91 protein-coding genes, 1 tRNA gene and 1 riboswitch (1 of these 93 running past the window's edge) are annotated in these 115,343 nt (G+C 41.2%); of the genes, 56 read left to right on the plus strand and 36 right to left on the minus strand.

Annotated features, from left to right (window positions below; translation table 11 throughout):
• Window positions 1–169: 169 nt before the first annotated feature.
• From bglX to J2X77_RS00050, 10 genes are all read right to left on the minus strand, one after another.
• Entirely contained in the window at window positions 170–2,446 is a 2,277-nt protein-coding gene (gene bglX / locus J2X77_RS00005) for a beta-glucosidase BglX (RefSeq protein WP_209575805.1), read from the minus strand.
• A 166-nt stretch (window positions 2,447–2,612) separates the two neighbouring features.
• Complete coding sequence (locus J2X77_RS00010; protein ID WP_209575803.1) at window positions 2,613–3,998, minus strand: glucoamylase family protein; 1,386 nt, start codon at window positions 3,996–3,998, stop codon at window positions 2,613–2,615.
• Between the two features lie 76 nt (window positions 3,999–4,074).
• On the minus strand, window positions 4,075–5,505 hold the full coding sequence (locus J2X77_RS00015) for a RagB/SusD family nutrient uptake outer membrane protein (RefSeq protein WP_310078482.1): 1,431 nt from the start codon (window positions 5,503–5,505) through the stop codon (window positions 4,075–4,077).
• A gap of 20 nt (window positions 5,506–5,525) precedes the next feature.
• Window positions 5,526–8,627, minus strand: a complete 3,102-nt coding sequence (locus J2X77_RS00020; protein WP_310078483.1) for a TonB-dependent receptor — start codon at window positions 8,625–8,627, stop codon at window positions 5,526–5,528.
• A 265-nt stretch (window positions 8,628–8,892) separates the two neighbouring features.
• A complete protein-coding gene (locus J2X77_RS00025) occupies window positions 8,893–11,778 on the minus strand; it encodes a two-component regulator propeller domain-containing protein (RefSeq protein ID WP_310078484.1) in 2,886 nt (961 codons plus the stop codon).
• Between the two features lie 420 nt (window positions 11,779–12,198).
• The gene (locus J2X77_RS00030; RefSeq protein WP_310078485.1) at window positions 12,199–13,392 is read right to left on the minus strand and encodes an MFS transporter; all 1,194 of its coding nucleotides are present in this window, start codon (window positions 13,390–13,392) and stop codon (window positions 12,199–12,201) included.
• 268 nt (window positions 13,393–13,660) lie between these two features.
• Window positions 13,661–14,722, minus strand: coding sequence for a dihydrodipicolinate synthase family protein (locus tag J2X77_RS00035; protein WP_209575793.1), 1,062 nt, complete (start codon window positions 14,720–14,722; stop codon window positions 13,661–13,663).
• Entirely contained in the window at window positions 14,722–15,744 is a 1,023-nt protein-coding gene (locus J2X77_RS00040; RefSeq protein WP_310078486.1) for an epimerase, read from the minus strand. Before J2X77_RS00040 ends, J2X77_RS00035 begins: the two co-directional genes overlap by 1 nt.
• 6 nt (window positions 15,745–15,750) lie before the next feature.
• On the minus strand, window positions 15,751–16,983 hold the full coding sequence (locus J2X77_RS00045; RefSeq protein ID WP_310078487.1) for an Nramp family divalent metal transporter: 1,233 nt from the start codon (window positions 16,981–16,983) through the stop codon (window positions 15,751–15,753).
• Window positions 16,984–16,988: 5 nt separating this feature from the next.
• Window positions 16,989–18,509 carry a PQQ-dependent sugar dehydrogenase gene (locus J2X77_RS00050; RefSeq protein WP_310078488.1) on the minus strand — a complete coding sequence of 507 codons (1,521 nt, stop codon included), beginning with the start codon at window positions 18,507–18,509 and terminating at the stop codon, window positions 16,989–16,991.
• A 375-nt stretch (window positions 18,510–18,884) separates the two neighbouring features.
• Here J2X77_RS00050 and J2X77_RS00055 point away from each other — a divergent pair, with 375 nt between their 5' ends.
• The 6 genes from J2X77_RS00055 to J2X77_RS00080 all read left to right on the plus strand — a co-directional run bounded on the left by J2X77_RS00055 (window position 18,885) and on the right by J2X77_RS00080 (window position 28,694).
• Window positions 18,885–22,070 (plus strand): TonB-dependent receptor, encoded by a 3,186-nt coding sequence (locus tag J2X77_RS00055; RefSeq protein WP_209575785.1) that lies wholly within the window; start codon window positions 18,885–18,887, stop codon window positions 22,068–22,070.
• 11 nt (window positions 22,071–22,081) lie between these two features.
• A complete protein-coding gene (locus J2X77_RS00060) occupies window positions 22,082–23,914 on the plus strand; it encodes a RagB/SusD family nutrient uptake outer membrane protein (protein ID WP_209575783.1) in 1,833 nt (610 codons plus the stop codon).
• 25 nt (window positions 23,915–23,939) lie between these two features.
• Window positions 23,940–24,335, plus strand: a complete 396-nt coding sequence (locus J2X77_RS00065) for a hypothetical protein (RefSeq protein ID WP_209575781.1) — start codon at window positions 23,940–23,942, stop codon at window positions 24,333–24,335.
• A gap of 8 nt (window positions 24,336–24,343) precedes the next feature.
• On the plus strand, window positions 24,344–25,336 hold the full coding sequence (locus J2X77_RS00070; protein ID WP_310078489.1) for a DUF4466 family protein: 993 nt from the start codon (window positions 24,344–24,346) through the stop codon (window positions 25,334–25,336).
• 4 nt (window positions 25,337–25,340) lie between these two features.
• A complete protein-coding gene (locus J2X77_RS00075) occupies window positions 25,341–27,989 on the plus strand; it encodes a hypothetical protein (RefSeq protein ID WP_310078490.1) in 2,649 nt (882 codons plus the stop codon).
• A 66-nt stretch (window positions 27,990–28,055) separates the two neighbouring features.
• On the plus strand, window positions 28,056–28,694 hold the full coding sequence (locus tag J2X77_RS00080; protein WP_209575775.1) for a GntR family transcriptional regulator: 639 nt from the start codon (window positions 28,056–28,058) through the stop codon (window positions 28,692–28,694).
• Window positions 28,695–28,724: 30 nt separating this feature from the next.
• On the opposite strand, the gene J2X77_RS00085 is transcribed toward J2X77_RS00080, so the two are convergent.
• Window positions 28,725–29,522: an SMP-30/gluconolactonase/LRE family protein gene (locus tag J2X77_RS00085; protein ID WP_209575773.1), complete on the minus strand. Its 798-nt coding sequence runs from the start codon at window positions 29,520–29,522 to the stop codon at window positions 28,725–28,727.
• 153 nt (window positions 29,523–29,675) lie between these two features.
• Here J2X77_RS00085 and J2X77_RS00090 point away from each other — a divergent pair, with 153 nt between their 5' ends.
• The 7 genes from J2X77_RS00090 to J2X77_RS00120 are packed head-to-tail and all read left to right on the plus strand — an operon-like array spanning window position 29,676 to window position 38,140.
• A complete protein-coding gene (locus J2X77_RS00090; protein WP_310078491.1) occupies window positions 29,676–30,998 on the plus strand; it encodes an aspartate aminotransferase family protein in 1,323 nt (440 codons plus the stop codon).
• A 9-nt stretch (window positions 30,999–31,007) separates the two neighbouring features.
• Window positions 31,008–32,186, plus strand: coding sequence for a galactonate dehydratase (gene dgoD, locus J2X77_RS00095; RefSeq protein WP_310078492.1), 1,179 nt, complete (start codon window positions 31,008–31,010; stop codon window positions 32,184–32,186).
• Window positions 32,187–32,217: 31 nt separating this feature from the next.
• Window positions 32,218–32,985 carry an SDR family oxidoreductase gene (locus J2X77_RS00100; protein WP_310078493.1) on the plus strand — a complete coding sequence of 256 codons (768 nt, stop codon included), beginning with the start codon at window positions 32,218–32,220 and terminating at the stop codon, window positions 32,983–32,985.
• Between the two features lie 3 nt (window positions 32,986–32,988).
• Window positions 32,989–34,380, plus strand: a complete 1,392-nt coding sequence (locus J2X77_RS00105; RefSeq protein ID WP_310078494.1) for a hypothetical protein — start codon at window positions 32,989–32,991, stop codon at window positions 34,378–34,380.
• Window positions 34,361–35,926 (plus strand): SLC5 family protein, encoded by a 1,566-nt coding sequence (locus J2X77_RS00110; RefSeq protein ID WP_209575765.1) that lies wholly within the window; start codon window positions 34,361–34,363, stop codon window positions 35,924–35,926. The genes J2X77_RS00105 and J2X77_RS00110 overlap by 20 nt, the downstream gene beginning before the upstream one ends.
• A 50-nt stretch (window positions 35,927–35,976) precedes the next feature.
• Window positions 35,977–37,176 (plus strand): M20 family metallopeptidase, encoded by a 1,200-nt coding sequence (locus tag J2X77_RS00115; protein WP_209575762.1) that lies wholly within the window; start codon window positions 35,977–35,979, stop codon window positions 37,174–37,176.
• A complete protein-coding gene (locus tag J2X77_RS00120; protein ID WP_310078495.1) occupies window positions 37,169–38,140 on the plus strand; it encodes a Gfo/Idh/MocA family oxidoreductase in 972 nt (323 codons plus the stop codon). Before J2X77_RS00115 ends, J2X77_RS00120 begins: the two co-directional genes overlap by 8 nt.
• A 181-nt stretch (window positions 38,141–38,321) precedes the next feature.
• On the opposite strand, the gene J2X77_RS00125 is transcribed toward J2X77_RS00120, so the two are convergent.
• Entirely contained in the window at window positions 38,322–38,813 is a 492-nt protein-coding gene (locus tag J2X77_RS00125; RefSeq protein WP_209575758.1) for a hypothetical protein, read from the minus strand.
• Between the two features lie 314 nt (window positions 38,814–39,127).
• Between J2X77_RS00125 and J2X77_RS00130 the strand changes: the two genes are divergently transcribed.
• From J2X77_RS00130 to J2X77_RS00150, 5 genes are all read left to right on the plus strand, one after another.
• Window positions 39,128–39,940 carry a ribose-phosphate pyrophosphokinase gene (locus J2X77_RS00130; RefSeq protein ID WP_209575756.1) on the plus strand — a complete coding sequence of 271 codons (813 nt, stop codon included), beginning with the start codon at window positions 39,128–39,130 and terminating at the stop codon, window positions 39,938–39,940.
• Between the two features lie 4 nt (window positions 39,941–39,944).
• Window positions 39,945–41,441, plus strand: a complete 1,497-nt coding sequence (locus J2X77_RS00135) for a nicotinate phosphoribosyltransferase (protein WP_209575754.1) — start codon at window positions 39,945–39,947, stop codon at window positions 41,439–41,441.
• Window positions 41,431–42,213 carry an NAD(+) synthase gene (nadE, locus tag J2X77_RS00140; protein WP_209575752.1) on the plus strand — a complete coding sequence of 261 codons (783 nt, stop codon included), beginning with the start codon at window positions 41,431–41,433 and terminating at the stop codon, window positions 42,211–42,213. The genes J2X77_RS00135 and nadE overlap by 11 nt, the downstream gene beginning before the upstream one ends.
• Before the next feature lie 106 nt (window positions 42,214–42,319).
• Window positions 42,320–43,234 carry a hypothetical protein gene (locus tag J2X77_RS00145; RefSeq protein ID WP_310078496.1) on the plus strand — a complete coding sequence of 305 codons (915 nt, stop codon included), beginning with the start codon at window positions 42,320–42,322 and terminating at the stop codon, window positions 43,232–43,234.
• A 3-nt stretch (window positions 43,235–43,237) separates the two neighbouring features.
• Window positions 43,238–43,942: an NrtR DNA-binding winged helix domain-containing protein gene (locus J2X77_RS00150; protein ID WP_209575749.1), complete on the plus strand. Its 705-nt coding sequence runs from the start codon at window positions 43,238–43,240 to the stop codon at window positions 43,940–43,942.
• Window positions 43,943–44,086: 144 nt separating this feature from the next.
• On the opposite strand, the gene J2X77_RS00155 is transcribed toward J2X77_RS00150, so the two are convergent.
• On the minus strand, window positions 44,087–44,647 hold the full coding sequence (locus J2X77_RS00155; protein WP_209575747.1) for a hypothetical protein: 561 nt from the start codon (window positions 44,645–44,647) through the stop codon (window positions 44,087–44,089).
• Window positions 44,648–44,869: 222 nt separating this feature from the next.
• Here J2X77_RS00155 and J2X77_RS00160 point away from each other — a divergent pair, with 222 nt between their 5' ends.
• Both J2X77_RS00160 and J2X77_RS00165 read left to right on the plus strand, forming a co-directional pair.
• Window positions 44,870–47,344: a tetratricopeptide repeat protein gene (locus J2X77_RS00160; protein ID WP_209575745.1), complete on the plus strand. Its 2,475-nt coding sequence runs from the start codon at window positions 44,870–44,872 to the stop codon at window positions 47,342–47,344.
• 106 nt (window positions 47,345–47,450) lie between these two features.
• Window positions 47,451–47,678: a hypothetical protein gene (locus J2X77_RS00165; protein WP_209575743.1), complete on the plus strand. Its 228-nt coding sequence runs from the start codon at window positions 47,451–47,453 to the stop codon at window positions 47,676–47,678.
• A 75-nt stretch (window positions 47,679–47,753) separates the two neighbouring features.
• On the opposite strand, the gene J2X77_RS00170 is transcribed toward J2X77_RS00165, so the two are convergent.
• The gene (locus J2X77_RS00170) at window positions 47,754–48,284 is read right to left on the minus strand and encodes a YfiT family bacillithiol transferase (RefSeq protein WP_209575741.1); all 531 of its coding nucleotides are present in this window, start codon (window positions 48,282–48,284) and stop codon (window positions 47,754–47,756) included.
• A 196-nt stretch (window positions 48,285–48,480) separates the two neighbouring features.
• Here J2X77_RS00170 and J2X77_RS00175 point away from each other — a divergent pair, with 196 nt between their 5' ends.
• Window positions 48,481–49,146 (plus strand): DUF2625 domain-containing protein, encoded by a 666-nt coding sequence (locus J2X77_RS00175; RefSeq protein ID WP_209575739.1) that lies wholly within the window; start codon window positions 48,481–48,483, stop codon window positions 49,144–49,146.
• 170 nt (window positions 49,147–49,316) lie between these two features.
• Here J2X77_RS00175 and J2X77_RS00180 read toward each other — a convergent pair whose 3' ends face one another.
• Together J2X77_RS00180 and J2X77_RS00185 are read right to left on the minus strand one after the other, a co-directional pair.
• Complete coding sequence (locus J2X77_RS00180; RefSeq protein WP_310078497.1) at window positions 49,317–50,627, minus strand: NYN domain-containing protein; 1,311 nt, start codon at window positions 50,625–50,627, stop codon at window positions 49,317–49,319.
• A 392-nt stretch (window positions 50,628–51,019) separates the two neighbouring features.
• On the minus strand, window positions 51,020–52,879 hold the full coding sequence (locus tag J2X77_RS00185) for a CocE/NonD family hydrolase (RefSeq protein ID WP_209575735.1): 1,860 nt from the start codon (window positions 52,877–52,879) through the stop codon (window positions 51,020–51,022).
• A gap of 506 nt (window positions 52,880–53,385) precedes the next feature.
• Between J2X77_RS00185 and J2X77_RS00190 the strand changes: the two genes are divergently transcribed.
• The 6 genes from J2X77_RS00190 (at window position 53,386) to J2X77_RS00215 (ending at window position 59,127) form a co-directional block, all read left to right on the plus strand.
• Window positions 53,386–54,714 carry an inositol-3-phosphate synthase gene (locus tag J2X77_RS00190; protein WP_046675789.1) on the plus strand — a complete coding sequence of 443 codons (1,329 nt, stop codon included), beginning with the start codon at window positions 53,386–53,388 and terminating at the stop codon, window positions 54,712–54,714.
• Between the two features lie 167 nt (window positions 54,715–54,881).
• Window positions 54,882–55,607, plus strand: coding sequence for a sugar phosphate nucleotidyltransferase (locus J2X77_RS00195; protein WP_310078498.1), 726 nt, complete (start codon window positions 54,882–54,884; stop codon window positions 55,605–55,607).
• Window positions 55,608–55,620: 13 nt separating this feature from the next.
• Window positions 55,621–56,505: a hypothetical protein gene (locus J2X77_RS00200; RefSeq protein ID WP_310078499.1), complete on the plus strand. Its 885-nt coding sequence runs from the start codon at window positions 55,621–55,623 to the stop codon at window positions 56,503–56,505.
• Window positions 56,486–57,439 (plus strand): CDP-alcohol phosphatidyltransferase family protein, encoded by a 954-nt coding sequence (locus tag J2X77_RS00205; protein ID WP_209575731.1) that lies wholly within the window; start codon window positions 56,486–56,488, stop codon window positions 57,437–57,439. Before J2X77_RS00200 ends, J2X77_RS00205 begins: the two co-directional genes overlap by 20 nt.
• On the plus strand, window positions 57,429–58,418 hold the full coding sequence (locus J2X77_RS00210; RefSeq protein ID WP_209575729.1) for a lysylphosphatidylglycerol synthase transmembrane domain-containing protein: 990 nt from the start codon (window positions 57,429–57,431) through the stop codon (window positions 58,416–58,418). Before J2X77_RS00205 ends, J2X77_RS00210 begins: the two co-directional genes overlap by 11 nt.
• A gap of 1 nt (window position 58,419) precedes the next feature.
• Window positions 58,420–59,127, plus strand: a complete 708-nt coding sequence (locus J2X77_RS00215; RefSeq protein WP_209575727.1) for an HAD family hydrolase — start codon at window positions 58,420–58,422, stop codon at window positions 59,125–59,127.
• Here the strand turns inward: J2X77_RS00215 and J2X77_RS00220 are convergent.
• The 7 genes from J2X77_RS00220 to J2X77_RS00250 form a co-directional block, all read right to left on the minus strand.
• Complete coding sequence (locus J2X77_RS00220) at window positions 59,110–60,000, minus strand: helix-turn-helix domain-containing protein (protein ID WP_209575725.1); 891 nt, start codon at window positions 59,998–60,000, stop codon at window positions 59,110–59,112. The genes J2X77_RS00215 and J2X77_RS00220 overlap by 18 nt on opposite strands.
• A gap of 2 nt (window positions 60,001–60,002) precedes the next feature.
• Window positions 60,003–60,683 (minus strand): M15 family metallopeptidase, encoded by a 681-nt coding sequence (locus J2X77_RS00225; protein ID WP_209575723.1) that lies wholly within the window; start codon window positions 60,681–60,683, stop codon window positions 60,003–60,005.
• Window positions 60,684–60,801: 118 nt separating this feature from the next.
• A complete protein-coding gene (ppk1, locus tag J2X77_RS00230) occupies window positions 60,802–62,871 on the minus strand; it encodes a polyphosphate kinase 1 (protein ID WP_209575721.1) in 2,070 nt (689 codons plus the stop codon).
• A gap of 150 nt (window positions 62,872–63,021) precedes the next feature.
• On the minus strand, window positions 63,022–63,399 hold the full coding sequence (locus J2X77_RS00235) for a hypothetical protein (protein WP_209575719.1): 378 nt from the start codon (window positions 63,397–63,399) through the stop codon (window positions 63,022–63,024).
• 10 nt (window positions 63,400–63,409) lie between these two features.
• Window positions 63,410–63,988 carry a DJ-1/PfpI family protein gene (locus J2X77_RS00240; RefSeq protein ID WP_209575716.1) on the minus strand — a complete coding sequence of 193 codons (579 nt, stop codon included), beginning with the start codon at window positions 63,986–63,988 and terminating at the stop codon, window positions 63,410–63,412.
• A 77-nt stretch (window positions 63,989–64,065) separates the two neighbouring features.
• Window positions 64,066–64,629 carry an NADPH-dependent FMN reductase gene (locus J2X77_RS00245; protein ID WP_209575714.1) on the minus strand — a complete coding sequence of 188 codons (564 nt, stop codon included), beginning with the start codon at window positions 64,627–64,629 and terminating at the stop codon, window positions 64,066–64,068.
• 129 nt (window positions 64,630–64,758) lie between these two features.
• Window positions 64,759–65,706, minus strand: a complete 948-nt coding sequence (locus tag J2X77_RS00250) for a pyridoxal-phosphate dependent enzyme (RefSeq protein ID WP_310078500.1) — start codon at window positions 65,704–65,706, stop codon at window positions 64,759–64,761.
• 18 nt (window positions 65,707–65,724) lie between these two features.
• Between J2X77_RS00250 and J2X77_RS00255 the strand changes: the two genes are divergently transcribed.
• On the plus strand, window positions 65,725–66,771 hold the full coding sequence (locus tag J2X77_RS00255; protein ID WP_209575712.1) for an RluA family pseudouridine synthase: 1,047 nt from the start codon (window positions 65,725–65,727) through the stop codon (window positions 66,769–66,771).
• 19 nt (window positions 66,772–66,790) lie between these two features.
• A complete protein-coding gene (locus J2X77_RS00260; RefSeq protein WP_209575710.1) occupies window positions 66,791–67,657 on the plus strand; it encodes an aminotransferase class IV in 867 nt (288 codons plus the stop codon).
• A 51-nt stretch (window positions 67,658–67,708) separates the two neighbouring features.
• Here J2X77_RS00260 and J2X77_RS00265 read toward each other — a convergent pair whose 3' ends face one another.
• A complete protein-coding gene (locus tag J2X77_RS00265) occupies window positions 67,709–68,284 on the minus strand; it encodes an NADPH-dependent FMN reductase (protein WP_209575708.1) in 576 nt (191 codons plus the stop codon).
• Between the two features lie 217 nt (window positions 68,285–68,501).
• Here J2X77_RS00265 and J2X77_RS00270 point away from each other — a divergent pair, with 217 nt between their 5' ends.
• Complete coding sequence (locus J2X77_RS00270) at window positions 68,502–69,002, plus strand: hypothetical protein (RefSeq protein ID WP_310078502.1); 501 nt, start codon at window positions 68,502–68,504, stop codon at window positions 69,000–69,002.
• Window positions 69,003–69,214: 212 nt separating this feature from the next.
• Window positions 69,215–70,165 carry a polysaccharide deacetylase family protein gene (locus tag J2X77_RS00275; RefSeq protein WP_293888259.1) on the plus strand — a complete coding sequence of 317 codons (951 nt, stop codon included), beginning with the start codon at window positions 69,215–69,217 and terminating at the stop codon, window positions 70,163–70,165.
• Window positions 70,166–70,266: 101 nt separating this feature from the next.
• On the opposite strand, the gene J2X77_RS00280 is transcribed toward J2X77_RS00275, so the two are convergent.
• The gene (locus J2X77_RS00280) at window positions 70,267–70,848 is read right to left on the minus strand and encodes an alkylphosphonate utilization protein (RefSeq protein ID WP_209575703.1); all 582 of its coding nucleotides are present in this window, start codon (window positions 70,846–70,848) and stop codon (window positions 70,267–70,269) included.
• Window positions 70,849–71,126: 278 nt separating this feature from the next.
• On the opposite strand from J2X77_RS00280, the gene J2X77_RS00285 reads away from it, so the two are divergent.
• On the plus strand, window positions 71,127–71,996 hold the full coding sequence (locus J2X77_RS00285; RefSeq protein ID WP_310078503.1) for a neutral zinc metallopeptidase: 870 nt from the start codon (window positions 71,127–71,129) through the stop codon (window positions 71,994–71,996).
• 105 nt (window positions 71,997–72,101) lie between these two features.
• Here the strand turns inward: J2X77_RS00285 and J2X77_RS00290 are convergent, their stop codons facing one another.
• Window positions 72,102–73,082 carry an acyl transferase gene (locus J2X77_RS00290; RefSeq protein WP_310078504.1) on the minus strand — a complete coding sequence of 327 codons (981 nt, stop codon included), beginning with the start codon at window positions 73,080–73,082 and terminating at the stop codon, window positions 72,102–72,104.
• 268 nt (window positions 73,083–73,350) lie between these two features.
• Window positions 73,351–74,094 carry a 3-oxoacyl-[acyl-carrier-protein] reductase gene (gene fabG / locus J2X77_RS00295; protein ID WP_209575697.1) on the minus strand — a complete coding sequence of 248 codons (744 nt, stop codon included), beginning with the start codon at window positions 74,092–74,094 and terminating at the stop codon, window positions 73,351–73,353.
• A gap of 467 nt (window positions 74,095–74,561) precedes the next feature.
• Here fabG and J2X77_RS00300 point away from each other — a divergent pair, with 467 nt between their 5' ends.
• The 3 genes from J2X77_RS00300 (at window position 74,562) to J2X77_RS00310 (ending at window position 77,959) form a co-directional block, all read left to right on the plus strand.
• A complete protein-coding gene (locus J2X77_RS00300; protein WP_209575696.1) occupies window positions 74,562–76,061 on the plus strand; it encodes a malate:quinone oxidoreductase in 1,500 nt (499 codons plus the stop codon).
• 14 nt (window positions 76,062–76,075) lie between these two features.
• Window positions 76,076–76,220, plus strand: a riboswitch (TPP riboswitch).
• A 55-nt stretch (window positions 76,221–76,275) separates the two neighbouring features.
• Entirely contained in the window at window positions 76,276–76,893 is a 618-nt protein-coding gene (pnuC, locus tag J2X77_RS00305; protein ID WP_209575694.1) for a nicotinamide riboside transporter PnuC, read from the plus strand.
• Window positions 76,868–77,959: an acyl-CoA dehydrogenase gene (locus J2X77_RS00310; protein ID WP_310078505.1), complete on the plus strand. Its 1,092-nt coding sequence runs from the start codon at window positions 76,868–76,870 to the stop codon at window positions 77,957–77,959. The genes pnuC and J2X77_RS00310 overlap by 26 nt, the downstream gene beginning before the upstream one ends.
• A gap of 425 nt (window positions 77,960–78,384) precedes the next feature.
• Here the strand turns inward: J2X77_RS00310 and J2X77_RS00315 are convergent.
• Window positions 78,385–78,456, minus strand: a tRNA-Arg gene (locus J2X77_RS00315).
• Between the two features lie 203 nt (window positions 78,457–78,659).
• The gene (xerD, locus tag J2X77_RS00320) at window positions 78,660–79,562 is read right to left on the minus strand and encodes a site-specific tyrosine recombinase XerD (RefSeq protein WP_209575690.1); all 903 of its coding nucleotides are present in this window, start codon (window positions 79,560–79,562) and stop codon (window positions 78,660–78,662) included.
• Window positions 79,563–79,802: 240 nt separating this feature from the next.
• Here xerD and J2X77_RS00325 point away from each other — a divergent pair, with 240 nt between their 5' ends.
• The gene (locus J2X77_RS00325) at window positions 79,803–82,658 is read left to right on the plus strand and encodes an insulinase family protein (protein ID WP_310078506.1); all 2,856 of its coding nucleotides are present in this window, start codon (window positions 79,803–79,805) and stop codon (window positions 82,656–82,658) included.
• 66 nt (window positions 82,659–82,724) lie between these two features.
• Here the strand turns inward: J2X77_RS00325 and J2X77_RS00330 are convergent, their stop codons facing one another.
• On the minus strand, window positions 82,725–83,585 hold the full coding sequence (locus tag J2X77_RS00330; protein ID WP_209575686.1) for an RNA polymerase sigma factor RpoD/SigA: 861 nt from the start codon (window positions 83,583–83,585) through the stop codon (window positions 82,725–82,727).
• Between the two features lie 389 nt (window positions 83,586–83,974).
• On the opposite strand from J2X77_RS00330, the gene J2X77_RS00335 reads away from it, so the two are divergent.
• Window positions 83,975–84,187: a helix-turn-helix transcriptional regulator gene (locus tag J2X77_RS00335; protein WP_209575684.1), complete on the plus strand. Its 213-nt coding sequence runs from the start codon at window positions 83,975–83,977 to the stop codon at window positions 84,185–84,187.
• A 5-nt stretch (window positions 84,188–84,192) separates the two neighbouring features.
• Here J2X77_RS00335 and fmt read toward each other — a convergent pair whose 3' ends face one another.
• Window positions 84,193–85,110 carry a methionyl-tRNA formyltransferase gene (gene fmt, locus J2X77_RS00340; protein ID WP_310078507.1) on the minus strand — a complete coding sequence of 306 codons (918 nt, stop codon included), beginning with the start codon at window positions 85,108–85,110 and terminating at the stop codon, window positions 84,193–84,195.
• A gap of 142 nt (window positions 85,111–85,252) precedes the next feature.
• Between fmt and J2X77_RS00345 the strand changes: the two genes are divergently transcribed.
• The 12 genes from J2X77_RS00345 to J2X77_RS00400 all read left to right on the plus strand — a co-directional run bounded on the left by J2X77_RS00345 (window position 85,253) and on the right by J2X77_RS00400 (window position 100,280).
• The gene (locus tag J2X77_RS00345; RefSeq protein WP_209575680.1) at window positions 85,253–86,470 is read left to right on the plus strand and encodes an FtsX-like permease family protein; all 1,218 of its coding nucleotides are present in this window, start codon (window positions 85,253–85,255) and stop codon (window positions 86,468–86,470) included.
• A 115-nt stretch (window positions 86,471–86,585) separates the two neighbouring features.
• The gene (locus tag J2X77_RS00350; RefSeq protein WP_209575678.1) at window positions 86,586–88,709 is read left to right on the plus strand and encodes a cation:proton antiporter; all 2,124 of its coding nucleotides are present in this window, start codon (window positions 86,586–86,588) and stop codon (window positions 88,707–88,709) included.
• A 26-nt stretch (window positions 88,710–88,735) separates the two neighbouring features.
• A complete protein-coding gene (gene icd / locus J2X77_RS00355; protein WP_209575676.1) occupies window positions 88,736–89,998 on the plus strand; it encodes an NADP-dependent isocitrate dehydrogenase in 1,263 nt (420 codons plus the stop codon).
• A 55-nt stretch (window positions 89,999–90,053) separates the two neighbouring features.
• The gene (locus tag J2X77_RS00360; RefSeq protein ID WP_209575674.1) at window positions 90,054–90,311 is read left to right on the plus strand and encodes a hypothetical protein; all 258 of its coding nucleotides are present in this window, start codon (window positions 90,054–90,056) and stop codon (window positions 90,309–90,311) included.
• A gap of 187 nt (window positions 90,312–90,498) precedes the next feature.
• Window positions 90,499–91,569, plus strand: a complete 1,071-nt coding sequence (gene serC / locus J2X77_RS00365; RefSeq protein WP_209575672.1) for a 3-phosphoserine/phosphohydroxythreonine transaminase — start codon at window positions 90,499–90,501, stop codon at window positions 91,567–91,569.
• Window positions 91,570–91,712: 143 nt separating this feature from the next.
• Window positions 91,713–92,660 carry a D-2-hydroxyacid dehydrogenase gene (locus J2X77_RS00370; RefSeq protein WP_209575670.1) on the plus strand — a complete coding sequence of 316 codons (948 nt, stop codon included), beginning with the start codon at window positions 91,713–91,715 and terminating at the stop codon, window positions 92,658–92,660.
• Between the two features lie 124 nt (window positions 92,661–92,784).
• Window positions 92,785–94,098: an aspartate kinase gene (locus J2X77_RS00375; RefSeq protein ID WP_209575668.1), complete on the plus strand. Its 1,314-nt coding sequence runs from the start codon at window positions 92,785–92,787 to the stop codon at window positions 94,096–94,098.
• A gap of 13 nt (window positions 94,099–94,111) precedes the next feature.
• Window positions 94,112–95,272, plus strand: coding sequence for a diaminopimelate decarboxylase (gene lysA / locus J2X77_RS00380; RefSeq protein WP_209575666.1), 1,161 nt, complete (start codon window positions 94,112–94,114; stop codon window positions 95,270–95,272).
• 142 nt (window positions 95,273–95,414) lie between these two features.
• On the plus strand, window positions 95,415–96,167 hold the full coding sequence (locus J2X77_RS00385) for a prolipoprotein diacylglyceryl transferase (RefSeq protein ID WP_209575664.1): 753 nt from the start codon (window positions 95,415–95,417) through the stop codon (window positions 96,165–96,167).
• 5 nt (window positions 96,168–96,172) lie between these two features.
• A complete protein-coding gene (locus tag J2X77_RS00390) occupies window positions 96,173–96,412 on the plus strand; it encodes a hypothetical protein (protein WP_046675824.1) in 240 nt (79 codons plus the stop codon).
• 11 nt (window positions 96,413–96,423) lie between these two features.
• Window positions 96,424–97,827, plus strand: coding sequence for a radical SAM protein (locus J2X77_RS00395; protein ID WP_310078508.1), 1,404 nt, complete (start codon window positions 96,424–96,426; stop codon window positions 97,825–97,827).
• Between the two features lie 119 nt (window positions 97,828–97,946).
• Window positions 97,947–100,280, plus strand: a complete 2,334-nt coding sequence (locus J2X77_RS00400) for a mechanosensitive ion channel domain-containing protein (protein WP_310078509.1) — start codon at window positions 97,947–97,949, stop codon at window positions 100,278–100,280.
• A 54-nt stretch (window positions 100,281–100,334) separates the two neighbouring features.
• On the opposite strand, the gene J2X77_RS00405 is transcribed toward J2X77_RS00400, so the two are convergent.
• Window positions 100,335–101,168: an AraC family transcriptional regulator gene (locus J2X77_RS00405; protein ID WP_209575658.1), complete on the minus strand. Its 834-nt coding sequence runs from the start codon at window positions 101,166–101,168 to the stop codon at window positions 100,335–100,337.
• 107 nt (window positions 101,169–101,275) lie between these two features.
• Between J2X77_RS00405 and J2X77_RS00410 the strand changes: the two genes are divergently transcribed.
• Window positions 101,276–102,190, plus strand: coding sequence for an AEC family transporter (locus J2X77_RS00410; protein WP_209575655.1), 915 nt, complete (start codon window positions 101,276–101,278; stop codon window positions 102,188–102,190).
• Window positions 102,191–102,250: 60 nt separating this feature from the next.
• Here the strand turns inward: J2X77_RS00410 and purL are convergent, their stop codons facing one another.
• Window positions 102,251–105,982: a phosphoribosylformylglycinamidine synthase gene (gene purL, locus J2X77_RS00415; protein ID WP_209575653.1), complete on the minus strand. Its 3,732-nt coding sequence runs from the start codon at window positions 105,980–105,982 to the stop codon at window positions 102,251–102,253.
• Between the two features lie 196 nt (window positions 105,983–106,178).
• On the opposite strand from purL, the gene pheT reads away from it, so the two are divergent.
• From pheT to rny, 4 genes are all read left to right on the plus strand, one after another.
• Window positions 106,179–108,575 carry a phenylalanine--tRNA ligase subunit beta gene (gene pheT / locus J2X77_RS00420; RefSeq protein WP_209575651.1) on the plus strand — a complete coding sequence of 799 codons (2,397 nt, stop codon included), beginning with the start codon at window positions 106,179–106,181 and terminating at the stop codon, window positions 108,573–108,575.
• Between the two features lie 40 nt (window positions 108,576–108,615).
• The gene (locus tag J2X77_RS00425) at window positions 108,616–108,921 is read left to right on the plus strand and encodes a hypothetical protein (protein WP_209575649.1); all 306 of its coding nucleotides are present in this window, start codon (window positions 108,616–108,618) and stop codon (window positions 108,919–108,921) included.
• 58 nt (window positions 108,922–108,979) lie between these two features.
• The gene (locus J2X77_RS00430; RefSeq protein WP_046675831.1) at window positions 108,980–109,270 is read left to right on the plus strand and encodes a cell division protein ZapA; all 291 of its coding nucleotides are present in this window, start codon (window positions 108,980–108,982) and stop codon (window positions 109,268–109,270) included.
• Window positions 109,271–109,637: 367 nt separating this feature from the next.
• Window positions 109,638–111,191 carry a ribonuclease Y gene (rny, locus tag J2X77_RS00435; protein ID WP_209575647.1) on the plus strand — a complete coding sequence of 518 codons (1,554 nt, stop codon included), beginning with the start codon at window positions 109,638–109,640 and terminating at the stop codon, window positions 111,189–111,191.
• Window positions 111,192–111,248: 57 nt separating this feature from the next.
• Here the strand turns inward: rny and J2X77_RS00440 are convergent, their stop codons facing one another.
• A complete protein-coding gene (locus J2X77_RS00440) occupies window positions 111,249–111,899 on the minus strand; it encodes an HAD-IA family hydrolase (RefSeq protein ID WP_209575645.1) in 651 nt (216 codons plus the stop codon).
• 141 nt (window positions 111,900–112,040) lie between these two features.
• On the opposite strand from J2X77_RS00440, the gene J2X77_RS00445 reads away from it, so the two are divergent.
• The gene (locus J2X77_RS00445) at window positions 112,041–112,568 is read left to right on the plus strand and encodes an Mpo1-like protein (protein WP_209575643.1); all 528 of its coding nucleotides are present in this window, start codon (window positions 112,041–112,043) and stop codon (window positions 112,566–112,568) included.
• A 151-nt stretch (window positions 112,569–112,719) separates the two neighbouring features.
• On the opposite strand, the gene J2X77_RS00450 is transcribed toward J2X77_RS00445, so the two are convergent.
• Entirely contained in the window at window positions 112,720–114,045 is a 1,326-nt protein-coding gene (locus tag J2X77_RS00450; protein WP_209575641.1) for an ABC transporter permease, read from the minus strand.
• The gene (locus tag J2X77_RS00455; RefSeq protein ID WP_310078510.1) at window positions 114,038–114,973 is read right to left on the minus strand and encodes an ABC transporter ATP-binding protein; all 936 of its coding nucleotides are present in this window, start codon (window positions 114,971–114,973) and stop codon (window positions 114,038–114,040) included. The genes J2X77_RS00450 and J2X77_RS00455 overlap by 8 nt, the downstream gene beginning before the upstream one ends.
• A gap of 367 nt (window positions 114,974–115,340) precedes the next feature.
• On the opposite strand from J2X77_RS00455, the gene yihA reads away from it, so the two are divergent.
• Window positions 115,341–115,343: the 5' portion of a ribosome biogenesis GTP-binding protein YihA/YsxC gene (yihA, locus tag J2X77_RS00460; protein WP_209575637.1), read on the plus strand. Its footprint extends 639 nt past the window's final position; 3 of the gene's 642 nt are visible here — the first part of the coding sequence; its start codon is at window positions 115,341–115,343; its stop codon lies beyond the right edge, outside the window.

A 115,343-nucleotide genomic window follows, 5' to 3' on the forward strand; every position in this document is an offset into this window, starting at 1 on the left:
TGATAGTAAGGCTTAAAAGTAGGTCTTTGAGATGACATATATCCTTTTTGTTTACACTATAAATATATGAAAATCAAACAATTAAAACAAATTATGAGCCTTAGATAATGCAAAAAAAAGAGACTGTCATTTTGAGACAGCCTCTTTGTTTTTTTATGGAAAAATAGTTTTAAAGCAATTCAAATTCTTTTTCTTTGACATCGCGACTGTTGGGGCCAATGTACACTTTGAAATTTCCTGGCTCTGCGATATAATTCAGGCTGTTGTCAAAAAATTTCAAATCATCCACGTTAATTTTAAAGTTTACCGTTTTTTGTTCTCCTTTTTTAAGGAATATTTTCTGAAACCCTTTTAGTTCTTTTACGGGACGCGTAACTGATGCGACTACGTCTTGTATATAGAGCTGTATAGTTTCCTCAGCATCATAGTTTCCAGTATTACTGATGTCGATACTCGCTTGTAGCGTACCTTTTTCGTCGATTTTGGTACGGTCGAGACGAATGTCACTATAGGTAAAGGTCGTATAACTTAAACCATATCCAAAAGGGTAAAGTGGCGAATTACTTACATCGAGGTAATTGGATTTGAATTTTTCAAAATCACCTGAGTTTCCGTAAGGTCTACCGGTATTCTTGTGCGCGTAATAGATCGGAATCTGACCAACATTACGTGGGAAAGTTGCCGTAATTTTTCCCGATGGTACAACATCTCCAAATAAGACATCAGCCACTGCTTTTCCAGTTTCTGTCCCACCAAACCAAACATTTAATATCGCGGGCACGTGAGCATCTTCCCACGTGAGCGTCAGTGGTCGACCCGTAAATAGCACAAGGACAACTGGCTTTCCGGTAGCCAACAATGCTTTTAAAAGATTCTGTTGATTTTTTGGAATATCCAGTTCCGATCGACTGGAGCTTTCTCCAGACATTTCCGACGATTCGCCGAGCGCAGCGACGACTACATCGGACTGCTGGGCAACTTTCACGGCTTCTGCAATGATCTCTTCTTCTTTTCGGGGATCACGTGCGATTGTACGGCCAAACATAGTTGCATGTTTTTGGTAATTCGGATCCTCCAACAGATTACTGCCTAGGTGTGTCAGGATATTTACTTTGTTACCCAATACAGCTTTCATGCCCTCAACCAACGAGGCCGTTTTGTCTAATTCAGCACTGACACTCCAGGTTCCTGGCATATTTGCACCTGAATTGGCTAAAGGGCCAATAACAGCAACTGTGCCCGTTTTTTTCAATGGAAGCGCTTGGTTTTCATTTTTCAATAAAACAAAAGATTTTGCTGCAATTTCTCTTGCTTTCACATGATTGGCTTCAGATCCAATCACTGTTTTCGCCCGTTTTTCATCACAATAGCGATATGGATCATCAAATAAGCCTAATTTGTACTTGGCTTCCAAAACAAAACGGCAAGCCCTGTCAATATCTTCGATTTTGACTTTTCCAGCGTCCAAAGATTTCTTTAGCGTCGTAAGAAACCCTTCACCGACCATATCCATATCAACACCCGCATTGAGACTTAAAGCAGACACCTGCTGGAGGTCACCTAGACCGTGTGCAGTTAATTCATTTACCGCTGTATAATCGGTTACGACCAATCCTTTAAAGCCCCATTGTTTGCGTAAAACATCAGTCATTAACCATTTGTTTGCTGAAGCAGGCACACCATTGATATCGTTAAAAGACGTCATAATACTTCCAGCTCCAGCGTCTATTGCTGCTTTGTAAGGCGGTAAATATTCATTGTACATCCGGTGAAGGCTCATATCCGTGCTATTATAATCACGACCGCCTTCAGCTGCACCGTATAGGGCAAAATGTTTGACGCAGGCCATCATGGTGTTGTATGCCGCGAGATTATCACCTTGGAAACCATGGACGATAGCCTCAGCAACCCTTGAGCTAAGATAGGTATCTTCACCTGCACCTTCAGAAATACGACCCCATCGCGGATCGCGAGAAATATCGACCATTGGCGAAAATGCCCAATTAATTCCATCAGCAGTAGCTTCCTCTGCCGCAATACGTGCAGATTGTTGAATTAAATTCATATCCCAAGTAGCGGCAAGTCCCAAAGGAATAGGGAATACGGTACGGTACCCATGAATGACATCCATACCAAAGATAATGGGTATTTTTAAACGGGACTGTTTAATGGCTATCTCCTGTGTTTTGCGGATCTTAGCGGGGGTACTCATACTGAAAATACCACCGATTTGACCATTTCTAATTTTTGATTCCACATCAGTGGAGACAGTCGTTCCTGTAGTCGCCTCACCACCTGTTACTAGATTAAGTTGTCCAATCTTTTCTTCGACAGTCATCTTAGCCATCAGCTGATCAATGAACTTGTCCATTTTCTGATTGCTTTGAGCCGAACTTGTATGCCAAGCGAGAAATGCAAGAAGGAAAGCACCTACTACTTTTTTCATCTTATTATCTTTTGTTTATGTGCGCATGAATCTTCTACTCTGCGCTACTTAATATTTAGGATAGATGTTCAATTTAATTGTTGAACTTTTTGATACTATGCAATGTTATTTTCGTGGTAGGAACCATTTTCAACGTGTGATGGATCGAAAATGATTCCACAGACCACTATTTTAAATAGGGACTTGTAAAACCAAGTTTTTTTAGTCCCTGTTGAATTTCCGGGGCTTGCATAAAAAGATCCCAGATTTTACCAGTTCTATAGTTTTCGATCATCACTATAATAGGCCCCTGATCAATCGCCAGATACCGTTGTGGATACCAATTTGCTGTTTCGCTATACGCGTCGTAATAGCCATATTTACCCCAAATTTTGTCGCCAAGTTGTTTGTCAAGGTATTGTGCAAATTGGATGCTTTCGTGCGGTGTATAGGGAATGGATGATAATGCCGCTGTTGGCGCGATCACACCAGGATCGTTGTCTGGGTGATGGGCATCGTAACCGTTGATGGAATAGCTGGCCGTCCAACCCCAGCCTTTAGCCGAACCATAACCCTTGTAACCTTTCGGGTTCAGATCTGCGTATGCCAAATTGATCTTGGCATGGTTGCTTGTTGCTTCCCAGTAATCAGCGTACTGATCTTTTAGCCCTTTGGGGCTGAGTCCTAAATAGGAATAATGCTCCCAGAAAAGCGGACCGACTTCACCTTCTTTGGCATTGTGCTTCAGCACGAGCGGAATGTCGTATTTTTTAGCACTGCTTTTAATGGCTCCAGATCTTGCCCAGCCATCATGATATACATTCGGTGCAATCGGATAAGTAGGAGAGGAAGCGGCTAAGATATAGGTGATCAGACATTCATCGTATCCTCTGACGGGATGATTTTGCTGGAAGTTAAATTTAGGACTCCAATGCCAAAAAATAACATTTTGTCCGTTTGTATAGTGATTCCAATTGATTTCTTTCCATAGTTTATCTGCTTTTTGGGCAACATGCTGAGCGGAATCACCTTTATCCTTTAGATACTCCCGAATGGCAATCAGACCTTGGGCTAGGAAAGCGGTTTCAACAATGTCGCCACCATTATCTTTTTCACTGAACGGTTTCGCTGTGCCCAGTTCTCCATCATACCAGTGTGCCCAAGCACCTTTGAACCTTTCGATTTTGCCCAGGTAATCCATGATGTGATCCAACTTTTGAACCCCTTGTTCTTGGGTGATAAACCCGCGTTCCATGGCGACAATCATACCCATGAGTCCAAAGCCACTGCCACCTATGGTCACGACATTACGGTCATTTTGGGGGTAGACACCATCCATATGGATGCGTTCTCTAGCAAGGCCGGAAGTAGGTTCGGCACCTTCCCAAAAATATTGAAATGTATGCTGTTGAATATTGGTCAACAGCGAATCTTCATTGATCTTGTTTCCATCTGCTGAATCTATTTTTGAGGGATTGTCTGGGCTACTAGTGTTCGCATTTTGGCACGAACTGCTGAGAATAAGCGCCAAAGCTATACCGGTAAGGGTGGGATATGCTATTCGTTTTCTCATGGATATATGCTTTAATTCTTGAAAAAATGTTCAAACGGCCAAAGGCCGTTTGAACGGAGTTATTTTACTTATATAATTACCAACCGGTATTTTGAGGCATTTCTGGCGTTTGGATACGTTGATTTTCCGGAATTGGGAAAAGCAACATTTTATCCTGGAACGTTTTTCCATTTGCAGCCATGGCCGTTTTTGCCTGTTTTGTACGTACCAGATCAAACCACCGGTCATGCTCAAATGCTAGTTCAAGGCGTCTTTCCTTCCAGATCAGTTGACGGAGTTGTGCTTGGTCTGTCGTCGTTACGTTGGCTAATTTTACCCGTGTACGGACAGTATTCAATGCATTCAGCGCCTCGCTGCTATTGCCAACCTCATTTGCGGCTTCGGCAAGGATAAGGTAAATTTCACCTAAACGGAGGTAACGGACATTTTTATCACCATCAGCGGCACCTCCATTTGCGGACGAATACGCTTTTTCATTGTACATCGGATTTTCTACACCATTGTCTATCAGACGACCATCGTAAAGTGTTTCGCCTCTAAAAATAATCGTTGCATCGCGACGGATATTATCTTTTTCGGCATTGAAGGCATCCAATAGGTTTTGGCTTGGAGTATTAAAACCCCAGCCTAAATTGACCGCTCCGCCACGAGGCGCCTGTACCTGACTATATTGTTGAATACCATGGGCGATAGAAGTACCCCTTGCTTGAAATTCAAACAATGACTCGGGACCATTTTCTCCCGCTAATCGCCAAATTGTTGCATAATCAGGCTCAAGGCTGTATCCGCCGGATGTAATGACAGTTTTTGCCATATCAGCCGCTTGTTGCCATTTACTTTGGTATAAATATACCTTCGATAGCAGCCCTTGCGCGGCACCCTTGGTGGCCCTGCCCAAATCTTTTGCCGCATAGGCGGATTTAACAGGTAAGTTTTCTATGGCAAATTGTAGGTCAGCTTCAATATAGGCATAGACTTCCGCAGCAGGTTCTCTTTTGATTAAATCACGTTCCTGGATAGGAACATCGCCCCAACCGCGTACAAGATAAAAATAATTTAAGGCACGCAGAAAACGGGCTTCGGCAATCAATCTGTTTTTATAGGTTTCGTCAGTTAAACCAAATTTCTCGGTATAATCTATTGCTTGGGTAGCCCGTCCAATGGATTTGTACCAGCGTGTCCACATAGAAAGAAAGGAACCGGTCGTTGAAGTGTAAGTCAACTCGTCTAGACTCAGTTTATCGCCACCAGCATCGGTTGCCGAACTTCCTTTGTCCGCGTTATCAGATAACATATCGGTGATACCAATGTAGGAGAAAGAATAATCCCAGTCTGTAAACATACCGTAAACACCATTGATAAATTGTTCGGGGGTATAAATTTCTTCACTGTCGCCAGCTTCTACATATTCTTTGGAAGGTACATCTAAGAAACTATTGTCTTTACAGCCTTGCAATGCAATACCTCCACTAAGAAGAATTGCTATATAAAGTTTGTTAATTTTCATTGTCTTCAAAACTAAGGTGATTAAAATTGCATGTTAAGTCCAAATAGGAAATTACGTGTGGTAGGATAGGCCGAAAGCTCAATACCTGAAGTAAGGTTAGGGCTACCATCGCCAGCGAGCTCAGGAGAGAAACCACTATAATTCGTAAATATAAATGGATTCTGAGCAGTAACATATAATCTTAGTTTAGATCTCGAGCTATATAAGTTGTTGAACGTGTATCCTACGGTGATATTATTGATCCGGAAATAAGCGCCGGATTCAAGGAAATAACTCGAAGCCCAATATGCTCTTTCTGCGCCAGGATGCTCATTGGTGGAACCGGCTCCTGTCCAACGATTCTCGAAAGTTGATAAGGCAATATTCTCACCTGCATTGGAGCGTACACTATTTAAACCATTGTAAACCTTATTGCCAGCAACACCATATCCGGAAACGTTAAAATCAATCGCTTTGTAATTAACACCAACGTTGATACCATATGTTGAAGTTGGTAAAAATGATCCAAAGAAAACTTTGTCCCGAGAATCGATAACGCCATCATCATTTTGGTCCTTATATTTTAGGTAACCAGGTTTTGCGGCTCCGAACGACGGATAATTTTTTACATCGGCCTCATCTTGGAAGACACCATTTGCTTCAAACATCCACCAGCCATAGATCGGTTGTCCGACACGGAGCTGTTTGGTGATCTCACCGTTATTTAAGCTTCCGCCAGTAGCGCGGTCGTAGGCAGGAACCACTTCTGTTACTTTGTTTTTGTTGTAGGCATAATTGACACCGACGGTATAACTGAATTCAGGATTAATGCTTTTGTTCCAATTTAAAGCTACTTCAACTCCTTGATTCAGCACTTTCGCACCATGCGCATAGAAATTTTTCTCTGAAGGAGAAGTGTAAGTCGGTGTTACATCAAGAATAGTATTGGTATTCAGCTTATGATAGTAGTCAATGGATCCTGAAAGCTGGTTGTTTAAAAACGCAAAGTCTAAGCCGGCGCCCGTCTCTCTGGTTACTTCCCATGTTAGATTTACGGCGGGAGTGCCATATGCACTTCCATAGACCATATTTTGTTCAGGGCCAAAAACGTAGTTATAATTTGAACTTTCAGGACTTGTTAAAATTGTGGAAACATTTAACGGAATATCTTGGTTACCTAACTTACCCCAGTTTCCGCGCACTTTCAATAAATTGATCCAGCTAACATCTTTCATAAAGCTTTCATTGGTGACTGTCCAACCTAATCCTACCGAAGGAAAAGTACCCCAATATTTTCCTGTATTACGGAAAACACTTGATCCGTCTCTACGCAATGTTGCGGTTAAATAATACTTACTATCGTAATTGTACTGTAATCGTCCAAAATATGAAGCTAGCGCCCTCGGCGTATAATACGTTTGTAGCGCAACAATGCCGTAATTGGTTGTTCCTTTTGCAAGATTAATATTCCAATATTGCTCTTGTTCCGGCACATTGTAGCCGGTTTGGCTGCTCATGCTGTTGATATCGTATTTCTCACGCGACATACCAACGACGGCCTCGATATGATGTTTGTCGAAATTCTTGTTGAAGGTCAAGAAATTCTCGAACGACCAGCGAAATTGCTCCAGATTTTCATATTTCAGACTATTGTCTACATAATCAAGGGCTTTCGGATTGTTTTCCTTTAATTTGATGAAATCAGATTCATTCAATAAAGTATTTGCATTTAACCATTGATCTTTTACATTGTTAAAAATCCGTTGTTTCGAGTAGAACTTATTACCCCCGATTCGCGAGTTAATTTTAAGGTAATCCGTGATCTTGAATTCTCCTTCAAAACTTCCCTGTAAGCGTAGGGTATTTGTTCTTTCATTTTGACGTAAAACCTCGTACACTGGATTTCCAATGGAATTAAGGTTTCCGATTGCTTGTCCTGGAGCGGCTTCAATACCTGCAACACCGGTTGTTGTATTTACACGACCAAGACCATAACGGCCATTATCAAACATTAACGGAGCAAGTGGCGATTGACGATAAGCGGTAGTAAAAGCACTGTATGGTTTTGGTGTTGCGTTTGTTAAAGTAAGGTTTAAATTTTGGCTGAATTTTAGGCGATTATTTAAAAATTTATAAACGTTGTTATTGCGTATTGTATTTCTGACAAATTTAGAACCGTCAAGAATACCATTTTCGGTATAATTGTTTGCTGATACAAAATAATCCACTTTTTCGGTTCCCCCAGAAAGATTGACAGCATTATTGAATACAGAACCCGTACGCAACAATTCGTCATACCAGTCTGTATCATATTTTTGGTTCTCAGCCAAACGATATGATCCATTGGTCGAGGTAAGGTATTCATTGGCAAATATTCTAAACTGATCAGCATTGGCCATTTTTACCCGATTTAGAACATTTTTTATGCCTGCAAAGCTTTCATAGTTGATGTTTGTTGTTCCAGTCTTCCCTTTTTTTGTCGTTACGATAATGACCCCATTTGCGGCCCGAAGACCGTAAATTGATGCGGAAGAAGCATCTTTCAAAACATCCATGGACTCAATGTCGGACGGATTGATATTGTTGATATCTGTTTGCGCTATCCCATCGACGATGTATAATGGATTTCGACCTGACAAAGCTGTCCCTAATCCACGGATGATAACATTTGGTGAGGAACCTGGAGCTTCGTTGGCAATGATATTAATACCGGCTGCCTTACCCTGTATGGATTGCATGGCCGACATGGCCGGCTGCTTTGTAATATCGGACGATTTCAATGAATTGATCGATCCGGTCAGATCAGCTTTCTTTTGCGTACCGTAACCGATAACCACAACCTCTTCCAATGCTTGATTTTGATCCTCTAAGAATACATTGAGCTGCGTTTGATTGCCAATATAGACGGTTTGTGTGCGATAACCTAGAAAGTTAAAAACCAGTGAATCGGTAGGAGAGGCGCTGATTTGAAATTTCCCCGTTGCGTCGGTTTTTGTAGATATTGCTTTCCCTTTGATGCTAATGGTGACCCCAGGCATGGATATCATGCTTGAGCCATCTTTGACCACTCCTTGTATAGAAGTTTGTCCATAGGCAACCGAGACGACCATGGATGTCAAAAATAATGCGGATAGATTCCTCATATCGTAAATTTTTGGTGTTTGTTTAAAATGTTTTGGTTATTTCCCTGAAGCAAATATGTTGATGTAGTACAACTTTGCCAAAATTTAACATTTGCACATCACTACTACACGAAATTTCCGCCTGCTCAACCTGATTTTGTTTTTATATTATCGATTTGATAGCTAGATTTTTATAGGTGTGTTTTTCGTAAAATAACACGAGCTTTAGTGTGTTTTATACACTAAAGCTCGTGTGTGGTAATGATGTAGTGTTTGCAGGGAAAATTTAACGTTCCATCAGGAATTCGGACAGGTTTTTGTCTGTTGGGAGGCCTAATTTCTTGCGTAACCGATAGCGTCTGATCTCAACACCGCGGGTACTGATATTAAGCAATGACGCGATTTCTTTGCTTGACATATTAAGCCTTAAATAGGCACATAGTTTTAGATCATTGGGGACTAGGTCCGGAAATTCCTGTTTTAATTTCTTGAAGAAATTCTCATGAGATTCGTTAAAACTTCGTTCAAAGATATGCCAGTCACGATCGTCATTATGGGCGTCGTCGATGAGTTTGTTGATTTTTTTAAGTTCATCCGAACTCAGTTTGTTTCCCTCAGCGTCCTTGAGCTGCTTGAGTTCGTCGTGCAGGTTGTTCAACATCTCATTCTTGTAAACAATATTGAGTGCTGCATTAGCCAATTCTTTGTTCTTTAATTGAAGCTGGTCCTCCAATTGCTGGTTTTTAAGTTTGATCCAGTCTTTTTCTTTTTGTTCGTTTTCCCGTTCCAGGGCAATCTTCTTTTCTTCCAGCCATTTTCGACGTATCTGGAATTGACGCTTGCGTTCCCGTTGAAGATTAAGCTTATAAGCTAAATAAATGAGCGCTAGCATAGCCAGTGCATAAAATGCCTTTGCCCACCAGGAGAGGTACCATGGATACCGAATGGTAAAGGAGAATATCTGGACTTCCGAAATCAGCCCGGTATTGTTTTTCGCTCTTATTTTAATCTGAAATTTCCCATAGGGCAGGTTCGTGAAATCTTGATAGGCAATTTCGTTCCATTCCGACCAGTCGTCTGAGTGACCTTTGAGATAATATTGATATTGAAGCGGCGAGGATGAATAGTAAGGGCACGAAAAACTGATTCTAAGGTTATTGTCTGACGACGATAATTTTAAAGAAGAATCTGGAATAATAGCCTGACCGGTCGTCAAGTTGACGAGTTGCGAAATTTGCGGAAGCGGCAAGGTGTATTTTTGTGATTTATCGGAATGGCGATAGATCGCAAATCCATCATCCAGGCCAATGAGATAATATTGATTTTCAATGGGAAGGATGTTTTCATAGTTATTCATCATTCGGTCCTGTAAGGGACTGAGCAGATTGGAGTCAATGTGCAACTTGCCTTTGCTGTCAAAATCTACTTTCGCAATTTTGGTTTTTTGAATAAACCAGTAGCTGTTTGTATTGATCGGAATGACCTTATTTGAATTTTTATAGCTGCCTAATGCGGTATTTAATTCATCCGCATAACTGAATTTTTTTACAATATTGTCGAATTGAAGAAATCCGCTATCTGTCGCGAAGACAATATTATTTTCTAAGGTATAAATTCCCGTAAATTGCCTCTTGGAGGCGATGCTATCCTGTTTGGAGGAAAACAAAATACTCCCTTGCTGGAAACTTGGATCGAGTCCAAGAAGCTGTATCTGCCCCCAGTCTCCGATCCAAAAGGCATGGCTATCCTTTTGTGCCAAAAATCGAATCGGCTCCTTAATCCCTGCAAATTGTTGGACAAACCGTAAGTTTACACCGTCAAAGGTAAATTTCGATAAGCCTGTATAGTTTCCCTGGAGGATATTTTTGGTACCAAATATAGGTTTGAAAATCCATCCACCTGTGATCTTCGAAATCTTCTCAAGTCGGCCATTAACCAGTTTGAAGGTTCCATCATTATGCCCGCAGATGAGCTCATCCCCAAATATAGCCAAGGTCCAAACTTGGCCGTTTGAATTGGGAATCTGGGCAAAATTTAGTGAATTGTAATTGTTTAGACCTTTCCATTCACTCGAAAATAGTCCCTTGTTGGTTCCAAGATAGATTTTTCCCTGATAGATAATCGATGTGTAAACGGTACCAATTTTTCCGACAAAGTCAGTATAAAATGATAGGGGAGAGTTAATTTCAATGCGGTCAATGCCATTATCCAGTCCCACCCAGATATTTTTTTGATTGTCTTTGACCATACTGAGCACAGTGTTGTTCTGGAGCCCATTGTTTTTATTGATATGCTGAATGACCTGGCCATTTTTGTTGATGACAATAACACCGTTTTGAATGGTGCCAAAGGCATACTGTCCATCATACAGGTATATACCGTTGTTTATCTGGGATTGACTTAAGAGCTGGTTTGCCGGAACGGACCAGGGTATGATCGTTCCGTCAGCTTTCATCAGATAAAGACCATTTCGTGAGGTGGCAATAAGCGACGTATTTGTATCAAAAGGCAGTAGGGCAAGCACATTTTTATCTTTCAAGACGTCTTTTCCTTTTACAGGAATTAATTTGCCTTGTTTGAATTCATGCAGACCACTCGGTAACTGTTCAAAAAATAACTTATCGTTGAGCTGATGTGGAAATAAAAAAGGTTCGCCCTTTGCCGTTAGTGGCCGTATCGTATTGTTTTCCCAAATATAAGATTTAGAAAATGTGTGAAAAAACACCCTTTGGCCCTCAACAATGATTTTCCAGATCTCTTCATTCGGAAAATAGGTTTTGTCCTGTACCAGCTTGGAGAGACTATGATAGGTCAAGTTGCCAAAAGACTTCGAAGTCCAATAACCAAATTCTCCTCTTCCGCCCGTATAGATCTTCCCATCTTTACCAATCGCAACACTCCGGACTGTTGAATGATTGGGAAGTGGAAAGATACGCCAGTATTGTCCGTCAAATTGCAGCAGGCCTTCGGTATTTGCGCTATAAATACGCCCATCTTTATCTACTGCCAATGACCAGTTCTGATTGCCGGCTTTATACTGGCCTTTTTTGTATTGTTTTACAAAAGGTGTTCCCGTAGGTATGATTGTCTGGCAATAGCCCCTGTGCAGCAAAACAAATAAAATGGTGCAAAACCAAAAGATATAGACGTTACTATATTTTTTTGTTGTCATCGACTCCCTCACTTTTAATTTGATTTGGGGACAATATATCGATTTTATTGCAGAATTGATAATCTCCGAGCTCATATAGCACTTGAAAATCTCCTTAAGATATCCATCTTATGCTGGGGAAAAAAAAGCATTTGGTTGATCCTACGTATTTCTTTTGATACTTGGATTTTTGATAGCTGAGCTGCGGCACAAAAGACCAGAATAAGTGCTACCGGGGAGATTAAAAAATTAGGAGAAAAAAAAGGTTTTCAAACGGGGAGAATGAAAACCTTCAATAACCAATTATAAACCTAAATTATGATGATACAAATATAGTTGTTGTTGATACTAAGTTAAAAACAATTTATCTTGTATGTGTATTTTTGTGGTCAAACGACTACAGGTGGTCTGTGTTTTTTGTGTGTAAGACTCATTCAACAACTAGCTGCTCTTGACGAGCTTATTTATCACATATAAGGTGATCAAACCCAATAAGGAAAATACGCCATATCCTAATCCAATCTGAAACTGAGTAGCAGGGTTTACCAGACTCACGGTGAGATAGCTGAGTGAAGATGTGAGCAGGTAGGTTATTCCGCCTACTAGTCCTCCGGCAATACCAGCCGACAATGGAAATCTTCCCAAACAGTAGCTGAAATAATTGTTAAAAACGAATCCGGCAGTACAGTGTACTGCAAATGCAAAGAACGTAAGCGTGTATAAATTCGCTTTATAAAGTGAAACGATCAGCATGCCTATGATGAGCAATATTTGAATAAAGTTGGCAATTCTCAGTTTGGGTATCAATGCCTTTTTGATCAATGCTTTTCCAATAAATCCACCACACATCCAGGCTAAACCCATAATAAGGGAGGTGTAGCCAGTGGTAATCGCGCTATATCCCAATTGATGCTCAATAAAGAAGGGGCCACTGAGATTGTAGAACATGACCAGGCCATAGGATATGCCACACATGAATATGCCGAAGGTAAAATCGGTGCTTTTTAGCATCATTTTAAACTCGCTAATCAAATAATCGATGTGAAGGGGCTTTTTCTGTCTAATTGTTTCGCTGGAAAAGATCAGTTCAAGTACAAAGAGCACAGCACTATATGCAGCCAGAACGATAAAGTTGGATCGCCAGCCAAATTGTGTTTGGAGGTAACCACCGATAAAGGGTGCTACAATCGGTCCGATCGACCAGACGATGGTCATGATACTCAGGTAGTGCTTACGCTGTTCACCGTCGTAGACATCTACAAAATAGGCTCTTTTGGAGATGACAACAAATGCCGATAAAATTCCCTGTAAAATCCGCATTAGGTAGATAACCCAGATATCCTGCGTGTGTGCCGTGACCCAAAAACTGATAATAAAAAGAAAAAGTGAAATGAGGTTAATGCGATACCTTCCCCAGGCATCCACCAATGCTCCTGTGAAGAACTGAGCGATACCATAACTAATTAGAAAAAGCGAAAGCGTCAATTGAATTTTGCTTTCATTTAAGCCAAGTTCCTGCGTCATTTGTGGCATTGAAGGAAGATAAATATCTGTGGCAAGCCCGGTAATCGGAACAAGTGCAAATGCAAGTATTGTCGGTATAAATGACTGTTGTGGGGTAGTGTTTTTTTCCATCCTTTATAAAATTTTTATTTGTTTTCCGTCGCTATGGACGTTCACGCTGCCTTAAATAGTAGGCGTGTCACGGAAGGCTGGAGGTTAATGCTATTTTCAAAAGTTTCATGACGCAAAGTTATAAAAAGCAAACCTTTCGTTCTGTCCACTATTTTCCTCGCTTGGTCATTGATTCGTCAAATAAGAATAGGGGGTAAAAGAAAAGTCCCATTGCTCTGGCAGTCGTGACGGGCCAGGGACAATGAGACCTTTTGAAGAGATTGACCTATTAGAATCTCGATTTCAGAAATTCTTTGACAAATTCATCATCATTTAAGTCTGGGTAATCGCTATATACGCGATCAATTTCTTCCTGCTGTCCGATGGATAGATTTTCTTCCGGATTTAGGCACCAGATACCTTTCATCAGCCCTTGTCTGCGGAGTACCGCATGTAATCCCGGTATACATCCATGGAAAGCATTCGCTGGATCGAAGAAGGCAGCATTGCTATCTGTTACAGCAATGCCTTTGCTCAGTAGCTGACTTGCGGTGCAGTTATTGGGCTGTTGTTTATATGCTTTTATTTCTTGTAGGAGTTCCACGGCTTTTGCTGTCCAAACGGCCCAGTGGCCTAATAGCCCTCCTTTAAATCCTATGGAAATGTTTTCTCCAGCTACGGGAAAGGTATAGGTTGTCATAAGGTCGTTCACGATATTATCATCATTGCCGGTATACATGGCGATCTGCTCTCTTCGGCTTGAGTTGGCTACAGCCCGCATGACGTCCAAGGTCTGGTAACGGTTGAATGAGGCACACTTGATTGCGACGACGTTTTCGATTTCGGCAAACTGCCGCCAAAAGGAATAAGAGAAAATGCGGCCCCCAACAGCAGGTTGAAGGTAAAAGCCAAAGACAGGGATAACAGCTGCAACTGCTCTGACACGATCTAATATCGCCTGTTCTGTCCAGGTCTGTAAACCGCCCATACTCAAAAGTCCAATATCATAGCCGTATTTGACGGCAATGGTGGCTTCCTGAATAGCTTGTTCTGTCGTACCACAGATGCCCGCGATTTTGATAAATGGCCTATTAAGTTGCGCTTTTTCGACTTCTTCGCTAGCCCATTTTAATACCGTTTCAAAGAGATTGACCTCGGGATCGCGGATTTCAAACTGGGTCGAATGGACAGCGACAGCGATTCCGCCGGCTCCGCTGGCGATGTAATATTGGGTCAGGAGACGTTGATGTACCTCGTCGATAGTGCGATCCTCATTTAGGGCTAGGGGATGTGCAGGAATGACTGTTCCTTCCCAAAGTAGCTGTTGTAATGTGTGGTCTAAAGTATTCATTAGAATTTTCCTTTTCGTTCTTGAAAATGCGTGTCCTTGTTCCAAAGTTCACCGCCATGGCTTAGCCATTGAGCAGTAATGTCTATTGCTTCCCGAATCGTTGTCTTAGGATAGCCAAATATACGGTGACATTCTGAAGCGTTGTTTAATAATGCTGTGCCAGCAGGCTCATTAATAAATATCGGCCTTGTATTAAAATGTTCTGCAAAACGCTCGGCTATCCATCCGATAGAGAGGATTTCTGGCCCTGTGACATTCAATATTTTGGCTGGCGACTGGCAGTGCAGCAACGATCGCAAAGCAATTTCATTGGCATCTCCCTGCCAGATAACATTGACATTTTCTGTCGTCAAATCTATGGGAAGCTGGCCTTTGACTGATTTAGCGATTTCTACCAATACACCATAGCGAAAATCTACCGCATAATTTAATCGATAAATTAGGATAGGTGTACTATTTTTCTTCGAAAAGTACTCAAATATGCGCTCGCGGCCTAAACAGGATTGTGCATACTCGCCAATCGGCTGGGGGGATGTTTCCTCGGAAACACCCGCATTGCTTATCGGTACAAATGGCAGTACGTTTCCCGAAGAAAAGGCGACGATGTTGGATCCTTTAAAATGAGAAGCCACCATTCCGGGAAGGTACGTATTCATTGCCCAGGTAAAATCTTCATTTCCAGTGGTGCCGAATTTATGTCCAGCAAGGTAGATGACATTTGGAACTTGTGGTATTTTTTTGAGTTCCTCTTCATTAAGTAGGTCGCAGGCAATGGTCTCTATGCCTAGATCCTCCAGCTCCTGTTGAAGTTGTTTGGTGGAAAAACGCGAAACCCCGATGACCTTCTTGTCAATCCCGGCTGCCTGGATAGCCCGTATAGCCAATTTGGCCATGCTTGGTCCCATTTTTCCGCCAATTCCTAAAAAAAGAATGTCACCTTCTATCTTTTTGATGTCTTCAATGAGGTCTACTGATGGCGCAAGTATTTGCTGCTCCAATTCTGCTAAACTGTTATGATCCATGGCTGATTATTTAATTAAATTATAGAAATTACTAAAGGCAAGAAAAACAAGTAGGATAAGTCCAAGGATAGCCCATAATTTTGTTAAAGGTGTATTTGTCAGGGCACCCATGATTTCTTTGTCATTGGCGACTAGAAATAGGATCAATCCAATAAAAGGGACTAGGAAAATCGTAATGCTTTGGGCAAAAACAATGAGCTCAAGCGGCAGGCTCCCAAAAATAAGTGCAATTGCAGATCCAAAAATCATGACTAGCGAAATAAAGAATTTCACTTTGGGGTGATTAAGATCGTTTCCATAGCCGAAAGTATCTCCCAATAAGGAGCCGCCCAGCACCGCATTGCCGATCAATGAGGAGAATGAAGCGCCGAAAAGACCGATAAAAAAGAGGTGTGAAGCGTAGGTTCCCAAAAGAGGTTCCAATGCACGGCCCATTTCAGCAGCCGAGCTTAATTTAATTCCCTGGGGATGAAGAGTATTGGCTGCGCACACCATTACGGCTGCACTCATGATTCCAAGGATAATAATCCCGATTCTACTTCCTATAATTTGCCGCTTCAAAGTCTCGTGGGTCGCCGATAACTTTCTTCTTGATTGCACCAGATAGCTTTGATAAAATGCACCGACGATGGAAAAACAGGACGCTGTAAAAGCAATAATTAATCCTACAGAAGCGGGCGGGATACTCGGTAAAAATCCGAAGAAAAAGTCATGCGATGGAGTTTTGATCATAATAGCTGTGGAAAGAAAAGCAAATAACATGAGTATGATAAGCGCTAGCATGAGCTTTTCCAATAGCGCATAGAAGGACTTAAAGAATAATAATAGAATACCGATCATGTTAAAAACGATGATCCATATCTTAGGATTACTCCCCGTGGCTTCTGAAACAGCGATGGAGACACCTGTAGCATTCCCGGATTGAAAGCATGTCGACACGACGAAGATTCCCAGACCGATGATAATGGAAGTTGTTTTTCCAAATTTGTTGCGAATGATGGCGAGTAACGACTCGTCGCGAGCAATGCCGATACGTGCAGCCATATTGGTAAATACCATCATAAAGAAAATAGCGACAACGACAACCCATAATAGGGAAAAACCGTAATCTGCGCCCATTTTTGATGTGATGGTCATTTTACTGGGGCCGAAAACCAGGGCAGCGGTAATAATGCCTGGCCCTAGAATTGAAAGCCAATTTTTAAGTATAGAAGGCTTGGGCTCGTGTTGGTGTTCCATAGAATTTATCGTAATGAGGTTAAATGCTGTTGGTTGATTGTACTGGCAGAATTTCCAAAATGTGTGCGGATATAATTGGTGATTTCAACAATGTCTTCATCTTTCAGAAAGGAAAAAGAGGGCATCGTACTCTCGTATTTTGCTCCACCGATATGCTTGTCTTTCAGTCCATGTAAGACAACTCGCAATAAATCCTTTGGATTGCCGTTGACAAGGGTCGAATTGGCCAATGGTGGAAATGTATTGTTGAGTCCTTTTCCGTCTGCTTTGTGACAGGAAGCACAATACGCTTCATATAGTGTTTGTCCAGTTTTGGCCGGATTGTTCATTGCTTTGGGTGTAGTGGGTTTAATAATTGGAGCCGAGGCCTTATCCGTAATGCGGAGGCGATAGATCACATCATCATCGGGTTTTGGAAATCCCTTTTGGGGATTCCAGTCGCGGTTGCTGGAACAGAAGTAAATATCTCCATTGGGTAAAGTCAATACCGAGCGGAGGCGACCAAGCTGATCTTTGAATAAAACCTTCTCATCGACGATCTGCTGGCCATTGGCGGATAATTTTAGGATGCGTAAAGATTGATTTTTTAACGTCGCAAGCAGTAAACTATGCTTCCATTCGGGGATAACACCGGATCCATAATAGGCCAGTCCTGATGGTGCAACGACGGGAGTCCAGGATTTAATGGGTTCCTGCCTTGGCGAGCGTTTTGCAATCGCCTTTTCCTTATCGGTATCAATCATGCCTTCGATCTGTGGCCAGCCATAGTTTTTAAGCGGTCGTATCAGGTTGATTTCATCCTCAATAGCATCGCCATGCTCAGATGTGTAGATCATGCCTTTGGCGTCGTGCGTAAGCCCCTGCATGTTCCGAAACCCCCATGCATATACATAACTGTTTGCAATCGGGTTATCTTTTGGGATGCTTCCATCAAGATTGAGGCGCAAGATTTTGCCGTTCAAAGCGCTGCTGTCCTGGGCGAAGGTATCACTTGCGGCATCTCCTGTGGCCCAATAGACTTTTTTGTCGGTTGAGACAATCACTCTAGAACCGTTGTGCCCGGTATTCCCCGGTATTTGCAACAGCAATTTTGGATGTGCGAGCTTGCCTTCTGGGCTGTATTCGTATCGATATAAATTGGAAAAAATGGAGCTATCTTTCTTGCTGGTATAAGAAAGGTAAAGGTAGGCCTGCTGACCTTCCGGTTGATACAGTGCCATTCCTAATAGTCCCAAAGTGCGCTGATGATACACGTCAGCTAGGCTGTCTATTAAAGTAACTGTTTTCGTCTTTATATCCAGCTTTCGTATACTTCCACTGATTTCGGAAAACAAGATGGCATCGTTGACTTTGTCGTATTGTAAGTCCCAAGGGACATGGAGCTTTGTAGCTTCTTTCGATAGCGACAGTACACTATGTTCAAGCTGGATGCTGTTTATTACCGCGCTTTCTGTCTCCGTTTTTGCAACACAGGAAGAAAGCAGGGGCATTAGCAATGCAAGCCAAATATATGTTTGTTTTTTCATATAGGATCTGCGGTTACTCCTTTGATTTATTTGGTTAGTCAAATGTAGTTTAATAAAAATAAATATACAAAAAATAAGTTAAATTGTATACAAAATTATTTTATCGAGTAGGTTTATGTGTAACTAAGAACTGAATTTTCTATTCAAAGCTATAGTTCGATAGATTAAACATGCTGTTGCATTCATTACGATTTGTAAAAAAATAAAAAAAATATTGAATTGTATACAAAAAATATATATTATTGTATTCACTATGATAAAGTAAGAAAACGTGATAAAGATCGTATTCGAATTAAAAATTGCTTTTTCTTAAAAAATACCAATAAACTAAAGAGCTTATAAATCATTTATTTAACCACTTTAACCTGAGTATTCATGATACTAAAGCAGATTAAAATCCGGGATGTAATAAACAGGAGTTGCCTACTAATAGGACTGCCTTTTATTTCGATGGCGACCTTTGCAAATGTGCCTTCTTCCCTTAATAATGGAAAGATTCCGATCTTGAATGTTTTGAACCCGTCGACGGGTTTAGCTAAATTTCAGCAACAGCTCGTTGGGCAGGTGTTGGATGCCAAAGGGCAAGCCCTGTCTGGCGTAGAGGTGCGTAACCTTCGAAATTCGACCGTCAGCGTTACGGATCAGGAGGGGCGTTTTAAGTTAACTGGTGCCATTTCAGATCAGATTCAATTTCGATTAATTGGTTTTAGTACAAAAGTGGTATCAGGAAAAGAAGTACAGGCCGTAGTGCTTGAAGCAAGTGAAAGCGCGCTGGATGAAGTGGTTGTGGTCGGTTATGGCAAGCAGAAAAAAGGCAACTTGACCGGAGCAGTAGCTAGTGTCAATTTTGATCAGTCGACTTCAAGTCGGGGGCTTTCAAATGCTTCTCAAGCATTGCAAGGTGTTATTCCTGGCTTAGCAGTGAGTCAAAATTCTGGAATGGCCGGAAATAACGCGGCAGATCTTTTGATCAGGGGCTTAGGGACGGTCAATAGTGCTGGACCTCTGATCGTGGTGGATGGTATGCCGGACGTGAATATGAACCGTGTGAACGTCAATGATATTGAAAGTGTCACCGTTTTGAAAGATGCTTCTTCGGCAGCAGTGTATGGTTCCAGGGCAGCTAATGGAGTTGTCTTGATTACGACAAAATCTGGTAAAAGAAACAGTAAAACGGCTATATCGTTTAGTGCTAACAGGTCGCTGGTCAAACCCACTCGCTCTTTTGATTTTGTGAATAATTACGCAAAAGCGATGACGGCCACGCAAAGAGCCCAAGCTTATAATACAGCTGCATCTGCATTCAATTTTAAAAATGGGACGATCGATGAGTGGTTGGCTTTAAGTATGATCGATCCAAGATTGTATCCGAGTACCGATTGGTGGGATGTCATTCTCCGCAATGGTCAAAGTGGTAATTATAACGTTTCTATAAACGGGGGTACTGAAAATAATAATTACTATTTATCAGTCGGTATGCTCGATGAGAAAGGGATACAGATTAATAATGATTTTAAACGTTACAATGCTGCATTTAACTTTGAAACCAAGGTGACGAATACGATTGGCGCTGGAGTCAGGTTTTCGGGCAACTGGTCTGACTACCGGTATAATTACGAGGACGGTATGACTGCAAATTCGACCAGTGGAATGGATTTGTTTACTTCCCCTGCAGGCATATTGCCTTACGATCCTGTTACAGGGTATTATGGCGGTGCGATGTCTTACAACGAAAGTCCACAGGCCAATAATATTTATGCGGATTACATGACACGCAACCAAAACCATATGAATCAAAAACAGGCTTTGGTGAATGGATATTTAAACTGGAAACCATTTAAAGGGTTTGAGGCCAAAATAGATTATGCCCTAAATTATGATACCCGTTTTCAATGGAAGGCAGATATGCCGACAAAATTATATAATATCCGGACGGGATTGTCTATCCGGGATCTTGTTCCAACAAATGATGGTATTTATAATACCGACAGAAACAACTACAAAACACAGCTGAACTTCAAGCTGAGTTACGACCATAAGTTTGGTGCCAATCATGATTTTTCTGCTCTGGCCGTGTATTCGGAAGAATATTGGAATAATCGTGTGCTGGCGGGGAGCCGGTTGGATCGCTTACACCCGAGTTTGCATGAAATCGATGGTGCTTCCGAAGATGTGCAAAATGTTTCTGGATCATCCTCCGCAGAAGGTCTCCGTTCTTATATTGGCCGATTGAATTATACGGCTTTTGGAAAATACATGTTTGAAGGGAACTTTAGGGTAGACGGTTCTTCCCGGTTCTTGCCGGGCGATCAATATGGGTTCTTTCCTTCTGCCGCAGTGGGTTGGCGGATTTCGGATGAGGTATTCATGAGGTCACTCAAAGATAAAATCAAAATGAGTTCGGCCAAATTCAGAGCTTCTTATGGTTCTTTGGGTAATAATAGTGGTGTAGGCTTGTATGAGCAAAAGCAATCTTTGGTCTCCAGTCCTTATTATTTGATCGACAACAGTACAGGTACCGGTTCCGTGGTAAAAGGTCTGATCAATAAGAAACTGATCAACTATGACCTGACCTGGGAAAAGACGCGTGTGTTCAACTTGGGTCTGGATCTTGGCTTCTTTAACAATAAGCTAACCGCTGAGTTGGATTACTACGAAAGAAAAACGATTGGTATGAACCGGCCTTCAGACGTATCGATGCATCTGACAGGTTTATTTACTGCTCCCCGAAGGAATATTGGCGATATGATGAATAAAGGGCTCGAGGCAAATGTGACCTGGAATGATCGAAAAGGTGATGTAGGGTATATGCTGAACTTTAATGTGGGCTATAATAAGAATAAGTTGCTTTCCTGGAACGAACAATTGCAAAGAGGTTCGGTATTTATTGATATGCCTTATAACTTTATTTATGCCTTTGAGTCGCTGGGTATCGCACAATCTTGGCAAGATATTTATAATGCTGTTCCTCAGGGCGCTTCTCCCGGGGATATCTTGTTGAAAGATGTAAATGGTGATGGTAAATTAGATGCGAATGATCGTGTGGCGTATCCAGCGTATCAGTTGGGTAGACCCAAGGTTAATTACGGGTTTAGAGGTTCGGTAGATTACAAAGGCTTTGATTTCTCCTTTCTGCTTCAAGCTGCTACTGGAAGAAAAGAATTTTGGATGAATAAAGCGAATTCGAACTTTTTAGGCACGGCAAATCAGGCCATTACTGAAGACCAGTGGAATAATATGTGGAGCTTAGATAACCGCGATGCCGACTATCCTAAGTTGCTTCCAAGTACGCTGGGGTCAACAAGCCCTAATGGATATTTGAGTACATTTTGGTTGCAAAACATGTCTTATTTAAGGGTGAAAAATCTGCAGCTTGGTTATACTTTTAAGAAAGAATTACTGACGAAGCTTGGTATTCAAAAGTTGCGTGTGTTTGGTTCGGTAGATAATTTAGCGGTATTGACCAGTTTCAAAGGGCTGGATCCGGAAAAAAGTACCTATACCAATGATGCCTATCCAATGACGAAGAGTTTTGTGGTTGGACTGAATGTAGACTTATAATATTTAAACTTATGAAATCGATATATAACATCCTGTTTATTTCTTCTTTGCTGCTGCTTGGTTTATCCGCCTGTCGCAAAGATTTGTTAAATCAGAATCCGACAACAACACCAAGTTCCGAAACTTTCTGGGTGAATGAGAATGATGCACTTGCTGCATTAATGGCAAATTACTCCATCTTCAGACCTTGTTTTGATCGCGATTACCATTTTGATGGACATGGAGATTTTCTGAAGATGTACAATACGGGTGCGGCGCCAATCTCAATGACCGTCAATAGTCCCATGAATTATGGTTCTGGAGCTTCTGCAATGTATAGGGCATTATATGGCTCTGTATTCAGTTCTAATTTTGTGATCGAAAATACCAATGCGCGTTTGTTGCCGTTTGCAAAAACAGATGCGGTAAAGCAAACATTGGAAACTATCGTAGCGGAAGCTAGATTGCTGCGCGCCATCGCATATTTTAGGCTGGTTTCCCTTTGGGGTGATGTGCCTTATTTTTATAAGTCGGCACCCGCTCCTGCCGAGGCTGATACGGTACGGAGAATGCCTATTGCACAATTGAAAGATTCCATTATGGCTGATTTGAACTATGCGGTGGACAAATTACCCAATAAAGGGGCTGCTATTGGTAGGGCAGGAAAACCTGCAGCCTTGGCGTTTCGTGGTAAGTTTCAATTGTACTGGGGCTCGTGGAAGAAAAATGGATGGCCCGAATTGGATGGATTTGTCCAGTCTGCTGCGGATGCCAAGACGGCATATGCTGCCGCTGCTGCGGATTTTAAGCGCGTGATCAATGACTTTGGGATCAAAATGTTTAGAAATGGTGATCCGGGTCAATGGGGTGAATTGGGTAAAGCAGATGTGCTGCCGAATTATTATTATATGTTTATTCCGTCAACAGGTAACTTGAGTCAGGATGAAGAGATGGTCATGGTGCTGACGCATGGTGGTGTCGGAACAAAACAGAGTGAGGAGTATCAGCGGGTATGGACTGGACCGCTGGTGTCTTTGGGGCAGAATCAGGCTATTCCGCGTTATGAACTGGCCGACCGGTATCAATCGACCGTTACCGGAGATTTCTTGCCTAAAATGGTGCAGATGGATCCAGTGAAAAATCCAGCCGCACGTACGACGGTAAATTCTGCTGTGAACCCCGAATCGTACCGTAATCGCGATTATCGCATGAAAGCAACTTTGTTGTGGGATTACGAATTGATTATGAGCATGAGCCCTACAGAATTGACCGGCTATATTCCATTTATCTACAAGACTTGGGGGGCGGCAGTGACCGTAAACGGTGTTTCTTATAAATCTTCTTTCACCGATAATACCACTAATCTTTCGGGATTGCAATCGCGTAAATTTGTGCGCAATTATGGCGGTGTGGCGCGTAGCGATGGAAATTACAATTGGCCTTTAATGCGTATCGCTGATGTATACCTGATGTATGCAGAAGCAACCAATGAGGTGGGTGGTCCACAGTCAGATGCAATCGAGCTAGTCAATAAGGTGAGGCGTCGTGGTAATCTGCCGGCACTGGCTGGCGCTAAAACTGCTTCTCGGGACGCCTTCTTTGATGCTATTGAGCAGGAAAGAATTGTTGAGTTGTTTGGCGAAGGTCAACGTCCTTTTGATCTGAGGAGATGGCGTAAACTGGAAACGGCATTTGGTAAACCTTATGGGGATGGGAAATGGTTTCAGGATAGCTTTGGTAATAATTGGGAGCGCTTTTTCTTCAATGAGTCTGAATTGACGTATCAAAGATGTTATATCTATCAAATTCCAGAAACAGAACGTTCAAGAAATCCGAATTTAACACAAAATATGCCTTGGAAATAATATGGTAACACTTGACTGTAATAAAATGAAATATACGTTATTTTTAATCGGAATGCTACTTGTTAGCTTGTCCGGTTGTAAGGAAGATTATCCAATTGATGAGGATGGTTTATTGATCACAAATAGGTCGGAATGTTATGTCAGTAGTTTTGAGCTTTTGGGGGCTGATTTTCAGACAGTACGTACGAAGGCTGCTGTGGTTGATACCCTCGCGCAGACCATCAACGTAGAGGTGCTATTTGGCACAGATTTGAAAAATTTATACCCACAGTTTTCATTGGTCACCGATGCGGTACTTGATCCTAAGATTTTAGGAAAGGAAGATTTTTCCAATTTGGGTACGCCGCGCGAATGGACTGTCGTGTCGGGAAACAGAAAGGTGCGCAAGACTTATAAGGTTTATTTGACAGTACAAAAATAAGGAAGCAGATGAAAACAAATTATTTAAAAATAGGACTGTTATCTCTCGGATGTGGATTCTTGTTGTTCGTTTCTTGTAAAGAAGAAGCTTATGATGTTCCAAAAGCAAAAGATGGCTTACAAAACGATATCATTAAACGTTCTCTAGGACCCAATGTGGCTGGTTCTACACTAGATTTTGCTTATGCTGCGGCGATATTGCCGGATCAGGGAAAACTGACCTCTATTTCGGTCGAGGCCAGTATTGTGGGGGATGAAGGTACAATGCTTGAAAACAAATCATATGCTACAAGTAGTACAGGGGCTGATGTCGGTGTTGTCGTTGGTGATCCGGCAACCGTAAATGGAAATAGCATGGAGGTAAAGTTTACAAAAGATACCTCAGCTTCAACCTTGCGCTATAGTTATAAAATACCGGCAGCGGCAAAGGGCAAAGCCGTTACCTTTACCTTCAGGGCAAAGGCCAGTAATGGACAGGAGATCACATTGAAAACGGAAGCTTATGCGATCCGTAATATGGATATGGCTTTGGACTTGACGGGGAAGGATGGTGCGGCTTGCTTTTTTTCTGTTGCCGACTTGAAATGGTATACTGCGGCAGAAGCGGCAGCAAACCCGGATAAAATTGATTTTGTTTATTTGTACCGGGCATTGCCGACAGTGACCTATGCACATTCCTTGGTCGCGCCCACGGCGGATACCGGCTATTTTCCGAGTTTCACTTTGCCGGCAGGATTAACCAATAAAACGAAGATTGTGAAGGCTTGGACCGTGCGCGACCAGCAGCTGGCAAGATTGCAATATAGTGTATTTGTGGATGATATGGATCTGGAAGATAAATCTTTTGCAGATGCCCCGGATTTTGCCATTAATCTCAAAGCTGAAGCAGGAATATGGGTGCAGACAGCCGATGGTAAATACAACGCTTATGTATTTGTGAATAGCGTAAATAATACCACCAAAGAAATGAAGATAAGTGTAAAAAGATTGCAAGTAAAATAAGGATATGGGTGTGAGGATATGGCTAAAAGTCAAGTTAGGCATGTTGGGGGTCGCTTTTATGGCGATCCTCGGTAGCGCCTACGGGCAACAGGCAAAGGTCACTTCGGTAAAAGGTAAGGCGCAGGATCTGCAGGTACAGGTAGATATCCCGGCTGCAGGTGTCTATAGCTTAGCTTCGGAAGGTGAAGTGACTGATTTGAATAAAATAAAAGCCGCCGATAAAACGGGTATGATGACACTGTATGCTACGATTGAGGTTCGTGCTTCGCGACCGACCAAGCGTATCGTATTTGATAGTTTTAGGGGTGCGAAGCAGGATCTCGGTAAATTTTATTTTGGGAAAGGGAAGCAGACGGTCGGCATGCAATTGCCAGCTAATTTTAAAATTAAAGCTGTTTCGATCAATGCCTTTGTGCCTCCAGTTGCACCAGCTGCAGCGGAAAATTATAAACCAAAGATTGTTCCACCTGCAGGTCATCCCAGATTATGGGTTAATAAAGAATCTTTGCCGCTTGTTAAAGGGCGGCTGGAAGAGGTGGAGCATCTGGAAGCTTGGGGAAAAGTGAAAACACTTGCGCAGCAACCTGTTCAATTTATTTTTGATCCGAATAAGGAAATGTTTTACGATGAAAAGCTCGAGCGTGCTATTGAATCAAAAGCGTTTTATTACCTCATGTCCGGTGACGAAAAAATAGGTCAAGAGGCGGTCAGACTGGCGGATCAGTACTTGACGATGTTGGAGTTCGGGAATGTATCCTATGGTGATATTACACGCGAGCTGGGACGTGCAATTTATACGGGTGCACTGATGTACGACTGGTGCTACTCCTTATTGGATGTACGCGTTAAGGCCAACCTGCATAAAAATATGATGCGTCTGGCGCAAGATATGGAAATTGGCTGGCCTCCCTTTTTTGGTATCGAAAGTATTATCAATGGGCATGGGAATGAGGCGCAGGTGTCGCGCGATCTGCTGGCAATGAGTATTGCTTTATATGATGAGGATCCTGTACCTTACAAATATACTTCATATTCGATATTGGAAGAGTTGGTGCCTATGCGCAAGTTTGAGTATCAGTCTCCGCGCCATAATCAAGGTGTTGATTACGGTGGCTATCGTTTTGGATGGGAAATGCACGGAGCCTGGTTGTATTATCGTATGCTTGGCTATCCGGTTTTTGACGATAACATCAAGAATATGCCGTATTACTGGCTGTATATGCGAACGCCTGACGGAAAAATGCTACGCGACGGGGATATGTTTAATGTAAAGTACAACAGCAGTGCCGATTTTTATTGGAAAAACCCACAGACCATGTTGCTTTGTTATGCCTATTCAGGTAATCCGGTAATCAAGGCCGAGTTTGTCAAGCAGGGCGGTTTGCCCGACAATCCAATCTTGTTTCTCCTCTTGGATGATCCAAAATTGAAGCCGGATTTTGACCGTGAGAAAATGCCGTTGACAAAGGATTTTGGACCCATCTTAGGGTCTATGGTTGCCCGGACAGGCTGGAGCGAAGAGAACGGAAGTTCCGATGTGGTTGCAGAAATTAAGGGTGGTGGTTATCATTTCGGCAATCATCAGCATGCAGATGCTGGGGCTTTACAGATTTACCACCATGGAATTCAGGTCGGCGATCTGGGTTTGTATCTTTCGTATGGCTCTCCCTATGATTTTAACTTTAATAAACGGTCGGTCTCGCACAGTATGATGCTGGTGCGTGATCCTGCCGAGCCCCTTTTGTTCCGAACAAAAACAAATGATGGTGGAACGCGCTTCAGTCAGCGTTTTCCGAGGACGGTTGATGAAGTTATCCATGATTCGTGGTATCATACCGGTGAAATTAGGGCTTCAGCTTTCGGTCCGGATCCCATTCAGCCGAACTACAGCTATTTTAATGTAGATCTAACCGCAGCATACACGGCTAAAGTAAAAGCTTATACCAAAAGTTTCTTATTTCTGAATTTAAAGAGAGAGGATGTGCCGGCTATCATTGTGCTATTGGACGAGCTGGAAACGAACGATCGAAAATTTGAGCCCTATTGGCAGATTAATACCCTGGAAAAGCCAGTGAAGACGGAACAAGGATTTGTGCTGAGCAGTACGTTTAAAAATGTAGCTGGTTCAACTTATGTGGATCTGCTGAAACCGAAGCTAGCGGACAGTGAGGTTAATATGTATTCAGGCGATTCGACAGCTTTTGTTTTTGGTGATCTTTATCACGTGAAATCTCCTTGGCCAGAGGCTCGGGGGACGCGGATTATGGTTTCTCCTAAACAGCAAAATAATCAGTTTAGTTATGCTTCGGTTTTTCAGATGACGGAAAGCGGCTCTTCAAAATTACCGCTGCACTACGAGGAAAAATCGAATTATTACATCATCAAAGTCGCTGATCGTTTGCTTGTTATTGCAAAGCCACACCGATATCTTGATGAGCCTATTGAGCTTGTGGTGCCGGGAGATCAGTCTTATGAAGTTGTTGTGGTTGGGTTGAAAGATGGTTTCTGGAATATGAAAAGTTCATTAAAAAATAGTAGCTTTAATATAAATGTTCTTAAGGGAAATCATACAACCAGTTGGAAATCTAAAGCCGAAACTATTTATTTATCGCCGGGTAGGCGTTATGATGCCCAAGAAGGAAGGATTAATTAAAGAATATATTGTTTAAATTTTTTTAATGATTTTGTATTCTTATTTTTGTGCCAAATTGTATACAATATGAAAGAGGATTCGCTTGCCTATAAGGTTTATTTAGAAGTGCGTAAGAAAATTTTATCTAGTCAGCTGGTTGGGGGGGCAAGATTGGTGGAGAGCGCTTGGGCAGATAAGCTTAATGTAAGCAGAGTTGCTGTTCGAGAGGCATTTATGCGTTTAGCTGGAGAAAGTCTGGTTGAATTTGGTGAAAAAGGTGGTTGTTTTGTGAAGAAAATGACTGTCGAAGATGTAAAGGATATTCGTGAACTTCGAGAACTACTCGAAATAGGGGCCTTGAAGATTTTGTTTTCAAAGAAAAATAAACAACTTATCGAAGATTTGGAATTGATATGCAATGATTTTTCGGAAATGGTTAGCAAAGGGTATTATGGTGGTGCGTGTGAAGCGGATGTACGCTTTCATGAGCGGATTATTGAGGGGACCTGTAATTCAAGATTAATTTCCATTTACAAGAACAGTAATATCCCTTTATTTCATATGAAACTTGGAGCTATTATGGGCCAAATGGAGGATTATTTGGATACGGAAAAGGAGCATCGTGCGATTGTGGATGCGCTGAAAGCTGATGATTGGAATAAGGCTTACACTACGCTGGTGCATCATTTGGATCGAGGTGAACAGGAAGCTTTGGAATTAGTTTAGTTTTTTTGGTTTTTATAGCGGGTCTATTGGTTACAATAGACCCTTTTTTGTACAGTCCCACTGTAATAATTGCCCATTTTGGGCTTCGGTAACAATTAGTCCTTGAATGCCTTGTCGATCCAAGGCACAATTCGTTGGATTCATTCCAGGAGTAAAAATTTCCTTTGTAGTCTTGCTGTTGATATCAATCGAGAGGATGTGCTGTGATCCATATATTGCCGCAAAAAGATGGTTATCATGACTTAAAGCTATCCCGTCTGGGCCGATGCTCCCGCCTGTTTCTAGGAATTTTTCACTATGTTCTACCTGACATGATATAGGATTCCAGCGCATTCGCCATATCCATTTGGTACCTGTTTCGGCCACGAAGAGCGAACAGTGATCTGCAGCGAAGGCCAATCCGTTTGGATAGAATAAATCGGTTTGGATTTTAGCAAGCAAGCCATGTGTATTCAGGCAACAGAGGTATCCTGTGCCATCCGCTAAGTCATCTCCTGGGCAGGTAAACAATAGGTTGCCAAGTCGATCAAAACATAAATCGTTGGGCATCTTTAAGGGTTTTCCTTTAATTTCTGTAGCGATGGTCGTGCATTTTTTGTGAATGGGCTCATAGTAGCGGATGCTATTTTGTTGTGAATCACAAAACCAGATATTTCCTTTTTTGTCTATCGCAATTCCATTGGGATGGCCGCCAACGGCTATTCTGCTATGCCGATTGTTTTTATAGTAAACCAAGTTTCCTGCTTCTTTCTCGACAAGCCATATGTTGCCCTCATGATCGAAAGCCGGGCCCTCCGGAAATTGAAGTCCGTCTAAAAGAATATTCATTTTTAAAAATTTTAAAATTTATTTTAAATGTATACAAAAATATTGTAATTTGGTATACATAAAGTAATACGAATTTAAATACAAATTGCTGCGTCATATGCAGCCCTAATGATCCAATTATAACAATAATAAATAGCAAAATTTTTAATAAGCATGCAAGAAAATGAAAAATCAGCCGCTATACTGCGGGAGAATGCAAGATGGATACCTGGTGGAGTGGTGTCCTTAAATCGGAAGTCAGATCCGAATATCTGCTTCGTCAAAGGGAATGGTAGTTTGGTCGAAGATATTGACGGGAACAGCTACATAGATTATCAGGCTGGATTTGCAGCATCCTTTCTGGGGCATAATGATCCTGACGTGAACGCTGCAGTGTTACAGACCTTGCAGGAACAGCAGGTATTGATGGGGGCTGGGCCAACCTTACTCGAAGGAGAGTTTGCGGAGCTTTTTTGTCAGTCCGTTCCTTCGGTGGAGAGTGTTCAGATTACAACGACAGGATCGGAAGCGACTTACCATGCCATCCGTATTGCTCGTGCGGTAACAGGCCGTGATCATGTGATTGTTATGCAGGGGGGCTACAATGGCTGGCATAACGATGTGGCCTGCAATGTGATCAGCCAACGTGCAGATGTGGGGTCGTACCAAAGCCCTGGGGAATATCCTTTCGATTCATTAAGTGCCGGTGTTCCCAAAAACCACAGCGATTTAGTCCATATTGTGAACTATAATGATTTAGAAAGCGTGCTGTATGTGGTTCAAAAATATGATGTTGCTTGTATTTTATTGGAACCGATTTTACAGAATATTGGAATTGTAAAGCCACAGGAAGGTTATTTGGAGGGTTTGCGTAAAATGGCCGACGAGCGGGGATTTCTATTGATCTTTGATGAAGTGAAAACCGGATTTCGACACGCACTGGGCGGATACCAGTCGATCTGCGGTATTCAACCAGATCTTTCAACATTCGGAAAGGCGGTTGCAAACGGCTATCCATTGGGTGTTATTGCAGGAAAGAAAAAATATATGGATTACTTTGTGGATCCCGATAAATCCAAAAGAGTTATGATTGCAGGTACTTTTAATGCTTTTCCATTAACTACTGCGGCGGCAATTGCGACATTGAAAAAATTGGGCAGCTCCAAACATGGCGTTTATGCCCATGTCGAAGCATTAGGTGCGCGTTTGGAGCAAGGATATAAGGAAATATTTCCTAAATTAGGCATACCATTTTATGTCGCACGACAAGGATCTGCCTTTTGTACATATTTTATGGATCATGCGCCTGTGAATTTTCATGATATTTTGGATAACCACAACTTTGAATTGGATACCCAATATCGTAAGAAGCTCATTAAAGAGGGAATTTTCAATTTTCCAGCGCCAATTAAACAAGGAAGTATCTCCTTTGCACATACTGAGGAGGATATTGACAGGACTTTGGAAGCAACTGAACGCGTGATAAAAAGTTTGTAAACCCTAACTATGAAAATAACCGCTATTGAAACCTTTGTGTGCCATGCGCGCATGCGAAATTGGATTTTTGTCAAAATTATCACCGACCAGCCTGGTCTTTGGGGCTGGGGCGAAGCCACATTAGAATGGCACACGCAGAGTGTGGTCGGTGCAATCAAAGATATTTCTCAATTGTTGATCGGTGAAGATCCGCGTCGTATTGAATACCTGTGGCAGATGATGTATAGACAACACTTCTGGCATGGAAACGGGATCGTACGAGGTACGGCCATCAGTGGTATTGATATCGCCTTATGGGATATTCTGGGCAAAATACACAATGTTCCTTGTCATGAGCTGTGGGGCGGCCGAGTACGTGATTATATTCGTTTGTATTGTCATTTAGGAGGTGGTCGCATGGAGGATTTTTATGAGACGGCCCCAGATGATGCGAAGCGATTTGGTGATCTTGCGCTGAAAGCCGTTGATGAAGGTTTTACAGCTTTTAAATCGATGGCTGTTCCAGAAATCATGTCTTTAGAAGGTCTTCGCCCAATTAAATATGCAGAGGCTTGTGTAAAGGCCATGCGTGATGCGGTGGGCGACGATATTGACATCATGGTAGATTGTCACGCGCGGCCTAGTCCACGTATGGGGATGCAGTTTGCTAAAGCGCTGGAGCCTTATGGGCTGTATTTTTTTGAAGAACCCTGCTGGCCAGAGACCATGGAAGATATTGCCTTAATCCAGCGCGCTGTTACCACACCTATTGCTTCGGGCGAACGATTGATTGGTGTACATGCATTTCGGGATATGCTCGAGAAGCGCGCGGTGAGTGTGATTCAACCCGATATCACTCATTGCGGCGGTCTTTCTGAAGCGCGCAAGATCGGGGCTTTGGCTGATGCCTATCGTGTGTCAATGGCACCACATAATCCACAGGGCCCCGTGAGTACAGCAGCCTCTATCGAGCTGGGTTTTGCTACACCTTCCTATATTATTTGTGAGAGCGTGCATAAAGATGTCGAGTGGCGGCAGGATGTAGTTACCGAAGGGTTTAAGGTTCAGGAGAAAGGGCGGATTGTGCTTCCGAATACACGACCTGGATTGGGTATTGAAATCAATGAAGAAGAAGTGAAGAGACATCCTTTTCAGCAGGAGATATTGCAGCGAACATTTTACAAGGATGGTAGCGTAGGGGATTGGTAGTCTTAATATTGGTACTCTTAAAATAGCGTAGATGGAGGAATTTAAGAATAAAGTTGTGTTGATCAGCGGGGGGCTCGGTGATATCGGAAGAGCAATGGCTAAGGCATTTTTAGCGCAGCAGGCCATCGTCTGTATCTCAGATCGGTTTGAACCCCATATCGCTAACGAGCGATGGCCGCTATTAGGAAGATCCCAAACTGGCATCTTTTACGATCAGGTTGATGTGGCTGATGCAGCACAGGTGGACGCCTGGGTTGCACGCATACATCGCGAGTTTGGGGCGTTATCCATTGGGATTGCCAATGCTGCCTGTGTTACGATCAAAGATTTTAGGACATTGACCAGCCACGAATGGCGGAATGAAATGGCCGTTAATCTTGATGGCGCATTTTTTATGGCCAATGCCTGTGCAAAATCATTTATAGCGGGTGGTACTGCGGGTTCAATTGTATTTCTCGGTAGCTGGGCAGCACATGCAGTCCATCAGAATTTACCGGCTTACAGTGTTTCGAAGGCAGGGATAAGGATGCTCTGTCAGGCCATGGCACTTGAGTATGCCAAAGATGGGATTCGCATCAATGAAATTGCGCCCGGCTATGTCAATGCAGGATTGAGTAAAATTGTATGGTCGACAAATAGTGAACTTCAGGAAAAAGCAAAAGCGATCGTGCCCCTCGGTGAGATCATCGAAGCTGATGAGATCGCCAAACAGGTCCTTTGGATTTGTTCAGACAACTGTAAGCATATGACTGGTACTTCTATTGTGATGGATGGCGGTCTTTCCTTGATTAGACCTTAGGCTATGAAACAAAAAGATAGCTTTAAAGATACAACAGGAAGGTTGGCCGCAAGGTTCGGACTTAGTCAGGCCGATATTACGCCGCCGATCGGTATTTATTCCCGTAATTGGGGTGCTGCTGCCTTTGATCAGGCGAAAGCTATCCACCAGCCGCTGATGATGCATTGTTTGTATATCGCATCGTTTGATCAACCGCCTGCAATTATAGTAACTGCAGACCTGGGCTGGTGGAAAAATGCAGCCGACGAGAAAACTTTGCGCTTTGCGCTACTTGAGCATTTTGATCTCGATGAATCGCAGCTGATTTTTGCACTATCACATACACATGCAGGCCCAAGTATCTGTTCGAGCGATGCCGGGCAGCCTGGCGGACAACTGATTGTGCCTTACCTGAAATTTCTTACACAACAGGCGATATCTTGTATTGAAACGGCACGCAGTACGCTGTTTAAAGGAAGTTTGATCTGGAATTATGGCGTTTGTGATTTGGCAAGCGACCGTGACCTGAAGGTGGATGCACAGTATCTGATTGGTTACAATCCATTGAAAACAGCCGATACAACGCTGTTGGTCGGGCGATTACATGACAGTGCCGAAAATTTAAAGGCGGTTATTTGCAATTATGCATGCCATCCCACGAGTTTTGCTCATGAGAATGACTTGATCTCACCCGATTTTGTAGGCGAAATGCGAAATACGGTGGAAAGCGTGCTCGCTGTACCTTGTCTTTTTTTGCAGGGCGCATCGGGAGATCTGGCTCCACGGAGACAGTATGTAAAGGATCCGACAATAGTAGAAGCCAATGGAAAACAGTTGGGATATGCCGTGCTTGCGACACTGGCCCAAGAACAGCATAGTCATAAAAACTGGGGGTTTAGGGAGGCATTGATTTCAGGAGCTCCATTAGCCTGCTGGGAATTTCAGGAACAGCCTGTTTCAACCGATTTTAGACAAACGGTATTATCGGTCGAAGTGCCTTACAAAAATCTGCCTAGTCCCGAAGCCATTTTAAAGGAATATGAAAGCTGTACCGATCGTGTGCTCAAAGACCGCCTTTGGCGAAAATATAATACATGTAAATCTATTGGGAACAAAAAGGAAGCAATTATTCCCGTATGGATATGGAAAATGGGAGATGCGGTATTAGTAGCCCAGGCCAATGAAGCCTATTCCTGTTACCAAATGGAGGTTAGGGCTCAGTTTCCAGATCACACAATTGTTTTTATCAACATTGCCAATGGATATGTAGGGTATCTCGCACCAAGGGAGCTTTATGATAAGGATATCTATGCCGTGTGGCAAAGCCCTTATGCCAGTGGAAGTCTTGAAATACTTATTGAACAAACGAACTTAGGAATTCAAACATTATTGACCGATGAAACTCGATTGGATTGACATCATTATTTTTGCCGTATACATTATCGGTATAGTGGTACTGGGATTATATGCTTCTCGAAAAAACTCCGTTTCAAAACGTGATTATTTTCTCGCGGGCGATAAGCTACCCTGGTGGATGATTGGCGGAAGTATCATTGCTGCAAATATCAGCAGCCATCATCTGGTAGGAGCCATGGGCGCTGCTTATAGTCGTGGTTTCGTAGCGATTACCTTGGAGTGGGGAGCCATTCTAATCGGTTTTAATGCATTGCTTTGGATATTTTTGCCATTTTATATCCGAAATGGCTTTTATACGATTCCCGAATACCTCGAAAAAAGATATGGCAATGCTACCCGGGTGCTTTATGCTATTCTGATCTTGTTTACCTATGTATTCGTGGAGATTGGTGCTGTTCTTTATTTGGGTGGCCTTTCGTTACATGCTTTGTTCGGTATTCCTATCCTATACAGTATTTTTGGCATGGCAATTCTAACGGGCTTGTATACGGTGTTAGGGGGGCTGAAGGCGGTAATATGGACAGAAATGGTGCAGCTTGTCATTCTGGTGCTGGGAGGGGTAGTTTTGACTTTTGCAACCATCGATGCAGCGGGAGGGTTTCAGTCTGTTGTCGATTCAACCAAAGATTGGAAAATGTTCTATCCCGCAACTGATCCTGATTTTCCCTGGACCATGTATCTTGGCGGGTTGTTATGTATTAGTGTGTTTTATTGTGCTACAAATCAATTTATTGTGCAGCGCGTATTGGCTGCAAAGAATGAATGGCATGGACGCATGGGGGTAATCTTTGGCGATTACCTTAAATTTTTGGTTCCGTTGATTATTACCATTCCAGCATTGGTTGCTCCTAAATTCTTACCGCATCTCGATCAGCCCGATTTGCTGTTCGCGACCTTGGTAGAAACATTATTGCCCAAAGGTCTGGTAGGGTTGGTTATGGCCGGATTAATCTCGGCAATTATGTCTCATATTTCGGGTGCGATCAATTCCTGTACGACGATTCTGACAGTTGATATCTATGGCCAATACATTAATAAAAATGCAACGGACTATGAGGCCATCCGTTTTGGGAAGCGCGCCGGAGTAGCGATTATCGTTCTCGGAATCATGAGTGCAGTTGTTCTAATCAGTTATTCGGATAAACCAGTTTTTCTTTATCTAATGAACCTATATGGTCTCTTCACACCAGGTATTGCGACTATGTTTTTGATGGGTGTGTTTTGGAAAAGAACAACATCGCAAGGAGCATTGACGGCTGGTTTATTGACCATTCCGCTGTCTTTACTTTTGGAATATGCATTGCCTGAAATGCCATTTTTCAATCGAACTGGTATTGTATTCTGGACATGTATGATCGCTTGTGCAGTAGTCAGTCTAATGACACCTGCGGTTGCAGAAACGAGGTTGACAAATCTTGTGCTCACAGGCGATACTTTTCAGGTTCCCGATCAGGATAAAGCCGCTTATCGTGGATTTCGAAATCCAACGCTGTGGTGGATAATCATTACGGTGCTTGTACTCTATTTTTACGTACGTTATTTTTAACTTAACTTGTTGCAAGATTTACTTATTAAACGCTTCAAATAAAGGAAAACATGCTGAAAGAACTGCACCAGAAAATTAAAAATATTTTTCCAAAAGTTGTTGCTATACGCCGCCACATACATCTAAATCCCGAATTGTCCTTCCAGGAGTTCGAGACAAGTGCCTATATTCAGCAAAAACTAGTAGAGTTAAATATGCCGTTTAAGGTTGTTGCCAATACCGGTGTAGTTGCTGTGCTGACTGGTGAAAAAGCAATGAGCAATGATATTATTGTGCTGCGGGCTGATATCGATGCATTACCAATCCATGAACAAAACAAGGTGAGTTATAAGTCCCGAAATGAAGGTGTGATGCACGCTTGTGGCCATGACTTTCATACGGCCAATCTTTTGGGCGCAGCGTCAATATTGAATGCGTATAAAGCCGAATTTTCCGGAAAGATCGTTTTCCTGTTTCAGCCTGCGGAGGAAAAGATACCCGGTGGGGCTATCCAAGTTTTGGAATCTGGAATTCTGGAATCTTTTGGTGGTACCATCAAAGCTGTACTAGGGTTACATGTAAGTCCTCGTGTTGCACTGGGGAAGGTCGGTTTGCGTTCCGGCCGGTTTATGGCTTCAAGTGACGAGTTTTATTTTACCATAAAGGGGCGCGGTGGTCATGCTGCAGAGCCGCATAGGGCTATTGATCCGATTATGATCGGTGCACAGTTGCTCACGACCTTGCAGCAGATTGTTAGCCGAAAAGCTAATCCCGATGTACCTTCTGTATTAACCTTCGGACGTTTTATTGGTGATGGGGCAGCTAATGTTATTCCAGAAGAAGTGAAATTAGCTGGAACATTCCGTACAATGGATGAGGTATGGCGCAAGGAGGCGCTAGCAACGGTGGCTGAAATAGCAGCCACGCTTCCCATGTCGCTTGGGGCAAAGGTCGATGTTGAAGTACGGCATGGTTACCCTGCTCTTTATAATGATCCTACCTTAACGCAAAAAGTCAAAGCGATTATTGCGGATACAATGGGGGCAGACGTGCCACAGGAACTCGACATCTGGATGGCAGCGGAAGATTTTGCCTATTATTCTTATCGTTATCCTTCGCTGTTTATGTTGATCGGAACTAATAACGATGAATCTTCAACCCAATATGGTCTTCACAATCCACAATTCAACCTTGATGAAAAAGCGTTCGAAACAGCGATGGCTGTTATGGTCAATGCTGCGATTTCCCTTTTGAATGAATCAGATGAATAGAAAAGAATTTTTGATGTCCTCGGTTGCATTTGGATTATCGTACGCCGCGCAGGCAAATAATAAGTTGTTCTTAGCCCGTCGAAAGATGAAAAAAATAGGAATCATCGGACTGGACATTACCCATGCTGTGGCATTTACAAGGGCGATCAATACGGCAGATAGCAATCATCCCTATGCTAAATTTAGCGTTGTTGCAGCTTATCCATATGGCAGTCAAACGATTGCCCTAAGTGTGGAGCGTATTCCTAAAATCACGCAAGAGGTTCAGCAACTTGGAGTTTCGATCGTATCGAGCATTGCCGAGCTATTGAAAAAAGTAGACTATGTATTTTTGGAAACAAATGATGGAAATCTGCATTTGCAGCAGGCGCTTGAAGTTATCAAAGCTAAAAAGCCATTATTTATCGATAAACCTATCGCTAATTCTTATTCGGATGCCTTTAAAATTCTTGAAGCAGCAAAAAAATACGCTTGTCCTGTTTTTTCCTCAAGCTCCCTGCGTTATATCGATGGACTTCAGGAATTGGATACAGAGAATATCATTGGCGCTGATGTGTATTGTCCTGCGGTAACCGAACCTTCACATAAAGATTTGTATTGGTACGGTATCCATGGGGTGGAAATGCTATTTGCTTTGATGGGGCCTGACTGCCATTCTGTGCGGACTATTCAGGAACAGGGCACTTCGCTTTACGTTGGTGAGTGGGGAGACGGAAGGATTGCATCATTGCGCGGTATTCGTGAAGGAAAGGATGATTTTGGTGGAACAGTATTTCTAAAAGATCGAATTGTCCGCCTGGGACAGTTTATGGGCTACGGTCCGTTGCTCGATAAAATCCTGCCATTTTTCGAAACGGGCCTAAGCCCGGTTGATGAAAAGGAAACTTTGGGAATATGTGCATTTATTGATGCTGCTCAGGAAAGTAAGTTAACGGGTGGAAGTACCGTTCAGCTTCAAAAATAAGGGTGTGCCGATCCTACATAATAATTAATGAGCACCATGATCAACAGCGCGACCTCTATTGCGCTAGCACCATCCTATTTTGAAAAAAATACCGCTGGCAGAAATGATAGCAAACAGGTTAAAAGAAGACCAACTTTTAGCCGTTGGCAACGAAGACTAATAGGATAAAATGATTGCATAATTAATCGTGATACTGTTCTAAAAACTGATTGATCTGATTCGTTAGACCGAAAGATTCTGTTTCCAATAAATTGATTTCAGCCTCTATCTCGGTTGTCGCTGGTGATAAGGTTAGCTTTTGGTACACCTGAATATCCAGTTCCAAAACAGCTAATTGCAGCGCTAACAGATGCTTTCCCTCGGTAGTATGGAGCTGCAGTTCGTTGAAGGCATGTTTTAAACGTTCCAGTTCAGCAATTGACTTTTGAAAGTCATTTTCATCGGCCTTGCCAAAGTTCGGATAGGTTTCACCCAATGTACGAAAAGCATCGAGGTATTCTTCCTCTGACATTTCATAAATATTCGAATAGAGCATATTGTACGCATCGATGGCATCATAGGTCTCCGCATCCATTAAGTCTTCGCGATAGTTTTCGACCAATTGGTTGATGTCTTGAGATTCAATTTGTAAAATTGATTCAATATCTTGTTTGATAAGATTGGCTAATTCCATGCTTTATGCTTAAATAAATCAAAGTCTCTCTCAGTCTACAAATGTGCTGACAAAGATTTTCGTGACTATGGTATAGACAAAGATCATGTTTTATCGTAAAATTTCAATCCCTATAATCCGCTAATTTCGATGAAAACCAGATCGATATTTTCGTTACACAGATTTTTTCAAATTATTTAACTGGTTTTCAGTGCTGTATGTTCTGTTTTAATTTTTATGAGTAAAAAGTACTCAATATATTTTGCAGCGTTAAATTTAATCTTCATATTTGTTGAGTAAAAAATACTCAACAGTATAAAGGAAAATTAGAAGTTATGATTGTATTAAATAAGCATCAGATAGTCACAGAGCAATTTCCAAATAGGGAGACAAAAGTGAAAGATTTTGATCAGTTGATCTTAAAGAACAATCTCATCGAATTTACTTATCAGGAGGATGGCGATTTGATCCGCTTGCTTTTTGTCAAAAAGCGACTGGACGAGGTTCCCTGCGAATCTTGCCGTCTACTGATTCGTTATATGCCCTATAGCCGCATGGATCGTAAGATTGAAGGTGATTTGTTTACCTTACAGTATGTGGCTGACTTTATAAATAGTTTACAATTTGATACGGTATCTGTTGTCGAGCCACATTCCAATGTGACGTTGGAGCTCCTGGCGAACAGTGTGGGGATTTATCCGGCACTGGACTGGTTGCCACAATTAATGGAAAAACTTGATTTTTCAGCTCAAGACCGGATTGTTTTTCCGGATAAAGGAGCCGCGGCACGTTATATCAACAGTGGTTATGAAAATAGCTGCATTTTTGAGAAGAAGCGAAACCCACAAACAGGCCGAATCGAAGGGATGGAGCTCAAGGCCGGGGATATTCCGCTCGGGGCAAAATGCATTATTGTCGATGACTTGTGTTCTGCAGGTGGAACCTTTCTTTGGGCAGGGAAAATTTTGAAAGAAATGGGAGCTAGTGTGGTCTATCTTTTGGTTACACATTGTGAACCTCGAATTTTTAAAGGCGCATTGCTGGATGATGATTCACCGATAGTCAGTGTCTTTACCACCAATTCAATGATGGATACGGTCCATCCTAAAATAAATTATATCAACTTAACAAATGAGCACCATGTTTAAATCGATGAACAAAAATCCAATCCTTTGGACAGATGGTTACAAATTGTGTCATAAGGATCAATATCCGGATCATACACAATGGGTATACGAAACCTGGACTCCACGCATGTCACGCCTAGAAGGTATCAATCATGTTGTTTTCTTTGGACTTCAAGGGGCACTCGCCGAAATCACCAATTCATTTGATGAGAACTTTTTTGCCCAGCCGGAAGAAAAAGTCGTCGCAGCGTATGAGGAAGCAATCGCATCCGTTTTTGAGCCGACAAACGTTAATTTTGCCTCAACACATGAATCAAAACATATCCGCGATCTGCATCGATTGGGCTATCTCCCAATCAAAGTAAAAGCCTTGCCCGAGGGCAGTCTAGTGCCTATCGGTGTGCCGATGTTTACGATTGAAAATACACATCCGGATTTTTTCTGGCTGCCAGGATATCTGGAGACACAGCTATCCGCTTACGTCTGGTCGCCGATGACTGCGGCGACGATAGCGGATCAATATAAAAGATTGTTGATGGGCTTTGCGGAGAAAACGGGCGACGTCAATAAAGTTTTCACGCAAGCCGGAGATTTTTCCATGCGTGGCATGGGTTCTCCCGAAACAGCATATCGTACAGCCGGTGGGCATCTATTAAGCTTCGGTGTATCGGCTACGCTTTCTGTCAGAGAGTATCTGAAATCGTACTATCATGCAAAAAGTGATGTAATGATGTATACCCCATCAACAGAACACAGCGTGATGTGTTCCTATGGAGACGACGAAGTGGAAGCTTTCAGGCATCTCATCACCAACGTCTACCCAAGTGGAAATATCTCTATTGTATCGGACACCTATGACCTCTGGCATGTCGTCGATCATGTTTTGCCGCAGTTGAAGGACATTATTATGGCAAGAACGGGTAAAGTGGTGATCCGTCCCGATAGTGGCGATCCTGTAAAAATTATCTGTGGTGATGCAGAATCTGATCGCAGTACTGTTCGGAAAGGTATTGTCGAACGTCTATATGAACTTTTTGGCGGCACGACCAACAGCAAAGGATTTAAGGAGCTGGATTCACATATCGGAGTGGTATATGGCGATTCCATTACAGTAGGCAGGGCCAATAAAATCTGTCAAGGTCTGCTTGATAAGGGTTTTGCTTCCACCAATACCATATTGGGAATAGGCTCTTATACCTATCAATATGTCACACGCGATACTTTTGGTTTTGCGTTAAAAGGGACTGCCGAAATTGTCAATGGAGAATTTAAAGCAATTCAGAAGCGTCCTGCTACAGATACCGGAAACTTTAAGAAATCGCAAAAGGGTATGGTGGCTGTTGTTTTCGAACATGATGAACTTCGTTTAATAGATAACCTGACCCCACAAACTGTAGCTGAACTGGAAAATAGAAACTTGCTGCAAGAATGTTATTTGAACGGTGAATTTATTCACACGTCTAGCTTTGAGGAAATAAGAAATAGATTAAAAACCGAAACAATTCGAGTATATGGAAAATAGCGTAAACAAACCGTTTTTCATCCAGGATGAAAACGTAGCACAGTATGCACAATTAATGGCATCCTGGATTGCTCAGCAAGTGAAATCGGCCGGCCGTAAAGGACTTGTATTGGGAATGAGCGGTGGTATCGACTGCAGTGTTGTGGCTTGTTTATGCCGCCTTGCTCAAGTGGATGTACACTTGGTTATGATGCCCTATGGCAGCGATATGAATACTAGTAAAAGCCATCAGCATGCGATGGAGCTTATTCAGAAGTTTGATTTTCCCTATCATGTATTTGATATTCAGCCCGCGGTTGATGCCCTGACGATTCAGCGCGAAGAGTTTATAACCGAAGCCTCAGCAGCAAACAGAGCCTTGAGCATAGCGAATATCCGTCCACGTGTGCGGATGACCTATTTGTATCAATTTGCGCAGCTAGGAAGTAGATTTGTCATCGGTACAGGTAATATGGCCGAAGCTACCGTGGGTTATTTTACGAAATGGGGCGATGGTGCCTACGATCTGAATCCGCTGGCAATGGTCACTAAACAGGAAGTGTATACATTGGCAAAATACTTGGGCGTACCGGAATCTATTCAGTATAAAAGTCCGTCTGCTGGTCTTTGGGAAGGGCAGACAGATGAAGAGGAATTGGGGATGACTTATGCGCAAATCGATGGGTTTATTCTGAGCGGCACATCGGGCGACCTTGCGATAGACGAACGTATTCGTAAGCGTATTGAGCAATCTGCACATAAGTTTGCTGCGATACCTACTTTTAAGGGGTAGTTTTAAATGTTTAAGTAAACTAGCGCAAGCGCGCTCAGGTTGATCGGACCGCAAGGACGATTAGCGTTTTAACGCAATAAATACGGACTTAAAGAAAATGAATAGCATGAAAACACCATTTGATCAGATTGTCGATGTGCAGCATATTGCCAGCGGCAAAAGCGATAATGTACCGGCAATGCTGGCCTTGGCACATGAGGAAAAGGTCGAGCCTGCAGCTTTGGATGCGAAACGAACGCTGCTTTTGGCAATAGATGTTCAGAACGATTTTATGGACTCTATCGGGAGCCTTGCCGTCAAAGGTTCCAAAGGAGATGTTCAGCGTCTAACACAGTGGATGTACTGCAATTTGGGTTCCCTGACACAAGTGATGTGCAGCCTTGACTGTCATTCGATGATGCAGATTTTCCATGCCGACTGGTGGGTGGATGCGGAAGGAAATCATCCGGAGCCATTTACCATCATTCGCTATGCTGATGTCCGCGACGGTATCTGGCGTGCTACCGATGGCCGCCATACAGCCTTAGCGCTCGATTATCTCCAGCAGCTGGAATCTGCGGGTAAAAAACAATTGTGTATCTGGCCATACCATTGTTTGGAGGGAACCTGGGGTGCACAGCTTGAGAGTCAATTTACGAATATGCTCTATTTCCATAGTGCTGTGCGCAAGGTAAAACCGATCTTGGTTTACAAAGGACAGGACCCGTATACGGAGATGTATGGTATTATCAAAGCCGAGTATGATGACAATAAATTCGTAAACCACGCTGTACTTGAAGCAATACGGGCATACGATGCTATTTATATTGCGGGGGAGGCATCAAGCCACTGCGTATTGGCTTCGGCGGTACAGATTTTGGAATATTTTGAACATGATCGGTCAATTACCTCGCGTATTACTTTATTGACAGACTGCATGTCGCCGATCGGCGGATTCGAAGAGCAAACGCTACTGCAGTTTGACGCACTTAAAGAAAAATATGGGATACAGCTCAAATTGTCAACCGAAGTAAATTTGTAGCTCATGGCAAGTTCAACAGAAAAATACACCTATGTATATCCCAGACCGGCTGTCACCGTGGATTGTGTCATCTTTGGCTTTAATAAAAACCAGCTCAAGGTATTATTGACAAAACGGGCAATAGAACCTTTCTTGGGAAAATGGGCATTTCCTGGCGGTTTTATCCAGGAAGATGAAACAGCCGAAGACTGTGCGCTTCGTAAGCTGCACGAGGAGGCCGGTCTCCAGGATATTTTCCTTGAACAGCTATATACGTTTTCAGACTTAGCTCGTGATCCGCGTGGAAGAGTGATCAGCATTGCTTATTATGCACTTGTCAAGCCTGAAGCATATATGTTGCAAGCGGGTGTAGATATTGAAGCGGTTAGGTGGTTCGGCATTGATGAAAATAAAGATCTCGCTTTTGATCATATGCAGATCTTGAATACCGCAATCGAAAGACTCAAGGGGAAAATACGTTATCAGCCGATCGGTTTTGAACTTTTGCCCGAGCAGTTTACGTTGCCCGATTTGCACAATTTGTATGAAACCGTTCTGCAGCGCTCAATCGACCGCGGTAATTTTCGAAAAAAAATCCTCAGTATGGGGTTATTAATCGACCACAGCGATAAGCAAAAAGATCGGCGTGCCAGGGCCGCGAAGATCTATAGTTTTGACAGGGTAAAATATAAAGAACTTACTGAATCGGGTTTTTATTTTGAAATATAAGTCTAACCATTGGAGCCAGACAGGCGGTCGTCAATGAACGACTGCCTGTCTGTTTTAACCCAGGCTGATTCTTTTGATACCTTTAGTAAAGGGTCAGTGCAGATTTCATATCATCGCGCAATTGTCAGGTGAAGTCGGGTTAGGCTAACCCTGAAAATCGCCACAATCATGGACTTCGAACTGATCGATCAAAGCTTTCTGTGTGTAGTATTTTGCGATACGTTTATTCTTTAGCAAAAGAGCATCCCCCTTTATTTGCAATTCGAAAATAGGTTCTTTCTCTACTCGCTTGAAGATAAATTCATTGTGTTGAGTCTTTAGGATTAAGCCCGCCGCGCTGCTGGTATAGGTGAAGTCCTTAATCTGGTAGATTTCATTCGAATCACAGACGTTGACCAAATGAAGCTGTTCTTTACTGATCTTGATTTCTGCAAGATCACAGGCATAACATATTCCGGAGAATTCGATCCCATATTTTTTAAAACTATTTTTGCTTTCCGGCCGAAGAATGGTAATGGGATAGAGCTGCCTGAAAAGCGTAAGGTCATCATTGGATAGGGAGATTTGGTCTTGTTGTTTGTGTATGGAGTCTATGCTGGGAGCGCTGCTGAATACAACAGTAGATTTTTTAACCTCATTCTTTTGTTGGCAGTTAAAAAGCAATGCCACGCAGGGCAGAAAAATAATCTTTCGTATTAATTTCATTGTCGTTTCTTTTAGTAATTATTATCGTTGCTGATAAACATATGGATTGACATGTAGTTTTCATTGTTCAATCTCGATACATTTTTTTAAATAGAGACCGAAAAAAATCCCTGTTTTCCGCTAATCGAAAAACTGATAAATGCGGTATTTTTACCACATTCGCACGAGTCATAGGATGATTTAAATCAATGCGACAGAGACGAAAAATAGAAAAATTAACGCATGGCACATCGCATTTATATTTATAATGTAAATCTCAAGACCAAAGAAACATATCCTTTTTATCTGGCCGAATGGAATTACGAAATTCCTATCCTCATGTGGCCGTTATTTTCCGCCAATATCCGGTCTAAAGGTAGCCAGCTTTTTGCAAATAAGGAAGATGGAATCGCTAGGCTTCGCTATTTTTATGCGTTGTTGGCCGATAGGTATCAACTGCATTATAAAAAAAAATATTATGAGCCTGTGAACCGAATGTTTGAATTTTTGGAAGCCTTACCTTTCGATACATTTCAGATCGATGGGCGGGATGTGTTTAGCATGAACGCGGAGAAAGATACCCTGCAGGCTAAAGCATGGGCCGAAGAAATCAGCATGCAAGCCTTATTGTATGAACGAGCTGTCGATGAACAATCCTTAGATCCGCTGGGCTCGCTGTTGGAAACTTCTGGCTATGCTTCTTTTTTGGATGCTCTTCAAACCGATTGGATTGATTACGGATTGGGATTATGGTCGGAAGAGCTTTTGCGGGACAAAGGAGCTGAGGTTTTTGAAGCAGAGGGAAAGCAAGGATTAAGAAATGCGAAAGGTGATCTCCTGATTCCGGCAATATATGATGAAATATTCGAATTTAATGAACAGGGGATCGCTGTAGTTGAAGCAAATGGACGATTTGGCTACATCCATGCGAGCGGCGCTGAACTGGTATCCTGTCAATATAGTGATGCTTTTGACGCCCGGTCTATCAATGGAAACAACTATGCAGAAGTTGAAGTGGCAGGAAAACGTGGCGTACTACATATTGATACCAAACAGCTGAGCATACCTGCCTTATACGATGAGCTCGACTGGATCGCCTACGGTTTTTTAAATGCGAGACAAGGGGAGAGCAACATTCTCCTTTCAGTTGAAGGACGATTGATTATTTCAGATCCTGCGCCCGAGCCGTTTATGTATGACTATAACAAGCTGTTCTATAGCCGGCAAAAAGGAACGATAAAAAAGAAGTATTATCTTATGGACGGTCAGTATTTGGGGACTTTTTTGGAAGGTAGCCTGGAGCCATTGGCCAATCGGTATTTTTGGATTAAACCCAATAAGCTACAGCCAAAAATTTCTGTCATTCAACCCAATGGTAATATGTTGGATGAGGGAATTGACCGGATTATTGTGTTAGAAGGCTACCGAAGTATCGCCTATCTCAAAAATAAGAAATGGCAGCTTTATTCGCTTGAACATGGGATATTCCGATTGATGGATAGTCTGATAGAAAACGTCGCAGTAGATAGTATACAGCAGTACCGTAAAGATATTTTTGTCGTAGGCTGCTCCAAGGCACAGGGGATTTATGATGCGCATCGTGGAGAATGGTTACTTGAACCTGTTGATGTCTATCAGAAAATCGATCATTGCTTTTTGGATTTTATGCGCATACACTGCCCACAGGGAATGCGCTATTTCGATACGAAGCTTAAATTTTGTAGTGAGCATTATGATTATATCTGTTCGCCTTTCCACTATCCAGCGCCCGATGCAGTCTCAGGCGAACTCTTAGCGCTTTTTAAGGGAGAGCGGATGTTTTATCTCGACCTAAACCGAAATGTAATAGAAATACCTGAGACAGCATTCGGATATTTATATGCAGAGCGCTATCATCTACAGGGACGCGATCAGAACTATTTTGTACAGTTTTATCAAGCCTGGACGAAACGCAAGGGGGATGGGTATGAACAGTATTTCGATAATGACACATTAATTGAAGAGGGGAAGAAGCTTGATGCTGAAGGGAAATTCTCCGAAGCTATTCGCTTGCTCACAATCGGAGCCGGTCGCGGTAGTGCAGACTGTCAGTATTTACTTGGAAATATACATACAGATGCAGACTACGAGGGGATGGATATCGAAAAGGGAAAGTCCTTCTATGAACAGGCAATGGCGCAGGATCATGCTCAAGCATGGAATAACTGGGCGTTTCTTTATGCGACAGCACATGGGGTTGAACTCGATATTTCGAAAGCTTTAAAAGGATATAGGAAAGCTGTTGCACTTGGAGAAGCTCAAGCTATGAGCAACTTAGGGAATTGGTATTACGAGGGTGTCTACGTGGAGCAAGACCATAGTGTAGCCTTAAATTACTTTAAGCAAGCGGAAAAGGCGGGTATTTTCAATGATGCGCAAATGGCAGAAATCTATTATCAAAGACACGATTACACGAACTTATTGCGTTATTTGAAGAGAGATAAGGCAAATCAGTTTGCGGCTATTTATTATGGAATTTTGTATGAGGAAGGACTGGGCGTTAAACAAAGCTTACCAAAAGCCATCCGTTACTATGAGCAGGCCAATGAAGAGAGCGTGTATGTCTATGCTGTCAATCGTTTGCTGCAGCTGTATGCTGCGCATGGAGTTGCAGCAAATGCTGAAAAATATGAGTTTTGGTTACATTTTGCTAAAGAAAATGCTGTGGAAATTGAATAATAGCACGAGCATTATGATCGCATGGAAAACGACTCATTACAAATACCGCTATCATACGGATAAGAGAAGTGTCTTTAATAAATTAGTTAAACATAATTAGTAAATCATGTTGTCATCAGCAAATATAGATTTCAGCGGCATTCTAATCGATTTGATCACGATTGTTTTTTTTGGATTTGGAACAGTTTACACGCTCGCGCTGGGGATTATTCATATTGTAAGGAAAAAGACACGAACTGTAGGGTATTATTTGCTGTCGTTTCTGCTATCGGGCCTTATCGGGCTGGCTATCGCAGGATTGATGGCCTTTCTGTGGGTATTGTCACTTCAATAAAGCGTGATGGTGTCGTTGGCTTTATTGTCATGATCTTTTATCGATGAAATGATCATTGCGATAAAGCCAACGCTATTAATAGTTTTTGGCATTGGCAATGTGCATAAGGTGATGGTTACAATGCCAGGCATATAAGCCAATGTTTACCTTTAAAGAGATCAACCTTTTGGTAGCCGGATGAATAAATCCTCTTTCTAGCTGTTCATCGGTTAGACTTTTGAGCAGAATCCCCCAACGTTCATGTAGGCCTTCAAGTAATTTTACCGAACTTTCTATGGGAATATTCTTAGCGTCTGGAAGTTCGGCCCACAATTTTTCTTCATATAATTTGATGGTGGGATCTTCTTCTGTCAAGGCCAATTTGAATCGGATAAAGCTGTTCATATGACTGTCGGCACAGTGATGAACAACCTGACCAATGGTCCACCCTTCGGGCCGGTAGCGTTTCTCCAGCATATCGTCCGTTAGGTCCCCGACTTCGGACTTTAATCTAGCCGGAAAATCTGTAATTGTTTTAATCCAGTCATTCAATAGCGTGTGGTCGATAACATCTGGTATGGCGAAGCGACCGATAGGGTATCTGAGTTTTTCTAATTCATGTTGCATAGCCTAAAATTAATTAAAATAAACGCTAGATTCCTAATATTTATAGCTATGGCTTAGTAAATATTTTCTGGTATTTGCACTTATGCTCGTGTAATTTGGATGCGATAAAGAATTGTGGTAATTTCGGCAAAATTGATCAGGACATGGAAGTTCCATTCGGTTGGTGGGCGATTGACCATGCAATAAAAAGCAAAAAATGAAAAGTCTAAAAGAATTGATAGATACAGGTAATTCTGGATGGAAGCTCGTGCAGAGTTGGATGAAGGAAGCGACAAATTCATATGAACTGCTTACCCGCGATCCAAAGAGAGCTGATGAAGAACTTCTGCGGGCGCAGATCACCACGAAATCTCCCATGGGAGCCATTATCCACCAGACTGGTGGCATTTTAATCGATGGAGGCTGGCTACGAATTTTAGGTTCAGGTTCGCCAAAGCTGAACCGCGGAATAATGGAATGGAATAAAGGGAAAAGCTTTGTTAAGGAAGGTGAAAAAGGTGGTTTTCTACTCATAGCTGACGACGTTTTGGGTGGTTACTTTGCGATCAATGCAGGGGCTCTAGGCGATGGTATTGGACAGGTTTACTATTTTGCGCAAGATACTTTACAATGGGAAAGCTTGGAGTGTGGCTATTCGGACTTTATCTTTTGGGCATTAAAAGGGGATGTCGCACAGTTCTATGAAACGTTCAAATGGAAAGACTGGAACGACGATGTGAAATCCCTAAATGGTAAGCAGGTATTTTCGTTTTACCCGTTTTTATGGACGTATGAAGCGAGGGACTTTCGAAAAGTGGACCGTAAGCCTGTGGCTATTGACGAGAACTACCACTTTACCATGGAATTTGCGGGCGGACGTTAATCCGTCATGTTGTGAATAGCAGGGATTAAGCCGTTTAATGCCATTGCGCTATCAATTCGAAAGCAGTCGAAGATCGTATTCCATTTGTTGGGGCCCACTACAATTTAATTAGTCGATAAAACAAACCGTATTGTCTTATCGACTAAAAAATCTGCTTGAGTAACACCAATCTATATAGATTTGTTTTGAAGGCTAAAGCTTACTTCGTTCAGTCTAACAATTTGTATTTGGATCCCCTCAGCGAGAGCAAGTTGGGTTGCAGCTTCCTTTCCTAATTTAAGGACGTGAAAGCCTCTGCCCCGATAGGTGAAATTACATTCATATTCACCAGCGTTGATCATAATCCTTAATTTTTGGGATTTGGTTGGAAACAAAGGTTTAAATTCCTTTGTGATCCGGATCTGTGTCTTTTTAACATCATCCGCCGTGATCTTATTGCCTTCCGAGGGGAATAGCATACTGCTGGGCAAATCGCCCGATGTTGGAGCAGTGACTTCTTTTTTCTGTTCCGGCGCCGCAGGACTTTGCACAATCTCTTTTGGTGTTATTTCAGCAGGTATTTTATCCTGCCGTTTCCCAGGCCTTCCTTTTTTTCTACCGTTTTGATTCGCTGGATTGTCTGTATGTTCCGTTGTAGTCGTACTGTTCGAAACTATTTTAGGTTCACTATCCAGCGGCGGTGTAGGCGTCACAGCGGACAAAGGACGCTTAATGATGTTGCGGATATAATAGTGTTTTATACGCGATTTGTCCGTGTTCCTTTCCTCAATTTCAAAATCTTCCTTATACGCTTTGAAAAGGTGGGACATCTTGTCGTAACCGTAATTGCGCGCATCAAAGTCAGGCTTTCTTTTATTAAAAAGACTTCCAATCTCTCCCAAGAATGCCCAGCCATTTTCATCCGCCGTATCATCCACAGTGTCTTTCAAAAGTTCTAGGGTTTCCTCATCCAGTACTGCTATGCTTGTTACATTTTCAACAGGATTTGGTTTAGGCTGATTTTGCTGCTTTTTCTTCGCTACCGTTTCTTTCTTTTGATTTTTTTCAAATATTTCGACGTAGATGAATTTGTCGCAGGAGGCGATGAAAGGCTTAGGAGTCTTTTTTTCACCAATACCGATAACAAGTTTACCCGACTCCCGTAAACGTGTGGCTAAACGGGTGAAGTCACTATCGCTTGAAACGATACAAAATCCGTCCACTCTGTCCGAGTGCAGAATATCCATGGCGTCAATAATTAAAGCCGAATCGGTCGAATTTTTGCCTTGTGTATAACTGTATTGTTGGATTGGAGTAATAGCATGGGTAAGAAGTTTGTCCTTCCATTTTTCAACGTAAGGATTGGTCCAGTCTCCGTAGATGCGTTTGATGGTTGGAATTCCATACCTTTTAACTTCATTCAAAATCTCTTCGATCTTTCGATAAGATACATTGTCCGCATCGATTAGTATTGCGATTTGCAAATCCCCATGTTCTGCCATATATTTCGATTATATTTTCACTATTAAAATTTCTTATTTATACATCTGAGGGCTTTCATCCCAATATATCCGTTAAAAATACAGTATTGTTAAACAACTTCTCTAATTTTTTGAGAATTAATTTAAGCACTATTCTTTTAGAACAGGCGATCAGCAAATTTTGTTTTGTAATGAGCGTTGTTGAAAAATGGTTGATAGAACATTAGAGTAATAAAAAAAAGGTTTTCAAACGGGGAGAATGAAAACCTTAAATAACCAATTATAAACCTAAATTATGATGATACAAAGATAGTGTAAATGTTACACCTTTGCAAATCTTATTTCATTTTTTTTTAATTACCCTTGATATTTGTAGCTAAAGAGCTACGGATAAGCAGTGTTATTCTGAGTCATTAATCCTTCAGCCTATCAAATTCAATGTATGTTGCATTATTCACATCATGAAAGATCCGTTGGGTAGCTTTCTGAAAATCAGCTTTGGTAGCGGTATATGGTGCTAAGAATACCTGTGGATTTCGTTCTGCTAGGGGAAACCAGGAGTTTTGTACCTGAACCATTATCCGATGCCCTTTTTTGAAGGTATGGGCCACATCTGGCATTTCAAAATTGACCTTTTCGACCATTCCTGGCTTTAGTGCCTCTGCTTTTTCAAAACCGTTGCGATATTTTCCGGCCATAATTTCTCCGCGAACCATCATTTGGTATCCGGCCATTGTTTTTCCTTGATAGCTCGGTGCATCATTCGGATAAACATCAATCAGTTTAACGACATAGTCTGCATCTGTACCCGTTGAGGACACTTTAAGATGGTTTTTGATGGGACCAACAATTGTAATATCCTCAGTCAATGGATCTGTTTGATACACCATTACGTCCGGACGTCTGGCTGCAAAACGTTGGTCATCAACCATATATTCCCGTGTTCGGTTTTGAATTAAGCCACCTTGATGTGGAACGGGTTTATTGGGGTCAGTTACATATTCATCCCAGGAATCTGTACGTTGCACTTTGTCAAATGCAAGTTTTCCCTGAGGGTGGAAGTAGAGTCTTTTTGTCTCTACATTTTTCGGAGGCCATTGCTCAAAATGTTTCCATTCGTTGGTGCCCGATACAAAAATAGTAGCTTCGGAAGGAGTGAAACTCCCTTCATCTTTCAGGTAATATTTGAAAAATGGTTGCTCAAATTGTTCCTGATACGTAATGCTGGTTTTTTTATCAAATTGAATATCCCCCAGAAAGCTGCCGTCTGATCGTACCCAGCCGCCATGATACCAAGGGCCAGCCACCAAAATCGAATTGTTTTTTTTACTTTTATCTTCAATCGATTGATAGGTCTTAAATGTTCCATAGGCATCTTCAGCATCGAAGAAGCCCCCGACGACCATCACTGCTGGTTTCACCTCCTGTAAAGCGTTGGTAATTACACGCGATTTCCAAAAATCGTCGTAATCGGGATGTTTAAACAGGTCATTCCAGAATTGAACAGAATCGCCAAAATATTTTTCTTTGAGTTCTCGTGCTGTTCCAGCTTCTAAAAAGAAGTTGTATTTATCAGCTTCTTTGATCTGAATTTTGCTTTTAAACTGATCGGGGGTGATGGGCTTGGGCCGCGGGACGCCAAAGGTTGACATAAAGGTAAACGCATCCTGCAAAAACAGTACGCCGTTATGATGGAAGTCATCGCCGACGTACCAATCTGTTACCGGAGCCTGGGGCGACACTGCTTTTAAGCTTGGATGTGTTTTGACAAGCCCTACAGTAGAATAGAAGCCCGGATAGGAGATTCCGTAAAGCCCCGCGTTACCATTGTAGTTTTTAAGATTCTTCCGCAACCATTCCAGTGCATCGTAGGTGTCTGTACTTTCATCGATTGCTTTTTTATCTTTGCTGTATGTAGTTGGACGTATATCCTCAAAATCGCCTTCACTCATCCACTTACCGCGCACATCCTGATAGACGAAAATATAACCGTCACGCATCATTGCCGGAAAGTTTCCTAGACTTTTCTTATATTCATTTTGCCCATAGGGAGAAACAGTATACGGCGTTCTGTTGAGCAAAACTGGATACTTCTTGGATTTATCTTTTGGACTATAGATCGCAGTAAACAATTTTTTTCCATCTCTCATTGGTATTGTTACTTCAGTTTTTTCATAAAAATCTCTAACGTAAGCAGAGTCGGCAGCTGTTTGAGCATGTAAGTGGCTGGCACATAAAAACGTTAAGGTGAGGTACGAAATCGTATTTTTCATTCAGATAATTTTTGTTCGGTGCTTACTCGGTGTAACCGTATTTCACACTCCATTTGTTACTAATAATGTTGTGGAATTATTTCGGGTATTAGATTTTAAAACTAAAGGTAGTGCTAGTAACGCCATTTTCCAATTTTATTGTCATATTTGTGAGAAATAGAAAAGGAAAAATTGACCAGTTTTTTAGAAATAAAAACTTTTTTTGTTTTGAATTTGGATTAGATTTCGAATGTTGATATATTGAGTAGGATTAGTAGGAGGTTATTTTTCGATTGACACGTATAGCTAAAATCATTAAATCTCAGAGAGATGGTGTGATTTAATACGAGTAATAATTCTTTTTTAGGTTATTTATTTCGGTTTCAAATTGCATTATTATCGATACTTTTCACGATTTTTATAAATATAATGCCAAGTGGTATGAATTATGTTTTTTTAAGCTAATTTTAAGAATTATTTTATCATAATACATCAATTAAATAACAATTTAAGTATATAGAATTAATATGGGACAACAAGTGAAAGATGCCAATGGGAAATTGGGTATTCTTATTCCGGGATTAGGTGCTGTGGCTACAACATTGATCGCTGGTGTGGCATCTATAAACAAAGGTTTTTCAAAACCAATCGGATCTGTTTCTCAATTGAGCAGAATTCGTCTGGGTAAACGCACTGAGAACAGAAATCCATTAATTAAAGATTTCGTCCCTTTAGCAAAATTGGAAGATGTAGTTTTTGGCGGATGGGACGTATATGAAGATAACGTGTACGAGGCTGCGTCAAAAGCACAGGTATTGGAGCAAGGTCAATTGGATGCTGTTAAAGCTGAATTGGAGGCTATCCAACCAATGAAGGCTGTGTTTGATCGTAATTTTGTTAAAAATTTAGATGGAACACACATCAAATCTGAAAAAACTCGTCGTGAATTGGCAGATGCCGTACAACGAGATATTCGTGAATTTAAAGAGAAAAATGGATTAGACCGCGTCGTATTGGTATGGTGTGGCTCTACAGAACGTTATATTGAAACGAACGAAGCTTTTTCAACATTAGCTAAATTGGAAGAGGCTTTGGATAATGACGATCAGCGCATTCCGCCAAGCATGATTTACTGTTATGCGGCTTTAAAAGAAGGTGCTCCTTATGTCAATGGTGCACCAAATTTAACGTGTGATGTTCCGGCAATCGTTGAGCTAGCTCACGAAAACGGGGTAGCTATTGCAGGTAAAGACTTTAAAACAGGTCAAACATTAATGAAAACAATCGTAGCACCAGGTCTTCAGGCAAGAGCTTTAGGTGTTGAAGGTTGGTTCTCGACCAACATCTTGGGCAACCGAGATGGATTGGTATTAGATGACCCTGAAAATTTCAAAACAAAAGAAGTCTCTAAATTATCTGTATTGGAAGAAATTTTAGATGCGAAAAAGAATCCGGAGTTGTACGGTGACCTTTATCACAAAGTACGCATCAATTATTATCCTCCTCATGGTGATAATAAAGAGTCTTGGGACAACATTGATATCTTCGGTTGGTTGGGCTACAAAATGCAGATTAAGATCAATTTCTTGTGCCGTGATTCAATTTTAGCAGCTCCAGTTGCGTTGGATTTAGCACTTTTTATCGATTTGGCTCAACGTGCAGGTATGTCAGGTATTCAAGAGTGGTTGTCATTTTACTTGAAATCGCCTCAAACGGCTCCAGGTTTACCTCCAGAACATGATATCTTCAAACAATTGATGAAATTGCAAAATACCTTGCGTCACATTATGGGTGAAGATTTAATCACGCACTTGGGATTGGATTATTACCAAGAACTCGTAGATAGCATTCAATAAGCGACCTTAATAAGATGGGGGAAACAATTGTTAAAGACAGTTTTCCCCCTTTTTCTTCAACACCATCGATGCGGTTGAAGACTTGATATAACCCTCTGTAGGCTTTTGTGTTTATCAACGCTGAGCGAGTGACGGGGGTTTTGCTTTTTTTAATAAATGATTTTATTTTGCAATTAGAAGAGATGGAATTTGCTATTATAGCAGCGGGAGAAGGTTCTCGATTGCGAAAGGAGGGATTCAATTTACCGAAACCCTTGCTACCATTACATGGAGTTCCATTAATTGAACGATTGATTCGCATATTTGCCAAAGAAGGAGCACAAAAAGTTCATGTCATCATCAATAAACAATCTCCAGAATTGAAATTGTTTTTGGAAAAAACGACTTTTGAGTTACCTATTGTGCTGCTAGAGGAAGATACTGAAAGTTCCTTGCACAGTTTTGCTTTGCTTGTTAAAAACAATCCTGATTGGTCTTCCTGTTGTCTTACGACAACCGATACGGTCTTTAAGCCACATGAATTTCATGCCTATATAGATGATTTTCATCACCATAAAAATGCAGATGCTTTTATGGCTGTTACCCCTTTTATTGATGACGAGAGCCCTTTGTATGTCAATACCAACCAACAACTTGAGGTGGAAGCTTTCTTAGATAGAGCGACACCAGAAACGAGATATGTTTCTGGCGGAATTTATTGTTTTCGTAAAGCCGCCATGGATTGTGCATTAAGTTCCGTTGCTGCTGGAAATTCGAGAATGCGTAATTTTCAGCGTGCGTTACTGGAAAATAGTTTGAAAGTTGAAGCATTTGTGTTTGAAAAAGTCGTCGATATTGATCATCTAAAAGATCGAGAAGTCGCAGAACAATTTTTGAGTGAGGAAGTTAGTTAGAAAAATGAGCGAGATGATTTCTATTTTAGGCGTAACTCGAAAAAATCGCTTTTCACCCAATCATGTGGGGAATGACGCCGCTATATTCAATGAAGTAATTTTAAAACTGAACGAAAAAGGTGCTTCAGTCGAAATTTGTAATGAAGATGAATTTTTGTCTTTGGCAACCATAAAGCAAGATAATATCTTAACGATGGGGAGAACAAAGACTTTAGTCAAAAAGTTGCAATCGCTTCAAAGCAAAGGTACCTATGTTTTGAATTCGGGTTTTGGAATTGAAAATTGCTATCGTAAGAATATGACACTTAAACTTTTGGAAGGCGGAGTTCCTTATCCCAAAAGCATTGTGATATCTACTGTAGCAGACATTCAATCTATTTTTGAGAAATTGAAAGGGAAGGGGGTGTGGATTAAGCGTGGCGATTTTCATGCTATTCATAAAGAAGATGTTACGTTTGCCGGTAGCCTGAAGGAAGCTCAACATATCTTGAATGAATATGCGCTCCGTGGAATTAAAGAAGCTGTAATTTCTGAACATCTTGCCGGAGACTTATTGAAGTTTTATGCTGTACGCGGAACAGCGTTCTTTTATTATTTCTACCCCTATGAACACAATCATCATAAATATGATTTGTACGAGCAAATTAATGATGAGGTGGTACATTTTCCTTTTGACCTAGAAAATTTAAAAGAAGTCGCTAATCGTGCTGCTGAAGTCCTTGATGTACATATCTACGGCGGCGATGTGATTATTGATGCCAATGGAGATTTCCATATTATAGATTTAAATGACTGGCCAAGTTTTGCACCTTGCCGGGCCGAGGCCGCAGAGGCTATTGCTCAAATGGTTTACCATAAATTTACTGAAAATAACCACAATGCAGAAAGAACAAGTTAATGTAATCGAAGAAGCAAATTTGAGTGCATTCGAACAATCTTTAAAATCTAATGATACCGAAGAGCGAATTGACATCTGGTTTTATCGACCTATTGGTTATCGCATCGCAAAAGTATGTGCTAAAATAGGCATTACGCCTAATGCGGTGACGATTATTAGTATCTTCTTTGGTGTTGCTGCGGGTATTTTATTCTATTACCCAGCGCTGTGGATTAATGTAATTGGTATGCTTTTACTGGTTTTTGCCAATTCTTTAGACAGTGCCGATGGGCAGCTGGCAAGAATGACAGACAACAAAAGTCGTTTTGGCCGTATCTTGGATGGTTTTGCCGGTGATTTTTGGTTTGCTTCGATTCATATAGCAATCTGTTTACGCAGTATCAATGAGGGATGGTCACAATGGTTATGGGTCTTTTGTGTGCTTGCAGGTGTATCGCATATGATTCAGTCAGCAATGGCCGATTATTACCGCAATGTTCACCTGTATTTTATAAAAGGTAAAGCCGGAAGTGAGCTGGACAATACCCGTGATTTAAGAGCGGACTATGAAACCTTGTCTTGGCGTAAGAATTTCTTTAGCAAATTTGTGTTGAATGGCTATATGGGCTATACGCGAAACCAAGAAAAGCTTTCTCCCAAATTGCAAAAACTATTGCATATTGTGAAGAGTCGCTATAAAGATGAACTGCCACAACAATTGATGGTAGATTTTAGAGCGCGGAACAAGCCATTGATGAAATATACCAATATTGTACAGTTCAACACCCGGGTGATTTTCCTATTTGTTTGGTTGTTTATCGGTCAGCCTTGGATTTATTTTTTCTTTGATATGTTTGTCTTAAATCCAATATTAATCTATATGTGTAACCGGCAGGAGAAAGTAAGTGGTTATTTTGTGGATAAATTAACAAATGATCCAACCTATGGGGAGTAAGATCTATAAAGTACTCTTTATGCTGATTGGTATAGGTACACTTGCCTATATGATTCAGGCAATGGGCATTGATGAGATTTGGAACAACCTCGAAAATATAGGATGGTGGTTTTTGCCTGTACTGGGCAGTTGGGCGGTACTCTATTGGATGAATGCAATGGCATTTAAGGCAATTATTGAAGAGCCCGAATTACCTCAGACGGACGTGCCTTTTTGGAAGGTGTTACAACTGACGATATCTGGTTATGCAATCAATTATATCACGCCATTTGTCGCTTTAGGAGGAGAACCCTATCGTATTATTGAACTCAAAAAATATGTGGGAGGCTCGAAGGCTGGTTCTTCGGTACTGTTGTATGGCGTCATGCACATCTTGTCCCATATTTTATTTTGGGTAGCTTCTGTTTTCCTCATCCTTTGGTTTGTACCGGCCAGTACGATGGTGAATGTTGCCTGTGCTGCGATTTTTGTAATGGCTATTATTTGTACTTGGCTATTTACAAAATTTTATAAGAAGGGAATTACAGTTTCTCTTTTGAAAGCATTGTCTAAATTACCTTTGGTCGGTAAAAAAGTCAATCATTTGTTGGAAACGAAGTATGAAACCTTAAATGATGTGGATCAGCAGGTGAAAAACCTTTTTCAAAATCGCCGCGACCGTTTCTACAAAGCTCTTTTCTGGGAGTTTGTAGCACGGGTAGTGGGGTGTTTTGAGATTTATTTCATTGGTTTAGCACTAGATATCAATATTGATTTTGTTGATGCCATGATCATTAGCTCAGGTTCTTCATTATTTGCCAATCTGGTGTTTTTCTTCCCCATGCAATTGGGGACTCGGGAGGGCGGATTAGCCATGGCTGTGATGAGTATAGGATTGCCCGCTAAAGTCGGTATTTTTATGGGCGTTGTCACGCGAATTAGAGAAATTGTATGGATTATGATCGGCTTGGGCTGGATGAGTTTAGTAAAAAAGAAATAAAATGAATAAGTTTAACGTTAAGGGAATTATTTTTGATTATGGTGGAACCTTGGATACGAATGGTGGTCATTGGGGAGCCGTTATCTGGTCGGGTTATGAGAAATACGAGGTTCCTGTAAATTTGAACGCTTTTCAGGAAGCCTATAGTTACGCAGAACGTCAAATGGCTTTACAGCCGATTATTAAGCCGGACTTTGATTTTTTAGCGGTACTGAAGGCAAAGCTTAATGTACAATTTGAATACCTTATTGCTGCGGGGTACGAACTGGATAAAACATTAGCTGATAAAATTGCATTTGAAGGCTACTCCCTCGCGAAGAATACAGTTAATCAGGTGAAGCCGCTTCTAATTTCACTGCGTGAAAAATATCCAATTGTCATGGTTTCCAACTTTTATGGCAATCTGAAATCTGTCCTCGCCGATTTTGGTATCTTACCTTATTTTCAGTCCGTTGTGGAATCTGCCGTTGTCGGTGTACGCAAACCTGATCCTGCAATCTATGCATTAGGTGTCGACAAATTAGGACTTCCTGCCCAAGAAATCGTTGTCGTAGGTGATTCGTATAGTAAAGATATGGTCCCGGCTAAAGCCGTTGGATGTCAAACCTTATGGTTGAAAGGACAGACTTGGGGCGAAGATAAACTGCAGGATACTTCTGCTGCAGATCAGCAGTTTACAAGTATCTTCGATTTAATCGACTTTGTTTAAATAGAGGTTCAGACGAAATTCTTTAGGCGAGATACCAACATTTCGCTTAAAGAATTTACCGAAAAAAGACTGATCCGAGAAGTGTAATTTCATTGCAATTTCGCGCATCGGAAGCCCTTGGCAAAGTAAAGACTTTGCTTCTTCCACCAAGACATTCTGAATAAGTTCTATTGCTGATTTTCCAGTAAGCTCCTTGGTAATTACCGAAAGATGCTTCGCCGTGATACCGAGTTCCACGGCATAAAACTGAACCATGTGTTCTTTATGAAATGACTTTTTGAGCAGCAAGTAAAAATTTGCCAGTATTTCTCGTTTCCGCGAAGGAATAGCAGGAGTATTTCGGAGGTTTTGGCTTCCTAATCGAGCAATTTCACAAAATAGTATTTCTGTTAAAGACTTTATAATCTGATTTTTGAATAGGTAGGTAGATGCTTGCCGATCATAATGAATAAACTGCTTGAATAAGTTAGACAGGTTGATCGCATCTTGATTGGATAGCGACCAGATATAACTATCGTTGATGGCCAGCGATTTTTTCGTTACCTCAAAAAAATCCTCCTGAAAGTCCAATTTGAAGCTGAAATCTAATGTAAAGAAAAGCAAATACACTTCACAGTCCCAAGATTTGGCGACCGAAGAGCTATTGACTCTCGATGATGGACTGGTTAACAATAGGTGATTTTGGGCCACCTGTATGCGTTCATTATTAATGATAAAAGAAGTTTCACCCTTTTTTATTAAACAGAGCGAATAGAGTTCACCCTTTTTTAGGATGTGCTGCTGCTCAGAGCTGAACACAGGCTTTGATTTGTTGCCTTTAAAATGAAAAACATAAAAGCCCTTATTTTCGAATGGTATTTCCTTCACAGACATGTTTACTTCACGATAAAATCAAAATAAGTTTTACGATAAGGTTCATTTTGCAACGTATAATGCCACCATTCTTTATCGTAAGCTTTAAACCCAAATTTAGCCATAGCTTCTTTTAGAATTTTTCTGTTTTCTTTCTGTTGTGCCGTTAGATTTGCATATTGATGGTGTGACACAGCCCCGAAAAAATCGAACGGCCCGCCCATATCAATCTCTTTTTTATCTTTCAGGCGAATGATCGTAAGATCTACTGTACTGCCACGGCTATGGCCTGATTTGGAGGCAATAAACCCTAGCTTGAACAAATTCTTCTTATCGAGATGTGGATAAAACTCTCTTTTTGCAATGGTGTCGCCAGTTTTTAATGACCATGACTTGAAGTTGTCAACAGCGCGCTGTGGACGGTAGGCATCAAATATTTTCAAGCCCAAACCTTTTTTATTTAAATGGTTTTCGACCTGCTGCAGTGCGAAGGCTGCCCGCTTAGTTAAAATCGCAACAGGCTTCTCATAACCCCGTATTGGTCTTCCTGTAAAGTTGTGACTGCCGAAATAACGCATTTCCAAGCTAACATTAGGAATAATGTCCTTGACGTATACAAAATCTGATGGTATGCTTTTTTCCTGTGCACAGATGAATGAACTGAAAAAGCTTAAACCAAGGGCAAGACACAAGTTGATTTTCATGGAATGAAGATACAACTTGTGCCTGAATTAATATAATAGAACGTTGATTCTCGTCCGTATCGAAAGCATCCGCCAATTTCAGTGTATTGATACGTTTGCTGTTAGATAGAAAACCCGCTTAATGATCAGCTAATTTTTTTTTCAGGTAATTGTATATTTCAATTTGTGACCGGCATGGCGCCTTGTTATTCTCGACATAATGATTACTCAGCGAATTGTTTAGTATCCGTGCTTTGACATTATCATTAAGCTGAATTTGAAGCATTTCTTTTAAATCCTCCTTTATTTTTTTGCTTGTTATTTTTACGGCTGCTTCAATACGATGATCCAGGTTTCTTGTCATCCAGTCTGCTGACGAAATAAATAGCTGCTCCCGGCCAGCGTTGTAAAAATACATCACACGTGCATGTTCTAGATATTCGTCTACTATTGAAATGGCATTCATCTGCAGTTTAAAATTCTTCTGGTTTGTTGCGCAGTAGATTCCTCTGATAATAAGGTCTATTTTAACACCAGCCGTTGCCGCATCGTAGAGCTTTTTAATCATTTCCTTGTCGCTCAATGAATTTACCTTCACAATGAGGTATGCTTTTCGGCCAGCTTTGGCTTCTGTAATTTCTTGGTCGATGTAATGGAGCAGCTCTTTGCGCATATCCGTTGGGCATACCAAAAGGCTTTTACAATTTTTGATAATTTCAGCGGGGTTTGATTTAGGACGTCGAAGGTAATTGAAAATCTTATTGATATCGGCAATCACATCTCTGTTACTTGTTAAGAGGCAATAGTCTCCATATAATTTTGCTGTTTTTTCATTTATATTTCCTGTACTGACAAAACCATATTGGATTGTTTTCATGCCAGCACGTTTTTTTATCACACATAGTTTTGCATGTACTTTTTTATTTGGGATACCAGTCAATACTTTAATGCCCTCCAATTCGAGTTTTTCCTTCCAGTCCAAGTTATTTTCCTCATCAAATCTTGCACGGAGTTCGAGCATCACGGTGACTTCTTTTCCATTGCGGGCTGCATTGATCAAGGCATTTGCAATTTTTGAATTTGAAGCTAAGCGGTATGCTGTAATCTGGATGGTCTTTACATCCGGATCCATTGCTGCCTCACGAAGAAGGTCAATAATCGGTCTAAACTCATGATATGGAAAGGAGAGAAGCACATCCTTTTTTAATACAGTATCCGTTACACGCTCGTAATTTTGAAAATTAGGATGCGGAAACGACGTTCTTTCCAGTGGTTGATTGTAGGATTTAAATACATTTGGAAAGTCCATAAAGTGTTTAAAGTTGTGTATTTTCTGCCCTGGAATGATGCTGTCTTTTTTGGATAGGTTAAGTTTTTTGATCAAGAATTCCACCAACTTGGTGTTCATTTCCTGGTCGAATATAAAGCGTGTGGGTTTACCTTTTCTCCTATTTTTTACCCCTTTGCTAATTTTTTCAACAAGGCTTGTATTGATGTCGTTGTCAATGTCAAATTCGGCGTCTTTCGTCACTTTAAAGACATGAGCATGGAATACATCGAAACCAAAATAGGAAAATATTAATGGGAGATTAAACTTGATCACATCCTCCAAAAGTATAATGTGCTTTTCATCCTTTGGCGACGGTAACTGTACGAAGCGCCCGTTTGAACTTGTGGGAATCTCAATGAGAGCAAATTTCGTTTCATATTGCCATTCCTTTTTGCCCATCGCAATACCCAAATAAAGACTCTTGTCGCGAATATAGGGCATTGGTCGTACGTCATCTAATATTAAGGGGATAACGTTCGATTCGACGTCATCCTGGTAATAGTCACTGACAAATTTTTGCTGTTCGACATTCAGTTCTTCGCTGGTTTTAATATAGACATGCTGTTTGGCCATATCTTTTTGAATACGATTCCAGGTACTGTCAAATTTCTTTTGCTGTTTGATAACCCTGATATTGAGTTCTTCGAGGATGAGCTGTGGGTCTTCATAAAATGACTGGTTGGCACTTTTGTCTTTCAGGTCGATAGCTCGCTTTAGTCCAGCGACACGTACACGGAAAAATTCATCAAGGTTATTTGAAAAAATACCTAAAAATTTGATTCTTAAGGGTAAAGGAACCGTCTCGTCCGCAGCTTCTTGGAGCACTCTTCCATTAAAGCTCAACCAACTAACATCTCTAGGAATAAATTTCTTCGCCATAACTAAATATACGTAAATTTAAAAAGCAAAACTATAGCTCTAGCGCGGATAATCGAACTTTTTTGTGTTAACGAATTATTAAGTTATTCCAAAAAAAATCCCCAAAGTTTTATACAAACTTTGGGGATGTGTCTTTCCGTTTGGCAAGGTCTAGTCCTTTTTTCCGTATTTCTTTGAGATTTGAATTGCTTTGAATTTTGTGGTGTCGAAATGCGGTGTATCGATCGATAGACTTGTTGGATAAGGAGCCGTTCGATCGAAGAAGTACACGGTTGTGATACTTCCATAATCATTAACAGGCATGAGCTCAAGACAACCTGTATAGTCTGCATTTAAAACGTCACCCACGGTCACGGCATAGATACGGATAATACCACCTTTATTTTGTTCATTTCTGACAAACGCAACTTCCTTAAAACCTCCCGGTAAGTCTTCAATACTTTTTTGATTGAAGCTATCTTTTAAAATAAATCCCAACAGCACCAAAATTGGTATGACCAAAAGCCATAACCTTTTATTCTTCTTCATTAAAATACCCTTAAATTGTAATTGTTATGCCTAATAATTTGTAAAACTCTTTCAAAATTGCCTGATGTCCTGGCCAGGCGGGAGAAGTGACCAAATTCCCATCCACGACTGCCTGATCCGCAGGAATATTTTTCCATGTGCCGCCAGCCAATTCGATATCTGGACCTACAGCAACATAGGCGGTAAGAGTACGTCCTTCAAGAACCTTTGCTGCCGTTAACACTTGAATGCCATGACATATTGCCGCGACAGGTTTATTGTGCTCAAAGAAGTGTCTTGTAATCTCCAAAACACGTTTGTTGAGTCGGATATATTCTGCCGATCGACCACCAGCAATATATAGACCATCATAATCTTCAACATTTACCTCATCAAAATCCTTATTGATAGCGAAATTATGTCCGCGCAATTCTTTGTAGGTCTGGTCACCCGTAAAATCATGGACCGCTGTTGGCACCACATCACCGCTTTTTCGGTCTGGTGCAATTGCATCTACAGTTATTCCTATGGAGCCCATTGACTGAAATGGAACCATCGCTTCGTAATCTTCTACAAAGTCTCCTACCAGTAATAATATTTTTTTTGCCATATCAAAAACCTCTTTTAATAGGTTATCAATTTACATATTAAAAGAGGTTTTCACAATGATTATTTGTTAATCTTTTGTCAACCTTGTATCGCTAATTTTTCCGCAAGGATACGTTTTGTCTTTCTTACTTTAGCCTCTAATTGACTTCTTAAGGTTGGATCTATAATCCCTTTACCTTCTTCGAAATTTTTGTGAAATTCAGGAAGAGAGAAAGAATCTAAGATATCCGCACCATCCCATGTAATTCGGTTTACAGCAGTGTTCAATACCGTTGCACCACCCATTGGACCAGGGGCCGTAGCCAACAAGAAAACAGGTTTGCCATTGAATAATTTACGATTAGGAATACGCGAAACCCAGTCAACGATATTTTTATAGGCTGAAGTATACGACCCATTGTGTTCTGCCAAAGAAATCAAAAGAAAATCTGCCGCATCCATTTTAGCAGCAAAGTCATAGGCCAATTGCGGAATGCCTAGCTCGGCTTCTTTATCGTAAGAATAGATAGGCATTTCAAAATGGTTTAAGTCCAGCAACTCGATGGTGTCTTCTGCTTCTTTGTAGTATTTGGACGTACTTGTAACGAACATTTTGTTGATAGAATTTTTATTGCTCGTGCCTGCAAATGCTAATATTTTCATCGCTATATCATTAATTTAATCTTTATTCCTTTTATTTTCGATCTCTCTTATTTTAAAAGATGGTCAAACATACAATATAATCGCTAAAAAAAAGTCAATCAAATGTCTTTGTGCGATATGGAAGTGTATTTATTGATGCACATCAATAAAATTGAAACGTTCATACATCCCAAGAATGCCTGTTAATCCGCCGGTATGAACCACAAGTATTTTGTCTGCTGGAGTGAAGTAATCATTTTTAATCAGATCATCCAGGGCATAGAGCAATTTGCCGGTATATGTAGGTTCGATCATTATCCCGGTATTTGTTACAAAATTTTGAACAAAAGATAGTAAGTCGGCAGTTGTTTTTGCATATCCTCCAAAATGATAATTGAGATGTAAAATAGGGGGAGCTATGTTGGGGTAAAGTTGATCGACTTCCTCTTGAATAAAGCCACCATTCTTTAAAACGGGTATACCATGCACTCGTGTAAGAGCATCTCGATTATCTATGGCGTTGGCTATTCCGGCCAATGTTGTTCCGGTGCCACAAGCAGTAAAGATATGCTGGTATTCTTGTTGGAGTTCATCGACCAGTTCGGCGCATCCCTTAGCGCCTAAAATACCATAGCCCCCTTCATGAATATAGAAAGTGGTTGGATCCTGACCGAAATATGTTTTGTACAGATTCTCTTTATTTCGGTAAGATTCGCGTTCGACATAAATAAGCTGCATGCCAAAGAGTCGACACATGGCCAAAACAGGGTTGTTGACTCCTTCTTCCCCTCTGACAAAAGCGGTTGTTCTAAACTTAAAGGTCGCTCCGGCGCAGGCTGTAGCTAAAAGATGATTGCTCCAGGTACCACCAAATGTAACAAGATGATTCTTCTGAAGCCGTATTGCTTCCGCTAGATTGTATTTTAATTTGCGCCATTTATTGCCTGAAATAAAAGGATGTATGAGGTCATCCCGCTTGAGCGTTACTTTTACATGCTTCTTCTCCCAAGCGGGGAGATACAATTCAGTTTCGGGACTGTGGATTTTGAACGGCAACATAACATTAAATGAAAACAAATTTAACGAAAATTGTTTCATTTGGTTTATTTTTGTAGCATGACAGAACAAATTGGATTGCAAGATCAGGAAGAACAAGAATTATTTGAACATCTACGGATAGAGGTGGACAAGGGGCAGGCATTACTCCGCATTGATAAATATCTGATGAACAGAGTCGAAAATGCTACACGGAGTAAAATTCAGCATGCGATAGAAGCAGGTTCTGTCATGGTCAACGGTAAGGAAATCAAGGCGAGCTATAAAGTTAGACCCGATGATGTGATTACATTGGTGTTGCCTGATCCCCCGCGTGATAACGAAGTCTATCCAGAAAATATTCCTTTGGATATCAAATATGAAGATGATGACGTTCTGATTGTGAACAAAGAAGCTGGAATGGTTGTACACCCAGGATATAATAATTATACAGGAACTTTGGTGAATGCGCTTACTTATCATATTCAGCAGCTGCCACAGCTACCAGGAAATTCTGATCGTCCGGGATTAGTACACCGAATTGATAAAGATACTTCTGGGCTATTGGTTATCGCCAAAAATGAAAAGTCCATGGCCTTTTTGGCGAAACAGTTTTTCGACCACAGTATTACACGAAAGTATATCGCCATGGTATGGGGTGATTTAAAAGAAGATGGAACGATAACAGGTTATATTGGACGTCACCTAAAAGACAGACGCATAATGGCGATGTATGATAGTGAAGACAAGGGGCGTTGGTCGGTAACACACTATAAGGTTTTGGAACGCTTAGGTTATGTAACTTTAATCGAATGCCAGCTGGAAACGGGAAGAACACATCAGATCCGTACGCATATGCAGTCTATCGGGCATCCGCTGTTTAACGATGCTATGTATGGTGGAGACAAGATTTTAAAAGGTACCGTGTTTTCGAAGTATAAGCAGTTTGTCGATAACTGTTTTTCTTTGCTGCCTCGTCAAGCACTTCATGCGCAAGTACTGGGATTTATTCATCCTGCTACAAAAGAAAATGTGTACTTTGAAGTACCATACCCTGAAGATTTTCGTTTAGCTTTAGAAAAATGGCGTGCATACGCAGCAAATTCAATGGCTGTAGAAAATGGTTAAAATTTAGAACAAAATTAAGATGCCAACAAACTATATTAATTTCAATGGCAATGTAGTGCCGGAAAATCAGGAAATATTTAGCATTGAGAATAGAGGTTTTCGTTACGGGGATGGATTGTTCGAAACCATGCTCTATAAGGATGGTGATATCCGTTTTCTAAATTTTCATGTCGAACGCTTACAGAAAGGCATGGAATTGATTCATCTGGACGATTCAAATCTTTTCGACGAATTTTTTATTCGTTCGCGGTCCGAAGAATTAATCCGTAAAAATAATATGTTGGGGCAACAGGTCCGTATCCGATTGATCGTATTTAGATCAGGGGGCGGGCTGTATAGTCCGACAAGTAATAAGCCCGGTTTTGTTTTGCAGGTACAACGTCTAGAACCCAATCTGCGTGATAAGAAGGTGGGGCTGATCGTAGGCTTGTACAATGAATTTAAAAAACCGTATAGCGATCTGTCAAAAATTAAGTCTTTAAATGCGCAGATTTATGTTTTGGCCGGTATTTATAAAAAGAAAATGGCCTTTGACGATGTATTGATCCTAAATCAGGAGGGCTACTTATGTGAATCACTGACATCCAATATTTTTGTCTTTTATGAGAAAGTACTTTATACCCCTGCGCTGTCCGAAGGATGTATCGAGGGAGTTATGCGTAGGGTAGTGATGGACATGGCACAAGATGAGGGTATCGAGGTAGTTGAAGCCCAAATAAGCCCCGAAATTATGAAGCGGGCCGACGAGATTTTCTGTACCAATGCTGTACAGGGTGTGCAATGGGTGATGGGATATAAGCAAAAGCGTTATTTCAATAAAATATCCCGTATTCTGCAGGAAAAACTGCTAAACTGGAACTATGATATCAGTGATGAACAAGACTAGTACGATAGCGTCGTGGTGCCAAGAGCAGCGAGAATTAACAAAGGGCGGGAATTAATCCTGCCCTTTGTTAGTTATAAACTGCTCAGCCCATTGCTCAAATGCTTGTTTAAAGCTGTGTAGAAAATCCTTGGTTTCTCCGGATTCAATTTTGCCGTCAGATCCGATACTTGACTCAATATCACCAATATATGCTTCGGGTTGTTGCATTGTCAAGAGATTGACGAATACAAGGGATTGCCGGAGATGGTGATTGGCACCAAAACCGCCTAACGCCCCAATTGAAGAAGATATTACTGCAGCAGGTTTGCCATCCCAACTGTTCTTACCATAAGGTCTTGATCCTACATCAATTGCATTTTTCAACACAGCAGGAACTGAACGGTTATATTCTGCGGTGATAAAGAGCACTGCGTCCAATGCATTAATCTCCTGACGAAATCTTGTATAGCTAGCCGGCGGAGTGCCTTCATCATCGAAATCCTGATTATACAAAGGGAGATCGCCAATATCGATCAGGCTATAGCGAAATTTAGATTCCTCCTGATCAACGATATACTCCCCAATCTTTTTGTTAAAAGAGTTTTTTCTTAAGCTACCAACCAATATACCTACGTTATATATGCTCATCGTATTTATTATTAAAGTTTCTATTATCTATTTATTTGAACAACATAGTATCCAATAATGTTTTTACTTTATTGCGAATAATACAGGTGTTCAACCTGTTAATAATGAGTTTTTTATCGATTGGTTAACAAAAATTAACATTTCGATATTAATCTTTTGCATACAGTTTGTTGTCGTATTGTAAAGAAGAAATTACAAACTAAGGGAGGAGTTACTTATGAAAAAATTGCTTTATGCAGCTGCTATCATTGCAGGCCTTTTTACGGCAAATGCTGCCCAGGCGCAAGTCAGTATTCGCGTCAACATCGGAAGTCAGCCTAATTGGGGCCCAGTAGGCTATGATTATGCCCGCTATTATTATATTCCAGAGTATAATATGTATTACGATGTGCCCGCGAGATGTTATGTTTATTACGACAATGGCGGCTGGGTAAGGAGAGCTAACCTTCCTAGAAGATATAGACACTATGATTTTTACCGAGTACACAAGGTGGTTATCAACGACCGTACACCGTGGCATCATCACGACCGATATAGAAGTCGTTACGGGGGCTACCGCGGAAGACAGGTAGCAATTCGCGACAGCCATCATGGCGGTGGGTATTCATTTGCGAGCGAGCGCCGCAAACATTCATGGAATGAAGGCCGTCGACACGATAGAGGACCTGGTCATCATGGACGCGGTAACGGGCATGGACCTGGAAAGCACAGGCACTAATTCGTTACATTGAAATACAATCGTTCAATTGAAATACAAGTTCAATTGAAGTACAAAGAAGAATCTATAAGGTCATAAATTCTTCTTTTTTTACGCCTAAATAAATTAAGAAACATAATACCTTGATTCATAAAAATTATCTTAATTTTGCGCTACAATAAACCTACATGAGCTGCATGTAGTTTTCACGATAGGTTTTTGAAACAATAGTAATGCGTAAGTTAATTTTTGTAATGAGAAAAGGGATTCGTTTAGGTGCTGTATGGATAGGTTTGGGGATAGTTAGTTTAGGATTATATGCCTGTGATCAAGGTGGGAAGAGCAAGGTTCAAAATGGTGATACTACGGATGATTCCATCCCGGCCGTAAAAGATAGTTTAGTTACGGTGCAGGACTCGATCAGTAACGTGGATTCCTTACAAAAAGATACCATTGCTAAAACGGAAGAAGATAAGCCCTTTAAAAGCGCTAAAGATACAACCGTACTATTGACCGATACTGTTTCTCCGCGTTATATATATCTTACTTTTGACGATGGCCCTCTGAATGGAAGTCAGTATCTTGATTCCATTGCAACTGCAAAGGGTATTAAAATCAATACTTTTCTGATTGGACATCATGATAAAATGAGTAAAAAGCTGCACAGCTATACCGAACGTTACAAGAATAATCCTTTAGTTGATTGTTATAATCATAGCTTTTGGCACGCGCACGACAAGTATACTGTATTTTATTCCAATCCGCAGGCTGCTTTTGAAGATTTTGAACATGCTGAGCAATCATTGGGGCTCGAGCATAAAATCGTGCGATTGCCGGGAAGAAATATTTGGTATATCGGAGACCGTAAGAAAGTTGATTTGAAAACAGGGGGATCAACGGCCGAGTTACTGCATCAAAATGGTTATAAGGTCATTGGTTGGGATTGTGAATGGAAAATTAATGGTGTGACGGGAAAACCAGACTTGTCGGTAAATCAGTTGTATACCCAAATGAAGAATCTACTTCGTAAAGGAACGTCGTATACAAAAAACAATGTGGTACTGTTGACACATGATAATATGTACCAGACTAAAAAAGGACAGCGACTTTTATCAGATTTAATCGATAGCCTAAAACAACATCCAAACTATCACTTTGAGTTTGTGCGGAATTACCCCAGATAGTGAGAATAGTTAAAACAAATAAAAAGGTATAAAAGCGAAAGGCTTAAAAAGAGTGGAGTGACCGTCTCTTTTTAAGCCTTTCGCTTTTAAAGAGGCAATACTTAGTTTTGTTTACGGAGATATTTGGTTAAAATAACGATCGTCTGACCTTCAATCTTTCCTTCAATCTGCTCAATGTTGTTAGCTACCAATCTGATATTCTTCACAACTGTACCTAACGTGGCTTTAAGAGAAGAGCCCTTTACGTCGAGTGTTTTTGTTAATACAACTGTGTCACCTTCAAAGAGTCTTTGACCAATGCTATCTTCATGAAAAGAAACATAGCCATCATTTTCGTGGTCGCCGGTTTTTTTGGCTTCAGCCAACGTTTCATCGTCCAAATATAAAATATCCAATGCTTCCGATGCCCAGCCTTCATTTTTTAATCGGCTTAACATCCGCCAGCATACAATTTGTACAGCCGGATTTTCAGACCACATCGCATTTGGAAGAAACTTCCAGTCTTCGGGATTTAATTGTTCTGTCTTATTAAGCTGGTTGACTAATTTTTCTGAAATCAGTAAGGTATTGTCCAAATTTGCCGTTATTTCTGGAGGTAGTGTATAGGCAACTAAAGTCAATTCATTGCCCGTTAATTCACATTTTCCGCCAGCTCTCGCCTGTAATTGTTCTTCTAACTTCATATCTTTTTTTTGAAAGTCCAAACTTAGCCAAATTTGTTTTGACACGCAATGACCAATATCACAACTTTACTAATTTAGCCGCTTCTATTGCTATTTTAATGCACTGCTTTGGATGATGAATATCTTTCAATACCCGTGAATTTATGGAGTTAAAAAATGTTGGACTGCAAATGCGCTACAATTTTTCTTTTAATAAAGCCTTTGTATGTAGAACATTGGTATTGATTTTGTATTAGTCCAGCTTTGGAAACGATTATTAACTATAATTTAGCGATACTATGAAATGGCAAGGAGGAAAACAAAGTGGTAATTTTGAAGACCGCAGGGGGATGTCGGGTGGTGGAAAAATAGCATTAGGTGGAATAGGGGGGATTATTGTTTTAGTCATAGGATTTCTGATGGGAGGAGATCCTACGCAACTTTTACAACAAGCCCAGAATATGGGGGCGCAGACCGAACAGTCGGGGCAGCCACGTGATCTAAATCCTGAAGAGAAAAGATTAACAGAGTTTTCACTGACTGTGCTCCAAAGCACCGAAGACGTCTGGACAAAGCTATTTAAAGAACAGATGCAGAAAAACTATACACCAACAATACTTGTGTTTTACGATGGTGGGACGCAAACGGACGGTTGCGGTATGGGACAGGCGTCTTATGGCCCTTTCTATTGTCCTGGTGATCAAAAAATTTATCTCGATTTGAGCTTTAGTAAAGAATTGTCAGATAAATTTGGAGCAAAAGGAGAATTTGCGATGGCTTATGTGATAGCGCACGAGGTTGGACATCATATCCAGCAACTGGTTGGACTGTTACCCCAAACCAATGCAGCACGAGGTAAGCTCAGTGAACGAGAAAATAATAAAATCTCTGTCATGACCGAACTACAGGCAGATTTTTATGCAGGCGTATGGGCACATTATCTCAACGAGTATACCGATATAAAAATTGATTATAACGATATTATGGATGGTATGAAAGCTGCTGAAGCGGTCGGCGATGATAAGCTGCAAACAGAAGCACAGGGCTATGCTGTGCCAGAATCATTCACCCATGGGACATCTGCACAGCGTATGGCCTGGTTTAAAAAAGGATATGATTCTGGGGATATGCGATCGGGTAATACCTTTGAGGATCCTAGCCTGAAATAATCGTTGATTTCAATGAAAACGCTTGATCACACCATGGTCAAGTGTTTTTTTTAGTTCAGTACCGGTAATGCGCAACAATGCTACCATATACGCTTTTTCAAATCCCTATTGAACCAGCAAGTTGCAACCCCGTATATCACTTTGATCAAACCGACCCAATATTTCAAACGATCCATCCTCATGTACTTTCCCTAAATCCTGTGTTGCGATAAACGAACAGGAATAGCGATTCGCTAGATCGATAACATTAATTCCACCAGATTTATTCGAAGGAATCAAACTCAATGGATCATTGGTATCACGGATTAGTATTTTCATCCATTTGGGTAGCTGAAAAATTCCTTGACCAGAGGAATAGCCCTGAGATAGTAGTTCCGTCATCCCATATTCAGAATGAATTCCTACCACACCGAAAGCTTTTTCAAGAAGCTGATGGATTTCTTGTTTGACCATTTCCTTGCGCTTTCCTTTCATTCCTCCTGTTTCCATAATGATTAATTCTGGAAAATCGAAGGCATAGTGTTCGATAAAATCGAGAAGGGCATACGTCACTCCGAAGAGTATCGTCTTCGTTCCTTTATTTTTGAGCCGGACAAGTGTTTCGTATAGCTCTTGATGGTTATACAGAAAGTAATTGCTTTCAGGCTGATCACTTTGTTTCATAAGATCGTCAACCATATATATCAAAGACGATCCACTTCTCTCGAGGTAAGAAGGGAGAAGTGCGAGTACGGCAATATTGCTCAAAGGGCCATAGAAATCTTCGAAGATCCGACGAAAGGTATGTTCATAAATATTCAGGTCGGCCACAAAATGTTTCGAGGTCAGCATTCCCGTCGTTCCGGAACTGGAAAAGACCATTTCAGCCTCCATTCCTTCGGTGATAACCTGTTGGGTTTTGAAAAATTCAATAGGTAGGAAAGGAATCTCGGTATAGTGTTCAATATTGGCTTTATCCTTTCCCAAGATGCGGATATAGTCCCGATAAATTTTGCAATGCTGGCTTTGGAATTGGTAGGTCTCTAAACACTGCTGATTAAAATCATACTCGGTTTTAATCTCAAAAAAATCCTTCCAATTCGTCATAGCATTTAAAAATTTGATAGACAAAATTAACTAAAATTTGGAAACATTAACAGGTCTTATTGTTTCAGTTTTATCGGATGCGTAGTGAAGTTGAACGATAGCATAGCCGATAAGCAGGTGCAGGCAAGAATTCTTGGGGCTAAGCTGCAGCGCGCGTGTTCAATTGTGTACGATAGGTATGTACTGGAGCTGCTAGGAAAGCGCATGCCATACATGTCTTGTAACAAGCTCAGATCCAATGTAAAAAAGCATCTGAGCTTGTTTATGTTTATAGCATACCGCCGTCAACAGGAAGAACCTGGCCGGTTACGTACGCCGATAAGTCGGATGCTAAATAAAGACAGGCATGAGCAACATCTTCAGGCTGTCCCGCGCGTTTCAACGGAATTCCTGCTTCCCATCCGGCAACAACTTTCGGATCCAATACATCCGTCATTTCCGTCCGTATAAAACCTGGAGCAACAACGTTAGCACGGATATTACGCGAACCTAATTCTTTTGCGACAGATTTTGTGAACCCGATAATACCTGCTTTTGAGGCAGCGTAATTCGCCTGACCAGCATTTCCCTGAACACCCACTACCGAAGACATATTAATAAATGAACCTTTGCGGTTTTTCATCATAATTTTTGAAGCTGCCTTGGTGACGTTAAACACCGACTTGAGGTTGACATTTAAGACATCGTCCCAATTTTCTTCAGTCATACGCATCAATAAGCCGTCTTTTGTGATACCCGCATTGTTTACAACAATATCCAGTCCACCGAAATCGGCAACAATGGAATTGATTAATTGTTCCGCTTCTTCAAATTTTGAAGCATCAGAACGATAGCCGATTACTTTCGTACCGAAAGCCTGAAGCTCCTGTTCTAACGCCTGTCCTTTTTCGACAGAAGAAAGATATGTGAAAGCGACGTTAGCACCATGTTGTGCAAAAACTTCTGCAATTTTCCTTCCGATTCCTTTCGATGCTCCTGTTATTAAAGCAATTTTTCCTTCGAGTATTTTCATCTGTATAAGTTATTTATCTTTAATTATTTACGATACGATATAGATCCATCGTTCCGACTTCCTCCCGCGTTGCTCTTCCTACTCATTATGGAGATCAATACGACACGGGCGCTTTCATTCGGTCGCTATCTAGCTATGCCACAGCGATTCTTTTTTTTTATTTTTTATCCCTGTCGCTTATAGACATTTTGCAAAAATGTTAAAACTATATTATAACACAAAATCTTTCGATAAATAACGGTCTAAATTAGCAGAACATTATGCCTTCAGCTGATGTTTACAAAAGCGTTGCTTGCTATTTTTTTAGCGAACGGATTTAGTGTTTAACAGTAAGCGTTTACTCACTTTATATAATTTTAATAAATCCATGTTATTTTTGAATAAGTGCTTCTAAAAAGTACAGTTTTTTGACAAAAGACTTGGACGTTTATCAAAAACTATATTAAATTTGCATCAATCACAAAAACATGAGCAAAAAATCAAATAAAGAAGTTGACGTTGTTCTAATCGGCGCCGGTATTATGAGTGCTACTTTGGGTACTCTAATCAATGAATTAAGCCCAGACGTTAATATTGAAATTCTTGAGCGTTTGGATGTTGTGGCTGCTGAAAGTTCAGACGCTTGGAATAATGCTGGCACGGGTCACTCTGCCTTATGCGAGTTAAATTATACGCCCGAACAGAAAGATGGTTCTGTAAAGATTGATAAAGCAGTGAAAATTGCTGAGCAATTTGAGGTATCTAAGCAGTTTTGGTCCTACCTTGTTGATAAAGGCATCATTACCCAGCCTGAAAATTTTATCCGTAGTATTCCACACCTGAGTGCGGTTTTTGGTGAAAAAGATGCTAAATTTCTGAAAACAAGATGGGAAACTTTAACGACCCAAAACTTGTTTAAGGGGATGGAGTATACCGAAGATGCTGAATTGCTGAAATCATGGATTCCATTGATGATGGAGGGGCGTGATAAAAACGAAAAGATTGCTGCAACGAAAATGGATCTTGGTACAGATGTCAATTTTGGCTCATTGACACGTGATTTGATCGCTAATCTTGCAAATAAAGAAAATATATCCATTTCGCTAAACCATGAAGTCATTGACATCGAACGTGAAGATGATGGCCGTTGGGAAGTGGAGGTCAAAGATTTAAAAACAGGAGTAAAGAGAGAAATCAAAGCGAAATTTGTATTTATTGGTGCTGGTGGACACTCCTTGCTGTTGTTGGAAAAATCTGGAATACCAGAAGCAAAAGGGTATGGTGGCTTTCCGGTAGGAGGCCAATGGCTGCGTTGCGTGAATGAGGAGATTATTAATGCCCACCACGCCAAAGTGTACGGCAAAGCCTCTGTAGGCGCTCCACCGATGTCTGTGCCGCACTTAGATACGCGTTATATCGATGGCAAACAAGCTTTGTTATTTGGTCCTTATGCGGGTTTTTCAACAAAATTCCTCAAACAGGGGTCTTATTTCGATCTACCGGCTTCTATCAAGTTGTCGAATATCCGACCGATGCTATCTGCCGGACTTGATAATTTGCCCTTGACCAAATATTTGATCACAGAAGTCATGAAATCTCCGAAAGATAAACTGGAATCATTGAAACAATTTATGCCCACAGCAAAATTGGAGGACTGGGTTATTGAGAAGGCGGGACAACGGGTTCAGGTGATCAAGAAAGATGAGAAGAGAGGTGGAATTTTGGAATTTGGAACAGAGGTCGTTTCTAGTTCAGATGGCTCTATTGCCGCGTTATTGGGCGCTTCTCCTGGCGCTTCTACCTCTGTTGCTATTATGATCAGTTTGCTGAAGAAATGTTTCCCTGAGCGTGCTAAATCAGATGAATACCGCAAGAAGTTACGTGAGATGATACCATCACACGGTAAATCATTGAACGATGATGCACAGCTTTGTAAAGAAACACGTATACGCACACATAAGGCGTTGAAATTAATCGATATCGATTAATCAGTTCGACCGCCAATATACTCGAGGGGTGCTTCGAACGGCTTTGGCCGTTCTGGGCTGAGATTATACCCAATAAAAGCGATTGTTCCTCTTTGTACAATCGCTTTTATATACCTGATCCAGGTAATGCTGGCGTAGGGATTTAATTTCAATAAAAACAGCTTTTTTCCCCGAAGGTTTATTATAAGATCACACGCAATAATAAACAATTCGAATGACTCCCGAATCCATTATCGACGCTTTTATAAAACAGATGCAGCAGGCCACAATAGCGGAATGGCTAGGGGTTTCTTTCGGCATTCTGCAAGTCTGGTTTTCACGGCAAAATAAATCAATCCATTATATTTTTGGAATTATAGGCATACTGATATCCGTATATGTATTATTTCATGCAAAACTGTATGCTGAAATATTGTTGCACCTGTATTATTTAGTCATGAGCATCTACGGCTGGATGTATTGGAAATATAGCAGTGACGTCGCTACGCCGATCACGAATTGTGAAAAGAAAGATTGGTGGATAGTAAGCTTTATCTGCACCGCTGGTTTTCTGTTGTTCTATTTTGGATTGGTGCACTTAACCGACTCGGATGTTCCACTATGGGATTCTGCCGTTTCTTGTACCGCTTGGGCAGGAATGTGGTTGTTGGCAAAACGTAAAATAGAAAATTGGATACTGTTGAATATTAGCAATCTAATGGCTATTCCGTTATTGATCCATAAAGGATTGTTTCTTTATTCCGGACTGACTTTGTTTTTATTTGTTATGGCATTTAGTGGATATTTAAATTGGAGGAAAATCATACGTGAAGAGAGATATGCAACTCAATAGTGCGGATATTGCAATTCTGAAAGACAGTCAGGCAAAAGGTATTCAGCAGAAATCCTTGTCGGATGAACAGTTGGAGCTAATCTATCGCAGAAAATGGTTCAAAATCTGGATTCCCGTTGAATTGGGGGGATTAGGTTTAACGGTGCCCGAAGGTCTCAATGTATTGGCTGATTTAGCGTATTGGGACGGCGGGCTGGCCTGGACAGTTACATTATGTTCGGGAGCAAATCTTTTTGTGGGTTTTATTGACCCCGTTTTAGGAGATCAAATTTTTAAAACGGAACGCGTTTGTTTCGGTGGTAGCGGTCAGGCATCTGGCACAGCAACGCGCGATGGTGAACATTATCGACTCACAGGATTTTGGAAATACGCCACTGGAGCTCCCCATTTAACCCATTTTACGTTGAATGCAACGATTGAGGAAGAGGGCAATCCCGTATTGGATGACAGGGGAGATCCCCTTGTAAAATCATTTTTTGTCGATAGGGAACATGCGCTGGTTCATTATGACTGGGATACATTCGGATTACAAGTGACAGCCTCGCACTCTTTTTCGCTGCAGGACGTTCAGATTGATGGTAAACAGTGTTTCGAAATCAATGCGGCAAAAAGCACACGCAGTGATCTACGCTATCAATATCCCTTTATGCCTTTCGCTGAGTTGACCCTGCTGGCGAATTTTATCGGGATGTATAAGCGATTTCTAGATTTGATTGAAAAACTGTTTGTGTTAAAAAGTAAAGCGTCCAAATGGGAGTATGCAGCGAGTAAAGCCGCTTTCGGCATGCTCGATGAACTTCAACAGGATTTCATAATACAAAAGGATGCTATCCTGAATTTGGCTGATCATTCTTGGGATAACCTCAGTAATGGAATCGATAATGCCTTAATTTATGCGCAAATAGCGACGCAAAGCCGTGATTTTGTGTCTTCCATCTTAATGAATACCGTTAAACTCTATCCTCATGCAGGGATTTTGGGGGCGACCGTTGACCAAGAGATCAATATCATCTTCCGAAATATTTTTACTGCTTCACAGCATAAGTTGTTGCAAAAAAGTATATAAAGAAAAGCTTAGTTTAAAGAATTTTTTGTTACAAATGCTGGGTTATCTACAGATTTTCCGCTGCCAATTTTCGATGTACCAAAAGAAGACTAACTTGTAACTAACTCGAGCCTTTTTGCAGTGCTTGTTCAGTGCTCGTTCAGTGCTTACTCAGTGGTGATTCAGTGACGAGTGAACAAGCACTGAACCAGAACTGGTTAACAATTGTTCTAAGGCTGTGCTTAGGGGTAAATTGGTGTTAGGATATCTTCATTCTAATTGGTATCTTAGCTATTTTTTGCCATGACATAGCCAACCGATTCGCACGCATTGCGGAATTTTTGGCTTTAAGGAATGCTGAGAAATATTAAAGTGACGAAGTCAACATAGGGCTGGATTAGGTATATTAAAAAAAGGAGACAATTTCTTTGAAATGTCTCCTTTTGTGTTCCCGGCGGGGGTCGAACCCACATCGTCAGAACCGGAATCTGAAATTCTATCCATTGAACTACGGGAACGTCCCGCAAAGATATACTATTTTCTAGATCTAACAAATATCTTTACGATAAAATTGAAACTTTTAGCAGACAATTTTTAGCGATAATTAGCGCCGTTTTTTTGCTTCTAGATTTCAGCAGTTCCTCATTTTTTTAAGTCGGTGCTAATGATTTGTTTATGCATACTTCGGATCGGAAAAAGGTGACAGTTGACAGCAGGTTGGTTATGACCGTGGGTGGTATTGCGTGATTACGGAATGTAGGTAATCCTTATCTATATGCGTATATATTTCGGTAGTCGTGATACTTTCGTGTCCGAGCATGTCCTGTACAGCGCGCAAATCGGCACCGCCTTCCACCAAATGAGAGGCAAAACTATGGCGAAAGGTATGTGGGCTAATGTTTTTCTGTATGCCTATTTTTAGGGCAAGTTCTTTGATGATCAAAAATATCATGACCCGGGATAATGCAGCTCCTCGTCTGTTGAGAAATACAATATCTTCATTTCCTGGTTTAATCTTGATGTGAGGCCTGATGGTTTCCAGGTAGATGCGGAGGTGTTTAATGGCATGTTGACCAATTGGTATGAGGCGTTCTTTGCTTCCCTTGCCTTCAACTTTGATAAATTCTACATCTAAAAATAGATTGGATAGTTTGAGTGTGGTAAGTTCCGAAACACGGAGGCCACATCCGTATAAGATTTCGATGATAGTTTTATTTCGTTGGCCCTCGGATGAAGAGAGATCGATTGCAGAAATCAATTGATCGACCTCCTGTATACTTAAAACACTGGGCAGCTTGCGCGCCAAACGCGGTGCCTGAATAAGGTCTGTAGGATTGTTGCTGAATGCATGCTCAATGATCAAAAAGCTAAAAAAGGTTTTAAGTCCAGATATCAATCTCGACTGCGTGAAAGGTGAAATATTGAATTGCTGCAGCCAAACCAAAAATTCCTGAATATTTTTTCTCGCTATGCTATTTAAAACCAAATGATTGTCTTCACAATAAATCTGAAATTTGGATACGTCATTTAAGTAAGCGTCAATAGAATTTGCACTTAAGCCTCTTTCGAACTTTAAGAATTGTTCGAATTCTTTTTTGATGACGTTCCAGTTTTTAAAATCCATTTGCAGCAAAATTACAATTAACTGTCGTTCTTTTTGAAAGATATTCAGTATTTTTAGAGTGATTTCTACCGATCCGAACCACATGCAGTAAAAGCAGCAGCAGTATGCTGTTCGATAAGGTGTTGGAGAATAATCGTAGTGATCTGTATTTTATGATTTATCGGAACATTCATCTCCAGTTCCGTTTACCCTAATAGCAAACAATTGATAAAAATAACTGAAAAAAAAGAAATTTTTTCTATGAAATTCATTAAACCATTAGCATTAGCTTTTCTGTTACCAGCTACCTTTTATGTAGCGGAAGCAACAATGCCAACCACGTTAACTGCGGAAGCGCGAGCGATTCTATCACAAGATAGTGTGGCTTTGAATCAGAAATTACCCTTCGATAATGAAGTGGTTACAGGTAAACTCAAAAATGGATTTACATACTTTATTCGTAAAAATAGCGAGCCGAAAGGCCGTGTTACGATGTATTTGGGTATGAAAGCAGGCTCTATTCTGGAAAATGAAAAGCAACTGGGCTTAGCCCATTTTTTGGAGCACATGAATTTCAATGGTCTGAAGCATTTTCCGAAAAACGAATTGGTCAATTATCTGCAAAAGGCCGGGGTTCGCTTTGGTTCGGATCTGAATGCCTACACCAGCTTTGACCAGACCGTTTACCAATTGCCAATTCCTTCTGATGACCCTGAACTTTTGAAGAATGGTTTGCAAGTCATGCGCGACTGGGCCCAAGATGCACTATTGGATGCTGAGGAGATCGATAAAGAACGCGGAGTTATCTTAGAAGAGAAGCGCGGCGGGAGAGGAGTGCAACAACGTCTCCAAGATCAATATTTTCCAATGTTGCTGAATGGTTCGCTTTATTCCAAACGCTTACCAATCGGTACGGAGGAGATACTTAAAACGTTTCCTTATTCGGAAATACGCCAGTTTCACCAAGACTGGTATCGTCCCGATTTGCAAGCTTTAATTATCGTAGGAGATATTGATCCTAAGGAAATGGAAGAACGGGTGAAGGTGTTGTTTGCCGATATGAAAATGCCCAAGAAAGCATTGGAGCGTAAAAAATACCGGGTAGACCTGCTAAACAAAAACCAGTTCTTAGCAATTTCAGATCCAGAGTTACCTTATACGGTGGCTCAGATTCTCATCAAAAGCGAAAAGGATAAAGTGGAAACCGTAGGAGATTACAGAAACGAACTTTTGAAAAGTGTTTTCAACAAGATGATCGCTGGGCGTTTTTCTGAATTGATGCAACAGCCGAATCCTCCTTTTATGCAAGCCGGTGGAAGTATTAGCGATTTTGTGGCCAACCTCAATACCTTTTCATTGTTGGTTGTGCCTAAGCCCGGGGAGCTCGAGTCGGGATTTAAAGCTATGTTAACCGAATTTGAGCGCATCCAAAAGTATGGTTTCACACAAACGGAGCTGAACCGTGCTATTGCAGATATGAAAAAAGGTAATGAGATGTCTTTTATCGAACGCGATAAAAAGAAATCGGATAGCTATGTCAATCGTTATCTCAATTATTTTATCGATGGCGAACCTGCTTTAAGCAATGAAGATGCCTACCGTCTGACTAAGCAGCTGCTGCCGACTTTAAAACTGACTGAGGTCAACGGCTTGGTAAAAAAATATTATACCGATCTGAACCGCGATGTATTGGTGATGGCGCCCGAAAAAGATAAAGCAACCTTGCCGACTGAATCTGCGGTAATGGGCTGGGTAAAAGCAGTTGAAGAGAGCCCCGTCACTGCTTATGATGATAAAGTTTCTGATCTTCCGCTACTCTCAAAAGAACCCGTGAAAGGCAAGGTTGTATCGTCTAAAAATATTGATGCCGTTCAAGCAAAAGAATTGACACTAAGTAACGGCGTAAAAGTGATCCTTAAGCCTACGAATTTTAAAAACGATGAGATCCAGATCATGGCGTATAGCCCGGGAGGAACCTCGCTCTATAACGACGCCGATTACTTTTCGGCCGCCAATGCATCTTCTTTAATTGATGCCAGTGGTGTAGGGCAAATGAGCAACATTGAGCTCACAAAGTACCTTTCAGGAAAAGATGTTTCGATCTCTCCATACATCTCCGAACGTTATGAGGGTATTTCAGGTCGTACAGATAAAGAAGGTTTGAAGAACGCTTTTGAATTGATTTATGGTTATTTTACTGAACCTCGTTTAGATCAGGATATTTTCCAGAGTACAATGACCAGAGCGAAAGGATCTTTGGAAAATAGATTAAGCAACCCCAATAATGTGTTTTCCGACAAAGTGAAAGAAGTATTGTACGGTAATAATGTCCGTCGTCAAAATCCGACAGTCGAAATGATCAGCAAAATCGATAGGGACCGTGCGTTGGCAATTTATAAAGAACGCTTTGCGGATGCCTCTGATTTTGTGTTTACCATCGTAGGGTCGTTTGACGAGAATCAGATTAAGCCTTATTTAGAAACGTATCTCGCTTCGCTACCGATTCAAAAAAGAGGCGAAAGTTATAGAGATCTAAATATTGTGGAGCCAAGCAAAGGCGAACGCATAGTTGTTCACAAAGGCAAAGAAGAAAAGGCGAGCACACAATTGGCGTATTATGGAGACTATAGTTTTGGAGAGGCTGAAAATGTCAATATGGAAGCTTTAGAAAGTGTGTTGACGATCAAATTACTTGAACGACTTCGTGAAAAAGAAGGTGGTGTCTATGGTGTAGGGGCTCAGGCAAATTTCAATAAGCTACCAAAACCCCGCTATGCTTTTTCTATTGGCTTTGGTTCAGCAGTTGATAAGACTGATGCCTTAATCGCTTCGGCATTGGATGAGGTCAAAAAGATTCAGGAACAAGGACCCGACAAAGGGGATCTGGAGAAATTTCTGGCAGAGCAACTGCGACAAAACGAGTTAAATCTTCGTGAAAATAGCTATTGGTTGAACTACATATCCAGTTCTTATCAGAATGATCTCGATCTTATGCGCTATACACGCAGGTTGGATAATTTGAAAAAGGTGACACCAAAGTCCGTACAGGATGTTGCAGGAAAATATTTGAAAAAGGATCGACTTTTTGAATTTATTTTGATGCCGGATTCAAAATAAGAGGTACATAAAAAATCCCAATCATTTCTGATTGGGATTGCCAAAATTTTTAATAAGTATCTCTTGTTAACCCAAGTAGGATTTTAAGATTTTGCTTCTTGAAGTGTGTCTCAAACGTTGAAGAGCTTTGTCTTTGATCTGACGAACGCGCTCACGTGTCAAACTGAATTTCTCTCCGATTTCCTCTAACGACAGTTGGTGATTGGAACCTAATCCAAAGAAAAGTACGATAATTTCACGTTCTCTTTCTGTTAATGTTGCCAATGATCGTTTGATTTCTTCGGATAGTGATTCATCGATCAAAGAACTGTCTGTGTCTGGATCATGGTTTTCCAGTACGTCCAAAAGTGTATTTTCTTCACCTTGAACAAAAGGAGCATCCATAGATACGTGACGCCCAGAGTTACTTAGGGTATCCGAAACTTTGTCTACCGTAGTTTCGAGAATATCCGCTAATTCTTCTGGAGACGGCTCTCGTTCGTATTCTTGTTCTAGTTTTGAGAAAGCCTTACTGATTTTGCTCAATGAACCAACTTGATTCAATGGCAGACGTACGATACGTGATTGTTCAGCAATTGCTTGAAGAATAGATTGGCGAATCCACCAAACCGCATAAGAAATAAATTTAAAACCCTTTGTTTCGTCAAAACGTTTAGCTGCTTTAATTAAGCCCAGGTTACCTTCGTTGATTAAATCACCTAAGGTTAAACCTTGATTTTGATATTGTTTTGCTACTGATACGACGAAACGAAGGTTGGTTTTAGTCAATTTTTCCAAGGCAACTTGGTCACCTTCACGGATGCGCTGTGCTAATTCAACTTCTTCTTCTGCTGTAATTAAGTCTACTTTACCAATTTCGTGTAAGTATTTGTCCAAAGACTGTGACTCACGATTGGTAATAGATTGTGTAATTTTGAGCTGTCTCATTAATTTTTATTAATTCTCCTCTCTAAGAAATGTTTGCGAAAATACGAAAAATTTTTGAATTATTAATGGAAAATTGATTAACTAACCACTCATATCTAATGAGTTAGGTTTTTTTGATATGGAATTTAAAGCTATCAAAAACTATTCCATTTTAATGTTTTTTTTCTTATATTTACCACTAATCGTATTCAACTATTTGACTGCTAAAGCGCTAAAGGGTTTAATTTTTTTTCTTATTATTCGCAATCTAACGGTCTGATAGTTGATTTATGTTCCAATTCATATTTTCGAAATTTATTTTAAAATGATAATTTTATGATAAAACAAAACTGTGTGTGTTTTTGTTTTAGTAAAGACATTAATAAATTTTAAAGAATAAAAATTATATTATGCCAATCTTAATTCACTTGGATAGAATAATGAAAGAGAAAAAGATGTCACTTAATCAATTGAGTGACAAAGTCGGAATTACATTGTCTAATCTTTCAATCATTAAGAACCAAAAAGCAAAGGCATTGCGATTAGACACCCTTGAAGCGATATGCAAAGCATTAGACTGTCAGCCTGGTGATCTGCTGCAATACGATGATGGTGGGGACTAGAAAGGCTAAAATCGATAGCCTTTTAGAAAATCCACTACATTCATTCTTTTTTTGCCTTCCAGTTGAAGGTCAGAGATAATAAGGTAGCCGTCCTGAGTCGCAATTTTTAAGAAACTTTTTTTATCGGTGGCAAGTGTGCCCGGCACTGTACCAGTATGGACAGTTTCTTTTTTCGCATCATAGATTTTTAATACCTTTTCATTTAGCAGCGTAAATGCAGCAGGGTAAGGGCTTAAGCCTCGGATGAAGTTGTAGACAGTTTCTGTTGGTTGATCCCAATTTATTTTACAGTCTTCTTTAAAAATTTTTGGCGCATGTTTTAAAGGCCCTTCTGTTACAACGACCTCTTGCGGCTGAGGCTGTAAAGTTCCTGCTTTTAATTGTTGGATAGTTTGAAGAAGCGTTTCTGCCCCCGCAACCATGAGCTTATCATGAAGATCGCCCGCATTATCGGTATCTTTGATCGTCACTTTTTTTGACAATAATATATTGCCGGTATCGATTTCGTGTTGTAGCAAGAAGGTAGTTACTCCGGATTCTTTCTCCCCATTTATAATTGCATGGTTAATGGGCGCAGCTCCTCTATACTGGGGTAGCAGAGAGGCGTGAACATTGATTGTTCCAAATTTAGGCATATTCCACACAACCTCAGGAAGCATGCGAAAAGCAACTACAACCTGTAGGTCAGATTGGTAGCTCCTCAGTTCGTTTAAAAAAGATTCCTCGCGCAGCTTGACCGGCTGGAGAACTGGAATGTGATGTTGTTTAGCAAATATTTTTACGGCCGACTCGTGTATTTTTTGTCCACGTCCAGCAGGTTTGTCCGGAACCGTTACTACAGCTACGACTTGTTCGCCAGATTGAATAAGTGCCTCAAGTGAAGCGACAGCAAAATCGGGAGTACCCATGAAAATAATACGCATAATATTTTTTTAAAACTCTTTAAACAGGTGTCGTAATGGATCCTGGAATGACCTGCTACAAAACACCTAATTATTTGTCATTTCAGTTTTGAGACTAACAAATTTTTATAACTTTGCGAAGTTACATAAATATATTTAAAGCTTGAATTTTCCTTATTTTTTAGCAAATCGGATTGCATTTTCTGGCAAAAGAACGTTTTCAAAATTGATCGTTCGGGTAACTATTGGTGCTATTGCTCTTGCAATTGCAGCGATAATTATCTCGATTGCAGTATTGCGCGGATTCAAAGACGAAATTATAAGTAAGCAAAGAAGCTTTTTTGCAGATGTATTGGTGCTACGTTACGACCTCAATAAATCGTACGAGAATGCCGCGATTTCGCTTACGCCAAAGCTTCAAAAGTCAATACTGGCTATTCCTGAAGTAAGTTCGATCAGTTCTTTTGCGACCAAGGCAGGGATTATTAATGTAAACAATGAGGTTGAAGGCGTAGTGCTTAAAGGTATCGATTCATTGTATAATCAACAGCCCTTTCAGCGTATGTTGATTGAAGGGAATATGATAGACTTTAAATCGGACGATGCTGATAATCAGATTTTGGTATCCAAGTATCTTGCAGATCGATTATTGTTGAACGTTGGTGATGATTTTATCATGTATTTCGTCCAAGACCCAATCCGTAAACGTAAATTTGTCATAAAAGGAATTTTTAATACGGGTTCTGAAGAGTTAGATAAGGTTTATGTGATCGGATCGCTCCATGTTATTCGCAAACTAAGTAACCTCGACGATCATGAAGTGGGCGGTTATGAGATTAGAATTAAAGATTTTAGTCAGCTTGCACAGACAACCAGTAAGGTGGAAGATCTATTGCCTATCGATATGCAGGCCATCAATATTAAGGATCAGGTGCCGGATATTTTTCAGTGGCTGGAATTGTTGGATATGAATACCAAGATCATTTTTATATTGATGACTGTAGTCGCTATCATTAATATGATCTCTGCACTGTTGATCACAATCCTTGAGCGCACATCGATGATCGGTATTTTAAAAGCACTGGGCTATCACAATGCCGGAATTCGTCGGGTCTTCATGTATAGTGCACTTTACCTGATCGGTCTTGGATTATTAATTGGTAATCTGATCGGTTTGGGCTTTTACTTTTTCCAGGACTTTACCCACTTTTTTAAATTGGACGAGAAAACCTATTACATCTCCTATGTCGCTGTTAAGCTGCAGTGGTCTGATGTGATTTTAGTCAATTTGGCCGTTGTATTTATTGGGATGATTTCATTGTTCATTCCTTCTATGTTAATTACCAAAATTAATCCAATTAAGGCAATTTCTTTTAAGTAGCACTGTTTTTAGACATCGCATTCTAAAAAAAATCGTATTTTTAGTGCTGTTAACTATTTTTCGAGCTGTATAGAAAAATAAGTAGTTATGTTTTACGGTTAGTATACAAGCACTTATGAATAAAACTTTTGAGCATATTTCCCACGCTTTCGAAGCGCCTTTACAAAATCCTGTACTTATATTTTCTCTGGTACTTTTTATTATACTTTTATCACCTATTGTACTACGCCCAATTAAGGTTCCGGGTATTATAGGATTGATTATATCGGGTGTGATTATTGGTCCGCATGGGTTAAATTGGCTGGAGAAAAATTCGGCTATTACACTATTTTCAACAATAGGTCTTCTCTATATCATGTTTATCGCCGGCCTCGAGTTAGATATGAATGAATTTAAAAAGACCAAGAACAAAAGTCTGCTTTTTGGCTTCCTGACATTCATTGTTCCGATCAGCATTGGCTATCCGGTTTGTCACTTATTACTCGGATATGGTGTATTGCCAAGCTTATTGATTTCGAGTATGTTCGCTACCCACACATTGGTTTCCTATCCCATTGTAAACAGTTATGGTATTTCGAAAATGGAAGCTGTTGCCATTACGATCGGTGGAACAATCCTGACGGATACGGCTGTGTTAATTATACTTGCTGTTATTACGGGAGTGTCTCAGGGCAATATTGGAAATGAGTTTTGGATAACGCTGGCAATTTCTTTCGCCATCTTCCTTTTTATCATGTTTGGTGTTATTCCACGAATTGCAAAATGGTTTTTCGAACGTCTGGGGAGTGAAAAGACCTCCAATTATATTTTTGTTCTTTCTGTGGTGTTTTTTGCTGCTTTTTTAGCCGAAATTGCCGGTCTAGAGCCTATTATTGGAGCATTCGTGGCAGGTTTGGCCCTGAACAAACTGATTCCTCATTCCTCCGCTTTGATGAATCGGATTGAGTTTATTGGGAATGCAATTTTCATTCCGTTTTTCTTGATATCGGTAGGGATGATTGTCGATGTGAGTGTGATTCTGAAAGGTCCACAAGCGCTTATAATCGCGGGGACGCTCACCGTTGTGGCGATCGTCGGAAAATATGTGGCGGCCTGGTTGACACAGATTGTTTTCAAGTATAGCCGTGGTCAGCGCAATCTAATATTTGGGTTGAGTAGTGCGCATGCTGCGGCAACATTGGCTGTAATCATGGTTGGCCATAAGAATGGAATTATCGATGAAAACGTACTTAATGGAACGATCTTGTTGATTTTGGTTACCTGCATTGTCGCAACTGTGGTTACGGGGAATGCTTCACGTAAAGTGGTGATGGACGGAGAACAGGATGAAGAACATACGGATGTAGTGAAGGAAAAAGACGAAAACATTCTCATATCAATCGCTAATATGGATAATATGGAACCTATTCTTGATTTTTCAACCTACATTAAGAGTAAGAAGTGTTCGTATCCCGTCAGTATTGTTTCTGTTGTGAAAGATAACGAACAGGCACAATTGAACATGTCAAAGGCACGGAAAAATCTGGATAACATGGTGCGTTATGCCTCTGGCAGTGAGACAAGTGTTAATATCAGTGCAACAATAGACTTGAATATTGCCAGCGGAGTGGCGAGGTCTGCTAAAGAAGTTTCTGCAAATTGTATTGTTTTGGGCTGGCCGAGTGCAGCCAATTTTATGGATAAGTTTGTGGGGGAGAAAACGGAAAGTATTTTAAATCGAACGTCAGCGAATGTGATGTTATGTCATTTTAAAAAACCCTTTATCTCCAACAAGTCCATTATCGTTTTTGCTCCGCCCATGTGTGAGGCCGAATTTGGTTTTGAGTACTGGCTGGAAAAGGTTGTCAAGCTTGCTCAGGAGTTATCTATTCCGATCACGTTTGTTGTCGATGAGCGCTCTGCTGCCGCCATTGAAGAATATCTTGTTGAGTTGAAAAATTCTGTTCCTGTTACTTTTAGACATTACAATGCCTGGGACAATTTGCAGGGGCTTAAAGCGTTTAAGGAAGAAGGGGCGATGTTCATTTTCGTTTCTGCCAGAAATGGTGAAGTTTCTTATCGCGATTCATTGGATGGTGTAGCAAAGAAATTAGATCGGATTTATGCAAACGAAAATCTTGTTTTAGTGTTCCCTAGTAGGATTGAAAATGCACACATCGATGAGTATGAAGATGTAGAAGCTGCTCCAATCTTTAGAAAGATTAGCAAAGAAATCGGAAATATGTTTAATAAGGGATAGTAATTTGTCCGTTAAAATTGAAGGTTATGTCAAATAAGATTACAATGTCAAGCGAAGGCGTCTTACAGGTGCCAGATTTCCCAACAATTCCTTTTATTATCGGTGACGGTATAGGTCCTGACCTTTGGCATGCGGCCGTTCGTGTGTTTGATAAGGCGGTAGAAAAAGGGTATGGTGGACAGCGTAAAATAACATGGAAAGAGGTGTTGGCAGGCGAGAAGGCCTTCAAAGAAACGGGTGAATGGCTGCCAAGAGAAACGTTGAATATATTGAAAGAATATCTGGTTGGCATCAAAGGGCCGCTAACAACACCTGTTGGGGGAGGTATTCGTTCGTTAAATGTTGCATTGCGTAAGGATCTGGATCTGTATGTTTGTCAGCGTCCTACCAAATGGTTTAAAGGAGTTCCTTCGCCTGTTAAACATCCGGAATATGTGGATATGGTTATCTTTCGGGAAAATACGGAGGATATTTATGCGGGAATAGAATTTCAGGCGGGTACAGCTGAAGCCAATAAACTTCAAGATTTTTTGCACGATGAGCTTGATATCGACTATGGCTTTTCGGCGACTACAGGAGTCGGAGTTAAATTAGTCTCTGAGGAAGGTTCTAAGCGATTGGTTCGCGCTGCTATAGCACACGCTATTGATCACAGTTTACCTTCCGTGACGATCGTTCACAAAGGAAACATCATGAAATTTACCGAAGGGGCGTTTAAGTTATGGGGCTATGAGGTTGCTGAGAAGGAATTTGCCGATCATACGTATACCTGGGGGCAATGGGAGCGCACAAAAGCTGATAAGGGTGAGGAGGCTGCCAATCAAGAGCAGAAAGATGCGCTGGGATCGGGGAAAATTTTAATTAAAGATATTATCGCAGATAATTTTTTACAGCAAATTCTGCTCAATCCACGTGATTTTTCGGTGGTCGCTACATTAAATCTGAATGGTGATTATATTTCAGATGCTTTGGCGGCAATGGTTGGGGGGATAGGTATAGCACCCGGGGCGAATATTAATTTTAAAACTGGGCATGCCGTTTTTGAAGCAACCCATGGTACTGCGCCAAGATTTGCCAATACCGATACCATGAACCCCTCTTCTGTGATTTTGAGCGGTGTCATGTTATTTCAATACCTGGGCTGGAACGAGGCAGCGGACGCAATTGTAAAGGCTTTGGGTGAGACAATAATAGCCAAGACGGTGACGATAGATTTTTATAATTTGATGGACGATGCTACGTTAGTCAAAACAAGTGAATTTGCGGATCGGATGATTGAAAAAATATAAGCATTTTATTTTTCGAGATATTAAGCAGAAATTAGAATAAAATTTCTGCTTTTTTATGGATTATAATCAACTGCCGGTTTTTGTAAGGGAATCGAATATTTTTACTGAAAGTGATAAAATTAAGTTAGCTCAGATCGAACGTTTACCGACGCCTCAGGAGGTAGATGAGATTACGAGCCTCCCCGAAATTTACGAATTGTTAAATGCCTTTATTGGCGATCAATCCGCCCGTAATACTCATCTGCAGTTAAAAGCAAAGGAGTATTTGCAAGAGAATCAGTTAGATATGGCCTGGCGTGTACTGCTTATCTGATGTTTTTTGCATTAAATTTGGTATTTTTTGTGCGATCTTTTTATTGAAATCATTTGTAATTTTTTAAATTTTCAATAAAAAAACAGATTAGTTGAAAAATATATAATTTTATTTTAACTTTGGTTTTTAAAACAACAGATTGCTTAGCTAGGGTTAAACAAAAGCAATCAAACAAACTATAACATCAATGAAACATAATTTTGGAGCAGGTCCATGTATTCTGCCAAAGGAAGTATTTCAACAAGCCTCAGAAGCTGTAATTGATTTTAACAACACCGGTTTGTCAATTTTAGAGATCTCTCACCGTTCCAAAGAGTTTGAAGCAGTGATAGATGAAGCGACACAATTAGTAAGAGAGTTATTGGCAGTACCGCAGGGATATTCGATTCTTTTCCTTCAAGGCGGGGCTAGTTTGCAATTTGCGATGGCACCTTTGAATCTTTTACCTGAAGGAGGTAAAGCCGCATATTTGGATACTGGTGTGTGGGCGACAAAAGCATTAAAAGAAGCCAAAAAATTTGGTACAGTAGATGTTGTCGCTTCGTCCATCGATAAAAATTATTCCTACATTCCTAAAGGATATGTTATTCCTTCGGATGCAGCATATTTCCACTATACGGCCAATAATACTATTTATGGGACGGAAGTCTTTGAAAAGCCCGCCACGACGTTACCCGTGGTTGTGGATATGTCTTCAGATATTTTCTCACGGGAAATCAACGTTGCAGACTACGATTTGATCTATGCAGGAGCGCAAAAAAATATGGGGCCTGCTGGCGTTACGCTTGTTATTGTCAAAGATGATATGCTGGGTAAGTCAGGACGCGTTCTTCCATCGATGTTGGATTATCAATTGCAGATAGCTGGTGGTTCAATGTATAATACACCGCCTGTATACTCCATCTTTGTTTCGATGTTGAACCTACGCTGGTTAAAAGCAAAAGGTGGTGTTCCTGTATTGGAACAAGAAAATATTATAAAAGCACGTGCTTTATACGATGAAATTGATCGTAATCCATTATTTAAAGGCACTGCTGCTGTAGAAGACCGCTCTCGTATGAATGTGACGTTTGTAATGGATACACCAGAGCTGGAAGCTGAATTTTTGGCTTTGGCAAAAGAACGCAATTTGATTGGAATCAAAGGTCACCGTTCGGTCGGTGGATTTAGAGCTTCCATCTACAATGCGTTACCACTAAGTAGTGTAAACGCACTGATTGATGCGATGAAGGAATTTGAAGACACCCATACTGCCTAAAGCTGTATGCATGTTGCTGAAGTTTAAATAGTGGCAAATAAACCATTAGTTTAGATGAAGAATTAACGAGGTCAAATCTTTTCACATGATAGGTCTTCGGATAAGTTGAATGTTACTGATACTTTTAAAAACGATTTATAAAGATGAAAATATTAGCAAATGACGGTATCGATCCACTAGGAAAAAAAATGTTGGAGGATGCTGGTCATACGGTAGATACCAATCATATCCCACAGGAGGAGCTTGCAGCAAGGCTACCTGCCTATGATGCAATCACGGTGCGTAGCGCAACCAAAGTTCGCCAAGCCCTGATTGATGGCTGCCCCAATTTGAAAGTGATTGGTCGTGGTGGGGTAGGTATGGATAATATTGATGTAGACTATGCCCGTTCAAAAGGGATTGCGGTTGTCAATACACCGGCGGCATCTTCATTATCGGTTGCTGAGCTGGTTTTTGCCCACTTATTGAATGGTGTACGTTTTTTATACGATGCCAACAGGAAAATGCCTGTTGAAGGCAATACAAAATTTGGTGCACTCAAAAAGGCGTACGGTGCTGGAACGGAGCTACGTGGCAAGACGATCGGTATTGTTGGTTTTGGCCGTATCGGTCGCGAAGTGGCTAAAATCGCTATTGGTTTGGGTATGGATGTTGTTTACACGGATTTATTCGAGGGACCAAAAGCGTTGACGGTAACACTTTCAGGTGGTATACACGTGGAGGTTCCGATTAAACAGGTTGACATGGAAAGCCTGTTGAAAGTTTCTGACTTCATCTCTTTGCATGTTCCATTCTTGGATAAACCGGCTATCGGAGCTGCTGAGTTCCCATTGTTGAAAGATGGCGTTGGCTTGGTCAATGCCTCAAGAGGTGGTGTTATTGATGAGTTGGAATTGGTCAAAGCATTGGATTCGGGTAAAGTTGCCTTTGCAGGTTTAGACGTGTTCGACAATGAGCCGACTCCACGCGAGGAAATCTTAACGCACCCAAAAATTTCATTGACGCCACATATCGGGGCGGCAACCAATGAAGCGCAAGAACGGATCGGCGAAGAATTGGCCGGCCTGTTGATCGAAAACTTGAAGAAGTAATTCTTCCGCATAACACAAAGATATGCGGCACAAAACTTTCATGATTTTGTGCCGCATTTTTTTTAATATAAATTCATGAATTGCCTATATTGGCACACAGAAATTTAATAATTGTAACTTCAGTATGAAAGTTTTAAAATTTGGTGGTACTTCCGTGGGGAGTGCAGCACGTATCAAAGGGTTGTTGGATATTGTAAACCCTGCTGAACGTCAGATCGTCGTGTTGTCCGCAGTTGCTGGAACGACAAATGCTTTGGTCGAAATAAGTCAAGCTTACACAGCAGGTAAGAAGGACGAAGCTAAAGATTTGGTCAAGAAGCATAAGGATAAGTACGAAGACCTTATTAAAGAACTTTTCAGCACTGAACAAGGATATAAAAATGGTAAAGAATTGATCGATTACCATTTTAATCTGATTTCTACCCTAGCCAATGAATTATTTACATCAATCGAAGAGAAAGTGATCTTGGCTCAAGGCGAGTTGATGTCTACTGCCTTATGGCATTTCTACCTCAATGAAATCGGTATTAAATCCGTGTTGCTGCCGGCCTTGGATTTTATGAAAATCGACGAGGACAATGAGCCTATGGTCGAGTATATTGGTGAAAAGCTGAGCCACATCCTGGCGCAAAGCCCAGCGAATACGTTATTTATCACACAGGGTTTTATTTGTAGAAACTCGTTCGGCGAAATCGATAATTTGCGCCGTGGTGGGTCGGATTATACCGCATCTTTGATCGGCGCTGCAATCCGTGCTGATGAGGTTCAGATCTGGACAGATATCGATGGTATGCACAACAATGATCCACGTGTCGTGAAAGGTACAACACCGATTGCACACCTGAGCTTTGATGAAGCTGCCGAGCTGGCTTATTTCGGTGCTAAGATTTTACACCCGCAATCGGTATTTCCTGCACAGAAATATAATGTTCCTGTCCGGTTGTTGAATACCATGGAACCGAATGCCAAGGGTACATTGATCAGTAAAGACGGTGCTCAAAAAGGTTGTATCCGTGCCATTGCCGCGAAGGATGGTATCACGGCAATCCATATCCATTCCTCGAGAATGCTCCTTGCTTATGGCTTTTTACGTCGCGTATTTGAAATATTCGAGCGTTACAAAACGCCAATCGATATGATTACGACTTCGGAAGTAGCCGTATCGTTGACCATAGACGATACCACAAACTTGACTGATATTATTAAAGAGGTGGAAGATTTTGGCTCTGTCACCGTGGATGGCGATCAGACCATTGTTTGTGTTGTCGGAGATTTTGGATTGAATAGCCACGGATATGCTGCTCGTGTACTGGATGCTGTTAAACACCTGCCTGTCCGTATGATTTCCTATGGGGGTTCAGACTTTAACGTGTCGATTCTATTGAATTCAGATCATAAAACTGAAGCATTACGTTCACTGCACAATCGTTTATTTTAAGTTTAGGTTTTATATGATAAATACAGATATCGCGGCGAAATTTGCGGAGAACGAAACGCCGTTTTATTATTATGATCTGAATGTGTTGAACAAGACTTTGGAAGCTGCACATGTTGCATCCCACAAACGGGGATTTCACGTTCACTATGCATTAAAAGCCAATTTTAATGATCAGTTATTGAAAGCCATCCAATCGGTCGGCTTTGGAGCGGATTGTGTGAGTGGCAACGAGGTAAAGAAAGCCATTGAATGTGGCTTTGATTCTAAAAAAATTACCTTTGCCGGCGTTGGTAAATCCGATAAGGAAATCAATTATGCACTCGATCAAAATATCTTTGCATTTAATGTGGAATCTATCCAGGAGCTTGAAGTAATCAATGAACTTGCCTCCAACAAAGGTGTGAAGGCCAATGTTGCGTTGCGGATTAATCCTAACGTGGATGCGCACACCCATCATTATATTACCACGGGGCTTGATGAAAACAAATTTGGCGTACCCAATGCGGATTTGGAAAAATGTGCCGCAGTGCTTAAAAGATGCGAATTCATTGAATTGGTAGGCCTGCATTTCCATGTAGGTTCGCAGATTACGGATATGACGGTATTCAAAAGTCTATGTGTGAAGGTCAATGAATGGAAAAACTGGTTTGAGGAACGTGGTACACAAATTCGTGTGTTGAATGTTGGCGGTGGACTGGGGATTGATTATAAAAATCCTGACGGAAATGCAATTCCTGATTTTGAAGCTTATTTTGATATTTTCGATCGCTTCCTGGAGCTTACGCCACAGCAGGAAGTGCATTTTGAGTTGGGGAGAGCTTTGGTCGCGCAGTGTGGAAGCCTCGTTAGCCGCGTGCTATATGTCAAAAACGGTGTAAAGAAAAACTTTTTGGTATTGGATGCGGGAATGACGGAATTAATGCGTCCGGCTTTGTATCAGGCTTATCATAAAATAGAGAATATCAGTGCCGCAAATACGGCTGAGCCTGTGAACTATGACGTTGTTGGACCGATCTGTGAATCGTCCGATTGCTTTGGTAAGGAAGTTCCACTTCCTATTTCAAAACGTGGTGACTTGATCGCCATTCGATCGGCTGGAGCATATGGAGAGGTGATGGCTTCGCGGTATAACTTACGGGAAGAAATTCGTTTTGTATATAACACGCAGTTATAAACTGCGGTAACAGAAAATTCATTTTAAAGCCAGTCCAAAATAAGGACTGGCTTTTTGGTGTCCATACTGTCGTGTGCGTGTGTGCAGCGTGCTATTTTGTTCATCATTTTATTGATTGTCTTTTGTATACTTGTTTATGCTAATGACCATCGAATTTCCAGTAACGATTGATCTGTTTGGAAAAACATTTCTCCTACATCCTTTTATGGAAGGGCTGGGCATGTTTATTGGTATGCGCTATTATCAGTTGCTCAAATGGAAGGATCAAGAAAGCCTGGGGCATAGCAATTCACTTCTTATTGTCATCGCAGCAGGAGTAGGGGCGCTCATCGGATCACATCTTATCGGCTCCCTGGAGCGTCCGGACGAATTGCTTAGCGCGAGCAATATATGGGCCTATATCTGGGTAAATAATACCATTATAGGGGGCTTAGCCGGTGGTTTGATTGCAGTTGAACTGATGAAAAAGCTCATGGGGAAAAAAGAGAGCACGGGCGATCTGATGGTTTTCCCCCTGATTGTGGCCATCGCCATTGGTAGAGTTGGTTGCTTTTATACAGGAATCTTCGAACAAACCTATGGTCTGCCTACCGAATGCCCATTTGGGATGTATCTCGGTGACGCTTATAAACGTCATCCGGTGGCGCTGTATGAAATTGCATTTCTCCTTCTTTTATTTACAGCGCTCCAATGCTTTAAAACACGCTACAATTATCATAAAGGGGTATTATTTCAGCTTTTTATGCTCAGTTATTTTAGCTTTCGTTTTGTGTTGGATTTTATAAAACCGCGGGCGATTATTCTTTTTGGCCTCAGTACCATACAAATTACGTGCATCGTGGTGATAATTTATTATATTTATTTATTAAAAAGTGAACGTTTCATCAAAAAATAGGAACTATGTATTTGCTTGAAGGATCATTTGGGTCGGAAAGTACTGCAATGTTGGGACTGTTTCTACTTACCATAGGGGCTATTGTGATCGGTATTGCGCTCTTGGTGATTATTATCGGTTCGATTATCAAAGCAGGCAATAAGGAGTCAAAATTCAATGTTAACCCCTGGCTGAAAGTACTTTTGGGTGGAATTGGTGCGATGTTGGCAGGAGGACTTGCCTGTGGTCTGACTTTTATGAACTAGAAATTGTCTTTATGCCCGTTAGAAACTACACCTATTACGACTATACCATCAGTCTCTGTCCAACATGTCTTTCGCGTGTTGGCGCAAAAATCATTATTGAAAATGAGCAGGTGTTCATGACAAAAACCTGTCCCGAGCACGGATTTTTCAAAACGCTGATTGCTACCGATGTGGACTATTATAAAAACATTCGAAATTATAATAAGGCTTCGGAGACTCCTTTAAAATTCGATCATCAGGTTCACTATGGTTGTCCCTATGATTGTGGTCTATGCATCGATCATGAACAGCACAGTTGTCTCTCGATCATCGAGGTGACCGACCGGTGTAATTTGACCTGTCCAACCTGTTACGCGATGTCTTCGCCCCACTATGGGCGGCATCGGTCACTGCAAGAGATTGAGCTGATGTTGGATAAAATCGTCGAAAGTGAAGGTGAACCCGATGTCGTTCAGATCAGCGGCGGCGAACCAACCATTCACCCTGATTTTTTTAAGATTTTAGATATCGCAAAAACGAAACCCATCAAGCATCTGATGCTCAATACGAATGGGATCCGGATTGCCAATGATCCCGGTTTTGCGGAGCAACTCGCCACTTATGCGCCCGAATTTGAAATCTATCTCCAGTTTGATTCTTTTCGCCCATCGGTGCTCGAAAAGTTTCGGGGCAAGGATTTGACAGCTATTCGAAAAAAGGCTATTGACAAATTAAATGCTTTGAATTTGAGTACAACACTGGTGGTGGTGCTGGAGAGAGGGGCTAATGACGATGAAATTGGCGATATATTGGACTTTGCATTGAAGCAGCAATGCGTTAGGGGGGTAACTTTCCAGCCGGTGGAAATTGCGGGTAGAAATGCGACCGATGCGTACCATCATAAAATGACGCTTACTGAAGTACGCCAAGAAATACTGAATCAGTGTTCATTGTTGGATCCTCATGATATTATCCCTGTACCCTGTAATCCAGATGCGTTGGCTATGGGCTATATCTTGAAGATAGGAGATGAACGGATACCGTTAACCCGACATATTGATCCCGCTTTGCTGTTGAATAATCAATCCCGCAACACCATTGTCTATGAGCAGGACAAGGGGGTACAGATGCAGTTGCTGGATATTTTTAGTACGGGAATTTCCGTAGACAGCGTCAAACCAAAAGTTAATCAGCTGCTTTGCTGTCTGCCGGAGGTTTGTGCTGCCGACCTCGATTACGACAACCTTTTTCGCATCATCATCATGAATTTTATGGATGCTTACGACTTTGACGTTCGCGCTGTTAAAAAGTCCTGTGTGCATATTGTCAATAAAGATTTGAAGATAATTCCATTTGAAACAATGAATTTATTTTATCGTGATGATAAATTGAAGCGTCTGGAAGAACTTAAATTATCGGACGCTATTCGATTTTAGTGTTATATAAGCTATTTTTGTCGAAAAAAGGAACGCCGGTCCTTTTCTGGATTTTCTAGCTGGTTGGGGGGACTCGGCTTGTAGATCGGAGCGGAAAAAAGGATAATAAAATAAGCAGTATGAAATTGGGGATTTTTAAGCATTTAGTTTTTGTTGTCAGCCTTTTGGCTTTCCAGTTGCAGGTCTCTGCGCAAGATTCAGTTCAAGTAAGAAGAACTTCGAGCATTGATCGGACGTCACATGCCAACCTGGATAGACGGGCCAGTTCCGATTCAACCCGTGTCGGAAACGATTCTTTGCGGAATGACCTGAAGAAGGTTAATCTGACTTTTTTATCCAACATCCGCACATCGTCGCTAGCCGAATTTGTTGCGCAATTGAATGAAAAGTCCAACGCTTATTTGGGCACAAATGCGGGATCAGCGAAAGATAGTATTGCTGCAATAAAAAATAGTATTCAGGAAGAGATCCGACAGCTTAAGTCCATTAAAGGGAGCATCAGTAATTATTCAAACAGCCTCAACGGTACGCAAGATCAAATCAGACGCCTGATCAGCCAATACGATATCAATGCTAACAACCATAGCCGTGCATACCAGTACCTCGATAACGCGCAGGCTAAACTTGCGGCTAAGATGGACTCCCTAGAGCTGATCAATCGGACCATCGATGAACTGATCTTAAAGAATCAACGGCATTTGGTTCGGTTAGACGACGTACATGAGTTAAAAAGCGATAGTAAGAAGGTAGATACCGTAGCAGGTAAGCGTTCAATCTGGAAAGCGAATACGATAGCAATTTCAAAGGATGTGCTACTCAATAATATCCGTACAAATTACAGTAATAATAAATCGATCGACAAATACGTCAATCGGACAGACTGGGCAAGCCGTATCCTGCTCATTATACTGGGCTTGGGATATTGCTATTGGATAGCACGGGTGTCCTATATTCTAAGACAACATGATCCTGAACATCAATTTGCTATTGACGCTATTGTCGGGAAGACAATCATTTTTCTACTGACTTTATTGCCTTTTGTAAACTTCTTTACGCCGAGTTTTATTTTGCAGGCTTCCCAGTTGATCATCATGTTGATCTTTATGTTTTTACTAAGACATCGTATGACGGGGGGGCAGCGTAAAATAGCCATTATTCTCATTGTATTCTATGTACTTGATATTTTTGTCAATATAATCGTAAGTGACGATCTCTTCCCGAGGATCATTTGCATTGTTTTTAATCTGATTGCCCTTGGGCTCGTCAGTTATACAAAACGACGCATAAAAAATGCGCAAAGTCCGGGATACATCAGCAATTTTATCTATGTCATTTTCGCTATTTTAAATATTACGGCAATAACATTGAATGTCATTGGTCATGTCGAGCACTCTCGGAGTTTCAGTATAGCGTGTGCCGTCGGTTTGGTGCAGTCGTTTACATTGCAATATTTCGCAGACATGATTAAGGCTGATGTGCGTAATCAGTTTAAAAAAGATCGCCTCACGTTGGGGTTCTGGATGCGGTTCAATGAGCAGCGCACATTGGGGATCATCACCCAGTTTCTTCGGGTCGTTTGTATACTTTTAGTAATCATCGTGCTGGCCAATAATCTGCAGTTTATTGAAACATTACTGGCCGTTAGTGAAGTCTTTTTTGGTAAAGTGCGCAGTATTGGTAGTATATCGTTCACACTGGGTAATCTTGTAGTGGCTATCTTACTGCTTTTGGTGGCGCAGTGGTTTCAAAAAAATATCAGTTTAATCGTACTTGGAGGCGAAGACGGCCAACTTAGCCAGGCCTATAATCAGAAGATGACGCTATTTCCACTATTTCGGTTGGCAATTATTCTGATTGGTTTTTTTATGGCGGTTTCTGCATTGGGCATGAGTTTGGATAAACTGACCGTTGTGATTGGAGCGCTGAGTGTTGGTATCGGTCTGGGGATGCAGAATATCATCAATAATTTTGTGTCAGGTATTATTTTGGTTTTCGACAAGCCGTTTCGGGTGGGGGATCAAATTGAGCTTGCCGATAAAAAAGGACGTGTTAAAGAAATCGGTATACGTGCCAGCGTTTTAAAAACGGGCGATGGGGCTGATGTTATTATTCCAAATGGTGATTTGCTTTCAGGAAGGGTTGTCAACTGGACGTTATCCCAAGAATACAGCAAGACAAGTTTTGTCCTCCACATCGATCGGAAAGCAGATTTGGATCAAGCTAAACAGTGGATTAAGGACGCGATGGAAAGTAGCGCCCATTTTATCAAAGATAGAGATAGCGGCATCAGTATACAGGATATCAGTGAAGAGATGATTTATCTGAGCGTGTCCGGCTGGGTAAACTTTGCGGCCAATACCTCAGCCTTTAAAAATGATGTATTACTTATATTATACAAAAAGTTTGAAGCCGAGGGTTTGAAGTTCTACAGTGTCATGCCGCCCAAAAGCTAATCCAATCCATTGACTTTCTATTGACGGATGTATTTAATCGTGTGCTGTAAAGGCTTACAATTTAATCAGCTGCGTTCGGTAGTATAACGGACTGAATCCTTTGGCACGTTTGTAGAAATGTGAAAGATGGCTCTCGTCTGTAAATCCGAGTTCTGCAGCAATTTGCTTCAGTGTGTAAGCCTTGGATTTCAGTCGGTTTTCGATGAGTTCGATCCGGTAGGTATTGATATATGACCTTAAGCTCGTGCCAAAGTTTTTCTTAAAATAGATACCAAAATAGGATGGAGCGATATTGAATTTCTGAGCCAGGATACTGACTTTGAGTTTTTCGGGTGAAAAGATATAGCGATGGATGTAGGCCGAAATTGATCGATCAATATATAATTCAGGCTGCTGGGGCAAACGCTGTGCCTCCGATATCTCTTTATAAAGCCCAAATATGGCAACGAGTTGGTCAAATAGCCAATCAGCATGCTGACTGATCGCCATATCAGCATATAGTCGGACAGCTTCCAGCACATGGGAAAAAATCAGACGATAATGTTCGCCAATATTCAATTTGCGCTCCTTGAGGCCTTTATCGTTCATCAGCTCCATGATCCAGGAATAGAGCTTTTGGTTCCGTTTGTTCTGCAGGAAATAGCCGTCTGTAAACAAAATAAATAAGAAATGTGTCTTTTTCTCAATTTTAAAATAATGCATGTCTGCTGGACTAATCAAGAAGATATCGCCACGTTCATAATTCAGTTCAAATTTGTTAATCACATGTGTTCCTCTACCCGAACGAATATAAACGAGCTCATAGTAATTCTGCTGATGCGGTGGCAGGTGAAAGCTATTCTCAACAAATTCACTGATCCGTAGCGGTTCAAACTGTTTTTTACGCATTACTTTTCGGTTTGTACATCCCTAAATATACATAAAAATAATGTATTTATACATGTTTTTGCCTGTTGTACTATTGCACCTTTGTGTCGGATAAAACGGTATAAAACATGGTCAATTTTATAATGATTGCATTTTGCATCGCGGCCGGCATGTTGTTGCGGAGAACAAATTTAATTCATTCCGAAGCACATAAGGGCATCAATACCTGGATTCTTTATTTTGCACTGCCAGCAGTATCTTTTAAATATATTCCAAAGATCGTATGGTCTTCGCAATTGCTGTTTCCTGTATTTTCGGCCATACTCGTTTGGGCAGGTAGCTGGTTATTTATGGAGTTATACTGTAAACGTAAAAATTATAAGCAACGTTCGCGCAGCAGTTTGGAATTGGCGGCGGGATATAGTAACACTTCTTTTATCGGTTTCCCGCTGATTATTGCTTATTTTGGTGAGGCACACTTACCCATAGCGATTATTTGCGACCAAACGACCTTTATTCTGCTCTCCACAGCAGGAATTATCAATGCGCTGAAAGCGAATGTACATGAGGGCGAGACAATTGATGTGAAATTTATGCTGCGAAAGCTGCTTAGCTTTCCGCCTTTAATCGGTTGCACTGCCGCATTGCTGCTATCTCAATTTGTTGATCTGTCCGTTGCCGAGCCTTTTTTCGATAAGCTCGTTGCCACAGTGGGACCTTTGGCACTATTCTCTATTGGGTTGCAGCTTAAGTTTGATGGCTGGAAGCAGCAGGCCTCGCAAATTAGCACAGCAATGATCTATAAACTGATTTTAGCACCCCTGCTTGTCTGTATATTTGCTTTATTGTTGGGTGTAAAGGGTTCCATTGCAAGGATCAGCATTTTTGAAGCAGCCATGCCAACTTTGGTAACTTCAGGTATTATTGCCGAGCAATATCATTTAAATACGAAACTGGTCAACCTGGTCATTGGCTTTAGTATCGTCGCCGGATTGCTGACCACCTTATGCTGGGACTTTGCCATTCGGATATTGTTTCCCTAATTGATAAGGTGCATAAAAAGAAAAAACTCCTTCATGTATGGAAGGAGTTTTTTCTTTTTACTATTTGCTATGTGTGTCAATCCATTGGCGCGCATTGACAAATGCTTCAATCCAAGGAGAAACTTCATCTTGGCGTCCTTTCGGGTAATTTGCCCAATGCCATTGGAAAATCGAGCGTTCGATATGTGGCATAGTAGCCAAGTGGCGACCGGTTTTATCACAGATCATTGCGGTATTATAATCTGAACCATTTGGGTTGTGCGGATAGTGTTCATATCCATATTTTGCGACAATATTGTATTGGTCTTCAGCATATGGAAGGTTGAATTTTCCCTCACCATGTGAGATCCAGACACCCAAAGTACTTCCGGCTAACGTCGATAACATCACAGAATTGTTCTCTTGCACTTTTACGGAAACGAAGTTTGACTCATGTTTTCCTGAAGTGTTGTGCAGCATTTTTCCATGTACTTCGTGCTCAGGATTGATCATTTCGAGTTCCATAAATAATTGGCAACCGTTGCATATACCAACAGAGAGTGTGTCTGGGCGAGCAAAGAAATCTGTTAGCGCTTTTTTCGCTTTCTCATTGTAGAGGAAGGCTCCGGCCCAGCCTTTTGCTGATCCAAGTACATCGGAGTTAGAGAAACCACCTACTGCACCGATAAACTGTATATCCTCCAATGTCTCCCGTCCAGTTATCAAATCTGTCATGTGGACATCCTTCACGTCAAAGCCGGCCAAAAACATGGCATTAGCCATTTCACGTTCTGAATTCGAACCTTTTTCACGAAGAATGGCAGCTTTTGGACGTACCTTAGTACTGTCGATCACTGGTTTCTTACCATTGAATTGGCTTGGGAAAGAAAAAGTTAAAGGCTGGTTTTTATAGTTGTCAAAGCGTTGTTGTGCCGTTCCATTTTTAGATTGCTTTGAATCCAAAAGGAATGATGTCGTAAACCATACATCACGGGTCGCTGCGACATCAAAGCTAAAAGAAGCCTCTTGATTTTTAACTGTTACCGTATTTCCTTCGATCACCTGGCCAATTTTTACAGCATCAACACCTGCATCCTGCATACTGGCTTCGAAGGCCGCATCGTCTTTCGCTTGCAATACCAGTGCGATATTTTCATTAAAAAACGCTTTTACGGTATCCGATTCATTTAACGCCGAAAGGTCATAGTTGGCAGCAAGGTTGGTGTCAGCAAAGGTCATTTCCAATAAGGTGGTAATCAAGCCACCCGATCCGACGTCGTGACCAGCTTCGATCTGTCCTTCTTGAATTAATTGCTGTACGGTATTAAAAGCTGTTTTAAAATAAGCAGGATCCTGAATGGTCGGTACTTGAGTACCTAATTTATTGATGATTTGTGCAAATGACGAACCGCCTAATTTGAACTGATCTTTTGATAAGTTGATGTAATAGATCGATCCAGCCGTTTTATTCAGTACAGGTTCAACCACTTTGGTGATATCCGTACAATTTCCGGCGGCAGAAATGATCAATGTGCCTGGAGCAATGACGTTTTCGCCGTTTGGATATTTTTGCTTCATGGACAAGGAATCTTTTCCCGTCGGGATATTAATTCCCAATGCGATGGCAAATTCCGAGCAGGCTTTAACAGCTTGGTATAAGCGGGCGTCTTCACCTTCATTATTGGCTGCCCACATCCAGTTGGCCGATAGGGAGATTCCTGCAAGGCCATTTTTGATCGGAGCAAATACAATATTGGAAAGCGATTCGGCAATAGCCGTTCGGCTTGCCGCAGCGGGATCCACTAAGGCAGCAATAGGGGAGTGACCTATTGTTGTCGCGATACCTTCTTTACCTTTATAGTCAAGTGCCATCACTCCGACGTTGTTCAACGGCAATTGCAATGGACCAGCACATTGTTGTTTGGCAACACGGCCTCCAACACAACGGTCTACTTTATTGGTTAACCAATCTTTGGAAGCAACAGCTTCCAATTGCAATACTTGGTTTAAGTAGCTTGGAATGTTGGCTGCATCATAAGCAAGGTCAGCGTAGTTACGAACTACGGTTTTATCGCGCATAAAAGTTTTTGGCGATGAGCCAAAGAAATCTTCGAGCGCATAATCCATTGGTTTTTCACCCGTACTTTTTGATTCGAAAGTAAAGCGGTGGTCGCCAGTAACATCACCTACGGTGTACATTGGTGCACGTTCGCGATCGGCAACACGTTTTAAGGTGTCAATATCATCTTTAGCGATCACAAGCCCCATACGTTCTTGCGATTCATTACCGATAATTTCTTTTGCGGATAGTGTCGGGTCGCCTACAGGAAGTGCATCCAGATCAATTAAACCGCCGGTCTCTTCAACAAGTTCAGATAAGCAGTTTAAGTGGCCACCTGCACCATGATCGTGGATAGAGACAATGGGGTTATGATCAGACTCCACTAATCCACGAACAGCATTCGCTGCACGTTTTTGCATTTCGGGATTGGAACGCTGAATGGCATTGAGCTCAATTCCAGAACCAAATGCCCCTGTGTCTGCAGAAGATACAGCAGCTCCACCCATTCCGATGCGGTAATTTTCACCACCCAGGATAACGACTTTATCACCGGTTTTCGGTGTATGTTTTTTCGCTTGATCCAGTTTTCCATAGCCAACTCCGCCGGCCTGCATAATGACTTTGTCGTAACCAAGTTTACGGCCATCCTCTTCATGCTCGAAGGTCAATACAGAACCCGTAATTAGGGGCTGACCAAACTTATTACCGAAGTCAGAAGCACCATTGGATGCTTTGATCAGGATGTCAACTGGGGTTTGGTACAACCATTGACGCTCTTGCATCGCATTTTCCCATGGACGCGTCTTGTTGAGTTCTTCTGCTGGCGCAGTTAAAGTTCCTGCCTGAAGATCCAATTTATTTTGTTCCAATCGCGAATAAGCAGTCATGTATACGGCTGTACCCGCCAATGGAATTGCACCTTGGCCGCCCGCCATACGATCCCGGATTTCGCCACCCGATCCTGTTGCTGCACCAGAAAATGGCTCTACTGTAGTTGGGAAATTATGCGTTTCAGCTTTAACAGATAAAACCGAATCAAAAGGTTTTTCTTCGTAAAAATCAGGTTTGTCGGCAGATTTAGGGGCAAATTGTGTCACACGTGGACCTTTAACAAAAGCAACGTTATCTTTATACGCCGAAACAATCTCGTTGGGATTGGTCTCAGACGTCTTTTTGATCATTTTAAACAGGGAAGTCGGTTGTTCTTCGCCATCAATGATAAAGGTACCATTGAAAATCTTATGTCTACAGTGTTCTGAATTGGCTTGTGAAAAGGCGAATACTTCAGAATCTGTGAGCAAGCGACCTAACTTGGCCGAAAGTTGATTAAGGTAATCAACCTCTTCTGCATTGAGCGCTAGTCCTTCAGCTTTATTGTAGGCATCGATGTCTTCGATTTCCACTATCGGTTCTGGCGTGATGTTAACAGTATACATATCCTGCGTCAGCATGCTGAATTTTTGGGAAATCATTGGATCGAAGTCATTGAAATCTTCTGACACCGGCTGAAATTCTTCAATGCGAACAATGCCGTCAATACCCATGTTCTGTGTGATTTCTACAGCATTGGTACTCCAAGGAGTAACCATCGCAGCACGGGGTCCTACAAAGTAATGGTTAAGGTTTTGGTCGTCTAGTTTTTTGGCGTTGCCGAATAGCCAGTTGAGTTTAGTAATGTCTTCTTGTGATAAAGAGTTTACGCTTTGAACACCATATATAGTGTTCGATGGGTTCTCAAAGAAATGAATCATTATAAATGTTTGTTTTGAACGTTCTTCAAATTAAAGCACAAAGTTACATATTATTTTGGTGGAAATGATTGAATTTTGATTAAAAAATAGGTGTATATTTCCCCTGTTACGTCGGGTTATAAATTCGTTTAACGGTAAATTGACGTTGGATATAAACGCAAATTTATCTAAGTTTGTGGATCAAATCAAATTCGAGATGAATATTTCATATAATTGGTTAAAACAACATGTTAATATAGATTCAACTCCGGAAGAACTCTCTTTAATCTTGACAAATACAGGATTGGAAGTAGAGGCTTTGGACGTTGTACAGAGTATCCCCGGTGGATTAGATGGCTTGGTGGTTGGTGAAGTGAAAACTTGTGAACAGCATCCTAACGCAGATAAATTGCGCGTAACTACGGTTGATGTCGGTGGGCCGGACTTGTTGCACATTGTGTGTGGCGCTCCAAACTGCCGTACAGGCTTGAAAGTTATTGTTGCGACGGTAGGTACTACGTGTCATCCATTGACAGGGGAGCCTTTTAAAATAACTAAATCCAAAATTCGTGGCGAAGTTTCCGAAGGTATGTTGTGCGGGGAAGATGAAATTGGTTTAGGTACATCCCATGCAGGAATTGTGGAGTTGCCGGCTGAAGTGGCTGTAGGAACTTTGGTGAAAGAACACTTCAATGTTCAGGATGATTACCGTTACGAAATTGGTTTAACACCAAATCGTGCAGACGCAGCTTCGCATTTGGGGGTTGCCAGGGACATTGCTGCACATTTCCGTACGCAAGTTTTAAAGGCAGATGTTTCTGCATTCGAGGCCGGAGAGGCTGAGGGAACGACAGTCGTCGTGGCAGATGCGCAGGCCTGCCCGCGTTACAGCGGTATTAATATTACTGGTGTTCGCGTTGGCGAATCTCCAGATTGGTTGAAAGAGAAATTAAACGTGATCGGTGTACGTCCGATCAATACTATCGTCGACGTAACGAATTATATCCTGCACGACTTAGGGCAGCCACTTCACGCTTTTGATGCCGATAAAATTGCAGGGAATAAAGTTCTTGTTCGCCAGGCGACGGAAGGTGAAAAATTTGTTACGCTTGACGGTGTTGAACGGATCTTATCTGCTGAGGATTTAGTGATCGCGGATACGGAAAAACCGATGTGTATTGCCGGTGTTTTTGGCGGCGCATATTCGGGTGTGAGTGCAGAAACAACGACTATATTTTTGGAGTCTGCATATTTCAATGCTGTTTCTGTACGGAAGACCGCTAAAAGGCATGGCCTAAAGACGGATTCGTCGTTCCGTTTCGAACGCGGTACTGATCCGAATATTACGGTTGAGGCGTTGAAACGTGCGGCATTATTGATTCAGGAAATCGCGGGTGGAACAATTTCATCGACGCTCAAAGATGAGTACCCCGTCGAGATCAAACCGTTTTCGTTCCACGTCAGCTATGCAAACGTGATTCGTTTGATCGGACAGGAGATTCCAACGCAAGAAATTAAATCCATTATTGTTGCACTTGGCATTGAGGTAGCTGCTGAAACGGAAGAGGGCCTTGATGTGCTGGTACCTGCTTATCGTGTTGACGTAACACGTGAAGTGGATGTTGTCGAAGAGGTATTACGGATTTATGGCTATAATAATATTGCGTTGAAGTCGCAAATTAAGGCCTCTTTGAATACGGTTGAAAAGCCGGATAAGGAAGTTGTCTTAAATCAATTGGCCGATCTGCTCATCGCCAATGGATTTCGTGAGATCCTATCTAATTCATTGACGAAGCTAGATTATGTTGATGATAGCGATACAGCGGTTAAGTTGTATAATCCATTGAGTTCGGATTTGGACACGATGCGTCAAAATATGGTTTTTTCGATGTTGAATGCGATTGAATATAACCAGAAGCGCAGAAATTTTGATCTAAAATTCTTTGAGTTCGGTAAGACCTATGCATTGGATGGTGAAGGTTATAAAGAAACACAGCACCTTGTTTTTGCGATGGCAGGCAAAAATGAGCCAGAGCAATGGAATAGCAAGAAAGATGCGGTCAATTTCTATCATCTCAAAGCAGCCGTAGATACCCTTGTCAAACGGCTGAAAATAGAAGGTGTTCAAATACAAGATACATCGAGTGCGCATTTTGCGTATGGCTTAAACTATATGAAAGGCCAGAAATGTCTGGTTTCTTTTGGTGCGGTAGCCCAGCGCGATTTGAAAAAAGCCGATGTAGAGGGGCAGGTGTTCTTTGCTGACTTTGATTGGGATGTTTTAATGAAAATAATCCGTAAAAATAGTATTCAATATAAGGAAGTTTCTAAATTCCCTGCTGTACGTCGAGATTTGTCACTTTTGATTGATGAGAATGTGAGTTTTGATAAGCTACAATTTGTTGCTCAGAAGACCGAACGCAAGCTTTTAAAGCATGTAAATGTGTTTGATGTGTATAAAGGTGACAAAATTCCGGAAGGGAAAAAGTCTTATGCTCTGAGCTTTATCTTACAGGATGAAGAAAAAACACTCAATGATAAGCAAATTGATGCGATAGTTCAAAAATTAATTGTTAATTTTGAGAAGGAACTAGGCGCGGAAGTGCGTGGTTAATGCGAGATACAACATTAATTGGTAATATTCAATTTATAATATGGCAACATTGTCTTCACAAATGAATCTGATCGTTGAGAAAACGAAAAATTTAATTCAATTGTGCGAAGTCTTGCAAGAAGAAAATGATTTGCTTAAATTAGAGGTACAATCTTTAAAAGTAGCTTTCGATGCGAGCAACGATAAGAGCAAGCAGTTGGAAGAGAAGGTTAAAGCACTGGCAGTGGCCCGTACTTTAGATTCAGAAACGGATAAAGATGCAATTAATGAAAAAATACTTGACACAAAACAAAAAATTAACGATTTTGTGCGGGAAATAGACAAGTGTATTAGTTTGCTGAAGTAGTAAGGATACGTGAAGTCGGATTCATTCAAACGAATACAACGTTAAAAAGCTCAAAGAAATGGGAGAGATTTCCATAAAAATAAATATCGCAGATCGTGTTTACCCGCTTCGTGTGGAGAGCGCGGAAGAGGAAGTAATTCGACATGCTGCGAAATTGATAAATGAAAAAGTAAAGGAATTGCAGGAAAACTATACTGTGCGAGATAAGCAGGATTTGTTGTCCATGTGTGTATTGCAATTTGCGACGCGTATGCTCAATGCCGAGCGACAGTCCCAAAACCACGAAGTGGGCTTGGAAAATTCAGTACAGGAACTTGATCAGTTGTTGACGGATTTCTTTAAAAAATAAATTTACGTTCTTTGTATTTAGAGCTTAAACGACGAATTTGCCGCAATTAAATTCGGGTTGTCACTATTTTAAACTTAACGCTTCAATATTACAGGCGCAAAAAGATATAGGCCATTTTGCGAAAGCCATCTGGGTCACAATCTAAGCCTAATTATGTAATCTCGAAGTTTAATAATACATGATACCTGTTTAAATTTAATTGCGGTTTTTTTTTGTCATGAAATCCTCCGGAGCGCATGGAGCTCGTAGTCTATTGGCTACATCAACCTTACGGATTGAAAAGGGCAATTGATGATTTTAGGAGAATTGAAACACAAATTAGGATATAATTAATAAAAACAAACATAAATAATACAATTATACATACATGGACATCGCAATTTATAGCATAATTTCTCTGATTGTTGGTGTTGTTATAGGTCGTTATCTATTGGTTCTGTTGTTTAAAAAACAAGAACAGGAAGCCAAAGATAAGGTAAATAGCATACTGAAAGATGCAGAGCAGGAAGGGGAACTCATCAAAAAGAAACGCCTGTTGGAGGCTAAAGAGAAGTTCCTTCAATTAAAATCTGAACATGAAAAGGAAGTCAACCAACGTAACAATGCCATCAACCAAAAGGAAAATACGTTGAGACAAAAAGAGCAGTCAATTAACCAAAAACTGGAAAACATCAACCGCGATAAGCAAGAGGTGGATACAAAGAAAAAGCAATTGGATAAGTTGGTTGAGTTGAATGAAAAGAAATCCGAAGAAGTAGAGTCCTTAAAATTACAACAGATTAAGCAACTGGAGAGCATCGCTGGCGTAACTGCCGACGAAGCAAGAAATCAATTGGTAGATTCTTTACGTGAAGAAGCACGTTCACAAGCAATGATTCAAATCAAGGATATAGTGGATGAGGCAAAACTGACGGCGACTAAAGAGGCTAAAAAGGTTGTAATCCAAACGATCCAACGGACCGCTACTGAATCGGCAATCGAAAATACCGTTTCAATTTTCAATATCGAAAACGACGAAATCAAAGGCCGTATTATTGGTCGCGAGGGGCGTAATATTCGTGCGCTGGAAGCTGCAACAGGAGTTGAAATCATCGTAGATGATACCCCCGAAGCCATTATCCTCTCTGGTTTTGATCCGGTACGCCGCGAAATTGCGCGTCTGGCTTTACACCGTTTGGTAACCGACGGTCGTATTCACCCAGCCCGAATTGAAGAAGTGGTCGCAAAAACACGGACACAAATTGAAGATGAGATCGTCGAAATTGGCGAACGTACAGCGATTGATTTGGGAATACATGGTTTGCACCCCGAATTGATCCGTATGGTAGGACGTATGCGTTACCGTTCGTCTTACGGACAGAATCTTTTACAACACTCTCGTGAAGTGGCTAATTTTGCGGCAACAATGGCTGCAGAGCTTGGACTGAATGTTAAGCACGCAAAGCGCGCAGGTTTACTGCATGATATCGGTAAAGTGCCTGATGATAATCCTGAGTTGCCACACGCTATTTTGGGGATGCAACTTGCTGAGAAATACAAAGAACATCCTGATGTATGTAATGCCATCGGCGCTCACCACGATGAAATCGAAATGACCGCCTTAATATCTCCGATCGTTCAGGCCTGTGATGCGATTTCTGGGGCACGCCCGGGTGCACGCCGCGAGGTGGTAGAAAGCTATATTAAGCGGCTGAAAGAGCTGGAAGATCTGGCGCTATCTTACCCTGGTGTTGAAAAAACTTTTGCGATACAAGCTGGACGTGAGCTTCGTGTGATCGTGGAAAGTGAGAGAGTATCTGATGCGCAATCGGAAATATTGGCAGCGGATATTTCCAACCGTATCCAAACGGAAATGACTTATCCGGGACAAATTAAAGTAACTGTTATCCGCGAGACGAGATCGGTGTCTTACGCAAAATAGACCAGTCAAGCGCAACACGAATAAAAAAGCTCCAATCTGCTGATTGGAGCTTTTTTATTATCCGAAAAATTCAATTAAATCTGTTATGCTATGCAACAAGTAGGCGGGCGACTCCTGTTCGAGTTCCATCCGGCTACCATATCCATACAGCACTCCGATCGCATCCATTCCCGTCTCACGGGCGCCAATCAGGTCATGTTTACGATCGCCGATCATGATGCAGTGCTGGGGATTGGAAAGCGCACTGTTTTCCATCACATATTGTATGACGCTTGTCTTTGTCGGTCTGGAATCATCCAAAGCACTTCCGCCTGCAAAATCAAAATATTGATCGATTGCAAAATGACTCAATATTTTTCGGGCGAATATTTCAGGTTTCGATGTGGCTAGGTAGACGTGGTAATCTTTTGATTTTAGCTGTTCCAAAAGTTCGGGTATCCGATCGAACAGTATATTCTCATATAATCCTATTGTTGAAAAGCGTTCCCGATATTTGTCGACACAGCTGATCGCTTCGTTTTCCTCAAACCCAAAAGTATGCATAAAGGAATCTTTAAGCGGCGGGCCGATCAACGGTTTGAGACTGTTGAGGTCTGCTGTCTGGATTCCTTTCGATTCCAGCGCATAAGCAATACATTTGGTGATACCTTCTGCGGGGTCGGTGAGTGTTCCGTCAAGATCGAATAAGATATGTTTGTAAGACTTCATACTGCAATATTACGGAATAGTATAGGAGTAAGCGAGTCTGTAGGGCACGAAAGTATTTAATGACTTATGGCAGACCTAAAAATAGCGAATATTATTAGTGTACAGGGGTAAGGCATGCGCAATATTTGTTAAATTTGCCAAATGAAACAAAAGAAGAAAGTGCAAGAAGCCGAACCTTTACGCCCCGTAGACAAGTATTTTGCGGAGCTGGATGCTAATTTTCAGGATCCGACCAACCGTCTGATTCAGGCCATCTTTTTACCGTTATTATTTTTTGGTATCATGGGTGCGATCTGGATGATTCCATTTCCGCAATTCGAGTTCCTGGTTAAACTTAATTGGCATACTTTTTTAAACTGGGGCTCTTTCTTCATTGCTATTGTCATTTATTATTATTTAAAGCTGTCGGCAACCTTATCGTATGCGATATTATTCACAATAGGGGCTATGAGCTACTTTATCGTACAATTGGAGCATGTGCAGCGGGATGGTGGACCAGCGGTCATTTGGGTGTGTCTTGGCATCGCACTAATTTCTATTATAGCCTTATTTCTCGGAAAGGGGAAGGAGAAAAGGGATATAACCGGGCAGCAGTTTCTCCAATTTCTATTGGTTGGACCGATTTGGCTTTGGCATTTTGTATTTAAAAAATTGAAATTAAGATACTAGTTGAACGATCCTGAGGTGCTGATCTTGCGCAATAGGATTAAAACCTAATGCGCGAAACTATCAAAAAAGCCAAATTGCTTGCAATTTGGCTTTTTGGGCTTTGGCGATGCCTGTATCGCATTTATCGCGATTTAGCTGCTGCTGTCCGCAGCTAACTTTTGTAATTAAACCATTTGATAATTTCCTTAAGATTTGCCTTCTTACCATAGATCAGGATGCCTACGCGGTAGATCCGTGCAGCAACCCAGGTTACCAATAGGAAGGTTACTATGAGGAGCGCCAATGAAGTGAGGATCTGCCACAAAGGGACACCGAAAGGTATGCGTACCAGCATGGCAATAGGTGAGGTGAACGGAATAAAGCTCAACCACGTTGCAATTGGACCATTGGGGTCATTGATAATAACGCCGAAAGAAAGGATGTACGTTAATAACAACGGCATGGTAATGGGCATGGAGAATTGATTGGCTTCGGTTTCATTATCGACAGCAGAACCGGCGGCTGCGAAAATTGCACTGTACAATAGATAACCAGCGATAAAAAATAGAAAGAAGAAAATGATAACTTCGGTAAAGTTGAAGCTTTGTATTGAACTAAGGATGGCGGCTGATCCATTTTGCGCCATTGCTTTTGATACCGTGCTCATGTTACCTCCAGCAGGCTGGCTCGCTGCTACTTCCTGCATGTCCTGAGGATTGACGAATAAGATCGTTGCGGTAATAAATAGGCCACCCGTAAGCAACAGCCACATGACAAATTGTGTCAGGCCAACCATACCGATCCCGACAATTTTGCCCATCATGAGCTGAAAGGGTTTGACAGAGGAAATAATAACTTCGATAATGCGACTGCTTTTCTCTTCGATAATGCCCCGCATTACCTGCGCTCCATATAGAAATAATGATAGATATACTAAGATGGCCAAAGCAACGCCCAGCCCCATTGCGATGGCGGTATTGCTGTTCTTTTCTTCACCGTCGGCTGTTATTTCTTTGGCATCAATGGCCACTTTGGGTTTAATCGATTGGATGATAGTTAGGTCGATCCCCTTGGCTTTGTACTCCTTTTCACGGATGATTTCTTCTAGTTGCTCAGTAATGATCTCCTGTGTGACAAAACTGGTCTTTCCACTCGTAATAAGCTCCGCTTTTTGGCTGGATAAAATGTCTTTGGGAATATAAAGAATCGACTGTTTTGCTTCACTTTTGGCAAGCTGTGCTTTTTGTGCTTGGAGACCTAGTGTGCTAACTGTATAACTTACGTTTTTATTACTTTGGAGTTTGCTTGCAAAGTCGCCTTGTTCATCTAAGACAAAGACTTGGGTGTGCGAATCTTTAAAGCTCTTTTTGGTGAGATAAAACATGCCTGCATATAGGGCGAAGAAAAACAGTGGCACGGCAAAGGTCATGACAATAAAGGATTTTTTCTTGACTCTAGACAGGTACTCTCTTTGGATAATAAGTAATATTTTATGCATGATTGTTGGCTATAGGTGAGGCTTGGGTAACTTTTTGAATGAAAATATCGGCCATGGAAGGGACGATTTCTATCAGTTGATTGAGCTGTATCTGCGGTATTAAATGCATTAACACTTCATTGATATGGATATTGTTATTTAGCTGAATTGTAGTGATGTATGTTTTATCTATCATTTTTGTCTCGATGACTTCAAACTGGGTGTTATGGGATAGAAGAAAATTATCTTCGGTTGTTGTATATTCTAGTTTATAGGTTTGATTACGGTATTCTTTTTTAATGGCTTGTACAGCACCATCCAATATTTTCTTTGATCGGTTGATCAGCGCAATATTATCACAGAGTTCTTCAACGGTTTCCATTCGGTGTGTAGAGAAGATGATGGTTGCACCTTCTTGATTCAAACGGAGAATCTGCTCTTTTATGATATTGGCATTGACAGGGTCGAATCCCGAAAAGGGTTCATCCAGGATGATCAATTGCGGTTGATGGATGACTGTAGCAACAAATTGTACTTTCTGCTGCATTCCCTTACTGAGGTCTTCTATTTTTTTGTCCCACCAGGATGTGATGTCTAAGCGTTCGCACCAATCTTGAATGCGCTGTAGTGCTTCTTTCTTGGAAAGCCCTTTCAGCTGTGCCAAATACAGCATTTGATCGCCAATTTTCATTTTTTTGTATAACCCGCGCTCTTCTGGTAAATAGCCGATTTGAGCAATGTGCTTAGGTCCTAAAATCTCGCCATTAAACAAGATTTCGCCAAAATCGGGGGCTGTAATTTGGTTGATAATACGGATTAGGGACGTTTTTCCGGCACCGTTCGGCCCTAGTAATCCAAAAATTTTCCCCTTGGGAATTTGAATGGAAACATCGTCCAATGCCCGGTGATTGGCGTAATCTTTAGTAACATGATTGATTTCGAGTAACATCTATTGAAGGTTTAATTTTTATGTTGAGTTTGTTAAAGCTATTCTATCGCTCAATGACTGCTGTCTATTGATAGGTTAGTATCATTTACCAGTGAATTGTTACAGCACCGCTGAAAAATTTGTTTTGAGTGCTATTTCAATCGTACTGGTGCAACGGCTTCTGGTATTGGCATGATGGCAAATATTCTACCAACTATAGGGCAGCTTCAGCGCTGGCGTACTCATTTTGACAGTTGCTAGAATGGAAAGTTAGAAATAATTGCGCACATTTTGATCCTCATCTTATAAAATGGGACATAAAGCTTTTTTATGGAATAGAAGCTGCACAAATCTTGTCAAAGGGATTGATTTAACGTACCTTTGCTCCATG

The sequence above is a fragment of the Sphingobacterium sp. 2149 genome (genome assembly GCF_031455655.1).
Taxonomy (GTDB): Bacteria; Bacteroidota; Bacteroidia; order Sphingobacteriales; family Sphingobacteriaceae; genus Sphingobacterium.

Bases quoted from the DNA above. Each gene is read 5' to 3' on its own strand.
- bglX (WP_209575805.1), bottom strand. From the start codon at position 2,446: ATGAAAAAAGTAGTAGGTGCTTTCCTTCTTGCATTTCTCGCTTGGCAT.
- J2X77_RS00010 (WP_209575803.1), bottom strand. From the start codon at position 3,998: ATGAGAAAACGAATAGCATATCCCACCCTTACCGGTATAGCTTTGGCG.
- J2X77_RS00015 (WP_310078482.1), bottom strand. From the start codon at position 5,505: ATGAAAATTAACAAACTTTATATAGCAATTCTTCTTAGTGGAGGTATT.
- J2X77_RS00020 (WP_310078483.1), bottom strand. From the start codon at position 8,627: ATGAGGAATCTATCCGCATTATTTTTGACATCCATGGTCGTCTCGGTT.
- J2X77_RS00025 (WP_310078484.1), bottom strand. From the start codon at position 11,778: ATGACAACAAAAAAATATAGTAACGTCTATATCTTTTGGTTTTGCACC.
- J2X77_RS00030 (WP_310078485.1), bottom strand. From the start codon at position 13,392: ATGGAAAAAAACACTACCCCACAACAGTCATTTATACCGACAATACTT.
- J2X77_RS00035 (WP_209575793.1), bottom strand. From the start codon at position 14,722: ATGAATACTTTAGACCACACATTACAACAGCTACTTTGGGAAGGAACA.
- J2X77_RS00040 (WP_310078486.1), bottom strand. From the start codon at position 15,744: ATGGATCATAACAGTTTAGCAGAATTGGAGCAGCAAATACTTGCGCCA.
- J2X77_RS00045 (WP_310078487.1), bottom strand. From the start codon at position 16,983: ATGGAACACCAACACGAGCCCAAGCCTTCTATACTTAAAAATTGGCTT.
- J2X77_RS00050 (WP_310078488.1), bottom strand. From the start codon at position 18,509: ATGAAAAAACAAACATATATTTGGCTTGCATTGCTAATGCCCCTGCTT.
- J2X77_RS00055 (WP_209575785.1), top strand. From the start codon at position 18,885: ATGATACTAAAGCAGATTAAAATCCGGGATGTAATAAACAGGAGTTGC.
- J2X77_RS00060 (WP_209575783.1), top strand. From the start codon at position 22,082: ATGAAATCGATATATAACATCCTGTTTATTTCTTCTTTGCTGCTGCTT.
- J2X77_RS00065 (WP_209575781.1), top strand. From the start codon at position 23,940: ATGAAATATACGTTATTTTTAATCGGAATGCTACTTGTTAGCTTGTCC.
- J2X77_RS00070 (WP_310078489.1), top strand. From the start codon at position 24,344: ATGAAAACAAATTATTTAAAAATAGGACTGTTATCTCTCGGATGTGGA.
- J2X77_RS00075 (WP_310078490.1), top strand. From the start codon at position 25,341: ATGGGTGTGAGGATATGGCTAAAAGTCAAGTTAGGCATGTTGGGGGTC.
- J2X77_RS00080 (WP_209575775.1), top strand. From the start codon at position 28,056: ATGAAAGAGGATTCGCTTGCCTATAAGGTTTATTTAGAAGTGCGTAAG.
- J2X77_RS00085 (WP_209575773.1), bottom strand. From the start codon at position 29,522: ATGAATATTCTTTTAGACGGACTTCAATTTCCGGAGGGCCCGGCTTTC.
- J2X77_RS00090 (WP_310078491.1), top strand. From the start codon at position 29,676: ATGCAAGAAAATGAAAAATCAGCCGCTATACTGCGGGAGAATGCAAGA.
- dgoD (WP_310078492.1), top strand. From the start codon at position 31,008: ATGAAAATAACCGCTATTGAAACCTTTGTGTGCCATGCGCGCATGCGA.
- J2X77_RS00100 (WP_310078493.1), top strand. From the start codon at position 32,218: ATGGAGGAATTTAAGAATAAAGTTGTGTTGATCAGCGGGGGGCTCGGT.
- J2X77_RS00105 (WP_310078494.1), top strand. From the start codon at position 32,989: ATGAAACAAAAAGATAGCTTTAAAGATACAACAGGAAGGTTGGCCGCA.
- J2X77_RS00110 (WP_209575765.1), top strand. From the start codon at position 34,361: ATGAAACTCGATTGGATTGACATCATTATTTTTGCCGTATACATTATC.
- J2X77_RS00115 (WP_209575762.1), top strand. From the start codon at position 35,977: ATGCTGAAAGAACTGCACCAGAAAATTAAAAATATTTTTCCAAAAGTT.
- J2X77_RS00120 (WP_310078495.1), top strand. From the start codon at position 37,169: ATGAATAGAAAAGAATTTTTGATGTCCTCGGTTGCATTTGGATTATCG.
- J2X77_RS00125 (WP_209575758.1), bottom strand. From the start codon at position 38,813: ATGGAATTAGCCAATCTTATCAAACAAGATATTGAATCAATTTTACAA.
- J2X77_RS00130 (WP_209575756.1), top strand. From the start codon at position 39,128: ATGATTGTATTAAATAAGCATCAGATAGTCACAGAGCAATTTCCAAAT.
- J2X77_RS00135 (WP_209575754.1), top strand. From the start codon at position 39,945: ATGAACAAAAATCCAATCCTTTGGACAGATGGTTACAAATTGTGTCAT.
- nadE (WP_209575752.1), top strand. From the start codon at position 41,431: ATGGAAAATAGCGTAAACAAACCGTTTTTCATCCAGGATGAAAACGTA.
- J2X77_RS00145 (WP_310078496.1), top strand. From the start codon at position 42,320: ATGAAAACACCATTTGATCAGATTGTCGATGTGCAGCATATTGCCAGC.
- J2X77_RS00150 (WP_209575749.1), top strand. From the start codon at position 43,238: ATGGCAAGTTCAACAGAAAAATACACCTATGTATATCCCAGACCGGCT.
- J2X77_RS00155 (WP_209575747.1), bottom strand. From the start codon at position 44,647: ATGAAATTAATACGAAAGATTATTTTTCTGCCCTGCGTGGCATTGCTT.
- J2X77_RS00160 (WP_209575745.1), top strand. From the start codon at position 44,870: ATGGCACATCGCATTTATATTTATAATGTAAATCTCAAGACCAAAGAA.
- J2X77_RS00165 (WP_209575743.1), top strand. From the start codon at position 47,451: ATGTTGTCATCAGCAAATATAGATTTCAGCGGCATTCTAATCGATTTG.
- J2X77_RS00170 (WP_209575741.1), bottom strand. From the start codon at position 48,284: ATGCAACATGAATTAGAAAAACTCAGATACCCTATCGGTCGCTTCGCC.
- J2X77_RS00175 (WP_209575739.1), top strand. From the start codon at position 48,481: ATGAAAAGTCTAAAAGAATTGATAGATACAGGTAATTCTGGATGGAAG.
- J2X77_RS00180 (WP_310078497.1), bottom strand. From the start codon at position 50,627: ATGGCAGAACATGGGGATTTGCAAATCGCAATACTAATCGATGCGGAC.
- J2X77_RS00185 (WP_209575735.1), bottom strand. From the start codon at position 52,879: ATGAAAAATACGATTTCGTACCTCACCTTAACGTTTTTATGTGCCAGC.
- J2X77_RS00190 (WP_046675789.1), top strand. From the start codon at position 53,386: ATGGGACAACAAGTGAAAGATGCCAATGGGAAATTGGGTATTCTTATT.
- J2X77_RS00200 (WP_310078499.1), top strand. From the start codon at position 55,621: ATGATTTCTATTTTAGGCGTAACTCGAAAAAATCGCTTTTCACCCAAT.
- J2X77_RS00205 (WP_209575731.1), top strand. From the start codon at position 56,486: ATGCAGAAAGAACAAGTTAATGTAATCGAAGAAGCAAATTTGAGTGCA.
- J2X77_RS00210 (WP_209575729.1), top strand. From the start codon at position 57,429: ATGGGGAGTAAGATCTATAAAGTACTCTTTATGCTGATTGGTATAGGT.
- J2X77_RS00215 (WP_209575727.1), top strand. From the start codon at position 58,420: ATGAATAAGTTTAACGTTAAGGGAATTATTTTTGATTATGGTGGAACC.
- J2X77_RS00220 (WP_209575725.1), bottom strand. From the start codon at position 60,000: ATGTCTGTGAAGGAAATACCATTCGAAAATAAGGGCTTTTATGTTTTT.
- J2X77_RS00225 (WP_209575723.1), bottom strand. From the start codon at position 60,683: ATGAAAATCAACTTGTGTCTTGCCCTTGGTTTAAGCTTTTTCAGTTCA.
- ppk1 (WP_209575721.1), bottom strand. From the start codon at position 62,871: ATGGCGAAGAAATTTATTCCTAGAGATGTTAGTTGGTTGAGCTTTAAT.
- J2X77_RS00235 (WP_209575719.1), bottom strand. From the start codon at position 63,399: ATGAAGAAGAATAAAAGGTTATGGCTTTTGGTCATACCAATTTTGGTG.
- J2X77_RS00240 (WP_209575716.1), bottom strand. From the start codon at position 63,988: ATGGCAAAAAAAATATTATTACTGGTAGGAGACTTTGTAGAAGATTAC.
- J2X77_RS00245 (WP_209575714.1), bottom strand. From the start codon at position 64,629: ATGAAAATATTAGCATTTGCAGGCACGAGCAATAAAAATTCTATCAAC.
- J2X77_RS00250 (WP_310078500.1), bottom strand. From the start codon at position 65,706: ATGAAACAATTTTCGTTAAATTTGTTTTCATTTAATGTTATGTTGCCG.
- J2X77_RS00255 (WP_209575712.1), top strand. From the start codon at position 65,725: ATGACAGAACAAATTGGATTGCAAGATCAGGAAGAACAAGAATTATTT.
- J2X77_RS00260 (WP_209575710.1), top strand. From the start codon at position 66,791: ATGCCAACAAACTATATTAATTTCAATGGCAATGTAGTGCCGGAAAAT.
- J2X77_RS00265 (WP_209575708.1), bottom strand. From the start codon at position 68,284: ATGAGCATATATAACGTAGGTATATTGGTTGGTAGCTTAAGAAAAAAC.
- J2X77_RS00270 (WP_310078502.1), top strand. From the start codon at position 68,502: ATGAAAAAATTGCTTTATGCAGCTGCTATCATTGCAGGCCTTTTTACG.
- J2X77_RS00275 (WP_293888259.1), top strand. From the start codon at position 69,215: ATGCGTAAGTTAATTTTTGTAATGAGAAAAGGGATTCGTTTAGGTGCT.
- J2X77_RS00280 (WP_209575703.1), bottom strand. From the start codon at position 70,848: ATGAAGTTAGAAGAACAATTACAGGCGAGAGCTGGCGGAAAATGTGAA.
- J2X77_RS00285 (WP_310078503.1), top strand. From the start codon at position 71,127: ATGAAATGGCAAGGAGGAAAACAAAGTGGTAATTTTGAAGACCGCAGG.
- J2X77_RS00290 (WP_310078504.1), bottom strand. From the start codon at position 73,082: ATGACGAATTGGAAGGATTTTTTTGAGATTAAAACCGAGTATGATTTT.
- fabG (WP_209575697.1), bottom strand. From the start codon at position 74,094: ATGAAAATACTCGAAGGAAAAATTGCTTTAATAACAGGAGCATCGAAA.
- J2X77_RS00300 (WP_209575696.1), top strand. From the start codon at position 74,562: ATGAGCAAAAAATCAAATAAAGAAGTTGACGTTGTTCTAATCGGCGCC.
- pnuC (WP_209575694.1), top strand. From the start codon at position 76,276: ATGACTCCCGAATCCATTATCGACGCTTTTATAAAACAGATGCAGCAG.
- xerD (WP_209575690.1), bottom strand. From the start codon at position 79,562: ATGGATTTTAAAAACTGGAACGTCATCAAAAAAGAATTCGAACAATTC.
- J2X77_RS00325 (WP_310078506.1), top strand. From the start codon at position 79,803: ATGAAATTCATTAAACCATTAGCATTAGCTTTTCTGTTACCAGCTACC.
- J2X77_RS00330 (WP_209575686.1), bottom strand. From the start codon at position 83,585: ATGAGACAGCTCAAAATTACACAATCTATTACCAATCGTGAGTCACAG.
- J2X77_RS00335 (WP_209575684.1), top strand. From the start codon at position 83,975: ATGCCAATCTTAATTCACTTGGATAGAATAATGAAAGAGAAAAAGATG.
- fmt (WP_310078507.1), bottom strand. From the start codon at position 85,110: ATGCGTATTATTTTCATGGGTACTCCCGATTTTGCTGTCGCTTCACTT.
- J2X77_RS00350 (WP_209575678.1), top strand. From the start codon at position 86,586: ATGAATAAAACTTTTGAGCATATTTCCCACGCTTTCGAAGCGCCTTTA.
- icd (WP_209575676.1), top strand. From the start codon at position 88,736: ATGTCAAATAAGATTACAATGTCAAGCGAAGGCGTCTTACAGGTGCCA.
- J2X77_RS00360 (WP_209575674.1), top strand. From the start codon at position 90,054: ATGGATTATAATCAACTGCCGGTTTTTGTAAGGGAATCGAATATTTTT.
- serC (WP_209575672.1), top strand. From the start codon at position 90,499: ATGAAACATAATTTTGGAGCAGGTCCATGTATTCTGCCAAAGGAAGTA.
- J2X77_RS00370 (WP_209575670.1), top strand. From the start codon at position 91,713: ATGAAAATATTAGCAAATGACGGTATCGATCCACTAGGAAAAAAAATG.
- J2X77_RS00375 (WP_209575668.1), top strand. From the start codon at position 92,785: ATGAAAGTTTTAAAATTTGGTGGTACTTCCGTGGGGAGTGCAGCACGT.
- lysA (WP_209575666.1), top strand. From the start codon at position 94,112: ATGATAAATACAGATATCGCGGCGAAATTTGCGGAGAACGAAACGCCG.
- J2X77_RS00385 (WP_209575664.1), top strand. From the start codon at position 95,415: ATGACCATCGAATTTCCAGTAACGATTGATCTGTTTGGAAAAACATTT.
- J2X77_RS00390 (WP_046675824.1), top strand. From the start codon at position 96,173: ATGTATTTGCTTGAAGGATCATTTGGGTCGGAAAGTACTGCAATGTTG.
- J2X77_RS00395 (WP_310078508.1), top strand. From the start codon at position 96,424: ATGCCCGTTAGAAACTACACCTATTACGACTATACCATCAGTCTCTGT.
- J2X77_RS00400 (WP_310078509.1), top strand. From the start codon at position 97,947: ATGAAATTGGGGATTTTTAAGCATTTAGTTTTTGTTGTCAGCCTTTTG.
- J2X77_RS00405 (WP_209575658.1), bottom strand. From the start codon at position 101,168: ATGCGTAAAAAACAGTTTGAACCGCTACGGATCAGTGAATTTGTTGAG.
- J2X77_RS00410 (WP_209575655.1), top strand. From the start codon at position 101,276: ATGGTCAATTTTATAATGATTGCATTTTGCATCGCGGCCGGCATGTTG.
- purL (WP_209575653.1), bottom strand. From the start codon at position 105,982: ATGATTCATTTCTTTGAGAACCCATCGAACACTATATATGGTGTTCAA.
- pheT (WP_209575651.1), top strand. From the start codon at position 106,179: ATGAATATTTCATATAATTGGTTAAAACAACATGTTAATATAGATTCA.
- J2X77_RS00425 (WP_209575649.1), top strand. From the start codon at position 108,616: ATGGCAACATTGTCTTCACAAATGAATCTGATCGTTGAGAAAACGAAA.
- J2X77_RS00430 (WP_046675831.1), top strand. From the start codon at position 108,980: ATGGGAGAGATTTCCATAAAAATAAATATCGCAGATCGTGTTTACCCG.
- rny (WP_209575647.1), top strand. From the start codon at position 109,638: ATGGACATCGCAATTTATAGCATAATTTCTCTGATTGTTGGTGTTGTT.
- J2X77_RS00440 (WP_209575645.1), bottom strand. From the start codon at position 111,899: ATGAAGTCTTACAAACATATCTTATTCGATCTTGACGGAACACTCACC.
- J2X77_RS00445 (WP_209575643.1), top strand. From the start codon at position 112,041: ATGAAACAAAAGAAGAAAGTGCAAGAAGCCGAACCTTTACGCCCCGTA.
- J2X77_RS00450 (WP_209575641.1), bottom strand. From the start codon at position 114,045: ATGCATAAAATATTACTTATTATCCAAAGAGAGTACCTGTCTAGAGTC.
- J2X77_RS00455 (WP_310078510.1), bottom strand. From the start codon at position 114,973: ATGTTACTCGAAATCAATCATGTTACTAAAGATTACGCCAATCACCGG.